Consider the following 115,343-nt stretch of genomic DNA (forward strand, 5'->3'; position numbering starts at 1 on the left):
CATGCTCCGCCGCTTGTGCGGGCCCCCGTCAATTCCTTTGAGTTTTAGCCTTGCGGCCGTACTCCCCAGGCGGGGTGCTTAATGCGTTAGCTTCGGCACGGACGGGGTCGATATCCGCCCACACCTAGCACCCAACGTTTACGGCTAGGACTACCAGGGTATCTAATCCTGTTCGCTCCCCTAGCTTTCGCGCCTCAGCGTCAGGCAAGGCCCAGAGATCCGCCTTCGCCACCGGTGTTCCTCCTGATATCTGCGCATTTCACCGCTACACCAGGAATTCCGATCTCCCCTACCTGCCTCCAGCTCGGGAGTATCGGACGCAGTTCCGGGGTTGAGCCCCAGGATTTCACGACCGACTTTCCGAGCCGCCTACGCGCGCTTTACGCCCAATGAATCCGGACAACGCTCGTCCCCTACGTGTTACCGCGGCTGCTGGCACGTAGTTAGCCGGGACTTCTTCTGCAGGTACCGTCACTTTCGCTTCGTCCCTGCCGAAAGCGGTTTACGACCCGAGGGCCTTCATCCCGCACGCGGCGTCGCTGCGTCACGCTTTCGCGCATTAGCGCAAGATTCCCTACTGCTGCCTCCCGTAGGAGTCTGGGCCGTGTCTCAGTCCCAGTGTGGCTGGCCGTCCTCTCAGACCAGCTACCCGTCGCCGCCTTGGTAGGCCGTTACCCCACCAACAAGCTGATAGGCCGCGGGCCCATCCCGGACCGTCGGAGCTTTCCCGGCACGACCATGCGATCACGCCGAGGGATCCGGTATTAGCCCAGGTTTCCCTGAGTTATCCCGGTGTCCGGGGCAGGTTGCCCACGTGTTACTCACCCGTTCGCCGCTCTCCCCTCGGAAGGGTTACCCCTCCCGAGGTTCCCGCTCGACTTGCATGTATTAGGCACGCCGCCAGCGTTCGTCCTGAGCCAGGATCAAACTCTCCGTAGAGAACCATCGTTCGGCATCCACCTGTTCGGATGGAGCCGCCCTTTGGGTTCGATGTGAGAGTCGACCTCGCCGGGTAGCACTCCCGGCTCGGCCTCCTGTGGATCCGTTGCTGTCTCCGTACGACCGTCAAAGTCTGGACGCCCAAAAAAAGACGCGTCCTTCCCTCGACGGGGAAAACGCACTGGCTTTTGGCACACTGTTCAGTTCTCAAGGTGCGCGCGGCGACTCATGGAGTGTCCAGATGGAGTCGCGCCGACCGATCAGCCTACGAGCGGTCGCTCCATCCGTCAACCGGACGCCGAATCCCGGGTTGCGCGCCGGCGTGTCGACGACGAGTCGTTCTGCTTTGAAGCAATGCTACCAGCGCCGTAGCTGTCCCGCTCCGGCGATCACGAGAAGCCGGCCACCCTGGCGAAACGGCGCCTCCCCACCTGCCACACGGACCCCTCGAGCTCGGCGAGGGCGTCCTCCGCGCGCAGGCCGGGGACGTCGACGCGAATCTCAGGATCCTTGACGACGGTCCCCCCCATTCGGACCCCGTCCTGCTCGAACAGCCGGCGCGCGGCGGACTTCGATTCCGCCAGGCCGAGCGTCGTCAGCAGCGCCGCTCGATCGAGGACGGTGACGCCGTCCTTCTTCGTCACGATGAGCGCCGAGCGGGGGACGACCACGTCGCGGACCTCGTCCGGAACCGCTCCTTCCTTGTGGACGCGGTCGAACTCCGCCTGTGCCCGGTCGCCGGCGCCCTCGCCGTGGTAGAGGTCGACGACCTCGCGCGCCAATCGCCGCTTCTCGTCCCATGGAACGCGCTCTCCCGAGGAAAGGGCCACCTCGACGCGCTGTGACTCGGCCGGGTCGCGGAAGAAGTCGAGCGTCAGTCGCCGGTACTCGGCGATGAGCTCGTCCCGCACCCGAACGAGCTTGCCGAACATCGCGTCAGGCGGCTCGGTGATCCCGACGTAGTTGCCGAGCGATTGGCTCATCTTGTGGACACCATCGGTCCCCACGAGAAGCGGCATGGTGAGCGCGACCTGCGGTTCCTGATCGAACTCGCGCTGGAGGTCTCGACCCACGAGCAGGTTGAACCGCTGGTCGTTCCCTCCGAGCTCGACGTCGGCCTCAACCGCCACGGAGTCGTACCCCTGCAGCAGCGGATAGAGGAACTCCATGATCGAGATCGGCCTACCGTCTGCGTAGCGCTTCGCGAAGTCGTCGCGCTCGAGCATGCGCGCGACGGTGTACGAGGACGTGAGGCCGAGGATCTCTTCCATTCCGAGCGGCTCGAGCCATTCCGAGTTCGAACGGACCTCCGTTCGATCGCGGTCGAGGATGACCCAGAACTGGTCGAGCAGTCGTTCCGCGTACGCCCGCACGGTGTCCCTGCCGAGGCGCGGGCGGGTCTCCGTTCTTCCCGACGGATCGCCGAGGCGCGCGGTGAAGTCGCCGACGATCAGGACGGCGGTGTGACCGGCGTCCTGGAACTGCCGAAGCTTGCGCAGCACGACCGCCCATCCGAGCGTCACCTCGCTGGCGGTCGGATCGAGGCCGAGCTTGACGCGAAGCGGCCGGCCCAGCGCGAGCTTGACCTCGAGACCGCTCTCGGGAATGACCTCTGCTGGTCCGGCGAGGAGCGCATCGAGGTCTGATGGAGCCCTTCGAGCGGGGGGGACATTCGATTGCTCCCGTTCGCTCACTTCTTGGGCCCCCGCCCCTCCATGCGCGTGGCGATGCTAGCAGTGTGAACTTCGGCGCCGTGGGAAGATTTCTGTCCCATGGCCGGTACCTTCTGGACGACCCCGTTCGGTGGGCGTCATCGGGCGCACGCCACCAAGTACAGCCGACCGTTGGGAGTGGCGTTCACGACGCGGTTCGGCGCGACCGCGCTGTTGGTCCTACTGGTCGCCACGGCCTGCGACCTCCCGACGCTGCGAGAGGCACGCCAGGATGCGGCCGAGCTGCCACAGACCTCGTTCGTCTATGCCTCGAACGGCCAGCTGATCACCCGGCTCCACGCCGGCGAAGACCGCGTGGTCGTGCGCGCGCGGCGCATCCCCGACGTCGTCCGCAACGCCGTCATCGCCATCGAGGACCAGCGGTTCTACGACCACGCGGGCCTCGATCTCCGTGCCCTGCTTCGGGCCGCATACATCGACGCGACGAGCGGCCGCGTCGTGGAGGGCGGGTCCACGATCACGCAGCAGCTCGTGAAGCAGGTCTATCTGAGCGACGAGACCACGTTGAACCGGAAGATCAACGAGGCGTACCTGGCCTGGCAGATGGAGCACCGATTCACGAAGGAACAGATCCTCACCAAGTATCTGAACACGATCTACTTCGGCAACGGCGCGTACGGCGTCATGGCCGCGGCGCGCACCTACTTCGACAAGGAGCCGCTGGATCTAACGCTCGGCGAATCGGCGCTCCTCGCCGGCATGATCGCTGCCCCGGTGACGTACGACCCGGTCACGCACGAGGGTCGCGCCCACAACCGGCGGAACCGCGTCCTCACGCGGATGTTCGACCTACAGATGATCGGCCCGGCCCACTACGAGCGGGCACGGCGAGCTCGCGTCGAGCTCAACATGAACGAGGACGACGGCAAGCCGTACATCGGGCCGTACTTCCTCGACTACGTCAAGGAGTGGTTCCTGTCGAACCCTCGCTTCGGCGAGACGCAGGAGGAGCGGTACAACCTGCTGTTCAAGGGAGGTCTTCGGATCGTCACGACGTTGGATCCGCATATGCAGGCGGCCGCGGAACGCGCGATCGAGTCCGTCCTGACGTCCCCGAGCGATCCGTACTCAGCGCTCACTGCGCTCGACCCGCGCACCGGCTACGTCCGCGCCATGGTTGGCGGTCGTGATTACTGGGACGCCACTGATCGGTTCTCCAGGATCAACCTCGCCACGGGAGGCAGCACCGGGCGGCAGGCGGGCTCGGCGTTCAAGCCGTTCGCTCTCGTCGCGGCGCTCGAGAGCGGCCTCACGCGGAACACGACGCTCAACGGCTCGTCGGCGAGCATCCCGCTCCACGACGGCACGTTCTGGCAGCCCAAGAACGCGGAGGGCAGCGGGTACGGAACGATCACGCTCGACAGCGCGACGCGGAACTCCGTCAACATCGCGTACGCGAACCTGCTCGCAGAGATGGGCGGCGGCAACGCGTATGTCGGCGCGGAGCGCACCGTCGAGGCGGCCGTTCGCATGGGGATCCGGTGCTGCCCGCGGACGACCGAGCCGAATACGCCGCTCGCGCCGGTGCCGTCGGCCGTCCTCGGCGTGAACGAGGTCAGCACGCTCGAGATGGCGTCGGGGTTCGGGACCCTCGCGTATACCGGACTGCACGTGCAGCCGACGCCGGTGATCTCGATCACGACGCGCGACGGCGAGCTTCTCTACCACGCTCGGCCGAACCCGCAGGAAGCCGTCGAGCCCGCGATCGCGCAAGAGGCCGTCGACATCCTGAAGGGAACCGTGACGTCGGGGACCGGCACCGCCGCGAACATCGGAAGGCCGCAGTTCGGCAAGACGGGAACCGCGCAGAACGCGAGCGACGCCTGGTTCGTCGGCTCGGTTCCGCAACTCACCACGGCCGTGTGGATCGGGTTCCCCCAGGGGCAGATCCCGATGTGCTGCGGCAACGTGCGCATCTCGATCGTGTACGGCGGAACGTGGCCCGCGCTGATCTGGCGCGCGTTCATGGTCGCCGCGACGGCGAACATGCCCGAACGGGAGTTCCCCATCGCGCCAGTGGTGAACTACGTCACGTTACGTGTCGACGTCTCGCGCGGGTGTCTCGCCAACGAGTACACACCGCCGCAGGTGGTCGACACGGTGCAGTACGCGGCGGGTTCGGAGCCGGAGATGGAGGTCTGCGACGAACCGGACTCGTACCAGCAGCTCGTGATCCCATCGGTCGTCGGTCTGCAGAAAGACGCGGCGATCTCGACGTTACGCGGCTCTGGATTCAACGTCGCTGTCGAGTACACCAACGGGTCGAATCAGCCGGAGGGCGCGGTGGTCGATCAGGAGCCGGCGGGTGGCGGCCGCCTGGTCCAAACCGGAACGGTGACGATCACGGTCGCACGCGGAGATTCCCAGCCCGAGACGGTTGCGGTTCCGAACGTCGTCGGCACTCAGGAGGGCGCGGCGTCGGCCAGGCTTCGTCATGAAGGTTTCGAGGTCGCGGTGGTTCGCGAGCGATGCGACCCCGGGTGTGACACGCGCCCGGGCGTCGTCTGGGCGCAGTCGCCGACCGGCGAGGCCCCCTCGGGATCGACCGTCACGATCTACGCGAACCCCTGACCGCTTCCGGGACCGACAGTCGTCCGCGCGACACGAAGGCGCTTGCAGCCTCGTAGAAGCGCCACCGGCGCTCCGCACCGACGGTCACGCCGACGCGCGTGCTCCGCGCGATCGATCGAGGTGCAACGGGATCGCCCTTCCGAAGCTGCACCGAAGCACCGCGAACGAGATCGGCGCCGTTCTCCGGCCGCGAGATGTCCATGGCCTGGGTCAGCCGTCCCGGGCCGGAGCAGAGCAACGTCGGCGCGTCGACGCCTCGGCGCTCCGCCATCGCCTCGATGCCCTCGAGCGGTTCACCGGCACGAAGAAGCACGGCGCTCCCCACACCATCGGCGCCGGTGACGACGTTCGAGCAGAAGTGCATGCCGTAGGTGAAGTACACGTACAGGTGGCCGGGCGGGCCAAACATCAGCACGTTGCGCGGGGTCGGACCGCGGAACGCGTGGCTTGCGGGGTCGTTCGGCCCGTAGGCCTCGACCTCGACCAAGCGTGCGGCGAGACGCGTGCCGTCGGGAAGGACTCGGACGAGGACCCGCCCGAGCAGGTCGGGCGCCACCTCCGTCGAGGGCCGCGCGAAGAACGATCGCGGCAATCTGCCGCCCAGCCTCACCGGCCCTTCCGCAGGAACGTCCGCAACTTGCCCAGCGGCCACGCGTTGATCACGTCGTCCTTCGTCAGCCACCCGCGCTGCGCCATGGCGACGCCATACCGCATGTGGTCGAGGTGCGTGGTCGCGTGTGAGTCCGTGTCCACGGCGAACTTCACGCCGTAGCGTTTGGCCCACATGATGTGCTCGTCGTTGAGATCGAGCCGGTCGGGGTAGGCGTTCACCTCGAGGGCCGTCCCCGTCCGCGCGGCGGCCGCGAAGACCTCGTCGAAGTCGAACTCGACGGGCTGTCGCTGATTGATCTTGCGCGTGGTGGGGTGGCCGATCACGTTCACGTATGGGTTCTCCATCGCCCGGACGATGCGCCTGGTCATCTCGTCCTTCGACTGTCCGAACATCGAGTGCACGGACGCGACTCGCACCTCGAACCCGTCGAGGAACTCGGGTCCCCAGTCGACATTGCCCTCGGGGTCGATGTTCAGCTCCGTACCGTGGAGCAGGGTCATCTTCGGGTACTTGGGCTGGAGCTTCCGCACCCGCTCCCGTTGGGCGAGCATCTTCTCGTCCGTCATCCGCTGCATGAACAGGTTCGGTGCATGATCGGTCACCGCGTAGTACGCGTACTTCATCGCCGATGCCGTCTCGAGCATCTGCTCGAGAGACGCGAGCCCGTCGGTCAGGTTCGTGTGTGTATGGAGGTCCCCGCGAAGCTGCTTCTGCGTCACAACGTCGGGGAGGGAACCATCGAGCGCGGCCTCCACCTCGCCCCGGTCCTCGCGCATCGTCGGAGGGATCCACGGGAGGCCGAGTCGCTCGTACACCTCCTGCTCCGTCTCGGCGACGATCAGCGTGCCGGACTTCGCGTCGAAGAGCCCGTACTCGTTCAGCTTCAGGCCCTTGCGAACTGCCATCTCGCGAATGCGGATGTTGTGCGCCTTGGACCCGGTGAAGTAGATCATCGCGGCACCCCACGCCTCATCGGGGACAACGCGGAGGTCGACCTGGAGCCCCTGCCGCGTCAGCACGCTCGACTTGGCCTCGCCCTTGGCGAGGACGCGTTCGACGATGCCTATGCCGGTGAAGGCATCCATCACCGGCACCGGGTCGTCGCTCGCCACGAGGAGATCGACGTCGCCGATCGTCTCGAGCATCCTGCGGAGTGATCCCGCGTGGTCGATCCGCTCGACGTCGACGCTTGAGCTGATGCGCTCGATGAGGTCCTCAGCGAGATCCATAGCCACGGAGACGATGGCGCGACCGGTCTGCTGCTGGAGCCGCTCGAGGCCACGACGGATGTTCGACTCGGTCCGGGCGCCGAACCCCTTCAGCTCGGCGATCCGGCCGCTCTCGACGGCCGCGCGAAGGTCGTCGATGTTCGCGATACCCAGGTCCTGGTACAGGATCATCGCCTTCTTTGGTCCCACGCCGGGGACGGCGATGATGTCTCGAACGCCCGGCGGGATCTTCGCGCGGAGCCCCTCCAGTGTCTCGAATGTGCCCTCGCGCAGGAACTCCTGGATCTTCTCGGCGATCGACTTGCCGACGTTGGGGATCTTCAGGATCTCAGCGAGCTCGAGCGTCCCGATGTCGGCGTGGTACCCGCCGACGGCGCGCGCGGCCTTCTCGTACGAACGCGGTTTGAACCTGTCCTCGGAAAGGATCGCCAGCAGGTCGGCGTACTCCAGGAGCACGGCCTCGACCGCGTCGTTCGCGCGCGGCACCGTCAGCCCTCGTTCAGGCGGCGCCGAGGAGCCAGAGCAGCAGCGCCTTCTGCGTGTGCAGACGGTTCTCGGCCTGATCCCACACCGCCGAATGCGGACCGTCGATCACCTCGGCGGTGATCTCGTGGCCGCGGTGCGCGGGAAGACAGTGCAGCACGGTGACGTCCGGTCGTCCCAGCGACACCTTCTCGGCGTCGAGCTGATACGCCTGGAACACGAGCGCCCGCTCGCTCGCCTCTGACTCCTGTCCCATGCTCGCCCACACGTCCGTGTACAGGACGTCGGCCCCCGCGCACGCCTCACGTGCCTCGTGCGTCGTGAGGACGCTCCCCCGGGTCTCCGATGCGATCTCGGTGGCGCGCTGGACGATCAACGGAATGGGCTCGAACCCGCGCGGGGTGGCGACGCGAACGTTCATCCCTGTCTTCGCCCCGCCGAGCAGCAGCGAGTGCGCGACGTTGTTGCCGTCGCCGAGGAACGTCAGCGTTCGACCCGCGAGCTCGCCCTTGACCTCGCGGATCGTGAGCAGATCAGCCAAGCACTGGCACGGATGCTCGAAGTCCGAGAGCGCGTTGATCACGGGAACCGACGCGGCGCGCGCGAGTACCTCCAGCCGCTCCTGCTCGAACGTGCGAAGGACGATCGCGTCGACGTAGCGCGATAGAACGCGGCCCGTGTCCTCGATCGTCTCGCCCCGCCCGAGCTGCAGCTCGGATGCCGAGAGCGTCACGGCGTGCCCTCCGGTCGCGGCCACGGCGAGCTCGAACGACACCCGTGTCCGGGTGGACGGCTTCTCGAAGATCAGCGCGACGGAGCGGCCCTTGAGCGCGTCGCCGTAATCGCCCGGATGCGCCTTGACCTTCTGGGAGAGGTCGAGGACGCGCGTGACCTCCTCGGATGAGAGGTCATCGACGGAAAGGACGTCGCGTTGCATCGGACAAGTCTATGCCCCGGCCGGTTTCCGCCGCTCGGACGGGCTACGACGAGCGCAGTTCGGCGCCGAAATCGCGCCCCAGCCGCTGGGCGATCGCGACTACGACTTCGTTGGCTTCCGCGTCGGTGAGGGTCCGATCCGAGGCCCGAAGGTCGACCGAGAAGGCCAGGCTCTTCTTGCCATCGGGCAGTGGCGGCCCCGCGTGCACGTCGAACAGGACGACCGAGTCGACGAGGTCGCCGCCCGCTTCGTCGAGCGCCGCATGCAATCGACCGGCTGGCGTCGAAGCGTCGACGACGAACGCCATGTCGCGGCGGACCGGCGGGAAGCGTGGCACGTCGCTCACCTGAGGCATGGCCGTCGCGCGGTCGGCGATCGCATCGACGTCGAGCTCACCAACGGCGACCCGCCCCGTGAGATCGAACACGGCCGCGACCGACGGGTGCAGCTCGCCGAACACGCCGACCGTCTTCGAGCCGACAACGACGTGCGCGGACCTTCCCGGATGGAATGGCGCACCCGCTCGCATACCCGCTGTCCACGTGACCCCGACCGCCGCAAGGAGCTCCTCGACGACGCCTTTCGCGTCGAAGACGTCGAACTCGCGTCGCGCGGTGTGCCATGACTCGTCGGCGCTTCCGGTCATCACGAACGCGACGCTCGGCCGTTCGTCCACCGCGCCTGAGACGAGGCGGAAGCGGGGGCTCACCTCGAAGATCGCGACCTGCCGCACCTGGCGGTACGTGTTCCGCCTGGCAGCCCGAAGCAGTCCCGGGAGGAGCTGCGTTCTCAACAGCCCGTCATCCGCCTGCAAGGGGTTGGTGATCCGAACGGCGTCTCCGTCTCCGAACAGCCGGAGTTCCTTGTCGGAGAGGAAAGGCATCGGGCGTACCTCGCGAAGCCCGGCGCTGGCCATCGCGCGGCGGATCCGATCGACGAACGCGTATCGCTCGGGAACGCCGCCCGGCTGCCTGATCGCGGGAAGCGTCGAGCCGACGCGGTCGTACCCCTGGACGCGCACGACCTCTTCGATGAGATCGACCTCGCGTTCCAGGTCGAAGCGGTACCCGGGGGCCTCGACGCGGATCGTGTCCTCATCCGCTCGTTCGTGCGTCATCCCCAGCCGATCGAAGACGGCCTCGGCGTCGGACACGGAAACCTCGTATCCGATGATCGCCGATGAGCGGGACGCCCGCATCGAGACCCATCGCCGTCTCGGCGCGTCGCCCTCGTCGAGTGCTCCGCGGAGCACCGAGGCGTCGCACCACTCGACCATCAGCCGGCACGCACGGTCCCCTCCCATCACCACGGCCTCGGGATCGACGCCGCGCTCGAACCGCGTCGACGCCTCCGTCGAGAGCGCAAGGCGGCGTCTCGTCCGCTGGATCCCCTCACGCTGGAACGAAGCGGCTTCGAGCAGGACGTCGGTCGTCGATGGCGAGATCTCCGCGAGCTCCCCTCCCATCACGCCTCCGACGCCGACCGGCCGCTCCGCGTCGCAGATCAACAGGTCGTCGTCGGTGAACGTCCGCTCGACACCGTCGAGGGTGATCATGCGTTCGCCCTGCCTTGCGCGACGGACCACGATGCCCGGTCCTTTCAGCAGTGACAGGTCGAACGGGTGGAGCGGCTGTCCGATCTCGAGCATGGCGTAGTTCGTCGCGTCGACGGCCGCGGAGATCGGCCGCATCCCGGACGCGGTGAGTCGCGCCTGCGCGGCGATCGGCGCGGTGACGTGCCGGACGTCGCGCAGGATCCGCGCCCGATACCGCGGGCACCGGTCGAGGTCCTGGATGTCGATGGTCGCCACGCCCTCGACGGTTTCGTCGGCCTCGTCGACGCGGGCGTTCGGCGCGACGAGCGGCGTACCCGTCGCCGCCGCGACCTCCCTGGCGACCCCGATGACCGAGAGAAGGTCCCCCCGATTCGGCGTGACCTCCACGTCGAGGACCTCACCGGAGAGGCCGAACGTCGCTGCGACGTCCGCTCCCGGCTCGAGGTCCGCCGGCAGGATCAGGATTCCATCGTGTGAAGGCGAGATGGCAAGCTCGTCCGGCGCGCACAGCATTCCGTTCGACACGACGCCACGGATCTCTCGCGCCCCCAGCGGCTGAGGCAACGACGGCACCCGCGACCCCGGCGGCGCGAGCGGCACCAGATCGCCCGGCTGCATGTTCCGGACGCCCACGACGACCTCGAGCTCTCCGGAGCCTGTCTGCACGCGCGCCATGCAGAGCGTGTTGCTGTTGGGGTGATCCCGCACCTCGACGACGCGGGCGACAACCACGCCGGAGAGCCCACGCCAGGGCCGGTCGATCGATTCGACCTCGGCGCCCTTGCTGGTGAGGAGCTCCGCGAGCTCCTCGGCGTCGAGCTCCGTCGGACACAGATCGCGCAGCCACGGGACGAAGATCTTCACGCTGCGCCCTCGAACTGCTGGAGGAACCGGACGTCGCCCTCGGTGAACAGACGCAGGTCGTTCACGCCGTATAGGAGCATCGCCACGCGCTCGATCCCGATCCCGAACGCGAATCCCGTGTACCGCTCCGAGTCGTAGCCACCGTTCTCCAGGACCTTCGGATGCACCATGCCGGCGCCGAGGAGCTCGAGCCATCCGTTGCCGCAGACCGAGCACCCCGTACCTCCACACACGAAGCAGGACACCGCGAGATCGCATCCGGGCTCGACGAACGGGAAGTAGTCGGGCTTCATCCGGACGCGCACGTCCGATCCGAACATCTCCTTCGCAAATGCGTGGAGCGTCCCCTTCAGATCCGCGAAGGTGATGCCTTCGTCGACGGCAAGCCCCTCCAACTGATGGAACACCGAGCTGTGCGTCGCATCGTGCGCCTCGCGCCGGTACACGCGCCCGGGGGCCACGATGTACACCGGGGGCTCCTGCGATTGCATCGTTCGGATCTGCACCGCGCTCGTCTCGGTCCGCAGCAGCAGCGCATCGACGTCGACGTACAGCGAATCCTTCAACGTACGGGCGGGGTGATCGGCGGGGATGTTGAGGGCTTCGAAGTTGTGCCATTCGTCCTCGACCTCGGGCCCCTCCGCGACGCGGTAGCCCATCCGAGTGAAGACCTGGACCATTCGCTGCTCGACCAGCGTGAGTGGATGGAGCGATCCGGGGCGGGGTCGTCTGCCGGGAAGCGTCACGTCGACGGCATCGGCGTCGAGGATCGCTGAGCCGGAAGCCAGCTCGAGCTCGGTTCGACGCCCGTCGTATGCGCTCCGGAGGTCGGCGAACACCTCGTTGACGCGCTTGCCGAGTTCGCCGCGCTCGTCGCGCGACACCGATCCAATTGACCTCTGAACGTCTGAGAGCCGACTCTTTCGCCCGAGAAACGAGGTCTTCGCCGCTTCGAGCTCGTCGATCGAGCCCGCCGCGGCGAACGAGCGGAGGCCGCGCTCGAGCTCGGCGTCGGCGATCGAACGTGCCTCGTTCGGGTCCATGGTCCGGCGAGTCTAGCCGTCGCTTCGGTCCGAGAACCCCTGTATCGCGACCGGCACGTCGAGGATGAACGACAGACGATCGTCCACCCGGACCTCCGCGGTTCCTCCTTGCGCCTCGGCGATGCCGAGCGCGACGAACAACCCGATCTTGCTCCCGGTGCCGGCGCCCGGCGCCCGCGGCCGAAAGAGCCGCTCCGCCTCGTCCTGCCGGAGGTCGGTCCCTCCCCGCGACACGGTGAGGACGAGCCGGCCGTCACGCTTGGCGGCCTCGACGAACACGGGACCGTCGTTGGTCCACCACACGACCGACTCGATGAACGCCTCGAGCACCAGCCGCAGCCGATCGCCGTCGACGAATGCCTCAACCTCGCCGTGCTTCCACTCGATCGGTGGGTGCTCCGGGTCACGCCCGAGCGACTCCGCGACCTGCTGCACGAGCCGGCCCAGGTCCGTTCGCTCCGGATACAGCTCGAGCGAACCGGCCGCCAGGCGCGCGGCGTCGACGAGCTGGCGGAGGATCGCGTTCAGCCGGTCGGTGTCGTAGACGATCCCCGTCAGCATCAATGTGCGGTCCTCTTCGGTCATTTGATCCCATCGCGTCGCGAGCGCGTGACCGAACCCCTTCATCGCGGTGAGCGGCGAGCGGATGTCGTGCGCGGCGGCCGCGACGATCGTCTCCAGGACGGCGCGACGACCCTCTCGCAGGTGTCTCGCCCACTCGAACAGGCAGATCGTCGCCGCGGCGGCCAGATTCAGCGACTCGGCGCGTCCGGCGATCGGAACGCGAACGGTCGCGTCCGCGAGCTCGGCGATCTCCATCGGGAGTCCCCACGCCTCGTTCCCGAACACGAACGCCACTGGATCGGTCAGGTCGAGCTCGTACAGGTCGGTGTCCCCGGACGCGTCCATGGCCAGGACCCGCATGCCGCGATCGCGCAGAAGTGCGATCGCGGCATCCGTCTCAACGCCTCGAACGATCGGCAGGTGGAACAGCGACCCCGCGGTCGCCCGCACCGTCTTGGGGTTGTACACATCGACGGATTCCGACGTGAACACGATGCCCCCTGCGCCGGCTGCGTCGGCGGAGCGCACCACGGTCCCCGCGTTGCCGGGATCTCGGACAGCGTGCAGCACGGCGACGCACCGTTCCGGCTCGCCGATCGACGCGAGCTCGAGATCCACGAACGGCGCGATGCCGACGAGCGCCTGGGGTGTCACCGTCGACGTCAGGCGCTCCACGATCGTCTCACTCACGTGCACGAGCTCGACGCCGGACCGATGAGCGCGTTCGACGAGCGGGTGGTCGGGGTCGGAGTGGTACAGCCTGATGATGCCGGGTCGGTTCGAGAGCGCCTCGCCGATGGCCTGCGCGCCCTCGACCAGGAAGCACCGTTCGCGTTCGCGGAAGGCCCGCTTCTTCAGGCGGAGCGCGGCGGCGACCCGCTCGTTTCGGATCGAGGTGATCACGCGTTCCCCAGGGCCGAACCGCTGTCGACGGGGAATCCTAACGGGCCGCCCGCGCGCGACCGGCAGCGGTCGCCACGTTCCCGGGACTCGGTCGAGCTCAGGCGGCGAGCGCGTCCCTAGCCGTCTGAACGAGCTGCGCAAACGCCGCCGGGTCGTGGACGGCGAGGTCGGCGAGCGCCTTGCGATCCAGCTCGACACCGGCGCGCTGCAGCCCGTGGATCAGCTGCGAGTACGAGAGCCCGTTCTGGCGCGCGCCCGCACCGATCCGGGCGATCCATAGCCTGCGGAATTGGCCCTTGCGGTCACGGCGGTCGCGATACGCGTACTGCCCGGAATGCAGCAGCTGCTCCTTGGCCATCCGGTACCGCCGCGAACGGGAGCCGAAGTAGCCCTTGGCCTTGCGAAGCACCTCGCGGCGCTTCTTCTTGGCGTGGACCGAACGCTTGACGCGTGCCATCCGTCCCCTACTTCCCGAGCAGCCGGCGGATGTTCGTGCGCTCTGCCGTCACCGAGGCCATCCCCTCGACGCGGCGTCGCCGGTTGCTTCGCTTCTTCGTCAGCATGTGGTTGCCGGTCGCCTTGCGGTGAAGGATCTTGCCCGTCCGCGTGATGCGGAACCGCTTGGCAGCAGCCCGATGCGTCTTCTGTTTCATGTTCGTTCCCTCTGGATCATTCGACGGGCGCCGGTGCGGCCGCGGGTCTCGCGGCGCTTCGTTGCTCGGCGTGCTTCTTCGTCGGCGCGATCACCATCACCATGTTGCGTCCGTCCTGCTTCGGTGTTGCCTCCACCGTGGCCATGTCGCCCAGGTCGCCGACCAACCTGTCCAGGATCCGTCGGCCGAGCTCCGTGTGGGCCATCTCTCGCCCGCGGAACATGATCGTCACCTTGACCCGCGCGCCCGCGTTCAGGAACCGGACGACGTGACCCTTCTTAGTCTCGTAGTCGTGTGGGTCGATCTTCGGCCGGAACTTGATCTCCTTGACCTCGACCCTGGCCTGCTTCTTGCGCGCCTCCTTGAGGCGGATGTCGCGCTCGTACTTGAACTTGCCGTAATCCATGATCCTCGCGACGGGCGGGTTCGCCTGCGGCGCGACCTCGACGAGGTCGAGATCGAGCTCCTGGGCCTGCCGCAGCGCCTCCTGCGTGGAGACGATGCCGATCTGGGCTCCGTCCGGACCCACCAGACGCACCTGCGCCGATCGGATCCGGTCGTTTATCCGTGGATCAGCCGAGACCCCGCATCACCTCCCGTCCGATGAAAAGGCACCGGGCGCATCCCGGTGCCTCCGGTGGAACACGGCGAACCGCTGCGGAAAAGTATAGGTGCGGGTCCGTGGGGGTGTCGAGGTTCGGAGCCGCCGCGCGTACCGAATCTAGACGGGCCGAACGTTGGCGGCCTGCTTGCCCTTGGGGCCGTCGACGACGTCGAACTCGACCGCCTGACCCTCGGTGAGCGAGCGGTATCCCTCGCCCTGGATCGCGGAGAAGTGAACGAACACGTCGTCCTGACCTTCACGCGAGATGAAGCCGAAGCCCTTCTCGTTGCTGAACCACTTGACGGTGCCCTGCTCTGCCAACCGATGCCTCCTGTTGCGTGCCTCGCGTCGCGCGCTGCCCGAGCGCGTCGGCGGCGCGGAGCCTAGCACGGCCTTTCCACGCGCTCAATCCGTTCAGCGGCCAGAGGAACGGAGGAATTCACGGCTCACCCGACGCCATCACCAGTCCGGTTGGAGGGAGCGTCCGTAGTCATCCTCGAGGCGGAGCGTGTCGTCCTCGGTCGTGTACCCGTACGCGATCTCGAGCACGCGCCCACGAGCGTCACCATGGTTGGTGATGCGGTGCGTCGTCTCGGCGGAGACCATGAACTCCTCGCCGGGCGTCGCCTCGACGACCTTATTTCCGATCTGAACGGTCAATCCCGGGTCGAGCACGATCCACATCTCGTCGCGCATCTGATGGTAGTGAACGCTCGTCTCTTGTCCGGACTCGACCGTGATCACACGCACGGAGCTCGGCTGGTTGAGCGCGTAGGTGACGACCTTGCCCCACGGCTTGTCGACGATCATCCGTCCGCTTCCTTCGGGAACTGCTCCAGCACGGATGCCGTCTCCATGGCCGCCATCGCCGCGTCCCAGCCTTTGTTCCCGTGCTTTCCGCCCGAGCGGTCCATCGCCTGCTCGAACGTATCGGTCGTCAGGACGCCGAAGATGACCGGCACCCCGGTCTCGTCGGCGGCGGCTCGGATGCCGTTTGCCGCCTGCCCGGCGACGTGCTCGAAATGCGCAGTCTCGCCGCGGATCACGGCGCCGAGACAGATCACGGCGTCGTACCCGGACGCCGCCGCACGCCGAGCCGCAATCGGCAGCTCGAAGGCGCCGGGAACCCACGCGACGACCAGGTCATCTTCGTCGACGCCGTGCGCGCGGAGACATTCGGTCGCGCCGGAGAGCAGCTTGCCGGTGACGATCTCGTTGAACCTGGAGACGACGAGCGCGAACCGCCGACCACGGGCCAGGAACTCGCCGCGGATCTCCCTCACCTGACCTCCTCGGCGCCCAGGGCCTCGAGCCCGTCGAGCAGGTGACCGAGCTTCTCGCGCTTCGTCCGCAGATACTCGATGTTGCGCGCGTTCGGGTGCGTCTCCAGCGGAACGCGCTCGACGATCGACAGCCCGTATCCCTCCAGGCCCGCGCGCTTGGAGGGATTGTTCGTGAGGAGTCGCATGCTTCGAACGCCGAGGTCGACGAGGATCTGCGCGCCGATGCCGTAATCGCGCGGATCGGCAGGGAACCCAAGCTCCACGTTCGCTTCGACGGTGTCGCGGCCTCGCTCCTGGAGCTGGTACGCCCGGAGCTTGTGGGTGAGGCCGATCGCGCGGCCCTCGTGGCCTCGTATGTACAGAACGACGCCGCGACCGTCCTCACCGATCTGCTCGACCGCGGAGCGGAGCTGTTCGCCGCAGTCGCATCGGAGCGACGCGAACACATCACCGGTGAGGCATTCCGAGTGGACGCGGACGAGGATCCGCTCACCGTCCCCCACCTCGCCGAGAACGAGCGCGACGTGAACGCGCCCGTCGACGAGGCTCTCGTACGTGTACGCCGTGAACTCGCCGTGCTCCGTGGGGATGACCGCTTCGGCAGTGCGATCCACGAGCTGCTCCCGACGCCGCCGGTACTCGATCAGGTCGGCGATCGAGATGATCTTGAGGTCGTGGTCGTTCGCGACGCGAACGAGCTCCGGCAGCCGCGCCATCGTGCCGTCGGTGTGCAGCACCTCGCACAACGCTCCCGCCGGGTACAGCCCGGCGAGCCGCGCGAGATCCACGGCCGCCTCGGTGTGACCGGCACGCCGAAGCACGCCGCCCTCCTGCGCCATCAGTGGGAACACGTGGCCGGGCATGCGAACGTCGTCGGATCTCAGGTTGGGTTCGGTGACCGAACGAACCGTCTCGGCCCGGTCGAACGCGCTCGTGCCCGTCGTCGTTCTTCCTCGGATGTCGATCGAGACGGCGAACGCGGTGCCGTGGCTCTCGTTGTTCTTCGAAACCATCAACGGGATCCGGAGCTCCTCCAGCCGCTGCTGGGTCACCGGCATGCAGACGATCCCCCGGCCGTGCGTGACCATGAAGTTGATCGCTTCCGGCGTGACCTTCTCGGCGGCCATCACGAAGTCGCCCTCGTTCTCGCGATCGGCGTCGTCGACGACGATCACGATCTTCCCCTGCCGGATGTCGTCCAGGGCTTCCGGGATGGTCGAGAACGCGTCGGTGCCCTGTCCCGAGGTTCCGACAACGTTCGCCTCCGTCACCGTGCGCGCCGGATCCACCCGGTCGGGCTTCTCTGTCATGCGGTCCTCCCCCCTCGCGCCGACCGCACGACGCTCGCTTGGCTCGCCGTCCTATCCGCGAGCAGCGCCTCGACGTACTTGGCGATCACGTCCACCTCCAGGTTCACAAGGTCGCCGGCTCGCGCGGACCCAAGTGTCGTCACAGCAAGCGTGTACGGGATCAGGGCCACCGAGAAGGCGGTCGTGTCGAGGGCGGCGACGGTGAGACTCACGCCGTCGACGCACACCGACCCCTTCTCGACGACGAACCGACGCAGCTCCGCCGGCGTTTGCACCGTGAGCCACACGCCGCCCTCTGCATCGGGCTCGACCCCCCAGATTTCCCCGACGCCGTCGACATGGCCCTGGACGAGATGACCGCCCAGCCGCCCGGCGAATCGCAGCGGACGCTCGAGGTTGACGCCGTCGCCGTCTCGGAGGCGTGACAGGCTGGTTCGCCGGAGCGTCTCTTCGGAGAGGTCGAATGCGAGGTGCGCGTCCGAGCGCTCGACGGCCGTCAGGCACACGCCGTTCACGGCGACGGACGACCCCACCTCCGAGTCGGCGGTCACCGTTCGGCAGCCGATGGTCATTCGTGCACCGTCGATGTGGCGCACCGCGCCGAGCTCCTCAACGATCCCGGTGAACATCCGCCTCCACCTTGAGGTCCTCGCCGATCGGATCGAACGAGCGAACGCGCAGACGCGCGGCGCTCGAGATCGGCGCGAACCCTCGCCCGCCGAGCACCGTCGGCGCGTCCACTCCGCCGATCAGCTTCGGCGCCAGGTACACGACGACCTTGTCGACCACGCCCTCCTCGATGGCGGCGAACGCCAGCGTCGGTCCACCTTCGAGCAGCACGCCCTGCAGATCACGCTTGCCGAGAAGGGAGACGAGCTCGCCGATCGGCACTCGATCGCCCTCCGCCGCGAGGACGACCACCTCCGCGCCGGAGTCTTCCCACTCGTCACGCCGTTCCCGCGGCGCGAGGTCCGTCGTCGCGACGAGCGTCGGGGCTGCGTCGTCGAATAGGTCTCCCGTCGCGGGAACCCGCCCTCGCCCGTCGACCAAGACGCGCAGCGGTGGCCGACCCCGATACCCGGGCTCCCGAACGGTGAGCGACGGGTCGTCGACCAGCGCCGTTCCGGCGCCGACGACGATCGCGTCCGACCACGCCCGCAGCCGGTGCACGTCGGCGCGCGCCGACTCGCCGGTGATCCACCGGGAGGAGCCGTCCCGCGCCGCCACTTTGCCGTCGAGCGACGCGGCCATCTTCCACGTGACGAACGGGAGGCCGGTCCGAACGTGCTTCACGAACGCTTCGTTCTGCCGAGCCGCCTCATCTGCCAGGACGCCGTGTCGAACCTCGACCCCGTTCCGCTCGAGCTCTGCGAATCCGCGGCCGTCGACGATCGGGTTCGGATCGCGCATCGCCGAGACGACCCGCGCCACACCGGCGGCGACGATCGCCTCGACGCACGGCGGCGTCCGGCCCGTGTGAACACACGGCTCGAGCGAGGTGTACAGCGTGGAGCCGCGAGCGGCCTCCCCCGCTTCGCGGAGCGCGACGACCTCCGCGTGTGCGGTTCCGGGGCCTTCGTGCCAGCCCTCGCCGGCGAGGGTCCCCGAGGCCGAGACGACGGCGGCGCCAACGATCGGGTTGGGGGACACCAGACCGCGTCCCCGTTCGGCGAGCGCCAACGCTCGTCCCATGTACGCCTCGTCGGACAACGTTCACTCCATTCCCGAGGCGGATGCGCGGGGAAAGGAGTCGCGCGGCGGCGGTCACGCGCCGAAGGCGACACCCGTCCTCTCCCATCCCGACTCTCACGGTCGGTTCCGGAATCTCACCGGATCAACCCCCGAGTGGCTCCCGGGAGGTCGCGGACTCTCACCGCCGGTGGGGACTTGCACCCCGCCCCGAAGACGAGCTCTTCGTCGCAAGTATAGGTCCGCGTTCGGCGGGTCGCAGCCCGCCCCACGTCGCCGTCTAGTCGATCTTGCGGCGGTCGATCGCGTACCACGAGCGCGGCTCGCGCTTGGCGAACTGCTTCATCTCCGTGGCGACCGCGACCGCCTCGCCGTAGTGCTCGAACTTGCGGACCTCGGTCGTCGCGATGCCCACCGAGACTCCCGCGAGGGGGAGCTTCTGCATCTCGCCCTTGCGGTCCTCGACCTCGATGTATCCGCGCTTGATGTCCTCGCGCTCGTAGAACTCGTGGATGTCACCGTCGAAGCGTTCGACGATTCGCTTGGCGATGTCCTCCGCGCTCTCAGGCGGCACGACGGCCACGAAGTCGTCGCCCCCGACGTGGCCGACGAACCCATCGGTCCCAGCGAACTCGACGACCGCGTCCTGGATGATCCGCGCCGTCGCCTGGATCAACCGGTCGCCGCGGACGAACCCCTTCTCGTCGTTGTACGCCTTGAAGTTGTCGAGGTCGCAGTACAGAACCGCGAACGGGCGGTCGTCTCGGACGTTGCGCTCGATCTCCTCCTGGATCCGGATGTTGCCTGGAAGTCCCGTGAGGGGTGAGAGGTTCCGCATCTCCTTGGCCCGCCGGAGGGTGCCCTTGACCCGGGCGAGGAGCTCGATCGGGTCGAACGGCTTGATGATGTAGTCGTCGGCGCCGGCGGTGAGCCCCAATACCTTGTCCGTGGAGAGCGCCTTCGCCGTGAGCATGATGATCGAGGTGCTGGCGGTCTGCGGGTTCCGTCGGAGACGCTGGGCGACCTCGAACCCGTCGATCCGCGGCATCATCACGTCGAGCAGAACGAGGTCCGGACGGAGCGCAGCGGCCTTCTCGAGCGCCTGCTCCCCGTCCGACGCGACCGAGACGTCGTATCCCGCGCTCCGCAGGTTGACCTCGACGAATCGCGCAATGTCTGGGTCGTCGTCGACGACCAGGATGGTCTCGGGCATCTCTCAGTCGCTCCGCGAGGGGTAGACGTCGACCTCGGCGAGGGCGACATAGATGGAGTCGGCACACGGCGGTGCGTGCTTAACGTCTGCGCCGGCTTCGTGCCTCCTCGGGGCAGCCTCGGTGCGCATCGGGGCGGATTCTAGTGGGGCGTCATTCGGCGACGAAACCCCGCGACGAACATCGCATCGCAGCCGTCCCGATGCGGCCACAGCCGGATCCGGGCCGCGGGGCCGTTGGGTCCCCTGAGCTCGAGCGGCTCGAGATCGGGCCGGTGCCGGAGGATCGCGTCGCAGGCCGCGTCGGTCTCGGCCCGGGGAAACGTGCACACGCTGTAGACGATCCGCCCGCCTCCGCGGACCACGTCGGCGACGCCCGCCACGATGGCCACCTGCAATCGTGCCAGCGACGACAGCTCGTCCTTCTCAGGGCGCCACAGGAGCTCGGGCCGGCGCCTCGCGGAGCCAAGTCCTGAACAGGGTGCGTCGACGAGAACGGCATCGAACGTCGCCGCGAGGGCCGGCCGTCGCGCGTCCTGGACGAGAACGCGTCCCTCCACGCGGAGGCGTTGGAGCGTGGAGGCGACGAGACGTGCACGCGACGCGTTGGCGTCCGCGGCGACGAGTTCGCCACGTGGTTGCACAAGGCACGCGGCGTGAGCGGCCTTGCCGCCCGGGCCGGCACACGCGTCGAGGACGCGTTCCCCCTGTGTCGGGTCGAGCGCACCAACGACGAACGACGACGCTTGATCCTGGACGGCGAACGATCCCTCTTCGAATCCGGGGAGCGAGGCCGGCGCCCCCGAGGAGATCACCAGGGAATCAGGATGAACGGTGCCGCGCTCGACGCCGATGCCCACGTCCCGGAGGATGCGCTCGAGCTCGTCGGTCGTCGTTCGGCATGTGTTCGTCCGGATCGTCGTCCGCGCCGACGTGGCGAGCGCCGTCGCGGCCGCCTCGGTCTCGTCGTCCAGCTGCCGCCGGAGCTCTCGAACGGCCCACGAGGCGAGGCCTGTTCGAACCGCGATCGCGTCGTCGTCGTCGCCGTTCGGCCAGCGCACGCCATCGCTCGACAGGCGTCGGAGGACGGCGTTGACGAACCCTCGGTGACGCGCGTCCGCGAGCTCCACAGTTGCGGACACGGCGGCATGTGTGGGGATGCGCGTGAACAGCAGTTGATACGCGCCGAGCCGTACAAGCGACCGCGCGGCCTTCGGCGCGGTCTCGATGGGACGATCGAGGAGCGGGCCGAGCGCGTGGTCGAGCGAGATCTTCCGCCGGATCGTCCCGTACGCGAGCTCCGACGCGAGCGTCGCGTCTCGCCGGTCGAGCCCCGCCCGCTCGATCGTCCGTGCGAGCGCGAGGTTCGAATACGCGCCCTCCTCGATCACGCGGGTGATGACATCGAGCGCGACGTATCTCGCGGTCGGCGAGTGCGGAGTGGCCGCGCGCGCCGCGGCCACCGGCGGCTTCCCGCGTGAGGCGTTCGATCCGCGCGCCGGGCGTCGCGCGCCGCGACCTCCGCGTCCGGTCATCCCAGACGCTCGCCCACCCGCGGACGAAACCCGTTGACGAAGTCGGAACCGCTCATGCGCTTCCGGCCCTCCGGTGCGACGTCGAGCACACGGAACCCACCAGTTCCCGTTGCGACGACCGGTCCCTCCTGCGTCACGGCGACGATCGCGCCCGGCGCGCCGGTCTCGTGAACGGTGTCTCCCCGATACACCTTGAGCGTCCTCTCGCGGAACGTCGTCGTCGCGGCGGGCTCCGGCGACAGCGCGCGGCATCGATCCACCAGGTCGGCCGCTGCGTCCGTCCAGACGAGGACCCGATCCTCGGCTTTGAGCTTCGGCGCGGACGTCGCCTTCGAGTCGTCCTGCGGCGTGGGCGTGATCGATTTCGTCACGAGGGCGTCGATCGTCTCGACCAGAACCCCCGCGCCGGTCGCGGCAAGCCGAGCGCCGAGCGTTCCGGCGTCGTCCGAGGGCACGATGCGCTGCTCACGCTGGAGAAGGACCGGTCCCGTGTCGAGCCCCTCGTCCATGACCATCGTCGTCACGCCGGTTCGTTCCAGGCCGAGCAGCAGTGCGTGTTGCACCGGGCTCGCTCCACGGAGCTCGGGCAGCAACGAGAAGTGCAGGTTCACCGGAGCGATCGCGGGGACGTTCAAGACGGCGGCGGGCAGGATCTCGCCGTAGGCGACGACCACCAGGACATCGGGCGAGGCCGACACCAGGTGTTCGAATCCGGTTCCCGCCCTCGCAGTCTCGACCTCGGCCAAGGGGAGGTCGAGGTCGCGGGCCGCCGCCGCGACCACGGTCGGTCTCGGCCGCGAGCCGCGCCCGGCCGGTTTGGCCGCGGCAGTGACGACGAGCGCGATCTCATGACGGGACGCGGCCAGCGCCTCCAGTGACGGAACCGACCAGGCGTCGTTGCCGAGGAACGCGACGCGCGCGGATGCCTGCACGACGGTGCGCTACTCGAGCGCGCGCTCCCGATGGGCGACGGTGCGGGTCGCTCCGCCGCCGCTCGCCCGCTCGAGCTCCAGCTGGCGCAGCTGCCGCATCACGTCGCGCCGGCCCTCGTCGTCCAGGCGGTCGATGTACAGGCCCCCGAGCAGGTGGTCGGTCTCATGTTGGAAGATCCGTGCGAGCAAACCCTCGGCGCGGATGTCTCGTTCGTTGCCGTCGAGGTCGCGTCCCCGGAGCCGGACCCGCAGCGCTCGCGCCGTCGGGTGATACGGCCCCGGGATCGACAGACACCCCTCGTCCTCGAGCTGCTCACCGTCGAGCTCGGACAGCACGGGGTTTGCGACGAACCCCTTGTGCTCCTCGTGGTCGTCGTAGACGAAGCACGCGATCTGGAGCCCGACCTGGTTCGCGGCAAGGCCGACGCCGGGTGCGTCGTACATCGTCTCGAACAGGTCGTCCGCCAGTCGGCGGAGCGCCTCGTCGAAGTCGGTCACCTCACGCGCGGGCTGGCGCAGGACGGGGTCGCCCAGCGTGCGGATCGGGATGACGGTCACGACGACGCTCCTTCTCGACGAGGCCGCCGCCTACAGGTGCGGCTCGGCCTCGACCCTCGAGACGATCCCGCGTTCGGCAAGCCGACGGATTCCGTCGCCGAACGCACGCAGATCGTTCGGATCGAGCGCGACCAAGCATAACGTGTGCTCTCCGTCGCTCGAGACGAGCATCGTTCGGTGCGATAGAGCGCCGAGCTCCGCCTCGAGCTCCACGCCGCCGACGATTCGAAAGACGGGAGCGCCGACCGGGAAACCGGCCCCCTCGCGGCGCGTGCGCTCCGACCTGGCGAACCGATCTGGTTTGCCGACGACGAGCGCCTGAACGGCGGGGTCGTTCGGGTGCGTCGTCTGCACGATCACTCGACCGTTGGGCGCGGCCCACGCCGCGACCTCCGCCCACGTCGAGAGTGCACGCTCCCGCGCCGCGATGCCCGGACGGCGGAGCGACGCGTCCGCGTTCAGGATGCCGACGAGGTCGAGCGCCAGCGCGCCGAAGTCCTTCACCGCATCGATACCGCCGACCACGACCTCCCCGTCGCCCGGGGACCTACTCGTGTCGCCAGGCGCGAGATGAATCACCGGAACCGGCGCGACGCCGCGTGCCCATTCCTCGACGCGCTCGGCGCCTCCCCGCGCGATGCCGAAGTTCGACGAGTCGCAGTTCGGGCAGCGCGCGTCGGCTCCGCATACCACGCATCGCATCGCTCCCCTCTCCGAGCGGAGCGCGCCGCCGCACGCGGCGCACGCCGCGGGCTCGCCGCACGCACGACACACGCGCGCGACGCCGTACCCTCGCAGCGGCTCGTACAGGAACGCGCGCATCGCGGAGCGCAACGACGCCACCAACCGAGGAGCGCGCCCTTCGAGTCCCGGCTTCACCACTTCCACGGGCGGCCACGTCCTCTCTCTCGGCTCGATGTCGACGTGGTCGAGTGCCAACGCCTCGAGCGACGGCATCACGGAGAGCAATACGCACGTCGCCGGGTGAATCCGCGCCCGAGCCGCCGCGACCTCCCGGACGTGAAAGTACGGCGAGCGCTCCTCGCGGTGCAGCTCGTGATGCTCGCGGGAGACGATCACCACACCGAGATCGCGCAGCGGCGCGAACACTGCCGAGCGCGTCCCGACGACGATCGGATACCGCCCGTGCGCGATGTCGAGCCACATCCGATAGCGCGACCGCTTGTCGCCACCGAAGAAACGGGCGACGCCGTCGCCGAACGCATCGAGGACGGCCGCAACCGTCGCTGGCACCGGGTCGACCTCCGGCACGATGAGGATCGCGGTCTTGCCCGCCGCGCGTGCGCCGGCGATGCAGTCGACGGCGATCTCAGCTTCCTCGCCGGGCGCGTTCCGCACGACGAACGTCCCGGTGCCGCCCGCGAGTCCCGCCGCGAGCGCGTCACCGTTTGCGTAGCCGGCGAGGACATCCGATCGAACGTCGACGTGCGGCGTGTCGTAGGCGACGCCGGGTCGAGCGTCCTCCGACGCAATCCTCGGCGGGTGCGACCTCACGATGACCGACGCCAGCGGCGCGACGTAGCGCCCGCTCACCCAACGACAGAGCTCGAGCATCGAGGCGTCGAACTGCCGAACGGGCGAGACGACGCGTCGCACGGGCAGCATGCGTTCGGGCACGTCGTCGGTCCCGCCGAGCACCCACCCCGTGACGAGCCTGCCGTGGAACGGCACCTGGACGAGCGACCCCACGCCTCCTCCGAGGTCACCATCGAGCTCGTACGTGAACGGTCGGTCGAGTGATAGCACAGGCCGGTCCACGCAGATCGCGACCGGACCCGAGAGGATCTCGACGGAACGTTCGGGCGTGGCGGGTGCGGGGAGCCGCGGAAGCGAGCCCGAAGGGAGAGCGTTCGGCCCCCCGGGTGGACTGGGGACGACCGTGTTACTCGAGCGCGCGGCGGAGTTCATCCGCGCGATCGGTCGACTCCCACGCGAACTCCTTCCGCCCGAAATGGCCGTACGCCGCCGTTTCGCGATAGATCGGTCGACGAAGATCGAGGTCGCGAATGATGGCCCCCGGCCGGAAGTCGAACGCCTCGCGAACGACGTCGACGATGCGAACGGGGTCTACCTGCTCGGTCCCGAAGGTGTCGATCGCGAACGACACGGGATGTGCCGTGCCGATCGCGTACGCGACCTGGATCTGGAGGCGGTCGGCGAGTCCCGCCGCGACGAGGTTCTTGGCGACGAACCTCGCCATGTACGCCGCCGAGCGGTCGACCTTCGTCGGGTCCTTGCCCGAGAAGCAGCCGCCACCGTGCGGCGCCATCCCTCCGTAGCTGTCGACGATGATCTTCCGGCCGGTGAGACCGGTGTCGGCCTTGGGTCCGCCGATCTCAAATCGTCCCGTCGGGTTCACCAGGACGCGCACATCCTCGGCGTCGATCTCGTGCTCGCGCAGGACCGGATCGATCACCTCAGCCTTCATATCGGGGGCGAGGAGCGTCTCGACGTCCACCTCCTCGCGGTGCTGGGCACTGACGAGGACGGTGTCGACCCGTGTGGGCACACCGCCCTGGTACTCGATCGAGACCTGAGTCTTCCCGTCGGGCCGAAGGTACGGCACAACCCCAGCCTTGCGGACGTCGGCGAGGCGCTTGGCCAGGCGATGCGCCAAGGCGATCGGCAACGGCATCAGCTCGTCGGTCTCGCGGCACGCGAATCCGAACATCATCCCCTGGTCACCGGCTCCGAGCGTGTCCAGCTCGTCGGCGGAGTGCCCCTCGCGATGCTCGAGCGCATCGTTCACACCGCGGGCGATGTCCGGCGACTGCTCCTGGATCGATGTGACGACCCCGCAGGTGTGCCCGTCGATGCCGAAGTTCGCGTCCGTATACCCGATATCGGTGATCGTGTCGCGGACGACCTGCGGGATGTCGACGTACTCGGACGTCGTGATCTCGCCGGCGACCATGACGAGACCGGTCGTGACGAGCGTCTCGCAGGCGACGCGGCCGTCGGCATCCACCGACATGATGGCGTCGAGTACCGCGTCGGAGATCTGATCGGCGAGCTTGTCGGGATGTCCCTCGGTCACGGACTCCGAGGAAAAGAGGTAGCGCCCGCCCATGACTCGGCGGAGCATAGCAGTCACCTCAGACGCGCCCGGTCCTCCAACGAACGTCGTGCTGACGGACGGAAGGATCTCCCGTCATCGCGCGAGGAGCTTCACGAGCCGGTCGCAGATCGCGGCGGCGAGCTCGCGCTTGGACCACTCGCGAAGCGGTTCGTCCTCGCCGATACGCGAGAAGATCGCGGCGCGGTTCGTCTCCGAGCCGAACCCCGTTCCCTCCCGACCGACCTGGTTCGCGACGAGCAGGTCGACGCCCTTGCGTGCGAGCTTGTCTCTGCCACCCGCTTCGACGTCATCCGTCTCGGCGGCGAATCCGACCAGGACGCGTTCGCCCGCCTGTTGCGACAGCTCGCCGAGGATGTCAGGTGTGGGGACCAGCCGTAGATCCGGCGTCCCGTCCTCTTTCTTGATCTTGGATCCCGCGGTCCGCTCGGGACGGAAGTCGGCGACGGCGGCAGCCATGACGACCGCGTCGGCTCCCTCGGCCTCTTCGAACACGGCGTGACGCATCTCGTCGGCGGTGGTGACCCGAACGACGCGCGGTCCCTCGGGCGGCTCGATCGTTCCCGGACCGACGACGAGCGTGACGTCGGCGCCCCGTCCGTGTGCCTCCGCGGCCACGGCGAACCCCATGCGCCCGGTCGAACGGTTCCCCACGAACCGAACGGGATCGATCGGCTCCCACGTCGGACCGGCCGAGACGACGACGCGACGACCGGCGAGGTCCTTGCCCCGCGAGAGCGCATCCTCGATGACAGCGAGGATCTCGTCCGGTTCGCTCATCCGTCCGACACCCTCGTCGCCCGCCGCGAGCGATCCGCGTGCCGGTCCGACGATCCGGATGCCTCGTTCGACGAGCGCCGCCACATTGGCCTGCGTCGCCTCGTGCTCCCACATGCCGGCGTGCATCGCCGGAGCGACGACGAACGGGCATCGCGCCTCGAGCAACGTCGACGTGAGCAGGTCGTCGGCGATCCCGAACGCCAGCTTGGCGATCACGTTCGCCGTGGCCGGCGCGACGACGACGATGTCTGCCTCATGCGCCAGTCGAACGTGCAAGACGTGCCCGGGATCGTCATCGAACAGATCGGTGTAGACGCGGTGATCGGTGAGCGCAGCGAACGTCGCCGGACCGACGAACCGTTCCGCGGTGCGCGTCATCACGACCCGCACCGAGGCGCCGCGCAGCCGGAGCAGCCGGGTGAGGACGCATGCCTTGTACGCAGCAATGCCGCCCGTGACGCCGAGCAGGAGCCGCCGACTCTTCAGGACGGAACGGCCGCTCGGTTCCACGGTATCCATCTTCTCGCGGGGTGTTCGAACAACGCTCGCTCCGCTACCCCCGCGCCCACCCTCCTCGGGGAGGCGGCCTACTTGACGACGGATTCCTCCGGGCGCTCCGCGGAGATGTCGCCGTCGGCGATCTCCTCGAGCGCGATCGAGAGCGGCTTGTTCTTCAGCCCGGTCTCGACGAGCGGCGGGATGAACTCCGCGCGGCCCTCGCCGAGCTGGTTGTAGTACGAGTTGATCTCTCGCGCGCGTTTGGCGGCGAGGATGACCAGCGTGTACTTGGAGTCGACCTGTGCGAGCAGGTCGTCGATCTTGGGATCGATCACGAATCCTCCAGCGATGAGTTGTCCCGCGGTGTCCGGGACGCTTCGATGATAGCAGCGACCCGCTTCGCCGCTCGTTCGACGTCGTCATTCACGACGACGTGGTCGAACCAATCCCGTTGCTGGAGCTCTGAGCTCGCCTTCTGGAGTCGGCGGGCGAGACGGGCATCGTCCTCGGTACCCCGCGAGCGGAGTCTGCGTTCGAGCTCCTCGAGGGACGGCGGCTCGAGGAACACGAGGACGGCGTTCGGCATGGCGTCTCTGATCTGGCGCGCGCCCTGCACGTCGATCTCGAGGAGAGCATCCCCGCCGAGCCCCAGGATCTCCCTGATCGGCGCGGCCGGCGTCCCGTACCGGGAGCCGAAAACGTCGGCCCACTCGAGCAGCTCGCCCTCGGTGATCATCCGGTCGAACTCCGCCGCGTCGACGAAGTAGTAGTGCACGCCGTCCCGCTCCCCCAGCGACTCGCGCGGCGCTCGCGTCGTGACGGAGATCGATACCGTCAGATCCGGAACGAGCTCGCGCACCCGCCGAACGACGGTGCCCTTGCCGACGCCGGAAGGCCCGGCGATGACGTAGAGGATGCCGCGACGTTCGATCGCGGCGCTACTTCTTGGCGAACTCGCCGAGGAGCGAATCGCGCTGCTTCGCGCCCAGTCCGCGAACGCGACGACTCGCGGATATGTCGAGGCGCTCCATGATCTTCCGCGCCCGGACCTTCCCCACGCCCGGGAGCGACTCCAGAACCGTGGATACCTTCATCTTGCCGACGGTGTCGTCGCCCTCGCGGGACAGCACGTCGGTGAGCGTGAGCTTCCCCGACTTGAGCTGGCCCTTGAGCTCTGCCCGCTTCCTTCGCGCCTCGGCGGCCTTCTCGAGAGCCTGCTTGCGCTGTTCCTCCGTCAGGACGGGAAGCGGCATACGCAACTCCTTTTCTCGGATCTTGGCGATCTTGGCATCGGGGCCGGAAACCCGGCGAGTATAGACACGGCCGTTCGGGGCCAGCAACGCGACGCATGCACGTTCACCTGCGGTTTTCGTTCGTCAGCGGATCGAGCCGAGGATGGCTCGCGCAGCGCCGGCCGGATCACTCGACGACGTGATCGGTCGACCGACGACGATGTAGTCGGCTCCGGCTTCGATCGCCTCCTCTGGCGTCTGAATCCGAATCTGGTCGTGGCCGTTCGATCCTGCCGGCCGGATGCCCGGGACGACGAGACAGAATTCCTCGCCCGTCACCTCCCGGACGACTGAGACGTCCTCACCGGATACGACGACGCCGTCCGCGCCGGCTGCCTTGGCCTCGAACGCGAGCGATGCCGGCGAGGCGAGTCCTTCCCCGGCGATGCTCGAAAGGACCGTGACCGCCGCGACGAGCGGCCGCTCGAACCCCGCGTCGCGCGCCCCGTCCGCCGACCCGCGCACGGCTGCGGCGACCATCGCTTCACCGCCCAGCGCGTGAACCGTGAGCATCTCGACGCCCATTCGACCCGCATTGAACGCCGCGCGTTCGACGGTGTTCGGGATGTCGTGAAGCTTCAGATCGAGCAAGACCGGGCGGATTTCTCGAACCGTCGCGACCGCGGCGGCGCCGCCCGAGGTGAACAGCTCGAGGCCCACCTTGAGCAGCGCGACTTCCGACCCGAGCCGCCGGGCCAGTGCCTCGGCCCCCGCGACGTCCGACGTGTCGAGCGCCACGACGAGCGGATTGACCGGTCGCGGGATCACGAGGCTCCGTCCCCGGCCGGTTCCCCTCGTACGCGGAGCCTGCCCCTGAGATCCGCCGGCGAGGAGATCCCCTTCTCTTTGAGGTAGGACGCGATGCCCTGTGCGATCTCGACCGGGGCAGACGGGTTCACCAGCATCGCGGTCCCGACCTGAACGGCCCACGCGCCGGCGAGCAGGAACTCGACGGCGTCGGCCGCCGTTGACACGCCGCCCACACCCATGATCGGGACCCGCGGCATCACCTGGGCCACTCGATACACGGCCGCGAGCGCGATCGGCTTGATGGCCGGTCCGGACAGTCCTCCGATCGGCGCGGCGAGCCTGGATTGGAGCCGATCGGCATCGACGGCAAGCCCGGGCACGGCGTCGATCAGCGTGAGTCCCGAGGCCCCGGCGCGGATGCACACGCGGGCCGTCTCCACGAGTTGCGGAAGCATGGGCGGAAGCTTCACGAACACCGGCAGTCGCGACATCCGCGCGACGGCGCCGACGATTTCGTTCAGCCGCTCGGGCCTCGCGTGGAACGGCTCGCCGGCGAACTCCTCGTCCGAGGTCGACACGTACACCTCGAGCGCGACGATGCCCGGGCGGCGATCGAGCGCGGTGGTGAGGCGCACGTACTCGTCGAGTCGCGTTCCCGCGATCGAGGCGATCACCGGAACCTTCGCCTGAACCAGCCGTGGAAGGTCCTTGGCCAGGAACTCGTCGACGCCGGGATTCTGCAGGCCGACGTGCGAGAGCAATCCCGATGCCGTCTCGGCCGCACGAGGCACCACCGAACCTCTCGACGGTGCGACCGTGATGCTCCTCGTCACCACCCCAGCGAGGCGACGCAGGTCGACGACGCTCGGAACGTCGCGACCCGTCGACAAGCAACCAGAGGCCGCCAGGACGGGGTGGGAGAAGGCCAGGCCGTTCAGGTCGACCGCGCTCGTCTGTCCAATCGCGCTCGACGTCATCCGGGCCACGTGCGGACCTTCGCGAATCCCTCGGGAGGAGTCGGCGCCGATCCGGATGCGTCACCGATCCACCGGTCCCACAGGATGCGTGCCGGGTTGAACACGGGACCTTCCGCGCACGCGCGAAGGTTGTCGTATCCCCGGCCGTCCTTGCGTATCACCGGGATCGCGCACGTGTAGCAGAGGCCGGTGCCGCACGGCATCTCGTCCTCGATCGCGATCTGCGAGGGGATCTCGCGTTCGAGGCACATCTCGGCGATCGCCCGGAGGGTCGGCCGTGGCGCAGCGGCGTAGACCACCTCGGCGCCCGTGGTCTCGAGCATCCCGGGGAGCGCGTCGAGCACGGTCCCGCGTTCGCCGAGGCTGCCGTCGGCGGTAACGATCGAGAACGTCTGCGACAGCCGCTTGCCCTCGATCGGCTTGAAGACGTGCTCGTGCGTCTCGGCGCCCACGATCATGTCGACGCGTTTGCCGCGCGCTCGGAGCTCCTGCGCGAGGAAGTACATCGGCGCCGACGCGTGACCCTCAGAGACGAGGAGGCACGCGTTCAGCTTCGCCGGATAGGCAAACGCTGTGCCGAGCGGGCCGATCACATCGAGGAACTCATGGACCCGCACGCCTGCCAGCCAGCTGGTTCCCGGACCGTGACGATCGAAGACGAACTCGAGCGTGCCGGCCCAGCCCCCGCGGCGCGACGCCTCGTGGATGGAGAACTGACGCCGAAAGATGAACGAACGCCCCTCTGGCATCCCGATCGAGAGGAACTGGCCGGGTCGGGCACGCTCCGCCACTTCCGGCGCCACCACCGTGATCGAGTGATACACGCCGAACCGCCGCGCGTTCAGGACCTCGGCGCGGGCGCGCTTCACGAAACGACCTCGCTCCACTCGGCCAGGCGTGCCTGCACCGGGACGCTGCGCGCCGCGGCATGGAACTCCTGCAGCGCACGGGGTTTGGAGGGTTCGGAGGCGTCGGACCGGAGCGCCTCGATCCCCCGCAGCGCGGCGAGGAGCCCCGGCACCGTTGTCACGCAGGGTATACCGGCCTGGGCGGCCGCCGTCCTGATGAAGTAACCGTCGGTCCGTGCCCCACGACCGAACGGCGTGTTGATCACCAGATCGACGCGGCGCTCGCGGATCAGGTCGACGATGCTTCGACGGCCCTCGGAGACCTTCGCCACGCGGGTGACCGGGATGCCGGCGCGCTCGAGCACCCCGCCCGTCCCCTTCGTTGCAAGGAGCTTGAAACCCATCTCGGCAAGGCGCCGAGATGGAAACGCGATCGCCCGCTTATCGCGGTTGGCGACGGAGACGAACACCGTTCCCGAACGCGGAAGCGCCGAGCCGCTCGCAACGAATGCCTTCGCCAGCGCGCGGCCCGGATCGGCGTCCAGGCCCATCACCTCGCCAGTCGACTTCATCTCCGGGCCGAGAACCGTGTCCACGCCGGGGAACCGACCGAACGGAAGGACCGAGGCCTTCACCGCCGTGTACGGCACGTGCCGATAGTGGCGCGGATCCGCCGGAACCGTGCCGTCCGCGACGAGGTCGTCGAGGGTTCGGCCCAGCAGAACCAGCGTAGCCACCTTCGCGAGCGGAACGCCGACTGCCTTCGAGACGAACGGCACCGTGCGCGACGCCCGCGGGTTTGCCTCGAGGACCCAGATTCGTTCCTCCTTCACCGCGAGCTGGACGTTGATCAACCCGACGACGCCCAGCCTTCGCGCGATCGTCCACACGATGCGTTCGACCTCGTCGAGCTCCTCGTCCGACAGCGTCGCCGGCGGGATCTGACACGAGCTGTCCCCGGAGTGAACTCCTGCCTCCTCGATGTGTTCCATGACGGCGCCGACGAAGATGTTCGACCCGTCGGAGACCGCGTCGACGTCGACCTCGATGGCGCCCTCCAGGAACCTATCGATCAGCACGGGATGCTCCGGACTCGCCTCCACGGCCGTGGCGACGAATCGTTCGAGCTCCTCCTCCCCGTAGACGATCTCCATCGCGCGGCCGCCGAGGACGTACGACGGCCGGACGAGCACCGGATAGCCGACCCGCGCCGCGACCGAGCGAGCCTCATCCGGATCACGCGCCTGGCCGTGCGCGGGCGCCGCGATGTCGAGCTCGCGAAGGAGCTCCGCGAACTTGCCGCGGTCCTCCGCCAGGTCGATCGCCGACGGCGGTGTGCCGAGGACTCGGAATCCGGCGGCCTCCACATCGTGGGCGAGCTTCAGGGGTGACTGGCCGCCGAGCTGACAGATGACCCCGGTCGGCTGCTCCGCCTCGCACACCGCGAGCACGTCCTCGGTCGAGACCGGCTCGAAGTACAGCCGAGAGCTCGTGTCGTAGTCGGTCGAGACCGTCTCGGGGTTCGAGTTCACCATCACCGCCTCGTATCCCGCCTCGCGGAGCGCGTAGGCAGCGTGGACGCACGCGTAGTCGAACTCGATGCCCTGGCCGATGCGGTTCGGCCCGGAGCCGAGGATCACCACGCGTGAACGGTCCACGGGCCGGACCTCGCTCTGCTCTTCGTACGCGGAGTAGTGGTACGGCGTTTGCGCGGGGAATTCGCCCGCGCACGTGTCGACGGTCTTGAACACCGGCCGGACGCCGAGCGCCGTTCGGCGCGCCCGCACGTCGGCTTCGGTCGAGTCGGTCAGCGTCGCGATCCGTCGGTCGGAGAGCCCGGCGCGTTTGAGGCGTCGGAGCTCGGCGGCATCGACGGAGTCGATCTCCCTGTTCTCGACCTCGCGCGCCCGCTCCGCGACCTGAGCGATCTGGTCGACGAACCACGGATCGATCCCGGTGGCGACGGCGATCTCGTCCACCGAGTGCCCGGCCGAAAGCGCCGCTTCGACCAGGTGGAGCCGCCACTCCCCCGGCACGCCGAGCCGCTTCAACGAGATCGGTTCACGGAGCGCGAGATCAGCGCCGCGTTCGAGCGAGCGCCACGCCTTGCCGAGCGCCTCCTTGAACGTGCGACCGACCGCCATCACCTCACCCACCGACTTCATGGTCGACGTGAGGACGGGATCGGCCTCCGGGAACTTCTCGAAGGCGAACCGCGGCACTTTCACGGCGACGTAGTCCAGCGACGGCTCGAAGGCGGCCGGCGTCGCGCCGGTGATGTCGTTGGTGATCTCGTCGAGCGTGTACCCGACGGCGAGCAGCGCGGCGATCTTCGCGATGGGAAAGCCCGTCGCCTTCGACGCGAGGGCGCTCGACCGCGAAACGCGGGGGTTCATCTCGATCAGCACCTGCCGACCGGTCCGCGGGTCGACCGCGAACTGCACGTTCGACCCACCCGTCTCGACGCCGATCGCGCGGATACAGGCGAGCGCCGAGTCGCGCATCCGCTGGTACTCGCGATCGGTCAGCGTTTGCGCCGGCGCGACGGTGATCGAGTCTCCGGTGTGCACGCCCATGGGGTCGATGTTCTCGATCGAGCAGATCACGACGGCGTTGTCGACGCCGTCGCGCATGACTTCCAGCTCGAACTCCTTCCATCCGGCGATCGACTCCTCGATCAGGACCTCTGTGACCGGACTGGCATCGAGCCCCCGGGACGCCAACCGTTCAAGTTCCGGGCGATCCCCGGCGAACCCGCTCCCCCCACCGCCGAGCGTGAACGACGGCCGAACGATGACCGGGTAGCCGATCTCGCCGCCGAGCGAGATGGCATCGGCGACTGTTGTCGCGGAATCCGCACGCGGTACGTCGAGCCCCGCCTCATTCATGGCTTGACGGAAGCCGCTCCGGTCCTCGGCGCGGCGGATCGCGTGGAGCCCGGCACCGATCAGTCGGACGCCGAGGCGGTCGAGCTCGCCCGACTCCGCGAGCGCAACGGCGACGTTCAGCGCGGTCTGCCCGCCCAGTGTCGGGAGGAGGGCATCGGGCCGTTCCCGTTCGATCACGCGCGCCACAGAGTCCGGGGTGAGGGGCTCGACGTAGGTTCGGTCGGCGAACTCGGGGTCCGTCATGATCGTCGCCGGGTTCGAGTTCACGAGCGACACGTGATACCGCTCGCGGCGCAGCACCTTGCACGCCTGCGTACCTGAGTAGTCGAACTCGCAGGCCTGCCCGATGACGATGGGTCCCGATCCAACGATCAGGATGCGTTCGATGTCGGTCCGTCTAGGCACGTGCCATCAATCGCCTGAACTCCCCGAACAGGTGGCCGGCGTCGTGCGGCCCCGGGGCGGCCTCGGGGTGGTACTGCACCGACATCGCCGGGACGTCCAGGCAGCGAAGTCCCTCGAGCGTGCCGTCGTTCAGGTTCCAGTGCGTGAGCTCGGCGCTGCCGAACGCGGTCTCCACGACGCGTGGGCCACGGTCGCGGTGCTCGCTTCGCGAACCCACCATGCCCCCCGCCTCGCCGGCCTTGCGTCTCCAGCCGTCCGGATCGACGGCGAACCCGTGGTTGTGGCTGGTGACCTCGACGCGGCCGGTCCGCGTATCCCTCACCGGCTGGTTCGCGCCGCGGTGGCCGAAGGGCATCTTGTAGGTGCGCCCGCCGAGCGCGAGCGCGAGCAATTGATGCCCGAGGCAGATCCCGAACACGGGAACGCGTCCGAGCACGCCCTTCGCGGCGGCGATGCCGTAGCGCGTCGCGGCGGGATCGCCGGGACCGTTCGACAGGAACACGCCTTCCACCTCTCCGATCTCGCTCGCCGCGGTGCCGGCCGGAACGACCGTCGCCTCGATCCCTTCCTCGGCCAGCCGGCGAAGGATGGTGCGCTTCAGGCCGAAGTCGTACGCGACGACGCGAAACACGGGTCCCTTGGCCGAGGACGCCGGGCCGACCAGGTCGCGTGCCTCGTAGCGCTCCGTCGTCGACACGCCCGTGGCGAGATCGGCCCCCTCCATGCCGGGCGCCGCGCGGACCCGTTCGACGAGGGAGTCGGGGTCGCCGTCCTCGGTGGAGACGGCGCAACGCATCGCGCCGCGCTCGCGGAGCCGGAGCGTGAGCCGCCGGGTGTCGACCTCGTCGATCCCGACGACGCCCGCATCCACCAGCTCGTCGTGGAGCGTTCCCGTGGCGCGCCAGCTCGACGCTCGCCTGGACGCCTCTCGAACGACGAACCCCGCGACGTGGACTCGCGCCGCCTCGGGGTCCTCCGCGTTGGTCCCGCAGTTGCCTTGATGCGGCGAGGTCATCGTCACGATCTGACCGGCGTACGACGGGTCGGTGAGCACCTCCTGGTAACCCGACATCGCGGTGTTGAACACCGCCTCACCGAACGCCTCGCCCGGCGCGCCGAACGACCGGCCCCGGAGCACCGTCCCGTCTTCGAGCGCCAGAAGCGCTTCGGTCACGCCACTCCCGCCGCCGCGTATCGCTTCTCGTGAGGCGGCGGCGTCGTCACCGCTGCGCCTTCCCGTCGGCCACGACCAGTTCGCCACGATAGATCGTGTGCACCATTCGCCCGCGGAGCGTTCTACCGAGGAACGCGCTGTTCCGGCTCTTGGACGCGAACGGCGGCTCGACGACCCATTCGGCGGCCGGATCGAACGCGATCACGTTTGCCGGCGCTCCCGGCTCGAGGGGCATCCCGTGATCGTCGGTACCCAGGATCCGAGCCGGCCGGGTCGACATGGCCTCGAGGGCACCGGTCAGCGTCATCGCTCCGCTCCCGACGACGAACGTGAGCACCGCGGCGAGTGCCGTCTCGAGTCCGGTCGTCCCGAACGAGGCTTGGTCGAACTCCGTCTCCTTCTCCTCGACCGCGTGCGGCGCGTGATCGGTCGCCACGGCATCGACGGTTCCGTCGGCCAGCCCCTCGATAAGCGCGTCGCGGTCCTCCGCCGTTCGAAGCGGTGGGTTCACTTTGAAATTCGAGTCGTACGTCCGAAGGTCCTCGTCGGTGAACACGAGGTGGTGGGGCGTCACCTCCGCGGTGACGCGGAGTCCCTCTGCCTTCGCCCGTCGGACGAGGCTCACCGATCCGGCCGAGGAGAGGTGACACAGGTGCAGGCGCCCACCCGTCAGCCGAGCCAGAGCGAGGTCTCGCGCGACGACGATCTCTTCCGCCTCACGGGGCTGCCCGGCGAGGCCGAGTGAGGACGAGTGGTATCCCTCGTGCATCTGTCCGCCCTCCGAGAGGGACGGGTCCTCGCAGTGCTCGGCGATGACGGCGCCATCGAACGCGCGCGCATAGGTGAGCGCGTTGCGCAGGACGCGCGCGCTCGGGACGCATCGTCCGTCGTCGCTGAAGATCCGAACCCCGGCGTTGATCATCTCCCCTAGCTCCGCCATCTTCTCGCCGGCCAGGCCCCGTGTGATCGCGCCGACCGGGAACACGTCGCACATGCAGGCCCGCTGGGCGAGGTCTCGAACCTCGTGGACCACCGCGGCGTTGTCGGCGACCGGGTCGGTGTTCGCCATCGCCGAGACGGCGGTGTATCCCCCCAGCGCGGCCGCGCGACAGCCGGTCTCGATCGTCTCCTTGTCCTCACGTCCCGGCTCCCGAAGATGCGAGTGCAGGTCGACGAGGCCGGGCGCGACGACGAGACCATCGGCGTCCACGACGGTCGCACCCGAGGTGGGGCCGTCCGGCTCCGCGATCCGTCCGCCTTCGATGAAAAGATCGGCCACCTCGTCGCGTCCACCGGCTGGGTCGACAACGCGCGCGCCCTTCACGACGATCCGCGTCACATTCCCGCCTCCTCGTCGTCCCCGGTCCGCTCGCCCACGCCGCCAGGGCGGGCGTCGCGGGCCCCGCCGAGCAGCAGGTACAGGAGCGCCATTCGGATGGCGATCCCGTTGGTCACCTGCTCCTCGATGACCGAGTTCGGGAGGTCCGCGACATCGCTCTCGATCTCGACGCCGCGGTTCATGGGGCCGGGATGCATGATCAGCGCCTCGGGCGGCAGCATCGCCACGCGCCCGCTCGTGAGACCGAACAGCCGCGCGTACTCGCGCACGCTCGGGAAGTACTGCTGGCGTTGCCGCTCGTGCTGAACGCGGAGCATGTAGCAGACGTCGAGCTTGGGAAGGACCGACCCGATGTCGTAGGAGACCTGGGCTCCCCAACCAGGCGCGTCCGGCGGAATGAGCGTCGGCGGACCGACGAGCGTGACCTCCGCGCCCACCTTCACGAGCGCGAACGAGAGCGACCGCGCGACGCGTGAGTGCAGGACGTCGCCGACGATCGCCACGCGCAGTCCCTCGAGCCGGCCGAGCCGCTCGCGCATCGTGTAGATGTCGAGCAGCGCCTGCGTGGGGTGCTCGTGTGTCCCGTCACCGGCGTTCAGCACGCTGCCGCGGACCCACTTGGTCAGGGTCAGCGGTGACCCACTGGAGGAGTGTCGGATCACGATCGCGTCGGCGCCCATCGCCTGCAGCGTGAGCGCGGTGTCCTTGAGGCTCTCGCCCTTGCTCACGCTCGATCCGCTCGTGGAGAAGTTGATCACGTCCGCAGACAGACGCTTCGCCGCGAGCTCGAAGCTGATGCGCGTTCGCGTCGAGTTCTCGTAGAACAGGTTCACCACCGTGCGGCCGCGGAGCGCCGGAACCTTCTTGATCACGCGAGTTCCGATCTCGCGGAACGACTCCGCAGTGTCGAGGATCCGAACGATGTCCTCGGCCGTCACGTCGTCGATCGACAACAGATGCTTGTTCACGCTCGGTCGTCCCCCGTTCCGGTCTTCGCGACTCGGAGCGTCGGGGCCGGCTCGACCACGACGCCGTCGTCGCCATCCATCTCCCGAAGCGCGACCCGTACGTCATCGTCCCTGCGTGTGGGGACGTTCTTGCCGACGAAGTCCGCGCGGATCGGGAGCTCGCGGTGCCCACGGTCGACGAGTACTGCCAGCTGGATCGCGCGTGGGCGTCCGAAATCGACGAGCGCGTCGAGCGCCGCTCGGATCGTCCGGCCCGTGAAGAGCACATCGTCCACCAGCACGACCGTTCGGCCCGTGACGTCGAACGGAACGTCCGTCTGGTGCACCTCTGGCGCTTCCCCCCGCATCCCGATGTCGTCTCGATAGAACGTGATGTCGAGGACGCCGACCGGAACGGAGGTACTCTCGATCCGCTCGATCTCCGCGGCGAGACGCCTCGCCAGGTCGTCGCCGCGCGCGGCGATCCCCACGAGCGCGACCCCGCTCCCTCCCTTGTTCCGCTCGAGGATCTCGTGCGCGATGCGGGTGACGGCGCGTCGGACGTCGGCCTCGTCCATCAGGGCGTTCACGAAGCCCCACCGTGCACGTGATCGCGACCCGGAGAAGCAAAAAAGCCCTGCCGCGCGTGCGTCAGGGCACCGTGTTCCATTCGGGCACTCCCTTCCCGGCCTCGCGGGACCGGACTTAAAGGGGGAAGGTCCGAGGAGAGGATAGTCGCGACCCATACCCCTCCGCAACGACGTGAGCCCACGGATCGCGCTCGAGCGCCTAGACTGATGGCACGTGCGGCTGATTGCTCGGCCGCGGCGCCACGAACGGGAGGATCGGTCAAGATGCTCGCGTACAGCCCGGGTCCCGAGTGGATCGTCGTCCTCGTGGTCCTCGTCCTGCTGTTCGGGGCGAAGAAGCTGCCGGAGCTCGCGCGGTCGGTCGGAAAATCCACCTCGGAGTTCAAGAAGGGCATGTCCGAGGGGGCGTCCGACGAGGACGCGGCCGGCACGGCGGACGACGTTGATGAGCGCGCTCAGCGGAAGGCCGAAACGTCGGACTAGGCCGAACGCTCACCATGCGTCTGGCCGCCGAATGAGGCGTGCGGTAGGTCGTTACTCGGATTCGGCTGGGTCCTCGACCGCGAACTCGCGCGCGAACTTGCCCAGGATGCCGTTCACGAAGCGGCTCGAGTCCTCTGTTGACAGGCGCTTTGCGATCTCGACGGCCTCGCTGATCGCAACGCTCGACGGGGTTTCGGGACGGTGGAGAAGCTCAAACACGGCAACGCGCAGGATGTTGCGATCGAGTGTCGCCATTCGTTCCAATGACCAGTTCTCCACGTGCGACAGGAGGATCGAGTCGATCTCGGCACGATTGGCCGCGACGCCGTCGACGAGCTCTTCGGCGAACGGGTCGATCTCCCGACCTGCGGAGCGCCACTCGCCGAGGACGATTCGCGGATCCTTCTCCGTGACGTCGGCCTGGTAGAGGACGTCGATCGCTTGGCGGCGCGCCTCGCGCCGCGACGTCATCCGTTCTCTGGGGTCCGCACAACGTTCGCTTCGCTCACTGTGCTACCCCAGCCCCGGCCCTCACTTCACCCGCTCGATGTATTGGCCCGAGCGCGTGTCAACCTTGATCCGCTCCCCTTCCCCCACGAACAGCGGGACCTGGACCACGTGGCCGGTCTCGACCGTGGCGGGCTTCATGGCGTTGGTTCGCGTGTCGCCCTTCACCGCGGGCTGGGTCTGGGTGACCGTGAGCGGCACGGACGCCGGAAGCTCGACGGCGATCGGCGTGCCCTGGTGGACCGCGACCTGCGCGTTGGTGCCCTCGGCCATGTAGTGCGCGGAGTCGCTGACCACGCTCGCCGGCACGGGCAACTGCTCGTAACTCTCCATGTCCATGAAGGTGTAGTGGTCGCCGTCGCGATACAGGTACTGCATCTCCTTGCGTTCGACGATGGCGAGGCCGACCTTCACTCCGGCATTGAACGTGCGCTCGACCACGGCGCCGGTCCGGACGTTGCGGAGCTTCGTGCGCACGAACGCGCCACCCTTCCCCGGCTTTACGTGTTGGAACTCCACGATCTGGAACAGCGTGCCGTCGAGGTCGAGCGTCATCCCGTTCTTCAGGTCGTTCGTCGAGACGCTCACAGGACCACCATCTCTCTCGTCGAACGCGCCATCGCGCGGCAGCCGTCCGATGTCACCTCCACCATGTCCTCGATCCGGACGCCGCCGAGGCCCGGAACGTACACGCCGGGTTCGATCGTGACCACGGCACCCTCCGCAAGCTCACCGTCCGCGTCCCATCGGAGGCGGGGATCCTCGTGGATCTCTAGGCCGACGCCGTGGCCGAGGCCGTGTGGGAAGCTGTCGCCGAAGCCCGCGTCGTCGATCGCCCCGCGCGCGGCGCGATCGACGACCGCAAGCCCCGCACCGGCTCGAACGGTCTCCATCGCCCGGCGCTGCGCCACCGCGACGAGATCGTGCATCGTGCGCAGCTCAGGCCTCGGTTCGCCCAACGCGACGGTTCTCGTCATGTCGGAGTGGTAACCGTCGACGATGGCGCCGAAGTCGAGCTTCACGACGTCGCCGGGTGCGAGAGGACGGTCCGTCGGAGAGTGATGTGGCTCGGCCGCCTGCTCGCCGAACGCCACGATCGGGTCGAACGCCAGGTCGTCGGCGCCCGCATCACGCATCGCCTCCTCTAGCGAGCGAGCAAGCCCGCGTTCCGTGACGCCTTCACGAACCCCGCCGCCGAGGACGACGCGATCGAACGCCTCGTCGGCGCACGCCTGCGCCCGGGCGATCGCCTCGATCTCCGACCGTTCCTTGGCTACGCGAAGGCGCTCCACCTCTCCGTCGGTCGAAACGAGGTCGAACGCGCCCGCCACCCGGTCGCGCAGATCGCTCCAAACCTTGTACGTGAGACCCGCCGCCTCGAAGCCGATGCGCGTCACGCCCGCGGCTCCGCCCCACGCGGCGGCCCGTTCCGCGAACGTCTCGGAGTAGATCTCGCGGCGGACGTCGGGAACCTCCCTCGACGACTGATGCTCGTAGCGGCCGTCGGTGAAGAGCACGGATCCGTTCGGCCCGACGACGAGCTGGCCGTTCGATCCGGTGAAGCCGGTGAGGTACCGGACGTTGGGGAGACGCGTGACGAGGAGCGCATCCACGCCGAGCTCGCGTAGTCGCTCCTCGAGGCGCTCGCGCCTCAGCGCGTGATCCAAGGAACCGCCTCGAGCGCCAGGTGATATCCGCCGGCACCAGCGCCGGTGATGGTCGCGCGACAGACGGGCGAGATCACGGACTCCCGCCGGAACTCCTCGCGAGCGTAGATGTTGGTCATGTGGACCTCGATCGCCGGAACGCCCGACGCCTCGATGGCGTCGCGGATCGTGTACGAGTAGTGGGTTAGTGCGCCGGGATTCACCACGAGGACGTCGAACCCGTCGCCGCGCGCACCGAGTAACCAGCCGACGAGCTCGCCCTCGTGATCGGATTGCCGCCACTGTGTCTCGTGGCCGAGCGCATCGGCGCGTTCCGTCACCTCGTGCATGATCTCCTGGAGCGTCTGCGTGCCGTACCGCTCGGGCTCTCGCGTTCCGAGGGCGCCGAGGCTCGGACCGAACAGGAACAGGACCCGCACGCTAGCTCCCAGACCCTCCGCGGGTCCTCATCTGTTCCAGGATGCGGCGCAGCGGTTCCTCGTCGATGGGATCGACCACGATCGGGCGGCCCACGTCCTCGAGCAACACGAACCGCATGCCCCCGCGGTACTTCTTGTCCATCCGCATCGCGGCGAGGACCTCGTCCGCTGGTGGCAGCGAACCGAGCGCGTCGAGGCCGAGCGCAGTGAACAACCGCGCGTGCCGCGCGGCGAGACCGGACGTTGTGATGCCGAGCTCCTCGGCCAGTCGCGCGGCGAACGTCATCCCGATCGAGATCGCCTCGCCGTGTGAGCGTCCGGCGAACGAATCGAGACGCTCCAACGCATGGCCGAGCGTGTGACCGTAGTTCAGGACGAGGCGCCGTCCCGCGTCGCGTTCATCCTCGCCGACGACGGCGGCCTTGGCCCGGATGCACCGCGCGACCAGCGGCTCGAGCACCGGCAGCCGGCGTTCCAATACCGCTGCGGGATCGCGCTCGAGCATCTCGAGCAGCTCGACGTCGAGCGTCAGCGCGTACTTCGCCACCTCGGCAAGGCCGGAGCCGTACTCGCGATCCCCGAGCGTCGAGAGCGTAGCGACGTCAGCGAGCACGGCGACGGGCTGGTGGAACGCGCCGACGAGGTTCTTCCCCTCCGGCAGATTGACCGCGGTCTTGCCCCCCACCGCCGCGTCGACCTGTGCGGTGAGCGACGTCGGCACCTGGAGGAAGGGAACCCCCCGCATGTACGTCGCCGCGACGAAGCCCGCAAGGTCGCCGACGGAACCGCCGCCGAGCGCGACGACGAGGTCGTCGCGGTGTGCCTCCTGCGTCGCGAGCTGACGATGGAGCACCGTCGCCATCGGGAGCGTCTTGGCGTCCTCGCCCTCCGGAACCACCAGGTGCACTCGCGCCCAGCCGCGCTCTGCCAGCCCTCGTCCGAGCGGCTCCAGGTAGCGCTCGGCAACGTTTGTGTCGGCCACGACGAACGCGCGCTCGACGCCGGCGAGCTCGGGCAGGTGCGCGCCCGCCTCGTCGAGGATCCCCGACGCGACCGTCACGTCGTACGATCGGCTCGGGACGACGACGGTCACGCGCTCCACTGGAGCAGCTCCTTGTGGATCGCTGCGGCCACCTCTTCGACAGGGCCGCTCGCATCGACGACATGCACCGCGAACTCGCGATACAGCGGCTCGCGTTCCTTGAACAATCGCTCCAGATCGCCTTCCTCCCGGATGAGCGGTCGGTCGGACGCCGGACGGACGCGCTCGCGAAGGACGCGGAGCGGAACGGAGAGGAACACGACCTCGCCCGTCGCGCGCAGCGTCACCCGGTTCGCCGGCTCGAGAACCACGCCGCCCCCGCACGAGACGACCGACGGGTCGCGCCGAGCGACCTCGACGAGCGCCGCCGCCTCCAGCTCGCGGAACCGCGCCTCGCCGTCGCGGTCGAAGATGTCGCGCACCGACGCGCCGCCGGAGCTCTCGACCTCCGCGTCGAGCTCGACGAACGGAACGCCCAACCGAGCGGCGAGCACCGGACCGACGATTGACTTGCCCGAGCCGGGCATGCCGACGAGGTAAACGATCACGACCGCCCCGGCGAGATCCCGAGCCCGGCCATGTACCCGTCGAGGTTGCGTCGAGTCTCCACGAGCGAGTCGCCGCCGAACTTCTCGAGCACCGCGCCGGCCAGAACGAACGCCACCACGCTCTCGCCGACGACCCCGCCGGCCGGTACGGCGCACACATCGGTTCGCTGCGCGATCGCCACATCGCCCTTTCCCGTTCGAAGGTCGATCGTCGACAGCGCCCTCGGTACCGTCGAGAACGGCTTCATCGCGGCTCGAACGCGGATCGGCTCCCCGGTGCTCATCCCCCCCTCGATCCCCCCCGCGCGCGCGGTCGTTCGCCGAAACCCCTCCGCGATCTCGTCGTGGGCCTCGGACCCCGGACGCGAGGCCGTGGCGAACCCGTCGCCGATCTCGACGCCCTTTACCGACTGGATGCTCATCAGGGCGAGCGCGAGGCGAGCGTCGAGCTTGCGGTCGTACTGCACGTGCGATCCGAGCCCCGGCGGGCATCCGTAGGCGAGGACCTCGAACACCCCGCCGACTGTGTCGCGGTCCTTCCGGATCCGGTCGATCTCCTCGACCATCCTCGTGCCCGCCTCATCGTCGAAGCACCGCACGGGCGACGAATCGACCACCTCGAGGTCCTCCGGGCCGGGCATGTCGGAACCACCAACCGCCACGGAGCCGATGCGGACGACGTGCGAGACGACGTCGATGCCGAGCTCGGTCAGGAACGCCTTGCAGAACACGCCGAGCGCAACCCTCATCGCCGTTTCGCGCGCGCTCGCTCGCTCCAGAACGTTGCGAACGTCGTCGAAGCCGTACTTCTGCACGCCGGCCAGGTCGGCGTGCCCGGGCCTGGGACGCGTGAGCTTCTCGTCGGGATCGGCGTCACCTTCGACGCTCATCAGCTCCCGGTACCTCTGCTGCCACTCGGCGTTGTCGATCGTGACGGCGATGGGGCTACCGAGCGTCCGCCCGTGGCGCACGCCTGACTGGATCTCGAAGCGATCCGTCTCCAGCTTCTGCCTGCCGCTGCGGCCGTGTCCGTGCCGACGGCGCGCGAGCTCCCCTGCGATCTCCTTCGGCGAGATCGGTACTCCGGCCGGAAGACCCTCGAGCACGCCGACGAGGCCCTTGCCATGCGATTCACCCGCCGTGAGCAGCCGCAGCATCGGTGGCACTCATCATAGAGACGGGTAGTCGGCGCCCCGGGAACCCCGACATGGGTGGTGGGGGGCGGTCCCTATCGGAACCGCCCCCTTCCGACCGGCGACCGCTCCCCCCGAGCGCGCCGCCGGCAGCCCATCGCCTCGGTTCCCGCGGCTCGATGCGCCTCGATATCCCTGATGACTTCCTTCGGCACGGTTGGCCGAATCATGAGACGTCCTTTGCAGGAAGTCGTACGAACCTTTCGACGCGTCGACGCCGAGCCTGCGCTACGAGATCAGACTCAGGTATGCGTCAGCGATCTGCCCGCCGACGAACGTCGCCACGACCGCGCCCGCCGCCAGGTACGGCCCGAACGGGATCGGCGTCTTCCGACCGGCGCCGGCAACGAGAGCGACGATCGCCCCAACTCCTCCGAACAGGATCCCCAGACCCGCCGCGACGGCGACGTGATCCAGGCCGAGCGAGCCGAGAACGAGCCCGACCAACGCGGCGAGCTTCACGTCGCCCATGCCCATCCCCCTGGGCGAGATGAGCGCGACGATGAGAAGCCCGACGCCGTACGCGAGGAACCCGATCCCCGCCGACGGGGCGGAGAGCTCGGAACCGGCGAGATCGGCAACGAGGACCCACGCTGACGACAGCAGGATGGCGGGATAGACGAGGCGGTTGGGGATCTTGTGATGGCGGATGTCGATAACGGAAAGCGCAAACAGCAGGCCGAGGAAGGGCGCGAGCAACGCCGTGGCCCAGAGGTCTTCGAACACCAGCGCGGTGGTGACGAACAACGCTCCCGTTGCCAGCTCCGTGAGAGGGTACGCCACAGAGATCCGCGCACCGCACGTACGACACCGGCCGCGGAGCGCGACCCAGGAAACGATCGGAACGGTGTCCACCGCGCGGACGTTCGTTCCGCAGGAAGGGCACCTCGAGCGCGGTCGCACGACCGACTCGCCCGCAGGGACTCGGTGGATGGCGATGGTCAGAAAGCTCCCGAACGCCAGTCCGAGCGGCAAGGCAACGAGCACCCGGACCCAGGTCATCGGGGCGCGAGGCTAGCGTGCGACATGGCGGGTCATCCGAACATCGGGCCGCGGCGCCGCGCCCTTGAGGTGCCGCGGCCCCCGGATCGGCACCGCGGGGATCAGCCTTCCGGCGTTTCCCCTCTCCCCGGGGCGGCGAGCTCGGTCATCGCGGCGGCGGACATGACGTCGAGAGGCGCCGGCCGACCGGTCCACAGCTCGAACGCGAGCCCGGCCTGATGAAGCAGCAGGCCGAGACCGCCGTACGAGCTCGCACCGGCGTCGCGCGCTGCGGCAAGGAGCGGGGTCTGGTGCGGCCGGTAGAGGAGGTCGACGACGAGCACTTCCGGACCGAGCACCGGGATCGGTAGGGATTCGTCGTGGGCGCCGAGCGGGGTGGCGTTCACTACGAGGTCCGCCGTCACGGTAGGGGCTTCCTCGAACGTCACCGCCGTGACCTTGGTGCCGATGTCATCGACTGCATCGCTGACCGACTGCACACGCGATGGATCACGCAGCGCGACGACGAGCTCGCGAAGACCCGCGCGGGCAAGCGCGACCGCGCACGCCCGCGCCGCTCCCCCGGCGCCGAATACAAGCGCAATCCTGTCGGCCGCATCGAACCCCGCGTCGCGCGTGATGAACCGGTCGAACCCGGGACAGTCGGTGTTGTGTCCGACGATGCCGTCCGTCGTGACCACGAGCGTGTTCACCGACCTGAGGAGCCGAGCGTCGTCGGTGAGCTCGTCGGCGAGCGCGGTGATCTCGGTCTTGTGAGGCATCGTCACGTTCGCGCCGGCGAATCCGAGCGCCCGCAATCCCCTAAGGGCCTCGAGCACGTTCCCGGGGGGGACCGGCAACGGCACGTATGCCCAGTTCATGTCGAGCGCAGCGAAGGCGGCGTTGTGGATCAGGGGTGAGAGGCTGTGCGAGACCGGCCATCCGATGACGCCGACGATCCGGGTGTCGCCTCCGATCCACGGTGCTGCGGCGGCCGCCGCGTCACTCACCGCAACGGGCCCGGTTCTGCTCGTGCTCCGCATTCGTAACGGCGAACTCGTGGTGTCCGTCCTCGCCGCAGAGCACATAGAAGAAGAACTCCGTCTCAGCGGGCTCGAGCGCTGCCCGCAAGGAGGCCAGTCCGGGACTCGAGATCGGGGTGGGGGGCAAACCGCCGTTAAGCCTCGTGTTGTACGGGCTGTCGTAATTGAGATCCGAGAAGGACAGCTGTCCATCAGGCGTGGGGTCGTCGTACAGCAGTGTGGCGTCGATGCCGAGCGTCATGCCGGACTCCAGCCGGTTGTAGATGACGCCGGCGATGACGGGTCGCTCCTCGGCGACCCTCGCCTCCTCCTCGATCATCGAGGCGATCGTGACCACTTCGTACGGCATGACGCCGAGCGCCTCCGCGTTGTCCCACGGCAGGTCCTCGGCCACCGCGCCGAACTGATCGATCAGTCGAGCGATGACGTCGTCGGCCGTCGTACCTTCCGCGCGAAACTCATACGTCTCGGGGAACAGGAACCCTTCGACGCTCTCGGCGTCGTCGGGAAGGTACGGCGGTAGGGACCAGTCACCCTTTGCGATCGCGCGGTTGAATTGCTCCGACGAGATCCTCAGTTCCTCCCTCACTCGTTGGGCGATCTGCGTGAGGCGGTACCCCTCTGGGATCGTCAACCGCACCGTCGGTACTTGTTCCGGCGGAGTGGTTAGGACGACGAGCACCTGGTCGAGCTTCATGTTGGTCGTGAGCTCGAACGAGCCACTCCGTAGCTCGTCCTCTAGACTTCTGCGGCGGAGCTCCCACCTCGACACGAGTGCGCACCGCAGGACGCCGCGGTCGTGAAGACCGTCAACGATCTCGGAGCCGCTCGTGCCCCGTTCCACCTCGAACGTGACCGGCTCGCGCGGGCCCGAAGCTCCCCGGCACCAGTCGTAGTACCGCGCGGCGGCGACGCCCCCTGCGGCGATCAGCAGGACGACCAGGAGGAGGATGGAAAGGCCCCACCGCCGGCGCCTCACCGATCGGTGTCGGCCGGCGGGTACGTCCGTCCCCTGAGGAGCGGTGCCCTGCATCGGCCGGGGAGCATACCCAGCTGCTGGCTACGCAAGCGCTGTCAGAGTTGCTGCCAGGTTGCGGACCCGCTTCGGATCGTTCCAATCGAAGAGTGTCCAACTCGATGTCGCCTGCGCGGCACGACACGCGCTTCACCGCCGGCGCGCGTCGAGCCACGACTGGAGGATCACCGTCGCGGCGGACCGGTCGATCGAACGGCGGCGTTGCGGCCCGCCGGCTCCGGACTCGCGGAGCGCCCGATCGGCCTGTACCGATGAGAGCCGCTCGTCATGGAGCACCACGGGGATCTGCAGGAACCCGGTGAGCGCATTGGCGAAGCGCTCGGCGTGATGGGCGCGCTCACCCGCTTCTCCGGACATGTTGAGGGGATGTCCGACCACGAGGAGCGTCACGTCGTTTTCTCGGACGAGCTCGGCGATCGCCTTCACGTCCGAAGGCGCGCCCGTCCTGACCGTTCCAAGCGGGACGGCGAGGCGGCGGTCGTCGTCGGAGATGGCAACGCCGATCCGCGCATCTCCCAGATCGAGACCGAGAACTCGGCCCCGCTCAGTCACGTTGGGCGAGGAGCTCCTTCAGCCGCGGCTCGATGGCTTCCAGCGCCTCGTTGTAGGCGTCGCCCCTCGGGCCGCCCGAGAAGGCGAGGTTCGGCTTGCCGCCGGCGCTCCCGCCGACGATCGTCCCGGCCGGCTCGAGGAGCGCAGGCGCCGTGACCCCTCGCGAGACCAGGTTGCTCGATGCCGCCCCCACGAGCAGCGCCTTTCCTCCGCGGCCGGTGCCGAGTATGACCGCCGCGCCGCCCTCGTTCTCCAGACGGTTCGCCACGTCTTGCGCGAGCGCTCGCAGCGCGTCGGCCTCGGCGTCCTCGATCGCGACGACGAGCTTGGCCCCGCCGACCTCGCGCGCCGATGCCGCGATGTCGGACGCGCGCTCCCGACGGCGCTCGCGATCCTCCTTCCCCCGCGCGCTCTCGAGTTGCTTCACGCGCTCGACGAGCTGACGGGCGCGCTCGGCGGCGTTCGTGGGGTCGGTGCCGAGCGCCTGGGCGACACCCTGGAGCCACTCGCGCTCCATGTTGATCTCGCGGAGCGCATCGGGGCCGACGACCGCTTCGACGCGGCGCATCCCTGCGCCGATCGAGCCCTCACCGAGGAGCCTGATCGTCCCCACGTGACCGGTGTGATGGACGTGGGTGCCGCCGCAGAGCTCGACCGAGTAGTCGCCGACCTCCACGACGCGGACGAAATCGCCGTATTTCTCGCCGAACAGTGCGATCGCGCCCTGGTTCTTCGCTTCGTCGAACGTCGTCTCGTAGATCGTGACCTGGTCGTCATCCACGGTTTTGCTATTCGCGAGCTCCTCGGCCTGCTCGAGCACGTCCCGCGGCACCGACGAGTGGTGCGGGAAGTCGAACCGCAACCGGCCGGGCGCGACCAGCGAACCCGCCTGCCGCGCGTGTTCTCCCAGGATGTGCCGGAGGGTCCAGTGGACGATGTGCGTGGCGGTATGCGATCGCGCTGTCGCCTCGCGACGACCGACGTCGACCTCGCCGTGGATCTCGTCGCCCTGGTGGATCTCGCCGGCATCGACGACGCCGGTGTGCACGATCACCTCGCCCGGTCCGAACTGCGCATCGGTCACGCGGATCACGCCGCCGGGCGCTCGAACGATCCCCTGATCCCCGATCTGTCCGCCGGACTCCGCGTAGAACGGCGTGCGGTCCACAACGAACCGGACCTCCTGTCCCTCGTGGACGTCCGATGTCCGGCCGCCGTCCGACAGGAGCGCGACCAGACGTCCGTCGCTCTCGAGACGCTCGTACCCCACGAACTCCGTCTTGCCGGTCTCCGCCGCCACCTCGGCGAGCTGCTCCTCGGCGCGCCCACGTTTCGCCGCCCGCTTCGCCCGCTCGCGCTGCTCGGCCATGAGTTCCTCGAAGCGTGACTCGTCGATCTCGAGCCCGGCGTCCTCGGCGAGCTCGCGCGTCAGCTCCTTGGGGAAGCCGTAGGTGTCGTGGAGTTTGAACACGACGTCGCCCTCGATGCTTCCCTCCGCCCGGCCGACTTCGCCCTCGAACAGCGCCATCCCTTGCCGAAGCGTCGACGCAAAGCGTTCCTCCTCGGACGTCGCCACCCGTTCGATATACGCGCGGTTCTCGATGAGCTCGGGGTAGGCGTCGCCGAACAGATCGACGACGCGTGACACGATCGGCTGCATCACCGGACGGTCGACGTCGAGCCGACGGGCATGGCTGACGACCCGCCGGAGCATCCGACGGAGGATGTAGCCCCGACCTTCGTTCGAGGGTTGCACACCGTCGGCGATGAGGAACGCCGTGGCGCGCCCGTGCTCGGCGATCACCTTGAGCGATACATCGGTCTTTTCGTCGACGCCGTGCGAATGACCCGACACCGACTCGGCTTCGACCAGCAGCGGTCGGATCAGATCCGTCTCGAAGATGTTGTCGACGTCCTGGAGGACCATCGCCACCCGCTCGAGGCTCGAGCCCGTGTCGATGTTCTTGGCCGGCAGTTCCTGCACGATCGACATCGCGTCGTCGACCTCGTCCTGCATGAACACGTGGTTCCAGATCTCGACGTACCGCTCCTCGTCAACGGCGGGTCCCCCTTCGGGGCCGTACCGCTCGCCGCGGTCGACGTAGATCTCTGAGCACGGGCCCGCCGGACCGGCCGCGTGCGTCCACCAGTAGTTGTCCGCCACGCCCCGGTGCACGATCCGATCGCGTGGGATGCCGATGTCCAGCCAGACGTCGACCGTCTCGTCGTCGGTCTCGAACACCGTCACCCAGATCCGGTCTCGGTCGATGCCCCACACCTGCGTGACGAGCTCGAGCCCCCAGGCGCACGACTCCTTCTTGAAGTAGTCGCCGAACGAGAAGTTCCCCAGCATCTCGAACAGGGTCAGATGCCGCGCGGTGTGACCGACGTTGTCGATGTCGAGCGCCCGGAACACCTTCTGCGCGGTGACGGCGCGCGGGAACGGCGCCTGAGTGTGCCCGAGGAAGTACGGGATGAACTGGTTCATCCCAGCGTTGGTGAGCAGCAGCCCCGATTCGGGGGGCGGGATCAGCGACGACGAGGGGACGCGCTTGTGCCCGCGCTCCTCGAAGAAACGCAGGAACGACTCGCGGATCTCACGACCTTCCATCCAAAAATGAGTCTACGAGGGGTCCGGGCGGCACAAGCAGCAAGCCGGTGAGCGCGAGCGTTCGTCCCCGCCGCCGGCCGGTTCAGTCGCGGCTGAGCTCGTCCTCTGTCTCGCGCATCGCGGCCTTCCCCTCCTCGATCGCCTCGGAGAACAGCTTGGCGATGTCCATGATCCCGCCGCGCGCCTCCCGGGCGAGCGTGGCCGGAGCGACCTTGCGGGCCTGGCGACGGGCGAATCGCATCGTCACGATCGCGCCGGCGGCGCCCGCGCCGATGCCCAGCGCGATCCAGAACGCCCGTCTCAGCACGGTGGACTACGCCCTCACGGTCGGGGCTTCCTGCCGCCGAATCGGCTGGCGGCGCGCCGGACCCCGGCGCCGACGGAGATGATCCGGACGAGCGGCCCGGTCGCCGCCCGCTCAACGAGCCCACTCAGCCGCGACAAGCGCTGCACGATCTCTCCGGCGCTGATCAGCAGGCCGTCGACCCGGTCGAGCTCACGATTGGTGCGCTCAACGGAGCCGCGGACCTCTGTCAACAGCGGCACGGTCTCCTCGCGGATCCCGTCGATCAGCAGCTTGGTGCTCTCGAGCACGCGGAATGTGTTCAGCAGGACGACGCACAGGAACAGCACGAGCAGTCCCCAGAACGCGGAAAGGACGATGAGTGCGACGTCGCCTCCGTCGAGCGCAGCGATCATGGCATCTCCTCGGTGAAGGTCGGGGCATCATATCCAGCGACGCGGTTGCGAACGTTCGTGCCAGCGCGACTAGGTTTCCTCTCCCTCACCCGAGGGCTCGTAATAGCGGTTGCCCTCGAAGCGAGTGGGGCGGTATTGCTGCTCGACCCGCCGTCCCGGGTACTCGTGCGGGTACTTGTACCCCTTCCCGTGACCGAGCCGCTTGGCGGCCGGGTAGTGCGCGTCCCGCAAGTGGAGCGGGACCGGGTCGTTCGACGCAGCGTCCTCCTGCGCCTTCCCCAGGCTGACGATCACGCTGTTCGACTTCGGTGCCCGCGCGAGGTAGATCGCCGCCTCTGCGAGGTTCAGTCGGGCCTCGGGGAGACCGACGTACTCGACCGCTTGCGCGGCGGCGACCGCGATCTGCAGCGCGCGTGGGTCGGCCAGGCCGATGTCCTCGCTGGCGTGCACGACCATTCGCCGCGCGATGTAGCGCGCGTCCTCCCCCGCCTCCAGCATGCGCGCGAGCCAGAACAGCGTCGCGTCCGGATCCGAGCCCCGGATGCTCTTGATGAACGCGGAGATCACGTCGTAGTGCGCGTCGCCCTGCCGGTCGTAGACGATCGCCTTCTTCTGGATCGCGTCCGCGGCCAGGTCGAGCGTTACGGTGTCCTCTCCCGCGGCGCGAGCGGCCAGAACGGACGCTTCCAGTCCCGTCAGCGCGATGCGAGCGTCGCCGCCCGCCACCTCGATCAGGTGCGAGAGCGCCTCGTCGGCGATCTCGACGCCCATCTTGCCGAGGCCTTGGTCCTCGTCGGTTAGGGCCCGCTTCAGCAGCGTCCTCACGTCCTCGTCGCCGAGCGGCTCGAGCCGCAATAGGATCGAGCGCGACAGCAGCGGCGTGACGAGCGAGAAGTACGGGTTCTCCGTCGTTGCGCCGATCAGCGTGATCGTTCCCTCCTCGACGGCGGGAAGCAGGACGTCCTGCTGCGCTTTCGACCAGCGGTGCACCTCGTCGACGAAGAGCACCGTTCGGAACATGCCGCCCTTGGCTCGTTCGATCACCTTGCGAGCGTCGGCCACACCGGACGACACGGCCGATAGTTGCACGAGCTCGGCGCCGACGGCATCCGCGAGTAGGTACGCGAGCGTCGTCTTTCCCGTGCCTGCTGGACCCCACAGCACGACCGACGGCAGGTGCCCGCCCTCGATGAGCTGGGTCAGCGCCTTCCCCGGCCCGATGAGGTGCGTTTGACCCACGAACTCGTCGAACGTCCGCGGGCGGATGCGCGCGGCGAGGGGAACGTCGCTCACGGCGTCAGGTCTTGTAACGGATGACGCGGTCGGGGCGGATCGTGAGGATCTCGCGGACCTGGCCCGGCGTGAAGGAATACCCATGGCCGTCGTAGCGGTGGCTCAGCGTGTCGATGTGGCGTTCGGCCTTGTCGCCGGTCTGGATGTCGATGACGGTACCGATGACCGAGATCCAGTCGTACGCATCACCGTCGGGCAGCACCGCGACGGCAACACGTGGGTTCGCGCGGACGTTCCTGTCCTTCACCCTGCCCTGCGCGGTGTTGATCAACACGTTTCCATCGGCTGCGTCTACCCACGTGATCGTGGCGTGCGGTGATCCGTCGGAGTTCATCGTCACGAACGTCCCATAGTTCGGCCCGGTGAGGATCTCGAGGTCGCGCGCGTTGAGCTCGTCCATCAGTCTTCCTCGGGTTGTTCGATGACGGCGATGCCGAGCTCTCGCAGCTGATCCTCCGAGACCGGCGACGGCGCGCCGGTGAGCGGATCGGCTCCGGACTGGGATTTCGGAAAGGCGGTAACGTCTCGGAGCGTCTCCTTCCCCGCCATCAGCATCGCCAGGCGATCGATCCCCATGGCGATCCCGCCGTGCGGCGGCGCGCCGTAGCGGAACGCGGTCAGCATGTGGCCGAACTTCTCCTCGATCTCCTCGTCGGACAGACCGAGCACCTCGAACACTTTGTGCTGTACCTCCGGGCGATGGATGCGGATGCTCCCGCCGCCGAGCTCGAACCCGTTCAACACGAGGTCGTACCCCCGGGAGGTAGCCGTGTGCGGATCGAGGTCGTCGCTCGCCGGCGCGGTGAACGGATGGTGCACCGAGACCCACTTCCCCTCATCTTCTCCCCATTCGAACAGCGGCGGCTCCACCATCCACACGAACGTCCACTCACCTTCGCGCGCGAGGTCGAACCGCGCCGCCATCTGGCGGCGGAGGCCGTCGAGCGCAGAGTTCACCCGGCTCGGCTTGTCGGCGACGAGAAACACGACGTCGCCCAGCGACGCCTCGGTCTTCTTGACGATCGCTGCCTGCTCGTCCGGAGCGAGGAACTTGGCGATCGGTCCGTCGAGGCCGTTCGCGCCGGTCACCCGGAACCACGCCAGGCCGGCGGCGCCGCGGCCGCGGACGAACGTCTCGAGCTCGCGCATGTCGCCGCGCGACGGCTCGCCGTCCCAAGGAGTCGCGAAACCGTGGATCGCGCCGTCCTGGGCGAGCGCCTTGGCGAAGGCGTTGAATCCCGTACCGGCGAAGTCCTCCGAAAGGTCGGCGATCAGCATCCGGTCGCCGTAGCGCAGGTCCGGCTTGTCGGTTCCGTAGCGCGAGATCATCTCGGCGTACGTCATCCGCGGAAACGGCGTCGGAACCTCGACGCCATGGACGTCGCGAACGATGCGCGCGTACACCGGTTCGATCACCGCGATGACGTCCTCTTCGGAGACGAAGGACATCTCCATGTCGAGCTGAGTGAACTCGAAGCTCCGATCGGCGCGCGTCTGCTCGTCGCGCAGGCACCGCACGATCTGGTAGTAGCGGTCCTGCCCGCCGACCATCAGCAGTTGCTTCAGCTGTTGCGGCGACTGTGGCAGGGCGTAGAAGGATCCGGGCCACAGCCGCGACGGCACGAGGAAGTCCCGCGCGCCCTCCGGCGTGCTCCGCGTGAGCAGCGGTGTCTCGACGTCGACGAACCCACGCGCGTCCATCTCCTCGCGGATGATCCGAACGATCCGGTGCCGTAGCCTCAGCACCCGCGTCATCTCCGGCCGCCGCAGGTCGAGGTAGCGGTATCGGAGACGAAGCTCCTCGGACGCTTCGGTTCGGTCCTCGATTGGGAACGGCGGAGTCTCCGCGACGGCGAGCACCTCGACGTCGCGTACCGAGACCTCGACCTCGCCCGTCGGCAGGCCGCGGTTCACGGTGCCCTCCGGCCGCATCCGCACCTCGCCGGTGATCCGAACGACGGACTCCGACTTGAACGACTGCGCGGTGGCGTGTGCCTCCGGAGCCTCCTGTGGGTGGACCACGAGCTGCACGAGCCCGGCGGCGTCGCGAAGGTCGACGAACGCCACGCCTCCGTGGTCGCGCTGACGCCACACCCAGCCGCACAGCGTCACCTCAACTCCGGCGTCGGACCCGCGGAGATCGCCGCACGCGTGCGTTCGCATCGACGTGGCGAACCCGCTCATCGGTGCTCGGTCCCGTCGTTGCGCATGAGCCAGTTGACCACATCGGCCCGAGCGACCTCTTCCTGCGTGCCGTCGTCGAGCTTTCGGAGCGTCACGACGCCGGCCTCGGTCTCACGTTCCCCCAGGATCGCCGCGTAGCGGGCGCCAACCCGATCGGCCATCCGCAGCTGTGCGCCGAGTGGGCGGTCCTCGAGCGCGCGCTCGGTGGAGATTCCGGCCGCTCGCAGGTCGCCCACGAGCTCGAGTCCGGCACGCCGGGCGCCGGCGATCGCAACCACGAAGCAGCGCGGCGCTCTCGGCGGCGGGAGCTCAACTCCTTCGGTCTCCATGGCGATCAGTGCGCGGTCGATGCCCATGCCGAACCCGACGCCGGGCACGTCCGAGCCGCCGAGCACCGTGGCCAGCCCGTCGTAGCGACCGCCCCCGCAGATCGTCGATTGCTGGCCGCCGATGGCGTTCGACACGAACTCGAACGCCGTCCGCGTGTAGTAGTCGAGCCCCCGAACGATGTGCGGGTCGTGCTCGAACGCCACGCCCACTCCCTCGAGACCCCGCCGAACCGCGGCGAAGTGCGCGGCGCACGCCTCGTCGAGGTTGTCGGAGATGAGTGGGGCCGCGAGGACGAAGTCCTTCTTCCCGTCGACCTTGCAGTCGAGTATCCGCATGGGGTTCGTGTGGAGGCGCTTCCGGCAGTCCTCGTCGAGCTCGTCGACGTGTGGTTCGAGGTACGCGATCAGCTTTTTCCGGTACGGGGGACGGCATACCTCGTCGCCGACGGAGTTCAGGTGGAGGACGACGTCGCGCAACCCCCGCGCGCGAAGGAACGTGTCGGCGAGCTCGACGACCTCGACATCCGCGTCGGGCGCAGCCGTTCCGAGTACCTCGATGCCGAACACACGGAACTCGCGGAGCCGCGCGGCCTGCGGTCGACCGTGCCGGTAGTTCGGATGCACGTAGTACGCCTTGAACGGCGTCGGCAGCTTCTGGGCGTTGGCCAGGAAGGCGCGAACGACCGACGCGGTGCTCTCCGGTCGCAGCGTCATCGATCGCCCACCCTTGTCCTCGAAGGTGAACATCTCCTTCGACACGACGTCCGACGTATCGCCCGATGTGCGTGCGAACAGCTCGGTCTGCTCGAACGTCGGCGTCTCGACGTACCGGTAGCCAAAACGACGCGCGAGCTCGTGCGCCTCGTCGTAGAGGGACAGGATCGCGTCCGAACGTGGCGGCAGCAGATCCGCCGTTCCCCGCGGCGGCTGGAGCTCCACTAGAGGTCTCGCAGGAACGGGTTGCTCGCGCGCTCGCGGCCCACCGTGGTTCGAGGTCCGTGTCCCGGGTAGATCGCTGTCGGGTCGGAAAGCTCGAGGAAGCGGCGGAGGCTTCGCTCGATGTCGAGCGGAGAAGAGTTCGGGAAGTCGCTGCGCCCGATCGTCCCGGCGAAGACCAGATCGCCCGAAAGCGCCCAGCCGTCCGTGCGATAGACGACGCTGCCGGGCGTGTGCCCCGGCGTGTGGAGCACCTCGATGCGGAACCCGGCGAACGTCAGCACGTCGCCGTCGGCGACCGTCCGGACGTCCTTGACGGGGACCGGAGAGATGGGGCGTCCGGACGTAAGTCCGCCCCACGCGGCGTACTCCGACAGCGCGAGCACGTCCGCCTCGTGGATGTAGAACGGGATGTCGTCGCCGCAGAAGTCGGCGGCCGCACCGATGTGGTCGAAATGCCCGTGCGTCGCGAGGACCGCAACCGGGCGCCGCCCCTCCAGCTCGAGCAGGCGACGGACGGCGTCCGGCGAGAACCCCGGGTCGACGACCACGGCATCGTCCGTCCCGTCCGCCCCGATCAACCAGCAGTTCGTCTCGAACGAGTTGTCCGAGTACACGTCCAGGTACATCGGGCGGCAATCGTAACGAACGCCGTACGCTGAGAACGTGGACCGCGCGACGCTCCTGTACGACGACGACTGCGGGTTCTGCCGCTGGATCACGGCGAAGATCCTGAGGTGGGATCGTCGCGGCTCGATACGTGCCCTGCCGATTCAGGGGCCCGATGCCGAGGAGTCGCTCGCGGGCATGGAGCCGGCTCGGCGAATGGCCTCGTGGCACCTCGCGACGACCGACGGCGAGGTTCGCTCCGGCGCGGCCGCCGTGGCGCCACTCGCGCGGATGCTCCCGGGCGGTCGACCGATCGCGTACGTCGCCGAGCTGTTCCCCGGTCTCACGGAGCTCGCGTACGGACTGGTGGTGCGACACCGCGGAGCGCTCGGCCGACTGATCGGTGCGAAGGCGTGCTCGGTCGACCCGTCCCGGATCGCGACGTGAATCGGGGTCGGGTTCTGGTTGCTTACCATGTCCGCATGACCGATGGATCCGACGCCGACCGCGACATCGTCCGGGAGCTTCACGGGGACCAGCGCTGGAGCACGTGGACGAACTCGATCGAGCGCTGGCGACGCCGGCAGAACCTCAAGGGCTCGCTGAGGCGCGACCCCGGTATCGGGACGTTCATGTTGGCGGCTCTGATCGTCGTCGGCGTCGTCGTCGGAGTGATCGCCTTCGTCGTGTTCGTGTTCACGCTCGGCTAGCCGGCGCGGCCCGATCCGTCGAGCCATGACTACAGCGCCTCCGAGTCGATCCACAAGGTGACGGGTCCGTCGTTCACCAGCTCGACCTCCATGTGCTCGCGGAACGCACCGCGCTTCACCGTCGCGCCTCGAGCCTCGAGCGCCTGAGCGAACTCCTCGACGCGATCCTCGGCGGTCTCGGGCGGCGCGGCTGCGTCCCACGACGGCCGCCGCCCTTTTCGGACGTCGCCGAACAGCGTGAACTGCGGCACGACCAGGATCTCGCCGCCCACGTCGGAGAGCGAACGGTTCATCTTGCCCAGCTCGTCCTCGAACACTCGAAGGTGGAACACCTTGTCCGCGAGCCGGTCGTAGTCGACGGAGTCGTCGTCCTTGCCGATGCCCACGAGCAGCAGGAACCCCGTTCCGATCTGGGCGACCGGCGTTCCGCGCACGGTGACGGACGCGCGCCGGACCCGTTGAAGCAGGAGACGCACTAGCGCGGTACGACGCGGAACGCGTCGTACACGTTCTCCACCTTCTTTACTGCCGTGAGGATGCCGGCCAGGTGCGTGATGTCGGCGAGCTCGAACGTGAACCGCAGGATCGTCGTCCGGTCTCGTGCCACGGCGGACGTCGCCGACAGGATGTTCACGTGGTGATCGGACAAAGCGGTCGCCACGTCCGACAGCAGCCGCGTGCGGTCGAGCGCCTCCACCTGGATCGCCACGACGAACGACGTCGACTTCCCGGCGCGCCACGACACGTCGATGAGCCGTTCGGACTGCGACGAGAGCGCCTTCGCGTTCGGACACTCGAGGCGGTGGACGCTCACCCCCTGCCCCTTGGTGATGAACCCCATGATGTCGTCCCCCGGTACCGGCGTGCAGCACCTCGCCAGCCGCACCCACACGTCCGCCGATCCCGGAACGACCACACCCGACGTCACGTCCTGCTCGATCCGCACCGGTCGCGCCAGCGGGACCTCGCTGACATCTTCGTCCGTCGTCTCCTGCACCAGGCGCGTGAGTCGCGCCACGATCGACTGCGGCGAGACGTGTCCCTGACCGACGGCGAGGAACAGCGAATCGAGATTCGGGAACTTCATCTCGTCAGCGAGCTCCTGGAGCGCTTCGTCGGTCGCCAGTCGCTTGAAGGGGACGTTTTGCCGGCGCATCAAGCGCTGAAGCGCATCTCGCCCCTCTTCGAGCGCGTCCTCCCGACGCTCGCGGCTGAACCACTGACGGATCTTCGAGCGGGCCCTCGGCGACTTGACGAACCGCAGCCAGTCCTGCGACGGACCCTCTCCCTGCGCCTTGGACGTCAGGATCTCCACGGTGTCCCCGGTCCGGAGCTCGTAGTCGAGCGGCACGAGCTTGCCGTTCACCTTGGCGCCGATCGTGCGGTGACCAACTTCCGTGTGGATCGCGTACGCGAAGTCGACCGGCGTCCCGCCCGCCACGAGGTTCACCACGTCGCCCTTCGGCGTGAAGCAGAAGACCTGGCCGCCGTAGAGATCGATCCGCAGTCCTTCCATGAACTCGCGCGGGTCGGCCATGTCCTTCAGCCACTCGAGCATCTGCCCGAGCCAGGCGAGCTCGGCGGAGTCCCGCGTCTTCTTTCCATCGCGGGTCTCCTTGTAACGCCAGTGCGCGGCGATGCCGTACTCCGCGGTCCGGTGCATCTCCTTCGTCCTGATCTGCACCTCGATCGGACGCCCCTGCGGCCCGACAACCGTCGTGTGCAGTGACTGGTACATGTTCGCCTTGGGCATCGCGACGTAGTCCTTGAACCGACCCGGGACCGGCTTCCACAACGAGTGGACGGCGCCGAGCGCGCCGTAGCAATCACGAAGGTTGTCGACCAAGACGCGGAGTCCCGCAAGGTCGTAGATCTCGTTGAACTCCTTGCCGCCGATCACCATCTTCTCGTAGATGGAGTACAGGTGCTTCGTGCGCCCATCGACATCCGACTTGATGCCGGCCTCACGCAGCCGCGAACGCGCCGCCTCCAATACTCCGTCGATGTACTGCTGGCGTTCGCTCCGGCGCCTCTCGACGAGGCTCGCGATCTCTCGGTACGGGCCGGGGTGAAGCGTCTTGAACGACAGGTCCTCGAGCTCCCACTTGATCTGCTGCACGCCGAGCCGGTGGGCCAGCGGGGCGTAGATGTCGAGTGTCTCCGTCGAGATCCTGCGCTGCTTGTCGATCTGGAGGGGTGAGAGCGTTCGCATGTTGTGCAGTCGGTCGGCGAGCTTTATGAGCAACACGCGGATGTCACCCGCCATCGCCACGACCATCTTCCGGACGTTCTCGGCCTGTTCCTGCTCCCGGCTGCGGAAGCTGATCGATTCGAGCTTGGTCAGCCCGTCCACGATCCGGGCGACCTCGTTCCCGAACTCATCCTCCAACTGGCCCAGCGTGACGTCGGTGTCTTCGACCACGTCGTGAAGGAGCGCGGCCGCCAGCGTCGTGGTGTCCAGACCGAGATCAGCAAGGATGCGAGCGACCGACAGGGGGTGCTCGATGAAGTCCTCGCCGGACAGCCGGGTCTGACCGGCGTGGTGCTCGTCGGCGAAGCGGTAGGCGCGCGCGATCTCCTTGAGATCTGCCTTGGGGTTGTAAGACTTGACCGTACGAAGAAGCGCCTCGATGCCACTTGGAGGCGTTTCCGGCTCGCCCGGACGAAGGCGCGAGAGCAACCGGCTCCGACGTTCCGTCCTGACCTGCTCCGTGCCCTCCACGACGCGCGCCGCCTCCTTCCATCTCAGTGTAAGCCCGGAGGTCCGCGCGTCTGGGGGGTGCGGGGGCTCAAGAAGTGAGCGAGCTCCCGAGCGAACGTAGCCCCCCGCAGAGCGAGCGGGAGCTAGTAGGTGATCAACGAGAAGAGGTCGTGGCCCTCCAGCTTGTCGCGGCCGTTCAGGAACCCAAGCTCGATGAGGCAGGCGATCCCGATCACCTTTCCGCCGATCCGCTCGACGAGCTGCGCCGTCGCCGCGGCCGTGCCGCCCGTGGCGAGCACGTCGTCAACGATCAGGACCCGCTCCCCCGGCGTGACCGCGTCGCGGTGGACTTCCAGTGTCGCCGTGCCGTACTCGAGCGCGTAGTCGGCCGACTCGGTCTCCCAGGGGAGCTTGTCCTTCTTCCTCACCGGCACGAACCCAGCGCCGAAGTGGTACGCCACCGGCGACGCCAGGATGAAGCCGCGCGCCTCGATTCCCACCACCTTGTCGACGTTGCCACGACCGAAGTGCACGACGATGAGGTCGATGACGGTCGAGAACGCGATGGGATCGGCGAGCAGCGGCGTGATGTCCTTGAAGACGATGCCTTCCTGCGGGAAGTCGGGCACGTCGCGCACGAGCGCTTTCACCCGTTCCAGGTCCATGGCTATCTTCGCCTCCGTTTGGCCGGGGGCTTCCGCCGGGTCTTCGGGCGCGGGCGGACCGGCGTCGTGCGGGTCGGGGCGCCGACCGCGGCGGGTTCGGTGGAAGGCTCCTCCGGCGGGGGCGCCTCGAGCGCCCGCAACGGCCGTTCGCCGGTCCGTCGCTCCAGTCGGGCACGGTGCTGCCGATAACGGGGCTCTCGCTCCTTGAGGATCACCAGAATGGGAACCGCCACGAAGATCGACGAGTACGCGCCGGTGATCACGCCCACCAGCATGGCGAACGCGAAGTCCTTCAGCGTCTCGCCGCCGAACAGCAGCAGCGAAAGGATCGGCAGCACGACCACGAGGGACGTGTTGACCGAACGCATCAGCACCTGGTTCATCGACAGGTTCGCCACGCCCTCGTACGTGTCCTTGGCCAGATACCCGGGCGACTCTGTGTTCTCCTTCACCTTGTCGTAGATCACGACGGAGTCATAGAGCGAGAACCCGAGGATCGTGAGGATGGCGATGACGGTGGGCGGCGACACCTGCCGCCCGGTCAACGCATACACGCCGGCCGTGATCACGACATCGTGGACCATGGCGGCGATCGCGGCGAGCGCCATCTTCCACTCGAACCGAAGCGACACGTAGATGCTGATCGCCACGAGGACGACGGCGAGGCCGATCACCGCCTGACGAGTGATCTGCGCTCCCCACGTCGGACCGACCACCTGGATGCTGACGTCCTCGGGCGCGACGGCCGCCTGCTCGGCGAGCGCCTCGGTCAGCTGGGTACGCTCCTCCGCGGACAGGTCGGTGAGCGCCGTCGTCCGGATCGACACACGGTTGCCTCCGACGACCTGGATCTCGGCGTCCCCCCGATCGAACGGCTCTTGCGCCAGGAGGTCGCGGATCTCCTCGACGGTCACGCCGGACTCGGTAGGGAACTGGATGATGCTGCCGCCGGTGAAGTCGATCGAGTAGTTGAGTCCACGGGCGAACAGGCCGACGAGCGCGAGCGCCACCACAGCTCCCGAGAACAGGAACCACGTCCGCCGTCGCTGGACGATCCGGAAGTTCGGGGTTCGCTGCCCGCGGAAGGCCTGGAAGGTGGCGGCGAGGCTCATCGCGCTGCCGCTCCCGCCAGCTCGGGCGTCGGCTCGGACTCCGCGACGAGGCCGCTTCGCACGCCGATCCAGCGCATGCGGACCAGGCGGTCGCTCCGCGCGAGCAAGAACACCGCCGGCCGCTTGAACAAGTAGACGACGAACAGGTCGAGCAGGACGGACACGCCGAGCGTGAGTGCAAACCCGCGGACCGAGCTGATCGCGGTGAGGTACAGGACGATGGCGGCAAGCGCCGTCACGATGTCGGCGGCGATGATCGTTCGGAACGCTTTCTTGAAAGCGGGCTGCACTGCCGAGCGCGGAGACTTGCCAGCGTGCACCTCGTCCTTGAAGCGCTCGAAGAACACGATGTACGAGTCGGCCGTCACGCCCAGCGAGATGACCAATCCCGCCACTCCGGCGAGCGTGAGTGCGTAGCCGACCGTTCGTCCGGCGAACGCGATCAACGCGAGCGCGAGGATCGCCCAGATCGTCATGCCGACCCACGCTACGACGGCCAGGATCCGGTAATAGAACAACAAGTACAGCGCGAGCAGGATGAGGCCCGCGACGCCGGCCACGATTCCCTGCTGAAGCGACTCCTCGCCGAGCGTCGGGCTGACGGTGAGGACCTGCTCCGTCGTGAGCTCCACAGGGAGCGCGCCCGCGTTCAATTGCGTGGCGAGGTCCTTCGCCCGGTTCTCGGTGAAGTTGCCACTGATGATCCCGGACCCGCCCGTGATCGGTTCGTCGACGGTCGGCGCCGAGATGACCTCGCGGTCTACCACGATGGCCAACTGATCGTTGCTCGCGGACAGTCGCGTGGTTGCGTCGGCGAACGCACCGCGCCCCTCCGGCGTGAGTGTGAAGTCGATCGTCCACCCCTGCCCTACCGCGCCGGTGGAGTTGAACACGGCGTCCGCGCTGTCGATCGCGTCACCTGTCAGCTCGACCGGTCCGAGCCGGTACTTCGCTCGTTCGGCGGGGTCCTCGAACACGACCTCCGCGTCGCGCAGCGCCTCGAACGAGCACTCGGCGCTCTCTCGCTCCTCGGGCGTCGCGCAGTCGACTGGTGTCGCGTCGAACTCGGGCGTCCCGAGCGGGATCTCCGCGATCACCTCCCGGAACTCCAGACGCGCCGTCTGGCCGATGACCTGCAACAGGCGCTCCTGGCCCGTCTCCTGGAGGCGCGCCTCGGCATCCTCTCGCGACAGGAAGCAACCGAGCTGCTGCCCGGCCGAGCTGACCACGCAGAACCGCGTGTTAACGTCGCCAACCGTGAGGCTTGCGAGCGAGTCCGTAGCAGCCTCCTCGGTGGAGTAGCACGCCGGACCGAGGTCGTAGCGGAGCGGCTCGTCACCGCGGCCCTGAAGGCAGAACGTCTGGGAAACGTCGACGGCGATGGTGTCGAGCGCCGCGGTGGCGCCTTCGCGTGACCCGAAGCACGGCTCGTCGGCAAGCCCCGTGTCCGTGAGGCAGAAACGGTCCTCGCGCTTGCGCACCGACATTGCCTCGATCGCGTCATCGGCCTCCTGTTCGGACCCGAAGCACGGCGAGTCGCCCTCGGCGAACACATCGCCGGTGAGGCAGGCCGACGCCACCACCGGTTCCACGCTGGCGGCCTCAAGTTGCGCCTCGGCGTCGGCACGTTCGACGAAGCACCCGAAGCTCACGTCATCTGGATCGAGCAAACACGATCGCGGGCGCCGTTCCTCCTCGATCGTGCCGCGGGCGAGACCGGGGATCTGAACCTCGATCGTCGTGCCGGTGACGAACAGCAGCGGCTCGGCCGTTCCGAACGCGTCGATCCGGTTCCGGATGTTCTCCAGGGCCCTGTCCATCACGTCGGTCGGGGTGCCCTCGGGCGCGGACAGGATCACCGACACGCCGCCCTGCAGGTCGAGCCCGAGGATCGGCCGTGTCCCCGTGCTGAAGGCGGCGATCGATCCGCCGACGAGCGCGGCAACGAAGGCGATCGAAACCCACAACGCACGCCCCCGTCGCTTCATGCGATCTCGGCCCCGTTGATGGTGAGCTTGAACCTGCAGTCGAGGACCTCGGCCGCCCTGCGACACATCTGCATGCGACCGAGGAAGATCTCGAAGTACTCCAAGACCGGGCTGATCGTGGTGTCGATCGTGAGCTCGAGCGTCGCCGTCTTGGCGGCCGAGTCGACGCGCAGGAACGACTGCTCCGCCGCGTAGTTCACGCGATCGTGGATGTCGAACTCGATCTGCCCATGCTTACGGACCCGGCTTCGGTGGACGTCCGACTTGTCGGCCAGGATCACCGCGGCCGACACCGGCGAGACCTCGGCGCCGTTGACCTCCTCGTGGTTCGCAACGGCGGCGACGACGAGCGCGAGGTCGGCCGCGGATGCTCTCGCGCGGAGAGCGTGGTACACGAGGAGGCCACCCGTCTGTCCGTGCACCTCGCGCGAGATCATGTTGCCCACGTCGTGGAGGTAGCCGGCGACGCACGCGAGGTTGGCCAAGTGCTCGTCGAACCCGACCCGCGACATGACGTTGTAGGCGATCCGCGCGGTGAGGTTGGCGTGCCGGAACCCGTGCTCCGTATAGCCGAGACCCTCCATGACGCGGTCGGCCGCGGAGATGAAGTTCGACAGCTCGGGGTCGTCCTTAACCTCGTCGAGCGTGAGCGGTTCGGGCTCGATGGCCGGAGCAGCCGGCGGCGTCGGCCCGGGGATTGGGGCCGGCTCGGCAGAGACGGGTGCCGGCTCCGAGCTCACGGCTTCCGGTCGGCCTCCTCGTCGGCCGATCCGCTCTCCCCTTCGTCGTCGAGCCCTTCGCCTTCCTCCACGAAGCGCTGCGCGATCCCCTGACGCAAGATTCGGACGCGCGTGCCCGGCGCGATCTCGACCGTGAGAATGCCCTCGTCGTCGTCGATCTCGACGATCGTGCCGAAGATGCCGCCCGTCGTCAGAACCTCGTCGCCGACCTCGAGGGCGGCGACCAGCGCCTGTTGCGCCTTTTGCCGGTTGCGCTGCGGGCGGATGAGCAGGAAGTAGAACCCCACCAGGAGAAGTAACGGGAGCGCGAACGCGGCCAGCGGATTGCTCGTCTGTTCGCCGTTTTGGGCGAGAACGCCGAGGATCATTTGCGCGGTGCCTCCCGGGATCGACCAGGCAGCATACAGACTATCCGCGCGAACCGAGTCTCCCGCCCAGGCCGTTCTCGCAGGTAGCGGGGGGTTAGCCGAGCGGCAGGACGCCCTCGACTGTGACGCCCAGGTGGCGCACCGCTCGCTCCGTGGCGACGCGACCCCGAGGTGTGCGCTTGAGGAACCCGAGTTGGAGCAGGTACGGCTCGTAGACGTCCTCGACGGTGTCGGTCTCCTCTCCGACGGCGGCAGCGAGCGTCGACAGGCCCACCGGACCGCCGCCGAACTTCTCGACCACCGTCGACAGGATCGCCAAGTCGAGCTTGTCGAGTCCCCGCTCGTCGACCTCGAACAGCTCGAGGCCGGCGCGAGCGACGTCGCCCGTGACGCCGCCGTCGTGACGGACCTCGGCGAAGTCGCGGACGCGCCGAAGCAGGCGGTTGGCGACGCGAGGCGTTCCCCGGGAGCGCCGGGCGATCTCGTCGGCGCCGTCGAGATCAACGGCGACGGCAAGGATCCCGGCCGAGCGCCGAACGACGCGCGTGAGATCGTCAACGGAGTAGTAGTCGAGGCGGGGCGAGAACCCGAACCGCTCCCGCAGCGGGAGCGTGATCCGGCCGGGACGCGTCGTGGCGCCGACGAGCGTGAACCTCGGCAGGTCAAGGCGGATGCTGCGCGCGCTCGGCCCCTTGCCGAGGACGACGTCGAGCTGGAAGTCCTCGAGCGCGGGGTAGAGCACCTCCTCCACCGCGCGGGGCATCCGGTGGATCTCGTCGACGAACAGGACGTCCCCCTCCTCGAGGTTGGTGAGGATCGCCGCGAGGTCGCCGGGCCGATCGAGCGCCGGTCCCGACGTGGGGCGGAACCCGACGCCGAGCTCGTTGGCGAGGATGCCGGCGAGCGTCGTCTTGCCCAGCCCGGGGGGCCCCGAGAACAACACGTGATCGATCGTCTCCCGGCGGGCACGTGCGCCGTCGACGAGGAGGGACAGCTGCTCCTTGACCCGCTCCTGCCCGACGAACTCGTCGAGCCGCCGTGGGCGCAACGCGGCGTCGAGCTCGCGTTCCTCGTCACCGAGGGTCACGTCGACCATCCGGGCCTCGTCGGTCACGCCCGTCCCTTGAACAGCCTGCCGGATGGTGCGGTCGTCGTCGCTCATCCCCGTCCCACGTGTTGCAACGCGACCCGGAGCAGCTCTTCGACGGGGCGGTCATCGTTGCCGTCGATCGCGCGCATGGCCTCGGTTGCCTCCTGCGGCGAGAGTCCGAGCGACAGGAGCGCCTCCCGCACGTCCGCGAGCGGACCTTCGAGCAGGACGACGTCGCCGCCGAGCTTGTCCTTGAGGTCGAGGACGACGCGTTGGGCGACCTTCTTGCCGACGCCGGGAACGATCGTCAGCGCGGCGACGTCGCCCGCGCGAACGGCTCGCCGAAGGGCGTCCGGCGACAGCACCGACAGGAACGACAGCGCGACCTTCGGCCCCACTCCCGTCACCGTGACGAGCAGGTCGAACAGCTCGCGTTCGTCCCCGGTGGCGAACCCGAACAACGTCATGGCATCGTCGCGGAGGACCATCCGGGTGTGGAGCTTCGCTGCCCTGCCGACGGGCGGCAGGTTGGCCAGCGTCGACGCCGACACGTGGACGTCGTAGCCGACCCCCCCGACATCCAGTACGAGGCGTCCGCCGAGCTTCTCGGCCACCTCGCCTCGGAGGAACCCGATCACATCGGGACCCCCTGCACAGCGTCAGCTCCCCTCGTCACGTGGCCAACCTTTCCATGCGCCGCAGACGCGACTGCGCGAGGTGACACAGCGCGACGGCGACCGCATCGGCGGCGTCCGGTTCGTCCGGAACGTCGTCGAGCCCGTGCACCCTCCTCAGCGCTTCGCGAACGCGCGTCTTGTCGGCGTTCCCCTGCCCCGTGACGGCCATCTTCACCTCGAGAGGCCCGTACTCCTCCACCGGGATCCCCGCCTGCGACGCGGCGAGCAACACGACGCCGGTCGCGCGCGCGACCCCGAGCGCACTCACCTGGTTCTTGTTCCATGCCAGCCGTTCCACGGCGACCGCGCCGGGCCGATGGACGGCGATCGCCCCCACGACGGCCTCATGGATCAAACGCAAGCGGTGAGCTTCGGCGAGCTTCGCCGGGGTGCGTACCGTCAGACACGCCAGCAGTTCCCAACCACGATCGCGCCGTCGAACTGTGGCGAGGCCCATCGCGGAAACGCCGGGATCGACGCCGAGGACGATGGAGTCGAACACCTGTTCAGTGTCCAGGACGACACGGAGCGGTTCAAGCACCCCTGGCGGCTGGGGAGCTAGGTTTCCCGCCAGATCTGGTGGCGCGGCGCCGGGTCGCCGTGCCTCGTGGTCCGTGTCAACAGGACCCACGAGATATCGAAGGAGAAGAGCTCCCACGTTGCCACCTCGGCCGGTGTCGCCTCGAGTCGACGCTCCGCCGCGAACTGACGAGTCAGCGCATCAAACCTGGGGGCGTCGTTGACCGGCTCCGCCACTCCTCGGACGAGAAACGCGTCCTCGTTCTCATCGGCCGGGAACGAGTGCATCGCGAATCGCGGATCTCGATGCAGATCGTCTCGCTTCGGCGACGGCACGATGAACGCGAGCAGGTCGTCATCGGTGATGAGCGGACACATCGGATGGAGTCTGGGGCCGCCGTCGGAGCGGACGGTGGCGAGGAACGCCAGGCCAACCCCGTATTGATAGAGCAGCTCCCGTCCCGCGCGCGCCAGATCTGGGCGAACCTCGGCGAACGCACCCCACCTCAAGAGGAAACGAGGATCGGCCCGCGCACCGGCGCAGTCAACGCCGCTTAGCCGGAGAGCTCCGCCATGACCGACTCGGGGATGTCGAAGTTCGCGTACACGTTCTGGACGTCGTCCAGCTCCTCGAGCCCCTCGAGGAGCGCGAGCACCTGGCGAGCGTGGCCGCCTTCGACCGGCACGGTGTTCTGCGGAACCATCGTCAGCTCGGCGGAGAGCATCCCGATCCCCGCGGCCGAGATCGCGTCACGAACCGCGGCGAACGCTGCCGGCTCCGTCGTGATCTCCCACGTGCTCTCCTCGTCGCGCATGTCTTCCGCCCCGGCATCGAGCGCGATCTCGAGCAGCTTCTCCTCGTCCGGCGCCGACTCCTTCTCGATCTGGATCACGCCGCGGCGCTGGAACATCCACGCCGTGCTCCCCGTCTCGCCGAGGTTCCCGTTGTTCCGCGTGAAGGCGTGCCGAACGTCCTGCGCGGTCCTGTTCCGGTTGTCGGTCAGCGTTTCCACGAACAGCGCTACGCCGCCCGGACCGTACCCCTCGTACGTGACCTCCTCGTACCTGGCCCCGCCCGCGAGCTCGCCGGTTCCCCGCTTGATCGCCCGCTCGATGTTGTCGACCGGCACTGAACCGTCCCGGGCCTTTTCGATCGCCGACGCGAGCGTCATGTTCGCCTTCGGGTCACCGCTCCCGCCCTCGCGCGCCGCGACCTCGACCGCCCGCAGCAGCTTGGCGAACTCGTTGCTCCGTTTGGCGTCCTGTGCGCCCTTGCGCCGCTTGATCGTGCTCCACTTGGAATGACCGGACACGCGGCTACACCTTCCCCAACAGGTACTCGTGCAGTCGCGTCTCGCCGACGAGCTCGGGATGGAACGAGGCGACGATCAACGAACCCTGCTCCAACACGACAGGCCGCCCGTCCAACGACGCGATGGTGCGGACGTCGGCTCCGACGTCCTCGACCACCGGCGCGCGGATGAAGACCCCACGAACCTGGTGATCGACGCCCTCGACGTCGACGTCGGCCTCGAACGAATCGACCTGACGCCCGTACGCGTTCCGGCGAACGGTTACGTCCACCAAGCCCAGCAGCGGCTCGAGTCCGATCACACGCTTGGCCATGACGATCATCCCCGCGCACGTTCCCAGGATCGGCATGCCCTCGGAGGCCCGTTCGACGATGGGTCCCACCAGTTCCGCGCTGCGCGCGAGCTTCGAGATCGTCGTGGACTCACCGCCGGGGATCGCCAACGCGTCGACACGCGACAGGTCTTCGGGGGTTCGAACCTCGACGGGCGACGCGCCGAGCTCGGCGAACACGCGCGCGTGCTCCCTGAAGTCTCCCTGCAAAGCGAGCACTCCGGCCTTCATGACGCCTCCATGATAAGGAGCCGCCAGGTCGCGCTAGGCGGACACCGGGCGGCGGCCCTGGCGGAGGTGCCACCACCAGACGGCGCCGGCCACAACGACCACGATGCCCGCGTTGAGAGCCGCGCGGAGCGCATCGCTGGCGCTGGTGCAAGAGTCAAAGAGAACGTCGGACGGCTGGGCCGGACAGTCGGGCGCGAACGCCGCTTCGACGAGCGAGAACAGCGTGGCGATCACGCCGCCGAGCGTGACGCCGTACGCCATGAACGCCACGCCGTGGAAGTAGAGCGATCGCCCCCAGAATTCGCCATGAACGCCGAGGCCTTGCCGCCGCCTCGCCTGGACGAGATGCCACCACGCGGCAACGAACGCGGGAACCGCGAACGCCAGACCCTGGAGAAACCCTCGCACGGAGTCGCTGGTCTCGGTTCCCGGATCCGGGAGAACGAGACCTCGAAGGGCGATCATCGACACGATCGTTCCGCCGATCACGAAGCCGAACGCGACGATCGCCACGAGGTAGTAGTAGAGCTGCGAGATGACGTAGGCAGCCCGACCGGTGAACCGAGGAGCGGCGTCGGGACTCGGCGGGAGTAGTTGTGTGCCCGTCGGCGTCACCAGCCGCGCGTCTGGAGCAGGCCCTCCTCGCCGAGCTCCGCGATGTCGATCCCGTGCATGGGCTCGCCGAGTCCGTGCGAGACCTTCGCCAGCACGTCGGGATCCTGGAAGTGCGTGGTCGCCTCGACGATCGCACGGGCACGTGGCGCGGGATCGGAAGACTTGAAGATGCCCGATCCCACGAACACACCGTCGACGCCCAGCTGCATCATGAGCGCGGCGTCGGCCGGGGTGGCCAATCCGCCGGCGGCGAAGTTCACGACCGGCAACGTCCCCGCCTCGGCCACCATCCGAACGAGATCGACGGGCGAGCCGAGCTCCTTGGCCGCCGACACGTACTGCTCGGGCCGCAGCTGAGCGAGCGCTCCGATCTCGCGAAGGATCGTCCGTTGATGACGAACGGCCTCCACCACGTTTCCCGTCCCCGCCTCGCCCTTCGTGCGGATCATCGCCGCGCCTTCGGCGATCCGCCGCAGCGCCTCCCCCAGGTTCCGTGCGCCGCACACGAACGGCACCGTGAACGCCCACTTGTCGATGTGATGCTCCTCGTCGGCCGGGGTGAGGACCTCGGACTCGTCGATGTAGTCGACGCCGAGCGCCTGCAAGATCTGCGCCTCGACGAAGTGACCGATCCGCGCCTTGGCCATAACCGGGATCGAGACGGCCTGCATGATCTCGTCGACCTTGGTGGCGTCGGCCATGCGAGCGACGCCTCCCTCCGCGCGGATGTCGGCGGGGACACGCTCGAGCGCCATGACGGCGACGGCGCCGGCGTCCTCGGCGATCTTGGCCTGCTCGGCAGTCGTGACGTCCATGATGACGCCACCCTTGAGCATTTCTGCCAAGCCGGACTTCACGCGGAAGGTGCCGATCTCGCGATCCACGCCACTCCCCTCCTTCGAACGGGTCGAGGCCGTTCTCTCCGAACCTGACCGGACCGGAAGAACGCGCTGCTCACCGAGTGTACCGCCGAGGTCCGGACGGTCTCACGGGCCAGTTGGACGGCAGTCGTAGCCCCCACCACGACGAGACCACTTATCCTCCGCGCGTGCTGACCCGCCGACGCACACACCCACGCTCGTGTATCCGCGACGCCTGACGCGCCGGGACTTCATGTCCCGGTCGGCGGCGGCGGCCGCCGGCGTGTTCCTCACATCGTGCATCGGGGATCGCCTGTCGACGAGCCCAACGCCGAGGCCATCGTTCGGCGCGACCCCTGCGAGCGTCGACACGCGGTGGCCGATCAAGCATGTCGTCTACGTGATGCTCGAGAACCGCAGCTTCGACAACCTGTTCGGCCGTTTTCCCGGCGCCCGAGGGACGAGCACCGGGATGCGCTCCGGCGTCCAGGTGCCGCTCATCCAGTGCCCCGAGTGGCTCCCCGGCGACCTCCCTCACGACCTCGCCTCGTGGGAGATCGCCTTCAACGACGGTGGGATGGACGGGTTCGCCTTCGGCGAGTACGGCCGGTACTTCGCGTATTCGCAGTTCGACCGGGCCGACGTTCCGAACTACTTCGGGTGGGCCGACGAGTTCGTCCTCTGCGACAACGTGTTCGCTTCGGTGGCCGGACCGTCGTACCCGAACCACCTGTTCTTCATCGCCGGGCAGGCGGGCGGCGCGATCGACAACCCCGAGAACATCCGTACCCGAACCCTCAATGACGGCCGCGTCTTCAAGAGCTGGGGGTGCGACGCGTTCGGCGAAGACGTCTACGTGCTCGTGCGCGGCGACGATGGCGGCATCACCAAGCACGGCAGCTGCTTCCGGTTCGAAACCGTCGGCGAACAGCTCTCCCGGAGGGACATCGATTGGGCGTCGTACTCGGCCGATCCGTACGAGGCCGGCTACATCTGGCAGGCGTACTCGGCGATCGAGGACGTCTACGGCAACAACGAGCTCTGGGACGAGCACATCTGGCCGGTGGACGACCTGCTTCGCGACGTCGAGGCGAGCTCGTTGCCGTCGGTCACATGGGTAACGCCCCGCTTCCAGTTGTCGGATCATCCGCCGTTCAGCACGAAGCACGCGCACAACTGGGTGACCGACGTCGTCAACGCGATCATGCGGAGCGAGATGTGGGAGAGCACGGCGATCTTCATCACCTGGGACGAGTGGGGAGGCCTGTACGACCACGTCGAGCCGCCGCAGATCGACGAGGTGGATCTCGGTTTCCGTGTTCCGATGCTCGTGATCTCGCCGTACGCGAGGCGGGGGTACGTCGACGATGCGTTCGCCGAGTTCTCTGCGCCGCTGCGGTTCATCGCGGAGAACTGGGGGCTTCCGCTTCTCTCACCGAGGATCCGCCGCTCGCACGACTTCGAGCACGTCTTCGATTTCTCGAAACCGCCTCGGCGGCCCGACCCCCGGCCGCACGTCCGCGCTACCGGGCGGTTCTACGAGTGGCCGTCCGATTTCCCGGGGTGGCCGGAGAACCTGGACCCGGAGGCGCCGGCGATCAGGTACCCGTAGGGGTTACGCGCTCGACCGAAACGGTCGATGGCACCAGTTGCACCCACGTCCGTCCCGGCGCGAGCGTGATCTCGGCTCCGTCGCGGGTGAGGAAGCGCGTCACGTCGCCGAGCGACTCGCGCTCCCAGCTTCCGGCGATCATCCTGCCGTCTCGAAGGACGTAGGCCCGACCGGACCCGGTCTGCTCGACGTCCGGCGACGCGTTTCCGGCGGCGTCGATGATCCGGCTGTCGGTGACCTCGACGACCTGGATCACCACGTTGGTCGCCGCGACCTGGGAGCCGTCCTCGAGCGTGTGCGGAGTCGTGCCGTGCGAGCGCAGCCACGTGTCGTCACGCCGGCTCCACGACCAGTAGACGTCGGAGACGCTTGAGTAGGGTAGGTGAACGGTTCTGGCGCGACGGGCCTTGCCGTCCCACGCGTCGGAGTACCCGAACACCGGCGACGGGGCGTCGCCCGTCTTGTCCGCGGCGCGCCACAGCACCGCCGTCGTCGTGAACAGGTTGTGTGGCGCGGACCGGCTCGCGTCACGGGTATACGCATCAGCGGCGACGATGTAGTTCACGTCGACGAGCCCGGCGCGGGCGACGGCTGCCTTGACCGCCGAGACGCCGCCCGCGTACCCGAAGACGACGTCGCCGAACTGCCGCAGGTATGCCGGATCCGTCATCCGCCCGCTTCGGACCGGCCCGACGCGGTCGGAACGGCCGCACTGGAAGATCGCGATGAACCGGGTGTATCCGCCCTCGACGGGCTCCTCGACGACGATGTCGGCGTCGTTCAGGGACGCCTGCGGCCGCGATTCCGGCGAGTTCTCGACCTTGATGGCCAGTGTCGGGCGCTCCGGGACGGCTCCCCGCGGCGCGTCGACCCCCGTCAGGGGACACGTCGGCGGATCGGCCAGGCCCATCGAGGAGAACGCGTCGCGGACGAACGCCGGTGCCCGGCCCGGGAAGAGCGTGAAGTATCCGACGGTGGCGCCGGTAACGACGACGGCCACGAGCGCGAATGCTTTCGCGCGTCGGGTGAACCGGCGCGTTCGGGACCGCCGTCCGGATGGGCGGGCACGCATCCAGATCTCCTTCGTACATCAGGACTCACCGCGCGCGGGCGGCGAGTTCGGCCGCGCGATGCTAGCGGTCGGCCGGCGCGCCCTCAACGACCCGGCTCGTCCTTTGCCGGATCGTCACATCTCCTCCAGGCGCCGGATCCGTTCCTCGATCGGAGGATGAGTACTGAACAACCGCTCGAGCGAGCCCACCCGTTCGCCCTCCACTCTGGATGGCTGGTTCAGCCACAGATGCGCGGTCGCGTTGTTGGCCGAGTGCATGCGGATCCCGCTCGCCGCGCCGATCTTGCGGAGGGCGCTGGCCAGACCGGGCGGGTAGCGCGTGAGGAGCGCGCCCTGCGCGTCGGCCAGGTACTCGCGCTGTCGCGAGACCGAGAACCGGATGATCTGCGCGAAGATCGGCGCGAGGATCAGCAACACGATGCCGACGGCGAAGATGATCGCCTCGGCCCCGCCGCCACCGCGATCGCCTCCCCGCCTCCCCCGGAACCCGCCCCACCACCACGACCGAGTGAAGAACTCGGAGAGCAGGATGACCGCGCCCGCGAGCGTCGCGACGACGGTGCCGACCAAGATGTCGCGGTCGACGACGTGGGCGAGCTCGTGGCCGACCACGCCCTCGAGCTCCACACGGCTCATCGTCTTCAACAGCCCGTCGGTGACGGCGATCGACGCGTGCTCCGGATCTCTCCCCGTGGCGAACGCGTTCGGCGCGACCTCGGGCACGACGTACACACGCGGCTTCGGGATCCCGGCCGCGATGGAAAGACCCTCGACGATGTTGTGCAGGCGCGGCTGCTCGTCGGGGGTGACCGGTCGCGCACGCGTCGAGGCGAGGACGACGCGGTCCCCGTAGGCGTACGAGCCGATGGAGAGCCCGATCGCCACGACGAGCGCGATCACCAGTCCCGCGGGCCCCGACTGCCAGATCAGGCCGAGCGCGTAGCCGACCGCACCGAGCAGGATCACCGCGCCCGCGATCAACAGCCACGTTCGCCTGCGATTCGAGGCGATCTGCTCGTACACGCGGCGCCGCTACGAGAACTCGACCGTGGCCGGTGCGCGCGCCGGGTCCTCGATGTCGAAGAACTCGCGCTCGCGGAACCCGAACGTGCCCGCGATGACGCTGCTCGGGAAGGAGCTGATCAGCGTGTTCAGCCGCATGACCTGATCGTTGTAGAACTGACGCGCGTAGGCGATCTTCGACTCGGTGCCGGTCAGTTCCTCCTGGAGCGCGAGGAACGCCTGGTTGGCCTTCAGATCGGGATACGCCTCCGCGACCGCCATCAGCTTGCGGAGGCCCTGGGTGATCTTGTTCTCTGCATCGGCCTGATCCGCGACGGCCGAGGCGTCGATCGCCCGCGCGCGCGCCTCCGTCACGCTTTCGAACAGCCCGCGCTCGTGAGCCGCGTACCCCTGGACCGTCCGCACGAGGTTCGGGATCAGGTCATACCGGCGACGGAGCTGCACGTCGATCTGGGACCAGCCGTTGTCGACACGGTTCCGCAGGGCGACGAGGCGGTTGTAGATGAGCACGGCCGCGACGAGCGCGATAATGAGGACCGCGACGACGACCCACCCCCAGGCCGGCACGCGGGCGATAGTAGCAACCGCTTGCTCACGGCCTACTCGTCCGTTCGTAGACCGCCTCGATCCGGGGCGTCACGACGTCCCAGGAAAACTCGCGTGCGCGCTCGCGTCCGGCACTCGACAGCTCTCGGGCGAGCGTCGACTCGCGCAATACACGCGCGATCGCCGACGCGACCGCTTCGTGGTCGGACGGAGGTGTGAGCAACCCATCGATGCCATCGTGGATCACCTCGCGGTACCCGGGAATGTCCGAGGCCACCACGGGCAGTCCCGCAGCGAGCGCCTCGACCAGCACGATGCCGAAGCTCTCGTGGCCCGTCGCGGGTGCGACGAAGACGTCGCACGCGACGTGGTAGCGCGGCAGTTCGACGTTTTGAACCGCGCCAAGCATGTCAACGCGCGCGCGGATCGCGGGGGACAGAAGTTCGAGGGCGTCGCGGCCGCGTCCCTCCCCGGCGACCACGAAGACGAGATCGTCGAACTCCGTCGCCAGACGTGCGAACGCGCGGACGGCGACATCGAATCCCTTCTGCGGATCGAGGCGGCTGGCCCACAGGAGCCGGCGGCCGGCCGGCAGATCGCCTGCGGGCTCGGCCCGCGACCAGCGATCGACATCGATGCCGTTGGGAACGACCTCGATACTGCCGTCGATGACGGGCGCCACGAACTCGGCAGCCGCTTCGGACACGGCGATCGATGCGCCCAGCTTACGGGCGACCGAGCGAAGGAACGGCGCTGCGACCGCGAGCAGCCTCGATCGCTCGTGGAAGGCGTGGAAGGTAGCGACCGCGGGCGCGCTCGACGCCAGGACCGTCAGCATCGATGTGCTCGGCGAGAATGGCTCGTGGGCGTGCACGACGTCGGGTTCGAACACGTCCACCAAGCGCCGGATCCGTCGCCAGGACGCGCGCGAGAAGCAGATCGGGGCAACCTTGCCGCCGTAGGGAACGCGGATCGGTCTGCCCACGATGTGGACTTCCTTCCCCGAGGCGCTGGTCCGGCCGGGCGTCAGAACCAGTGTTTGGTGTCCACGCGAACGCAGCGCCGCGGCCAGCTCGCGAACGTGGACCTGCACACCGCCGGGCGCGCCCCAATCGTAGGGGCACGCGAGGAGGACCCTCACGGCGTTCGCGCGCCGTTCCACCCCGGCTGGAACATGTGCCAGTCGGCCGGCTTCGCCGAGATCGCGCGCTCGAACTCGGCGGCCATCGCCTGCGACAGCGCGCGCACGTCCTGCCGCGTATCACGCGTCCGGTCGATCTCGATCGGGGAACCGATCCTGATCTCCCAGCCCTCGTCGAGCGTGTAGACGGGACAGACCAGCAGCGGCGCGCCGGTCGCGAGCGACAGCACCGCCGGACCTGCCGGGACTCGCCACGGCGCGCCGAACATCTCGACCTCCACGCCGCGCCCCGTGAGATCGCGATCGGCCACGAGCGCGACCAACCAGTTGTCGGCGAGCAGTTGCTTCAGCTGCGCCCCGACGTGCCCGTTCTTCGACAACGGAACGATGCGCATGCCGAGCTCCTCCCGATGTCTCAGGAACAGGTCCGATAGTCGCCGTGGCCGAAGCTCCTCGGCCACCGACGCGATGCGGTAGCCGTTCAGGGCCAGCCAGTGGCCGGCGACGTCCCAGTTCCCCATGTGCGGCAGGACGCACACGACGCCGTTCCCCAGCTCGAGCGCCTCGTCGATGTGGCGGATCTCCGCGACCCGAGTGCGCGCGTTGACCTCCTCGGGCGTCGCCACCCGAACGCGGAACGAGTCGTACCAATACCGCGCGTACAGATCGAAGGCCTCGCGCGTCGAGATCTTCACGCGCACTTCGTCGACGTCCAGCCCGAGGGCGCGCGCTTGGTTCGCGGCAACCGTCGCGCGAACGCCGTCGAGCCTTGCGTGCGCGATGCCGCCGACGGTCGAGAAGGCCCAACGCCCCACGGCCGGCGGCAACGACATCGCCAGCACCTCGAGCCCCCGATACGCCCAGTACGCGAGCGTCTCGCGCCACGTCTCGTCTCTCACGGCACGTTTGCCACCGTCACCGCTCAGGCGCGTTCCTCCTTCGCCACCTGGCTCGCCCGAACCACCGCAGCCAGCGCCGTTACGCCTGCCACGACCCAGATCGCCCACGATGTCCAGCCGAAGATCAACGCGATGGAGAGCAATCCGTAGCGGAGGATCGGCGTCACGACACCTTCCTCGATGCCGTAGCCGAGCGAGCCGCCCTTCGCGCGGATGTACGACGCGAGGAAGCCCGCGGCGAGCGCAACGAGCGCTCCCGCGGCCACCGCCGGGCTCGATGTCCGCGTCACCCAAGCAAGCGCGGCCAGGATGCATCCGTCGAAGGCCCGGTCCGAGAACGACAGCGCGACTCGCGCGCGTCGATCGCCGCTCCGGAGCAACGTTCCGCCGAGGACGAGGCACGAGCCGGCGACGAGCGCGGCCCACCCGGCCGCCCGGGGATCCCGAGCGATCAGCAGCCAAGCGGAGACGACGACGGCGAGCATCGCGGCGGCCGAGAGCACCAGTACGGCAGCGCGCTCGCCGACCTGCCCGCGTACGCGCATGTCCACGACGCGCGCGAGCCTATCATCGGTAGGATTCCGCCCTACTCGAGCCCCGCGCACGCACGTTCACGCATAGGAGCCCGGATGAAGACCTACGACGCCAGTGAGATCCGAAACGTACTTCTCGTCGGCCACGGTGGGTCGGGCAAGACGACGCTGCTCGAGGCCATGCTGTTCACGTCCGGGGCGACCACGCGGATGGGACGGATCGAGGACGGCAACACGGTCGGCGACTTCGAGCCGGAAGAGGTGAAGAAGGGCATCAGCGTTTCGCTGTCGATGGCTCCGATCGAATGGAGCGGCGTGAAGATCAACGCGCTCGACGCGCCGGGCTACGCGGACTTCATCGGCGACGTGCGCACGGCGATCCGGGCCGCGGACGCGGTTCTCCTCGTCGTCTCGGCCGTCGAGGGCGTCGAGGTTCAGACCGAGGTCGCTTGGGAACTCGCCGTCGAAGCCGGCCTGCCGCGGGCGATCGTCATCAACAAGCTCGACCGCGAACGAGCGTCGTTCGAGCGCACGCTGGACGAGCTCGTGCAGGCGTTCGGCACGCAGGTCGCCCCGCTGGAGCTACCCCTCGGGGAGGAGCACGACTTCGATGGTGTTGCCGACCTGCTTTCGCGCAAGGCGTTCCGCTACCCCTCGGGCGCGACGGCCGACGAGGGCGACTGGCCGGAGGAAATATCGGGCCAGGCGGACAAGTTCCGGGAGAAGCTGATCGAGGCCGTCGCCGAGTCCGACGACAGGCTGATTGAGAAGTACCTCGAGGAGGGCGAGCTCTCCCACGACGAGGTGCTGAAGGGCGTCAAGACAGGGTTCGCCGAAGCCCGCATCGCACCGGTGCTCTGCGCCGCCGCGGCGAAGCCGATCGGCGTCGACCGGCTGCTCCACTTCATCGCGGACGAGTTTCCCTCGCCCGTCGACCGTGGTCCGATCACGGTGACGACGAAGGCCGGTGAGGAGAGACAGCGCGACGCGGACGCGGGTCAGCCGCTCACGGCGTATGTGTTCAAGACCGTCTCGGACCCCTACGTCGGACACATCACGATGTTCCGGGTGTACTCGGGGAGGGTCCGCCCCGACTCGACCGTCTACAACGCAACGAAGGGAAGCGAAGAGCGCGTCGGACAGATCTTCTCGCTGCGGGGGAAGGAGCACGACACCGTGGCAGAAGTGCCCGCGGGCGACATCGGTGCGGTAGCCAAGCTCGCACACACGACGACGGGAGACACGCTGGCCACGAAGGACGACCCGGTCGTCGTTCGCGGCGTGGACCTGCCCGAACCGCTCCTGGCGTTCGCCATCTCACCGAAGACGAAGGGCGACGAGGACAAGCTGTCGACCGCCCTTTCGCGCCTTCGCGAGGAGGACCCCACGCTCCGCATCGAGCGTTCGGAGGAGACGCACGAGACCGTGATGTACGGGATGGGCGAGGCCCACCTCGACGTCCAGATGGAACGCATGAAGCGCAAGTTCGGCGTCGAGGTGAGCGTGGCGCCGGCGAGGATCCCCTACCGGGAGACGATCCGCGCCGCGGGCAAGGGGCTCGGCCGTCACGTCAAGCAGACGGGCGGGCACGGCCAGTACGCGGTGTGCAACATCGAGATCGAGCCGCTGCCACGCGGCGGCGGGTTCGAGTTCGTGAACAAGATCTTCGGTGGGGCGATCCCCAGCCAATTCATCCCCTCGGTCGAGAAGGGCGTCGTGAGGACGATGGCCGAGGGCGTGATGTCGGGCTATCCGATGGTCGACATCAAGTGCGCGCTCCTCGATGGCAAGTTCCACACCGTCGACTCATCCGACATGGCGTTCCAGATCGCCGGGTCGCTCGCGCTCAAGGAGGCCGCGCAGGCGGCGGGCGTCGTGCTGCTCGAGCCGATCGTCGAGCTCGAGGTCGTCGTCCCCGAAACGCATACCGGCGACATCATGGGCGATCTCAACTCCAAGCGCGCCAAGATCCAGGGCATGGAGTCGGCCGGAGCGGGCAAACAGCGGATCAAGGCGCTCGTGCCGCAGGCCGACGTGGCACGCTACGCGATCGACCTGCGATCCCTGACCGGAGGGAGGGGCGCGTTCACCATGCGGTTCTCGCACTACGAAGAGGTGCCGACGCATCTCGCCGACAAGATCATCGCCGAGGCGCAGCGCGTGCGCGAGGAGGCGCAGAAGAAGTAGCTCGCCGCTCGCGTCCGGAGATCAGTCCTCGTCGAAACGCGGCCGCAGCTTGGCGAACGTTTGGTCGAGAAGCTCCGGGAGCACCCGCGTCTCCCCCACGACTGGCATGAAGTTCGTGTCGCCGCCCCATCTCGGGACGACGTGCCAGTGGGCGTGCTCCGGCATGCCTGCGCCGGCGGCACGCCCCAGGTTCAGCCCGATGTTGAAGCCGTGCGGCTCGGAGGTCTCTCGCAGCGCGCGAACGGATCGATTCAGCAGCCGCGAGATCGCCGCGCTCTCCTCCGACGTCAGGTCTTCCAGGTCGCCTGTGTGCCGGACGGGCAGCACGAGCATGTGTCCGGGGTTGTACGGGTACTTCGCGAGGGCGACGAACGCGAGCTCATCACGCGCGAGGACGCGCTCGCCGCTCGACCCCTCCGCCTCCAACAGCGCGCAGAACACGCACCCATCGCCGTCGTTCTCCCGCGCCGACTCGATGTACTCCATCCGCCACGGCGACCACAGCCGCTCCACCGGCTAGCTCCCGAACGACGTACCCGTCAGCCGCCGGGTCCGCGCCTCCTCGACGAGCGCCGCGACGAACTCGTCGAACGGCACGCCCTTCGTCTCTGTCCCCGCTCGGTCCCGAACCGTGAGCTCGCCGGACTCCACCTCCCGATCGCCGATCACGAGCACGTACGGCGCCTTCATGAGCTGTGCGGCTCGGACCTTCTTGCCGACCGTTTCGCTCGACGCGTCGACGAACGGCCTCAGCCCCGCTTCCCGCAGCCGCGAAGCGAGCGTCTCCGCGTGGCCGACGTGGCGATCGGCAACGGGGACCAGCCACACCTGCTCCGGCGAGAGCCATAGCGGGAACGCGCCGGCGTAGTGCTCAATAAGCACGCCCGAGAACCGCTCGATCGACCCGAGGATCGCTCGGTGGACCATGATCGGACGGTGGCGCTGGTTGTCCTCGCCGACGTACTCCATCTCGAACCGTTCTGGAAGGCCGAAGTCGCATTGCACCGTCGTCAGCTGCCATGGGCGCCCGATCGCGTCGTGAAAGTGGAAGTCCACCTTCGGGCCATAGAACGATCCTTCGCCCTCGGCCACGTCGTAGCTCATTCCACTCTTCTCGAGCGCCGTGCGGAGCGCCTCGGTCGCGCGTTCGGCCATCTCAGGCGTCACGATCGTCTCGCCGGGAAGCGTCGAGAGCCGAACCGTCGGTTCTGTGAACCCGAACGTCCCGAGGATCTCGAGCGTCAGGTCGAATACACCGAGGATCTCGTCGACGAGCTGGTCCTCCCGGCAGATGATGTGCGAGTCGTCCTGCGTGAAGCCTCGGGCCCGGAGCAGACCGTGGACGACGCCGATCCGCTCATGGCGGTAGACGGCGCCGAGCTCCGACAGCCGCATCGGCAGATCCCGATAGGAACGGATCTGCGACTTGTACACGAGCACGTGGAACGGGCAGTTCATTGGTTTGACGAAGTAGCCGGGCTCGCCCTCACGCCTCATCTCCGGATACATGAGATCGGCGTACTTAGTTGTATGCCCCGATGTGTCCCACAGCTCCCTGCGTGCGATATTCGGCGTCACGACGAGGTCGTAGCCGCGCTCGAGATGTAGGTCGCGGACATAGTCTTCGAGCTGCTTTCGGAAGACGCCGCCCCTCGGATGCCACACGGCAAGACCCGGCCCCAGCTCCTCGGGGAACGAGAACAGGTCGAGGTCGCGGCCGAGCTTGCGGTGATCGCGCTTCTCCGCTTCCTCGAGGCGCCGGAGATACGAGTCGAGGTCCCCTTCGGTCGCCCACGCCGTCCCGTAGATCCGCTGGAGCATGGGCTTCGTCTCGTCGCCCCGCCAGTACGCGCCGGCGAGCTTCATCAACCTGAACGCGCCGAGCCGTCCCGTCGACGGAACGTGCGGACCAAGACACAGGTCCGACCACCCGTCGTTGCGATAGATCGTGACCGTCTCACCGAGCGCGCCCTCGCTTTCGTCGAGGCTCTCGATGATCTCCCGCTTGTACGGCTGGTCGGCGAAGCGCTGGAGCGCCTCCGAGCGTGAGACCTCCTCTCGGATGAACGGCTGGTCGGCCGCCACGATCTCGCGCATCCGATCCTCGATCTTCGGCAGGTCGGATTCGGAGATCGGTCCCGGCAGCCCGAGGTCGTAGTAGAAGCCGTCGTCGATCGGCGGCCCGATCGCGTACCTCGTCCCGGGCCACAGGTCGCACACCGCCTGCGCCAGCACGTGTGCGGCGGAATGCCGAAGGACGTGCAGCCCGTCGGGCTCGGCAGCGTCGACGGGTTCAGCCTTGCCGTCGTCGGACGGAACGAACGACAGGTCGACGAGCTCGCCGTCGAAGCGCGCCGCGATCGCTCCCGCCGGAAGGACGGATCCGATCGGTTCGCCCTCGGGCAGCTCGCTGGAACGATCGTCTTCGAGCTCGATGCGCGGCATCACCGCATGATATCGGCCGGTCCGAGCGCGCTTGCTACTCGTACGCGATGGCTTGCAACAGGTTGAGGCGGGCTGCGCGTCGCGCCGGAAGGAACGCGAACATCCATCCGAGGATGGCCGCGGCGATCACGTAAGCGGCGATCTGGCCGCCCGGGATGCCGAGCTCGGTGAACCCCTCGGGCGCGAGGGCCTGCTGCATCGCCCACCCGAAGGCGATGCCGACGACGACGCCGAACAGCGCTCCCATCACCGAGATGATGCCGGCCTCCCGCCGGACCATCGACCGCGTTTGCCGTCTGGTGAGCCCCACGGCGCGGAGCAAGCCGAGCTCACGCGTCCGCTCATAGATCGACAGGTACAACGTGTTCATCACGCCGAACAGCGCGATGAACACCGCCAACAGGAGCAGACCGGTAACCAGGTTGAGCACGGTATTGAGGAACGTCGTGTACTGGTCGCGGAACTCGGCCTGATCCTGCACCTCCATGTTCGGATACGCCTGGAGCGCGCGCTCGAGCTCCGGACGGACCGCTGCGGCGTTCGTTCCCTGCTCCACCTTGACGAGCACGAAGATGTCCAGCTGCTGGGCCACGACGTTCTCGTCGAAGGTGTCGAGCGAGATGGCCCAGTCGCCGATCAACCCGTTCTCCTCGTAGATCGCCACGATCTCCAGATCGATGTCGCCCGTCGCGGGGAACTGCGCGTGGACGACGTCGCCGACGCTCCACCCGTTGTCCTGCGCGTGGTCTTCGAAAACAGCCAGCGTGTTCGGCTGCGACAGGTCGGCGATCGATCCACTGAGGACCCCCGCCTCTGACACGGCGGAGAACGTGGTCGGATCGATCCCCGACAAGAAGGCTGTCCCGCGGTCAACCTTGGCTTCCGCCTGGCGAACCTGCGAGACCGTCGCCACCCCGGGAACGTCACGAACATCCTCGGCCGCGGAGGTGCTGAACCCGGTGAACGTCGGCGACGTGAGGATGAAGTCGGCCCGAAGTGTGCGGTCGAGGACCGCCGAAGTCGAAGCCTTCGCCGACGCCCCGAAGACCGCCACGAACACCACGAGGCCGAGGCCGATCATCAATGCCGACGCCGTTGCCGCCGTTCGGCGCGGGTTGCGGATCGCGTTCTCCCGGGCGAGCTTGCCCGGAACGCCAAGTGCCCGCACCGGTATACCGATCGTCGCAGCCACCGGCCTGGCGATGAGCGGCGTCAGCATCGCGATGCCGATGAACGTCAACGCCACGCCTGCGCCCACCAGCTGGAGCGCGTTGTCGGGCGTCCCGAACAGGCCGTATGTCAGGAGACCGACCCCAACTGCGAGCACGACGGCGCCGCTCACGAGTCGGAACCGAAGTGACCGGCCGGGACGGTCCTGTGCCTCTCGAAGCGCCTCGATCGGCGCGATCCGAGACGCGCGACGCGCGGGGACGACCGCGGCCACGACGGTGATGACCGTACCGACCACGATCGAGACGACCACCGTCCGAAGCTGGATCACCGTTCCCGACGAGGGCAGGTCGACGCCGATCGATGACAAAAGACCCTTCAGGCCGATGGCGATCCCTATGCCGACGACCACACCGATGGCCGAGGCCACGACCCCGACGATGAACGCCTCGGCGACGACCGTGCTCAGCACCTGTCGTCCGGTCGCACCGAGCGCCCGGAACAGGGCGAGCTCTCGCGTCCGCTGCGCGACGATGATCGCGAACGTGTTGAAGATGATGAACGCCCCCACGAACAGGGCGACGTAGGCGAACACGAGAAACGCTGTGCGGAGGTACCCGAGACCCTCGCCGATCTGGTCCTGCTGCTCCGTGATGACCGTCGACGCGGGGACGGCCTCGATCCCATCGGGGACCGCGGCGGTGACGCGGTTGGCGAGCGCGGTGCCCGATTCGCCTTCGTCGGCCACGACGGCGATCGAGTCGAGCTCACCTTCCTTCCCCAGGACCCGTTGTGCGGTGGGGAGGTCGAACAACGCGAAGGTCGCGCCGAACAAGCTCCCCCCCTCCCCGTAGCCGGCGATGCCTACGACGTCGAACTCCCCCGGCGGCCCCTCGAACAGGATCTCCACTCGGTCGCCGATGCCGATGTCGTTGCTCTCAGCCGATCCTGAATCGATCACCACCTCGTCGTCGCCTTGCGGCGCTCGGCCCGCCTCCACGGTGAAGCCAGTCAACGTGTCCCACGACGCCGCGGCGGTCGGAGGCCCGAACGTCCCGATGACCTTCCCTGTCGCTGGGTTCACGATCTGCGCGTAGCCGATGACATCGCCAACGGCCCGGTCCACACCGGGGACGTCCTCGACCGTTGACAGCACCGAGTCCGGCATCGCCTCGCGTTCCTCCAGGCTGCTCGTCTGTGCGGTGAACGCACTCTCTCGACGTACGAGGACATCGATCTGCGCGTAGCCGGTGTCCACGAGATCGTTGAACGCGGCCGTCATCGTGTCGGTGAGGACGTACGTGCCGGACATGAAGCTCACGCCGAGCAGGACGGCGAGGCCCGTGAGGAGCAGCCGGACCTTGCGCGCCAGAACGCTGCGCAGCGCCGCTCGGAACACCTACTTCTCCAGAGCCTTCAGGCGATCGAGGATGCGCTCTGTCGTGGGCTCGAGCATCTCGTCCACGATGTTGCCGTCCTGAAGGAAGACGATCCGGTCGGCGAACGAAGCGGCGACGGCATCGTGCGTCACCATGACGATCGTCTGTCCGTGCTCGTTCACGGCGGACCTCAGGAACTCGAGCAGCTCGACGCTCGCCTTCGAGTCGAGGTTCCCCGTCGGCTCATCGGCGAAGACGATGTCCGGCCTGCTGAGCAGCGCCCTCGCGCCGGCAACACGCTGCTGCTGTCCCCCGGACAGCTCGCTCGGATGGTGCGACAGCCGGTCGCGGAGCCCGACGGTGTCGACCACGGTGTCGAACCACCCCGGGTCCGGCTTGTCGCCGGCGATGTCGAGCGGGAGCGTGATGTTCTCCGCCGCCGTGAGCGTGGGAACCAGATTGAAGGTCTGGAAGACGAAGCCGACCTTCTCACGCCGTAAGAGGGTCAGTTCCTTCTCGGAAAGCGACGTGAGGTCGACGTCGCCGATGAAGACGTTGCCGCTCGTCGGCGTGTCGAGCCCGGCCATGCAGTGAAGGAGCGTCGACTTGCCCGACCCGGACGGTCCCATGATGGCGCTGAACCGCGCCCGCTCGAACGTGACGGATACGGAGTCGAGCGCGCGGACGGCAGCATCGCCCGCGCCAAAGATCTTCGTGAGATCGACGGCGCGCGCGGCGACCGTGGTCGCCGGCGCGACCGCTGGGCTGCGTGTTGTCGACATGGGTCCCCCCTCGTGTAAGGGACCACGCTATCGAACGGAACATGAACCGACGACGACGGGACGGTGAATCTACGTGGTGGGCGCGGCAGGTTTTGAACCTGCGACCTCTTGCGTGTGAAGCACCTTCACGCCCATTCGCCGGCGGCCGCGTGACCTGCGGATCTACCGAATGACCTGCTCAGGGCATGTAACGCGCGAAACGTGTTGAGACGCTAGAAACGGGTGGAACGCATGGGATGTACGCCGATGTACGCGCTCCGGCCTGTCACCTACTCGGATCCCGCAGCATCCCGATAACGAGCGCCCGCGCGGCGCGATCGTCCTCAAGATCGATCAGTAGCTCGCCAAACGTCCGCGTTGCCGGGTTCGCCCAGAACTCCCCGATCCGCCAGGCACGGTCGAAGTCCGGCAGCATCAAGACGTGGAGTAGCTCTGCTCGAGCGGCTGGCGGCATCGCATCGAGCCGGTCGCTGAGCCACTGCTCGAGCTCGGGAATCGTCGGCACGCGAGAAACGCTAGTCGAGTCCACTGACCGTCGCCGCGGCGTGCGGTCGGACGGTCCACTGGTTTTCAGTGTGTCGCCACGCCACTGGGATCACCGCGAACCGGCGCCGCACGGCCTTCTCGTGGTCGGAGCGGAGTGAGCCATGCGGCCGTTGGAAACGCGCTCTTCGGACGTCCTAGACTCTTGCCGCCTACGGCGGGGGTCGCGATATGGCAATGTGTCCAAACGGTCATCCAGTTCAGGCGACTCAACAGTTCTGTCCAGAGTGCGGCGCTCGGATCGAGCTACCTGGAGACCGCCCCGAATCGGAGTTCCCGCCCGCCACTGGTCCAATACCGCCACCACCGGAGGCTTCCAAGCGATCGCGCGCCCCGTACGTTCTCCTGGCTGCCATTGGAGGCGTCATCGTCATTGGGCTGCTTCTCTGGCTTGTTCTCTCGAGCCGTGGCGGCCCCGTGGGGCCGCTGGCCGAAAAGCACGACATCACTGGGACACTGTCGGCACCCGAGTGCGGTGGGGGCTACGACATCGAGAACGCGAGCGTTCACATCCGTGACGAGTCCGACAAACTGATCGGTAGCTCCAGTACGGGCTTCGACACGACAAGCGGAGCTGGGTGTGAAGTCGCGTTCACGGTTCGCGACGTCCCGAGGGCGTCGTTCTATCAGATCAGGATCGGCACTCACGACGGGCCGAGCTATTCCCACAGCGAGATGCGGTCGGCCAACTGGGATCTGGAGTTGGCGCTGGACTAGGTCGCTCGAACACTCTCTCGGGACTGCCGTGCGGAGCCTCGACGTCCTATTGGGTCTCAGGACTCAGCGCGTCGCCGGGACATTGGGCCCACACGGAGCCGGCGCCCCATGGGAGACCCGTCCTCCAGTCGCACTGAAGCGCTCGATGGATGGCGATTTGACAGCCGACCGGCCGACATGCTCTCTGAGGCAACCAGCACGATTTTGGAAGGTGATCGTGGTGAGGAACGCTCGGTCGCTCGGTGTTGTCCTCGTTGTTGCCCTGGCTGTCGTGTTTCTCGGCGCTCCCGCGGCCGTCGCGGCGCTGCCGACGATTACATCGTTCAACCCAACGAGCGGCCCGATCGGTACCTCGGTGACGATCACCGGGACCGGCTTTCAAGACACATCCGTGGTAACCGCAGTCGAGTTCAACAACGTCGCCGCGACCTTCACCGTCAACTCCGATACGCAGATCACGGCGACCGTTCCCGCCGGAGCCACGGACGGACCCATCGACGTTACGGATTCCGAGGGGACGGCGGTCAGTGCCACGAACTTCGACGTGACGCCGTCGCCGCTCCCCACGATCACGTCGTTCAGCCCAACGAGCGGCCCGGTCGGAACGAGCGTCGTCATCACCGGCACCGGGTTCACCGGAGTGAGCTCGGTGACCTTCAACAACGTGTCGGCGGCATTCGTCTTCAACTCGGACACGCAGATCACCGCCACGGTGCCGACGACGGCGACGACCGGCCCGATCCGTGTCACGACGCCCGGGGGCACGGCGACAAGCTCGACGAACTTCACGGTCCAGCCCGCCCCCACCATCACGTCGTTCACCCCGAGCCAGGGCGCGGTCGGAACGACGGTTTTGATCACCGGCACCGGGTTCACCGGAGTGAGCTCGGTGACCTTCAACAACGTGTCGGCGGCATTCGTCTTCAACTCGGACACGCAGATCACCGCCACGGTGCCGACGACGGCGACGACTGGCCCGATCCGCGTCACGACGCCAGGTGGCACCGCGACGAGCGCGGCGAACTTCGTGGTTGATGGGCACGGCGACCCGGAGCCCATCGAACGGCATCGAAGCAATGTCACGCTGCGGCTGCGCGGCCATCTCGCCGCGACAGGGCAGGTGAACGTCCCAGATGGGACCAACGCATGCGAGCGTCGCCGCCTCGTGAAGATCCAGCGAAGGAGCGAGGGCAACTGGCGAACGGTCGGCAAGGACCGAACGACCGCCAACGGCTCCTACCGAGAGAGCCTGCCCGATCGCGAAGGAAAATACCGCTCGGTCGTCTCGAGGAGCAGGCTGGTCAACGGCGATCGTTGTCTGGGCGACGTGTCGCGCGCACGGACCCACAACCACCCGACAGTGAGTGACGGCGATGACGACCGTGAACCGAGCTGCACGGCCGGCTACTCTCCGTGCATTCCACCTGGCCCCGACGTGGACTGCGCTGGCGGTACAGGCGACGGCCCACGGTACGTAATGGGGCCAATTCGTGTAACCGGCTCTGATCCCTATGGCCTCGATGGCGACAACGACGGGATCGGCTGCGAGTGATGTCGGGTTGGGCGTCGCGTCGCCGGGAAGATCACTGGTCGATGGCTTAGGCGCCTCTTGAGGTATGGCGTGGAAACCCCAGGGTTTGATTCGTGACTGACGAGAAGGAATCCGCGCCGAAGGGACGGGGGCGTAGAACCGCCCCCACGGCACCGGACGACCAATCCGCCGTCGAGCCACGCCCAGCTGAGAGTTCCTTGCCAACCTCGATGCGCGCGTTCCTTGATGGACTCGCACTGACCGCCTCACAACAGGAGGCGTTTCACTCAGCCCTAAAGAAGATGGCGGACGATCAGGCTGCGATGGCAGCAGCGATGACCGAACCGATTCGTGCAGCCTTGAACCAATCGGCTAGTACGGTCTGGGCCAAAATCAGCAGAGATCTAGCCGCTGCCGCGACGTTACCTACGTTCACCTCATCACGTCGCTCCGAAGTACCTGAACCGCGCAGGCCGGAAAAGGCCATTCCACTCGACATCAAGCTCTTCGACCGCCACGCGCCGAAAGATTGGGAGAGTCAACTGTATGCCTCGGACGTCCGAGCTGCGCTGAAAGATGGAAGACCCATACACGTCGCCGTTGTTGCGGCCGACATTCGGTCTTCGACGGTCTTGATGAAGGAAGCGGTTAGCGCCCGAGCGTTCGCAGATGTACTCGGATCCTTCGTCGAGAGTGCGCGGGCCATCGTCCGTGAGAAAGGAGGTTGGTTCGACAAGTTCACAGGAGATGGCTTCCTCGCCTTTTGGCCCTACAAGAATGGCACGCTTGAAGACACGCTTCCGAATCTCTTGGAGGCTGTGAAGGGTGTCTTCGCGGCGTTCTACACAGACGCGATCCCGGCATTTAGGTCGAACTCTCAGAACTTCCCCGAAGAAGTCGGGCTGGCGATTGGAATGGCTGCCGGTCCTGCTTCCCTCGGAGACATTCTTGGCCCCGCTCTCGTCGGGGCTGCCGTCGTTGGCGCGGCCCGCATGGTGAAACTGGCTCCCTCTAAGAGGACCTTTGCGAACGCGTATCTGGGCGAGATTCTCTCCGCGGCATCACAGGATGACGCGCTTGGCATCTCGGTTGACTGGGAATGGCTGAAGGTCGAAGAGCAGTCGAGTCGCGCCGCCGTGTACTCCATATCGTTCAACGACTTCGAGTTGCCCGAGTAGCACTCGGAAAGACGTCATTACGCGCCAGATGAAACGCTATTCAGCGTTCGTGGTCGCGAGACCAAGGATGTCTGACGTATCGTCCCTAACACTCTTCCGCTGAAGCCCCTACTCCGTTTCAGTCAACGATTCGATCGTCGTCGACGCCATTCCTCCTCAAGATGCTGACTATGTGCTCCGTACGAATCTCGAGGTGCTCCATGAGCTCAGCGGTAAGGGCTTCGATCGCTGCCCTATGGCGTCGAACAGCATTGCTCGAATCACTCCGCGAGCTGAGTGCAAGCCTGTCTCGCCAATATCCAACCTTCATCCAAGCATCGCGCCTCAGCCGTCCCTCCCTGTCGAATGCCTCACCGAAGTCCTCCGTCTTTAGCTGCATGAGGAGCCGTTCCTCTTCACGCCTGTCGAAAGTCGCGTGAATGCGCGCGGACTCACCGTCAACATCGAACGCCAGTTCCGCTTGCTCACCCGCGGCAGTGATCATGAGGCGATGCTTGATTGGTCGACCACGAATCCGCGCGCTACTCCCCGGCAGGTGCCATGTCGACGTTGTCGGCTCATCGTGATGCACGCGCCCGGCTGTATCGCCGCGGGTAACGATGCTCGCCTTATGGACGATTACCCCTACGACGTACGCGACTAATGCGTGTCCCGCCTCGTGAATCGCCGTGATCTCACGGTCGGAGCGGTCGCTCACAACCACCTGTCTCGATGTCAGCATGGCATCCATGGGAAGCATCAATTACCTCGCACTCCCGATCTCGACGACATCGGCGGACGTCGCCGCCACACTTCCCGTCGAGTGGTACATCTCGTCGAGCCGCTCGTCGGTACGTGATCGTCGACTCTCGAGAACCGCCGCATACCGTCGCAAAGTGACGGACGGATCGGTGTGGCCCATCAGCCGAGCAACCTCGACGACATCGGCGCCGGCGGTCAGCATCATCGTCGCGCACGTATCTCGCAGGTTGTGCGGCGTCGGTCTCCACGACAGGCCCGCAGCGCGCACGGCCGGATCGAAGACTCGGCGTCGGTAGTTGCCGGGGCGCAGCGGTCCGCCCTCCGGCGACGTGAACACAAACGCTCTGGGATTTGTCGGGCTTGAGAACGCCGCGAGATGCTCGGCGAGGATGTCTCTGAGGAACGGAGGCAGGCTGATTGTCCGGTTCCCCTCGGACGTCTTCGGTGGTCCGATGATGACCTTGCCGGAGACCTCGACGAGGTTCTCATCGACCCGCAGCCCGCCGCGCATGAGGTCGAGATCATCTGTCCGCAATGCTGCAAGCTCACCGATCCGCAAACCGCGGAACCCCATCACGTACACGGCCGCGCGGAAACGTTCGGGGTGCGCATCCGCGAGCGCGCGCAGCTCCTCGGGCTCGAGCGCGCGAGCTGCGAGTGGCTTCGGTGGTCGGTTACGGATAGCGCGCGCAGGGCTTCTAGCGATCACGTCGAAGTCGATCGCCCGGTTGAGCATCGTTCGAAGAAGCTGCGTCGCGTGGTACACGGTCGACTCCCCCGCTCCTCTGTTCCGCAGTGCACCGCGCCATGACGCGACGCGTTCGGGCGTCAGCGCGTTGAGCGGGATGCGTCCGAGCGACTCGCTAGGGGGAAGTGCCTTCGGACTCGTCGACGTTCCTCCGCTGCCGATGTAGAGCTCGAACCACTTGCGATAGGCGGCGAGTGTCGTCGGACGAGGTGGATGCTCGAAGCTCGCGAGGAACTGAGGCCACCACTCGTCGACCGTCATGCGGCCTCGACTCGAATCGAATACTTCGCCGCGCGACCGCGAGACTGTGAAGTTCGCGAGGTATGTCTTTGCCTCTCGCTCTGTCGCGAACGTCCGCTGTCTGTGATGACCTCCCTCGCGCCAGCGGATGAGCCACCGGCTGTTGTCGAGCTTCTTCGGATAGTCAGACTTTCTTGGCACTCGTTCCTCCCTTCCGCTTTGGTCCAGATTTGGTTGTCGTGCGTTTCGGGGCGCCGCGATAGACCTCACCCTCGGCCGACAAAGAGGAAGACGCGCGAAGTCGGGCCTCAGCCAGATGGGTAATCGCCTGGACGGATTCGAGTGCGTCCTTTGCGAGTTCGCCTGCGCGAGCCAACGCCTCGAGCTCGACGATTGTGCCCGCGACTTCCCCTCTGTGGATGATGGCCGGAAGATCCTGTGTCGAGACCGTCTGTCCTCCTGAGAACACGAGCTCTGCTTCGCCGTTGCCGTGGAAGAAGAAGCCGAGCGGCTGCTCGAGGCAAGCGGACAAAGCGACGAGTTCCTCAGCGGCGAACGACCGACGCCCGAGCTCTGCCGCCGAGATTTGCTGTTTGGCCCACTTCCCAATCCAGGGCTCGAGAAGCTCGCCGAGTTGTCGCTGCGTCAGACCGCGCATGCGTCTCGCTTCAGCAAGTCGTCGCCCGATCAATTGGGCCGGAGTCATATCGGGAGCCTAAGCCGATGTGGAGGGAGAGTCAACACAGATGCGACCTGTCAGCCATTACTTGACCGAAGCCTGGAGTCGGTGATAAGAAAGGCACCACGGCGCGCAGGGACGTAGTCCCAGGGGTCTTTCCGCCGGACCCGGAACTGGCGCGAGCACCACGGCTGATTCCGCCCAGCCAAGCGAACTCAGGACATCGAGGAGCAGCTTGGTGGGAGCGAAGACAGCCGAGCCCAAGTTCAGCGGCGAGCGACTGCGTACGGCACGAGAAACCCAGGGTCGCGGTCTACGCGCAGTCGCGCGCGAGGCCGGCGTGGATCCCGGCCAGCTCAGTCGGATCGAGCGAAGCCTCGAACGACCCTCCACGCGGACGCTCCTGCGCCTTGCCCGCGTCCTAAACCTGCGCGACCTCGAAAAGGCTCTCGGGTCTCTGTACGAGAGGAACGGCCGCGCGTGACTGAGCGCACCTGGCCGCCCGACGTCGACGAAGAGGATGTCGTGCGTGACAAGGGCGAATCCCTTGACAACAAAAGCAGCCTGGGCCGGGACGTCGAGGACGAGTTGACGATCGAGCAGCGACTCCAGCACATCGACGAGCTTCTCGGGCTCGCGCCGACGCCGAGCGTTGAAACGGAGTTCGAGCCGCCGGACACGACCGACGATGACGAGGAGGACAGCGATGCAGACGGGCGCTGACAAACTCGCCCAACAGAGCGAGGACGCATACCGCGAGGCGATGGGTGAGCTCCTCGAACTCACTCAAGCGACGGACCCTGAGATCGGGGATCTCCCCGAAGACCAGGAGGAGCGCGACGCGCTCATCGCTCAGCTCCACGAGCAGCTCGGCGACTTGTCGCAGTACACAGTCGATGACCTCGTCTCACAAGGAATGGGCGCCGATCTTCCGCCGCGACTCCGTGAAGCGTTCGACGCGACGATAGACGAGCTCGAATCGGCCGGTCCGGGCGAAGGCCACGCCATCCTGCGACGCGCCGCGGCGCTGCTCGCATGGCGGGATCACGAATACCAGCTCGCGCGGCCGCTGATGAACGTGCTTCGTCGGTCCGAGAAGAACCTCGGGCCGCGCGGAGCATTGATCACAACTACATACAGCGACGGGCGGCGAACCGTGCAACGCATCACCGGCGAGGAGATTGCGCAAGCCGAGGAAACGCAGCGGCAGCAGGAGGACGAGCAGCGCCGCTTCCCGTACGGACGACCCGACAGAGTCGGGACCGTGACCTTGAAGCCCGAGGACGTATCGCGATGGCCTGCCGACCGGTTCTACTCCTTCTCGCGCCGCTACCCCGATCTCGCGGACACGTTGCTCAAGGGTTTGCCGGTTCGTTGCCTAGGCGGGCGACGCCGGCTCAAGAGCGCCAGTTCTGGGCTCTCGTCGCTGGCGGGATGGGCGCTGCGCGGGCGGCCGTCGAAGTCGGCATGTCGCGCCAATGGGGCTGGCGAAAGCACCGAGGCGTCGGGCCGTCCAAATCGATCGCCGAGCGCGAGCGTCTTGACGAGGCGCAGCCCGACCCAAAGACGTGGGACGAACTCGACGGTGGTGTCCGAGATACGCTTGCCGACTTCTCGCTCTTCGCCGAGACCTTTCTCCTTCGGCGACCAGTTCCGTGGCGCAGGGATGCCGCAGAGCGTGTCGTGGACGCCCTGCAGGACCGAACGAGCCGCTCCTACATGGTGCTGAACATGCCGCCGGGCTCCGGCAAGAGCACTCTGTTCACGCACGACATCCCGGCCTGGTTGATCGCTGGCGGCGGTCTGTGCGATCCGCTGCGCGGGCGCGCCGTCCGCATCATGCTCGGGTCGTTCGGATACCGATCGGCGACGCACTACGTGGAGAGGATCCGGCGCCTGCTCGAGCCCCCGCGGCCGTTCTACGACAAGGCGACGCAACGCCGGGCGGAGCTGTCGCTCGTTCAAGCCTTCGGTCGGTTCAAGCCACGACAGCAGGGCATCGCTTGGAAGGCCGACGAGTTCATCGTCGAACAGCTCGAGGCGATCGACCTATCCGAGAAGGAACCGACCGTCCAGGCGGCATCTCGCGAGTCGGGATTCCTCGGTGAACGCGTGGAGCTCGCGCTATGGGACGACCTGGTCGTGACGTCGCTCGTGCGCTCCGTAGAGGTTCGCACGGAACTTGGCAGATGGTTCGAGGACGAAGCTGAGACTCGCGTAGAGCCGGGCGGTGCGCTGCTTCTCGTCGGTCAGCGTCTCGGCCCCGACGATCTGTATCGAAGCCGGCTTGACGTGAGCTACGCCGACGATGATGGCGTCGCGCGCCGCAAGTACACTCACGTGAAGTACCCCGCGCATCACGAGGCGACGTGCGACGTCGCCTTGCCGAACGGATCGCATCGGCAGTGGGATGCGCGCGAAGACGGCTGCCTCCTCGACGCCGAACGGCTGCCGTGGTCGGAGCTCCAAGCGGAACGGTCGTCCAACGCTCGGAAGTTCCGTCTCGTGTACCAACAGGAGAACGTGGATCCGGCCGGCGCGCTGGTCGACCCGGCGTGGCTCGACGGAGGCGTCGATCGCGACGGCATCCTCGCGCCAGGGTGCTACGACTCAGAGCGCGGCTTCATGCAGTGGCCGGAGGGAGTGTCGGGACTCGTCGACTACTGCACGATCGATCCGTCCGCCGGCAACTTCTGGGGCGTCGAGTGGTGGGCGATCCAGCCGGAGACGAAGGTGCGCTACCTGATCCGAGGACTTCGCTCGGCGCGGTTCAAGGCCGGCGACCTTCTCCAGTGGGATACGTCACGGCACGACCTGTCCGGGCTGATGCAGGAGTGGCAGGCGCTCTCGGTCGAGCTTCATCACGCGATCCGGTGCTGGGTCATCGAGGGGAACTCGGCGTTCAAGCACCTCATCCAATACGACCACTTCCGCGTTTGGCAGCGACGTTGGGGCGCGGCAGTGATCCAGCATCAGACGCAGCGCAACAAGTGGGATGAGCAAACGGGTGTCGAGGCTCTGATGCCGCCTCTGTATCGGCAGGGGCTCAAACGATTGCCAGCCAGCCGTGGCGACATGGACGCGCGGGGGTTCACGATCAGGTTCGCGAAGGAACTCACCGAGTATCCCGAGTCGGCGACGAAGGATCTCGTCATGGCCGACTGGCAAGCCGAGTGGAACATGGGGAAGATCCTCGCGGTGGGTCGCCGCTCGACCGGCCGTGCGGCTGCAGACGCGAAACTCCCGCCCTACCTCGAGACACGTCAGCACGAGATCGAGTTCGAGGAAGCCCTCAGGTGAGATCGGTGCGAGACCTCCATTCCGGCCGCCTCAGACCAAAGCGTCGCCTCGGCAGGTCACGAGTCCTCACCCCAGACATCCGCCAACCCTTCAAGTAGTTCCTCGGGGAGAGCTTCGGTCCAGGCGGCCCTAAGCGCCATGGCTTTGGTCTCAAGTCGCTCAAACACAGCGATCGTTTCGGGCTGGAAGAGCAGCGGGTGACGGCGCTCGTCATTGCGGTAGTCCTTGTCGAGGTCTCGCAGCTTCGACTCATTCCGCGCAACGAACTCGTTGATGATTCCTGCAAACCGGTGTGTTTCTTCAGGGTCATAGACTTGAGCCAGGACTGAGAGCACCTGTATGGAAAGCTCTGAGTCGAATGGCTTAGCGAAGAGCCGGTAGAAGGGCCTCTCCAGAGCCAGCAGCATCCTAGCCTCGCCGTAGCGGTCCCGGGAACTCACCGCTCTCAGAGTCCGATCAGCCTCCTCATCGAAAACCTCGACGAACGCGGCAAGGCGATAGACGGAGCGTTGGTGTTCCTCGGGTGGAGGCAGCGCACCCTCGGGTGGCTTGTAGACAAGATCATGAGCCACGGCCGCCCAAGCCGTCTCCGCAGACGTATGGAGCTGGATCTCACAAGGCAACTCGGTAAGTTCCGGCGTATCCAAGAGGTCGCTCTCCTTGAGCCGCACCTCGAAGTGCTGGCCGAGGTACCCCATCTCGTTGTAGGCAAGGCTTGACCGCTTGTTCTCGAAGTGGTCGACATTGAACCGGTCTCTGATAAAGCCTGCAATCTCTCCCAAATTAGAGTAGAAGGGCGCAATGACACGGACGCCGGCCTTGTCCCGAATCTCTCGGTTGGGGTCCCCGTAGCCTTTCCTAATCGCCTTCTTCAGAAACGAGTCGATCGTCTTGGCGCGTGACTCAAACCGGCAAACTAGGCCGATTTCGCGAGTGGCGCCCTCCAAGATGCGTCGGACGTGGCTCGCCAACTCCTCGTAGCTGGCGTAGTCCGACAGATATCGTTCGCGAAGGGCATCAATGTCAGTCACTGGTTATCGGCGGCCGGAGATGCCCTTCAGCTCGTCCTCAAACTCCACTCGCGTTCGACCATCCGGCCGCGACTCAATCTTGAGCTTGTCTTCGGCGACCTCGGGCGGGGCCAGCAGTATCAGACCACTCTCGAAATCGAGACGCATCTTCTGAATACGCGACTTCACGAGCTCCAGGTTCTTCGGGAACGCGCGAATCGGTATCTCCCAGTTGCGTAGCGCATCCAGATAACGGTCCTGGTCCTCGACCTCCAAGTGCTCGATCGCGAAGTTTCGAGGTTGTACCCGATCTACGGCTCTCGACACTTCGCTCAGTAGAGCAATCTGATATCGCGCTTTGCGGCTGGGGTCCAGTACGTCATCGTTGATGAAACTCTCTGTGGCATCGACGAACCGCCTAGTGATGACGTCTGGTGCCATCCTCAGCGTGCATCCCAGGAACTTCCGTAGGAAGAAATCAGCGACGGCCGAACCCGGGATCTGATTGTCCGAGACGAGACCTACGACTACATCCCCATCCTGCCAGAACAACCCAGCTTTGAAGACCCGCGTCCGTTCAGTGAGCATGAGTTCTCGAATGTGCTGCAGGCTCAGAGTGTGCTTTCCACTTACCGTGGCCTCGCGTACTCGAACACCTTGCTCCTTCTCAAGCTTGAGGACGGCCACCGATGCGGTTCCTTCCAGGGATCCAGTGGCAACGACGAGCAGGCCGCCCGAGTTAGCCCCCGTCTGCACGGCGTTGAGGTGTTGCGCCATCTTCTTTGACCTTGAAACAAGGCGCTGACTGCCCGCTAGCAGGGCCCCCACCAGTTCGGGCATAGGTGATGTCGAGTTCGCATCGAAGAGGACGTCAAACGCAGCCCTCCGAAGCGACCCCCGGATGCGTTCCCGGAAATAGTTCTTCAGCTCTGCGTTGAGCGGTGGCGCAGCGTCGCTCAGATTCGGCTCTACTCCTTCAGTGTCGACGAGTCGATATGGGACCTCGTGAACGATCACACGCCCAATTCGGAGGGACCCGAGATCAGCCACCGGAGTACTCCTGTATCTCGGCGGAATTCTCCATCACCGTGATAATCGGAGTCGACTCGGCGCGACTCAAGAGCCGGTCGTCTGGCTCGCCGTGGCTCAAGAGAGTCCGCAAGGCGCTCCTGATGTGCGCGCATGTGCGCGCTCGTGGTCTCCCTGAAGATCGATCGGTCAGGATTACTCCGCTGACCTGCGACTACGTGGTGGGCGCGGCAGGTTTTGAACCTGCGACCTCTTGCGTGTGAAGCAAGCGCTCTCCCACTGAGCTACGCGCCCGCGGCGGCAAGGGTAGCACCACATAAAAGGAGACGGCGGCGCGTGCCCGCGTCGCGCCGCCGTCCATCGCCGAGCCTTGCGGCTCAGACGTTCGCGCAGAAGTGTGGCACCCGGATGCCCTCCGGCGCAAGACCAATCTGCGCTGGCCAACGGGCAGTTTCGGTGGTTTCGAACGCCCACGGTCCAGGCTTCCGACCGCGCCTAACCGGGTACGCGAGGACCCGTGAGCGCAACCACCTGGGGCCCGATAGCACTCCTGGGGTCGGGCGAGTTCGAGCCGTGGGCTGGGGACGCCGAACGCCTGATTCTCTCCGAGGCCAACGGGGACGGGAGCGTGGCGATCCTTCCGCTCGCATCGGCGCCCGAGGGTGAGACGTACGCCGACTGGGCGCACAAGGGACTGGAGCACTTCGGTGAGCTCGGCGTCCCCGCACGTGTGATAGAGGTGAAGGAGAGCGGCGACGCGTTCAAGCGAGAGGTGTTCGATCAGCTCGAACGCGCGAGCCTGATGTTTTTCTCGGGTGGCAATCCCGCTTACCTAGCGGGCTCGGTGACCGGAACGCCGCTCGGTCGCGCCCTGCTCGATGCGCTCGAGCGCGGGGCCGCGCTCGCCGGGTGCAGCGCCGGCGCATGCCTCATGGGCGAGGCAGCACCCGAGAGCGTGACCGACGAAATCGACGAGTACCAATGGGTCGCGGGGCTTCGGCTGCTGCCGGGCGTTTGGGTCGTTCCCCACTGGGATGCGCTCCGCGACGACGTGCGCGAGTACTTCCTGACCCACATCCCAGCCGAGGGCATCGCAGTCGGGATCGACGAGAGCACCATGCTCGTTCGCCTCGCCGACACGTGGTCGATCCACGGAGAGGGTTCGGTCTTCGTCCGCGCAGACGGACGGAACCTGCGCGTTCGCCGTGGGGACCAGCTCGCCGGCGCGCTGCCGCTCCCGATCCGCCCGTGACCGGTCGCGCTGCGGCTCACCTGGGGGTCGACCGTGCCGCAAACGCTCGGACGCTTCATCATGGGGTATCAACTGGACGACGCGGCGAGTCATGCCGCTAGAACGATGAGAGGAAGAGGAGGTCAACGTGAGCTTCGACGCGACGGGCAACGGTGAACTGAGCGACACGGCGGGAACGGCTGGCTCGTCGACAGCGGAGAAGCGCCTCGGCATCGCCGAGGTCGTGCGCGCGATCGCGGCCGACCTGTCGCTGCTCGTTCGACAGCAGATCGAGCTCGCCAAGCAGGAGATGAGCGAGGCGGCAAAGGCCCGGGCGCGAGGGGTCGGCGCGTTCGTCGCCGCCGGGGTGCTCTCGCTGTTCGTGATCGGATTCCTCGGGATGACGCTCGCGGCCGCGCTCGCGATCGTGTTGCCGAACTGGCTCGCCAACCTGATCGTCGCCGGTCTGTTCCTGCTGATCGCGCTCGTGGCCGTCATCGTCGGCCGAGCATCGATGAAGACCCCCCGTGCGACGGCCGAGCGCACCAAGGAGACGCTGAAGGAGGATGTGGAGTGGGCGAAACAGCAGATTCGACGGTGAGGGAGATCGAGGCTACGAGGCGTCGCCTCGACGGAGAGGTTCGCCAGCTCGAGGCGATGCTCCCCGCGCCCGTCGCGTGGGGGAAGCGGATCGTCGGCGGGATCGTCGGCGGAGGCATGGTCGGGACGGCCTTCTGGTTCCTCGTTCGCCGACGGAAGGGCAAGAAGGAGCAGAGAAAGCTCAAGGACTTCGACAAACGCCTGTCGAAGGTCGAGCGGCGGATCCAGAACTTCGAGGAACTGTAGCCCGGTTCGCGAAAAGAGTGCGGTTCAGCAGTCCGAGCCACGTACCTCGTTAGTATCCGCCGCCGCTGCCGCCACCACCTCCGTTCGGGCAGGCGACGAGCGTGAGAACCACGACGATGAGCAGCAACTCGATAGGGATCCGAGTCCAGAACGGCCGATACGGCGTCATGCTCGAGGCGTACCCCGAATCGGCCGCACGCGAACGCTCCCCCGACGCTCCGCTGATCCCAACGCCGGTACCCTCGAAACCGTGTCGGAACGGAGTGATCGGGTCGGGCCGTCGATCCGGCTCGAACCCTGGAGCGAACGAGACCAGCCGCTCCTTCAACAGCTCCTCGGCGTCCCAGAGATGACCGAGCACGTCGGTGGGCCCGAGGACGCCGAGAAGATCGGCGAACGTCAGGCGAGGTACCAGTTGCCGAGTTCTCGCCAATACAGGATCGTCGTCGACGGCGAGAGCGCCGGGTGGGTCGGCTACTGGGAGCGCGAGTGGCTCGGCGAGAAGGTGTGGGAGACCGGCTGGTCGGTGCTACCCGGATTTCAGGGGCGAGGCGTGGCAAGTGAGGCGACACGCCAGCTGATCGAGATCGCGCGGGCCGAGCGCACGCTCCGTTACGTCCACGCGTATCCGTCGCTCGACAACGCACCGTCGAACGCGATCTGTCGCAAGGTCGGGTTCGAGCTGATGGGCGACCACGAGTTCGAGTACCCCAAGGGCAACTTCATGCGCTGCAACGACTGGCGCTACGACCTGCTCGCGTAGTCGAGATCGCCAGACTTCACCAACAGTCGCTCGGCCCGCGCGCAAGAACGGCCGCTACGGGTGCCCGGGTCGCCGGGATGCAGAACATGCGCGGCGCCTTCACCGCGAAGGGCCTCGCATGGACTCACGCGCGTTCATAGACGCGTTGGGGTATTGACCCGGCGCCGATGAGGGAACACCTATGAGACAGGCATGACGCACGAACTCATCGACGGATGGCTCTACGGCAGGCTCCGTGGGCCGAAGGGGCGACTGATCCCCGTGCGCCGGTTTCCGCAGCTACCGTTCTACCGCCGGCAGGATGACCGCCCGGACCTCGTGCAGCACACCACGCAGGTGGCCGAGCATTACATCCCCGTTCTTCGTTACCCGACGGAGTGGCAGGTCGGCATCTACCAAGGCGAGCTCATCATCGGTCAGCACAAACCGACGTGGGCACGAGGCGAGGCGACCGATGAGCAGGATCACCACGCCGTTCAGATCGAGATCCAGGCCGACAGCAGGATCGAGGTCTGGCTTCCCCGACCGGACATCCTCGACGCGCTCGTAGCGCTCATGGCGTTCCTCCACCGACGGGGACTGGTCAACACGGCACTGAAGAGACCGGACCACCAGAGCTGGCCCTTGCGAGTCGATCGGCTTCCGGCCGCGACCGACGACTACTACCGCCGGAAAGCCGGACTGTGGCGGAGGGAACCTGGCGTCTACGGCCACATCGAGATGCCGGGCGACGAGCACTGGGACCCCGGCGGCCTGAACTACCCAGTCCTATTCGAGATGGTCAGCGACGTGCTGAAGGCAGGAGGCGACAAAGAAATGGGACTCAGCGAAGAAGAGCTCGAGGCGGTTCGGTTCGCCAACGGTCAGTTGTCGTTCCTCGAGGGAGGGCGAGAACCGCCGGAGGCCGGTCCCAAGCGCCGCGGCTATCGCTTCGCCCGATCGATCAACGAACACCTCGAGGAACTGACCACGGCGGCAGGAGCAGCCGAGCCTATGACCGAGGCATTGCCCGACGACGCCGAGCTGAAGGCGATGCGCGAGTACAAAGGCCCACAGGAGCACCACGCGGGACGCGAGGAAGAAGAGGAGAGCCGCGACACGCCGTCATAGCCGGCAGACGGCTCTAGCGCTCGGTGCTGCTCCCACCTACTTGGGTGAAGCGGATCGTCTGCTTCGCGAGGTCGGCTTCTTCGAGGCGGACTCGGACGCGAGCTCCGAGCTGCGTGGCCGCGTCACAGGGGCCGACGACGGCGGGGCTCCGGATCGTGACCTCTCCCTTACTACCCTTCCAAAGGTCTACGACGAGCGCGTCGAACTCACGGCCGACCATCGGCGCGAGGACCGACGCCTCGACGGCGTCCACGATCGACCGCTCGAGGCGGTTGCCTCGATCCACGCCCTCGCGCATCTCGTCGGGCAGCCGAGGCAGCGCGTCCTTGACCCATGCGGGCACGGCCACGCCGGAAGCGACGGCGAGACACGCCTCGAGCGCGTAACGATCCACGAGCCGCCGGAGCGGGGCGGTGACGTGGGCGTAGGGTGCCGCGACGGCGGCATGCGTCCGTTCTTCCGGCGCGGTTCCGTCGAACGCCTCGTACGAGGCGCCCCGAAACAGCACGGTGGCTTCCTGAAGGAATACCGCATCCGCCTCGGAACCACTCGCGTCGAGTACCTGCAGGAGCTTCGCGTACGGCCGTTCGGCGGGCCAGTCGATGCCGAGCCCGGCGGCGACGCGGCGAAGCCGGTTCACCTCGCCCGACTTGGGCGCCGGCATCGTTCGGAGGATTCCGACACCGCCGCGTAGCATCAGCTCGGCCGCCACGCGGCCCGTCAACAGCGACAATTGCGCGTTCCAACCCTCTACCGGTAAGGGCGCCTCGAACGAGAGGTCATACCCCTTCGAGCTCGACACGACCTCCTGTCTCGGGACGTTCAAGCTCGAGCCGCCACGGTCGCGTTCGGCCTCCTGGAGCACGTGGCCGATCCGAGGAAGGATCGCCAGCATGGGGTCGGCCGTGCCGGCGTCGAGCGCCGACTGGACCTCTGCATACGCGATCTTAGCCCTGCTCTGAACGGTCGCCCGCGAGACGACCACGTCGTCGGTTTGGCCGTCCGCGTTCACGTCGATTCGCCACACGATCGCGGGCCGTGGTCCCGACGGCATGAGCGACGCCGCGGACTCGGAGAGCACCGGCGGGTACAGCAGGGCTCGGTGGTCAGGGCTGTACGCGGTCTCCGCGCGCCGATGCGCCTCGGCGTCGACGGCGCCGCCTGGCCGAACGAAGGCCGCGACGTCGGCGATGGCGTATCGGAGCCGGAACGCGCCTCGAGGAAGGGACTCCAAGTGAAGCGCCTGATCGAGGTCCCTCGAGCCCGGCGGGTCGATGGTTACGAACGGGACGTCCATGAGATCGGTGTCGGGAAGGTTCGGAGCCGCGGCTGAGGCCGCCGCCTCGTCGAGCACTTCTGGTGCAAACGACTCGGGGATCCCGATTTTGGCCCGGATGTCGGCGAACACCGCTCGAAGGTCGTCCCCGGGAACGGTGAGTCGAACGGATCGCCTCGGCACCTTGCGAGGATAGGGGGCTCAGTGACGACGCAAAGCAACGACGCAAAGGGGACGTAAGCGACAGCCAGCCGCGCGGGATAGGTTGTGGACGCCGCGTATGCGCGGAACGCGAGTGAGGAGCCGACGATGCGTGTCGTCTTGTCCGGTGGTCGGGTATTCGATGGCACCGGAGCGCCGGCCTCGGAGGCAGATGTCGCGTTCGAGGACGGACGGATCGTCGAGGTCGGTACCGCTATCGACGGCGACGAAGCGGTCGATGTTTCTGGCGCGACGCTTCTACCCGGTCTGTTCGATTGCCATATCCATCTGGCGGATCGTTACGAAGATCGCGACGAGCTCGCCGTGATGAATCGGCCCTTCTCCTATCGGTTCTTCACGATCGCGGAGAACCTCCGCCGGACACTGGCGCTCGGTATCACGACCGTGCGCGACGCGGGCGGTGCCGACCGCGGTCTCAAACAGGCGGTCGAGGACGGTGTTCTCCTCGGCCCTCGGATGCAGATCTCGGTGACGGCGCTCAGCATGACCGGAGGCCATAGCGACGGCTCGCTGCAGAGCGGCGCGATGTCGTGGTGGGGCGTCACCTATCCCGGCATGCCAGACCCGATCTGCGACGGCGTCGACGGCGTGGCCACCAAGGTGAGAGAGGTCGTTCGGGCTGGCGCCGACGTCATCAAGATCTCGTCGACGGGTGGGTTCCTGTCCCCGTCCGACGACCCCAAGCTGCCGCACTTCTCAGAGCGAGAGATCGAATCGATCGTCACGACCGCCGCAGATCTCGGACGATGGGTGATGTCGCACGCGCACGGGCCCGAGGGGATCAAGCGAGCGGTACGAGCGGGGGTGCGCTCGATCGAGCACGGAACGTTCCTCGATCCCGAGGCTGCGGAGCTGATGGTCGACCGAGGAACCTGGCTCGTGCCGACCCTTACGTCGGGTGACACAACGGAGGCGCTCGCCGAGGACCCGAAGGTTCCCGAGCCCGTTCGCGAGAAGCTCCGCGGACTGGGGCGTCCCGAGATCCATGCTTTCCGGCTCGCGGCGGACGCCGGCGTCAAGGTGGCGATGGGTACCGACTGTCCGGTTGCGCCGCACGGGACGAACCTTCGCGAGCTTCAGCTCATGGCAGAGAACGGGTTCACGCCCGAACAGGCGCTCGTTGCCGCGACCTCCAGCGCCGCCGACCTCCTGGGAGTTGGGGACGAGCTGGGGACGCTCGAGCGCCGAAAGCTCGCGGACATCACGGCGGTCGACGGCGATCCCTTCGAGTTCGAGAAGCTGCCGGAGCGCATCCGTGCGGTCTACAAGGAGGGCGTCCGCGTGGTCGGCTGAGCCTCACGCGATGCAAGATTTTCTACGCCTACGCTTCGTCCGACCCGCTTTCGATCTGCTCGAGGATCCGACGAGCCTGCGCCTCGAATCTCGACGGAACGAACACCTCCGCCTTTCCCACGGGATATGGACCTTCGCGGCCCTCGCCCTTGAGGTCGACCGGGATGCCCTCGGACTCGAGGCGGCCCTTGGCGATCTCGCCTTCGACCCAGGACTGCGTCAGCAACACTCGCACGTAGTCATCCCCCATGGGTTCATCCTGTCACGCACCGCTGCCTTGAACGGCGAGCTCTTCGACGAGTCCACGGACCCGCTCGCCGATCTCGTCGCGGATCGGGCGGACCTGCTCAAGGGGAAGCCCCGCGGGGTCGCCAACCTCCCAGTCGAGATAGCGCTTGCCGGGGAAGATCGGACAGGAGTCGCCGCACCCCATCGTCACGATCACGTCGGCGGCGCGGACGACCTCGTCGGTCCACGGCTTCGGGAACTCGCTCGAGATATCGATGCCTACCTCGGCCATCGCTTTGACGGCGGCAGGATTCACCACGCTCGCGGGATCCGAACATCCCGAATACACTTCGACGTTCTCGCCGCCGAGGTGCTGCATCCACCCCGCCGCCATCTGAGAGCGTCCGGCGTTCTGAATGCAAAGGAACACGACCATCGGCCTCGCGTCGGTGAGCGTTCCCTCGATACGAGCCAGCGCCCGCAAGCGCTGTCGGGTGAAGCGCTCGAGGAACAGCGGGATGAACGCCGCGACCTTGGATCCGGACAGCTGATCCCAGGACTCGGCCATGTACCGCTGGATCGTCTCGGAGGCGAAGATCCCCGAGAAGTCGGTGAGGAGCCGATCGGCCACGCCTTTGATCAACGGCCGCATCTCGAGCGGAGCCGCTGTGAGTGGATCGGTGAGGCTCATCGACGACACCTCCTCGGTCGACGGGGGGAACGGACGTGCGGGGCGAGGATCTCGACGCGCGCGGTGATCCGGCCCAGCGCGCGGTCGAACGCGGAAGGCGATCGACTGCGGGCGGGGTCGGGGATGGACCAGTGCAGGAGCTTGGCGTCTGCGGAAAGCGACCGAACCTGTTCGTGTGCGATGTCGCACACCGTCACGACCAGATCGGGGTCGTCGGTCACCTCGTCGATCGACCTGGTTCGCGACCCTCGGAGGTTCAGGCCGGCTCGGGCCGCGGCCTCGATCGCCTCGCGACGGACCCGCTCGGCCGGCCTGGTCCCGGCACTCGATGCGCGCACGTCGTGCCGCGCGTTCCACACCGCGGCGGCGAGCTGAGATCGAGCGGAGTTCGCCGTGCAAACGAACAAGACGTGCCGCGCTACCAACGTCGCCACTGGCTCCGCGATCACGGAGACCGCATCGGGAACCAGGCGGACGTACCGCCGACGGGCATCTCCCGCCGAAGCGAGCCGTTCGACGATCCCCGCCTCTTCCAGGACTCGCAGATGGTGAGCGAGCAGGTTCGAACCGATCCCGAGCGAGATGCCCAGCTCGGAGGGGGACCGATCGGACATCGCCAGTTCGTCGACGATCTCTAGGCGATGTGGGTCGGCAAGCACTCCATGGATCGCTGCTCGCTCGACCAGAGACATCTCGACCACGATTGCCTCAATGTTTGCTGAGGTTCTTGGTGAATGTCAAGAGAGATGTGCGGTCCTCCGACGCCTTCGAATCAGACTTCTCTGTGACGTGCTTCACGTCGTGGCGGTTGCATATCGCGGGCGCCCGGTGGGCCGGTAAACCTGGATCGTTACCCCGTTCGGAGTGGCCCGCGAATCCAAAAGTTCGAGCGCGATATCCGGGCCGGTTTCTGGGAACAGCCGCGTGCCCTGGCCGACAACCACGGGGCAGACGAATAGGTTGATCTCGTCGACAAGCTGATTATCGAGTAGCCATCGAACCAGGGCGCCACTGCCGTGCACCTGCAGCTCCCCTCCCTGCTTGGCTTTCAGCTGGCCGATGGCCGCCGCAAGGTCACCGGAGAGAACGGTCGTGTTCGCCCATTGCGGGTCGGTGATCGTGGTCGATGCGACGTACTTGGGCTGCGTGTTCAACGCAGCCCAGACGGGGCTGTCGCCCGGATCGTCCCACGTTCCCCAGGAGCCGGCGAAGATCTCGTAAGTCCGCCGGCCGAACAGGAACGCATCCGCGCGCTCGTAGATCTCGTTGAGACGCGTCATGGTCTCGTCGTCGAACAGCGGCGCGACCCATCCCCCGCGCTCGAACCCACCGCGGCGGTCCTCATCCGGCGCGCCGAGTCCTTGCATCACTCCGTCGACGGTGACGATCGTCGTGCTCGTCAATCGCATCGGTTTCCTCCTTCCCAGTTCGTGAGCGTCCATCCAACCACCCGGTTCGCATTAGCTGGCCGTCCGACGGTCGTCCACAACACGTCACCCAGATCCAGCGGAAAGCTGGTCGGCCACGACCGACGGTTGAAGTCAGCTCAGCGAGTACACGAGCACCGCGATGTTGGAGTCGCCGAGCTGGCCCGCGCTGGTCAGCCGCATCGGGCCTGGCGGCCGGACCGAGAAGGCGGGAACGCCCTCGACCAGGACACCAGCGCCGACCATCATGTGCAGCTCATCGACCAAGGCGGAGGCCAGCAGGCCGTTCCACGTCGTCAGGCTGCCGAAGACCAGCAGTGTGCCTCCCTTGCCTCCCTTGGCCTCGGCGATGGCGTCCCGTGCCTCATCCCGGCGCAGGATCCTGGTGTTCTCACGCCACGGGCCGGTCTCCTCCGCAGTCATGCTGTCGGAGATCACCAGGTGCTCCAGCTCACGATGCCGGCTCGAGATGGCCCGCTCGACCTCGGGCTGGGCGGGGTTGTCGACCACCTTAGGCCAATAGCTCACGAATTCGCGGTACGTCGTGGCGCCGGAGACCAGGGTGTCGGCAGCCCGCATGAGCTCGAGGTTGTAGTCACTGAAGGACGTGTCGAACGGCAGCGCCATCACGTCGCCGTCGGGACCGGACGCGTAGCCGTCCAGCGAGATCAGGTTGCTGACGATTAGCTTGCGCACCCTCACCTCCGAGGTATCTCACGCGGCGCCAGAAGTATGACGCCCAACCCTCCAGAGAATCATCTGCGTCCGATCTGTCGTCCACGACGGTCATGAACGCCTGACCGCCTCGAAGTGTCTACCGCAAGTAGCAACGCCCGACCGCGACACTTCAACCGTCGAACTTGACCGAGGACGTCCGCCGAGAGTAGAGAGAGTTCATCCAATCGGAGGGGGGAGTGCAATGAAGGACCTAACCGTCTCCCTCGAGGACCGACCCGGGACCCTCGCCGACCTGGGCGAGGCGCTCGGTAAGGCCGGTATCAACATCGAGGGGTTGTGCGTTGTCACCAGCGAGGGGCGTGCGATCGGGCACGTCCTCATCGAGGACGCTACGGCTGCGCGAACGGCGCTGGAAAGCGCCGGCATAAAGGTCGAGGGCGAGGCCGAGCCGCTCATCTGGGAGACACCACCGGATGCCGTCGACCGGCCCGGCGCGATGGGCGAGTCGGCCCGTATCGTCGCCAATGCCGGCGTGAACATCCAGCTGCTGTACCTCGCGACCAAGAACCGCGCCGTGTTGATCACGAGCGATAACATGAAAGCGGCCCAAGCGCTCGCCTGATTGGGTCTGGCTTCACTGCCGGCCGCCGTACGGTCGGTTAGTGGGGTCGCAATCGCTGGAGGAACGGGCATCCGAGGAATGGGGCTCGGATCCCGAGAACCTGTTGGGTTCTTTTCGATTCCAGTGAGCGCCGCCTCGTCCCGCCCTCGGCCCCGGGGAGAACTCGGCATTGTCCCGAAGGACCGGCCTCGGATTTATCATCCACTTGCAGGGAGAGCGGAGTGAACAAGTTCGTCGCCTTCATGATCGGGTTCGTGCTCGGCGGCGTGGTCGTCGGGGGGGCGATTTACTTGTCGGACACTCAGGACGATTCTCCTTCCGGGCCGATCGAGCAGACAGAGGTCTCTGGATCTCTACCTGCCGAAGACTCATCCACTCCCACTTCAAGCGGTACCGGCGATCCGAGCGCGTCCCCGACCGCCACCGTCCCCACTCCGGTGACCGAGGCAGATGAGCTTCGTCTCGACGGGCTCGGATCGATGACGATCGGAATGCACGTCGACGATGTCGAGCGTGCGACGGGGATGGAAGTCGATGTCTCATCGGACTTTTCCCCTCAGTGTCGATACGGGCAGTTGGTCGGCGGCCCCAACGACCTTTTCCTGATGTTCAGCCGACGAGAGCTGGTGCGGATCGACATAGGGACCGAGTCGGCGATCCAAACAGATACCGAGATTGGAGTGGGGAATCCAATCTCGGAAGTCGAAGACGCCTACGGCGATGAGCTCGAACACGAGCTCCATCCTTACCTGGGTGATCGCGGCAGCTACCTCATTTTCGATCCCCGACCCGAGGATGGCCTCTTGATCATCTTTGAGACCAACCGACGCAGCGTGACGTCCTTTCGTTCGGGATTCGATGAGCAGGTTCGTTACATCGAGGGCTGCGCCTAGACTCCTCGTTTCACGCCCGGAAGACGTGGTCGGGGTGGTGGAGACCCTCGCTGCGAGCCTCCGCACCCTCTCTCGCCTTGGTGGGCATCGTGTCGAGACCGCTGCCGTCCTTGTAACGCTCAAACCACCAGGGCCACCAGAGACGTGGCCGGCGCGCCGAGTTCCCTGGATTCCATCGACCGACGCCTCGTCCGGCCGTTCCGTCAATTTTGGTCAACGTGAATGCCGCGGCCGGTCTCCCTGGCAATAATCGCGAGGCAACGAGGCAGCGGCCGCCGCGAGTACGCGGCCTTTCGTTGTCTTCCGACTCCCGTACGCGTTGCCGGGGAGGGTCATGGCGGAGAGATTGGGGGAGCTGCGGCGATCGCTGCCGGCGTTGATCGCTTCGATCCCCGTCTTCATCGTCTTCTTCGCGGTGCTGGGGATCGTCCTGACGGCGGCGGGTCCTGAGGGACTCGACCTGACGGACGCCCAGACGAGCGGCTGGATTGCGGTGCTCTACGGGCTCCCCACGCTCATCGCGCTCGCCCTGACGGTCCGTTTGCAACAGCCCCTGCTCATCACCGGGAACATCTTCGCGATCATCTTCTTCGTGTCCCTCGGGGACACTCTCAGCTTCGCCGATCTGGCCGGCGCCTCAATGCTGGCGGGCGCGATCGTGTTGGTGGCGGCAGTGTTCGGGCTCACCCGTCGGATCGCGGCCTGGATCCCCGCACCCATCGTGTACGGCCTGATCGCCGGCGCGGTGATGCCCTTCGTCGTGAACGTGTTCACTTTCCTGAGCACCTCGCACGATGGCAACCGCCTCCCGTACGAGGTGCCGCTCATGGTGGGCAGCGCGCTGTTCGCGTACCTCCTGAGCCAACGCGTGCTCGGCACGCGTGTCCCACCGATTCTGCCGGCATTCCTCGCCGGGCTCGTGGTGGCGGCGGTTACCGGCCAACTCGGCGCCTTCCCGAGCTCGTTCACGCTGCCGAGCCTCGAGCTCGCACCCCCGTCGTTTTCGCTCAGCGCCATCGTTACCGCAACGCCGGTGCTCGTCGCGCTGCTAACGGTGCAGTCGAACATCCCCTCACTTATCTACATGCGGACGCAGGGCTTCACTCCCCCAGAGCGTGCGATCGACATCGTGAGCGGGGCCGGAACGATCGTCGGCTCGCTCTTCGGTCCCATAGCGGTCTCGCTGGCGCTCCCGCCAGTGCTGCTAACGGCCGGACCAGGGGCCGGTCTGCCGGCGATCCGCTACCGGGCCGTCTACCTACCGGTTGTTGCGGGCCTGTTGATCGCGTTCTTTGCCGGCACGGCCGCTGACCTCGCGGTGCTGGTGCCGTCGACATTGCTACTCACGATGGCCGGGTTGGCCCTGATCGGAGCCCTCGTGAGCGCGCTGAGAGAGATCACGCGCGGTCCGTTGGTCCTGGGCCCGATCCTCGCGTTCGCGATCGCGCTCTCGAACCTGACGCTCGCCGGATTGGGACCGTTCTTCTGGTCCCTCGTCCTCGGCGCCAGCATATCCCTACTGGTCGAACGGGACGGCTGTAGGCGGCTGCAGGTCGAGGCGGACTCCAAGGGACCGGTGGATCGGGCCGCGACGCCGAGAATTGATGGGAGCCTCGACTGCCAGGTCACCAAGCTATGAGGCGTCCGTTCACATCAGTCCCTCCAGGAAGATGATCGGAGTTCTTCGCATCCATCGATTGGAGGTGACGAATGTGTCGCTGCGTTGGACCCCTGAATGGCTCAGATCCTTTCAGCGAGACGGTCGCGCAAAATGCTCATGCCCGCGTGCACGGAGTCGCACAAGAGGTCGATCGATCCCTTGATATACACGTCCTTCTGCGTTCAGGAAGAGGTCAGCCACCGGCGAAAAGGTGGGTTGACCTGCGGCTTTGCTCGTGGGCGCTAGAGGATTCGAACCTCTGGCCTCTTCCGCGTCAAGGAACGGCAGGCATGACGACCGCCATGCCGCTGACCTGCGGATCCATCGAATGCGCTGGTCAGAGGACGTGACAGGTGAACCCGTTGGAACGTCGGAAACGGGTGAAACGGATGTGATGTGCCCAACGCGTGCCCAACGGCTGAGGCGCCAACGGGTGGGCGTATCGTTCGCCTCACCAGGCTTGAAGGGAGGCGGATGGTGAAGGAACCCAAGGATGAGGCCGCCATCTGGGAGCTCTACGAGAAGGAGATCCGGGCAGCACTCCTCGAGGAATCTCCATCCTGGAGCGCGCGTGAAGCGGTCAACATGCGTCTAGCAGAAACCTACGCGCAACTCGAGCCGTACCTCGAAGCACAGAGGACGCTCGCCATCCATGAGGGCTACCAGCAGGCTCTCAGCAGGGACACCCGGTCGCGCGGACTCTTTGATGCGGACGAGCCGTTGGCCGTCGAATTGAAGAAGGTCCGCGAGGAGATAACCGAGCAGCGCGACAAGATCGCTGATCTCGAGGAGCAGTTCAGGGACAAGCTACAACGTGTCCAAATGCTTCGGGCGCTGCGCGAGAGTCTACCCACCGCCGAGAACGGCGCCGATCGGGAACCGCCCTAGAGAGGATGCCCGAGCGGGAACGCCACATCCTTGAGCGAGCGGTCCGAATCGTTGCAGAGCAGGCCGCGAAGGCGGACGCACTCGTCGACGAGGCGATCGCTACCGGCCTCGATGGGTCACACCCCGTCACCCTCCAAGCGAAGATGCTCCGCCTCGAACTACTGAACGTAAAAGCTGGCCTCGACCGCGAACTAGGCCGGCTCGTACTTCATTGCTCCGACTGCGGGCGCACGGTTCACTGGGTCACGGGCTTGGGGAACGCTCCCGGTCACTGGGCTCACCGCGAACCAGCGCCGCATGGCGAACCCAACCTGTAGCTCGCTTCGCTCAAACTGGAAGTCCGTGCTTCGTAAGAACTCTCTCCCAAGCCGCTAATGCGCGCGCTCCGACATCGGAGAGCCTCTCCCACCGACCGTTCACCTCGATCATGAACACGTCAACCGGCCCGCCTCGGAGCGTGAAGGGAGGATTACCTCTCAATCCGGCACCGCCGCGCTGTGCGCCTGTATCAATAGTCTCAGTCTGGACCGATGTTCGACGCCGTTCGACGTGCTTCAGGCCATTGCACACGTCCCACACGAGTTGCACCGGGTGAGCAGGGTCACCGCGGCATTCTGTCTTCATCTCACCGGCGGCTGCCCCGGCCGCTGGTCGGTCATCCTTCTCGAGCCATTCCCGCAGCGGGGCGGCCGTGCAGACGAAGTTGATGGCGTCATCTGACGTCGCGGTTTTCGCTTCCTGAAGTCGCTGTAGATCTCGTCGAGCTTTGTCGAGCAGGTTCTTGTACGTCCAGCCTAGAAAGGCGGCAATCATCTGGTCAGCTTAGACAGGGCCCACACCGACATAGGCGATGCAGGGTTCGGGGCCCGGGCTACTCTTGGCGAATGATCTGTGGATCGATCACGATCGAGTCGGGGAGGAACGCGCGCATTCGATGCTTCGCGACGACGAGTCCGCCTTCTTGCGTGCGCTCCAGCAAATCCAACTCGATGAGTCGTCGCGCGTCGCGCCGAACGGTCTTCTCTGTCATGCGCGCGTACGTCTCCCCAAGCTCGGGCGAGAGATCGGGCAACTCGGACAACCGGAAGGCTGTCCCCTCCTGATACCTCGACATCGCGAGAACAACCTTCGCGAGTCGATGACCGAGCTCGCTAGGCAACGAGTCGACAACTTCGTAGATGTAGTTTTCCCACGCCACATCGAGCTGCGCCTCTTGGATGCGAGCGATCTGGGCGCGCAGTCCGTCGACGAACCCCTCCGTCGCGTACTCGATGAACTCGACGAGGTCGCCGCCATTGCGACTGACGCCCGCGAGCCGTTGGTAGTACCGCGAGCGTGTGAGGTTGTAGTGATTCGAGAGCAGATGCGCCGCCGGGAATGGCACTCCGTTGGAGAGGAGAATCTGGAACTCGAGGAGGCGGCCGGTCCTGCCGTTGCCGTCCCCGAAGGGGTGGATCAACTCGAAGTAGAGGTGGGCGCAGATCGCCTTGAGGATCACATACGTAAGGTGGACGTCCGGCTGATCTTCGGGGGGAGCGAACTCATCCCGGAGCCAGTCGAGCATCCGGCGCATGAGGTAGTCGAGGTCCTCCGCGGGCGCGCCTCGGTACGGTCCGGCGATGACCGAGTGCATCCGAAGCTCACCCGGAACGACCTCTGGCGGGAGCTCAAGGCCCTTAAGAACCACCCGGTTCCACTCGCTGATCGTCTCGAGAGTTGGATCGCTTGGCCCGTTGACTTTGAGATCGTCGGCGATCGAGTTGAACGCCCCGATCATGTTCTGGACCTCCACCTCGAGGTACTCCTGGGACCGTGGAAGGTCGAGGTCCCCCGTCTCGACGATCGCTCGGACCTGCTCCTCCGTAAGAGTGTTGCCTTCGATCGAGGTGGTCGCCCATGCACCCTTCGCGAGGTAGACACGATGGAGCTCCTCGGCGACTGCCGGTCGCAGCGGCACGCCGCGGATGTGCTCGACTTTGCTAGTCGCCTCCCCGAGCAGCATCCATAGCCGACCCCCGGCCGACCGGATGTCGACCTTGAACTTCAACCACGGATGTGACGTCTCATACGCTCTGGGCACTGAATCACCTTCTCCTGTCCCGGCACCTGTCCTGGTCATAGCTATGCTGACCAGGCATTATGCTCGATATCGGCCTCGCTTGGGTCGCTCTTGAGTCGGATTCTGCCGCATTCCGTGTCCCCAGCATAGAGCCTGTGTGTCCTACGACCGGATGCGGGTCAGTTCCCCCGTGCTCGGTTCGAAGGAACTCCTGGAGGGGCGGCGCACGACGCCGCCCCTAACTCGTCGGATGGGTGGCCGAAGCTGACCGGCGCGGCTTGTTAAGGCGGAGGAGGAAGCTCCATCTCTGCCGGCTGCGCAACCCCCAACCGCTCGGCAACATCCATGAAGCGTGAGTCCTCGGCGTAGATCCGCTCGAGATCCTTCTTCGCCATCGCCTTCTTCCGACTCGCTTCGTACGCCAGCGCGCGGACGTACCGGGCGGCTCGGAGAAGTTCGGGCGGTCGTTTCGTGCTCCTGAGCGCCTCCTTGGCGGCGGCGATCGCGGAGTCCAGCAGTCTGAGCTCGTACAAAGCGTTTGCGCGCAGCGCCACGAGCTCACACGTGGCGTCGTCCTGGTTGGAGAAGCCCTCGCTGACGCGAACAACCTCGTTCCAGGCCGACTCGCCGGTGTACAGCTCGGCGAGGGACAAGGCGAAGATCGGATCGGGGGCGACGGACCCAAGCGACTCAAGGAGTTCGATCGCATTTCTCGTGTCTCCGGTCTCCTGGTAGAGCTCCGCGAGCATCAGGGCCGCGCCGACCGGACTGATGGGGAGCTCCGCCACAACGCTCGATGTGACTTGTATCCGAGTCATCCCCGTGACGCCGTACTTGACCATGAGCGGATCGGGAAGCCCCACGGACGACGCGACGACGTCCTCAAGCGGATCGATCGCGTCTTTGTACCGCTCGAGCGCGATGAGCGACATGGCCGCGAAATACTCCTCGCCGACGTGCCGCTCGCTCGCGTCTCGAGCTCGGACGTCCTGGAGTAACCGGACGGCCTCTTCGTGGCGCCCTTGCATGTACGCCGTGACGCCCTGAACGAACAGCTTCTCCTCTTTTGGTGCGAGGAGGCCAGCCTTCGGGAACATTTGAACGGGAGGCGCGACCGTGCGAGATGAGCTGGAGCGAGCACGTGACGAGGTGCCCGCCCGTGAGTCCTTCCGGTAGTAGAGGCCCGTGCCAGGAATCCCGGCGGTCTTGGTGGTTCGACCCGACGAATGGACCGAGTAGCGGAGACCGGGGACGCCGGCCGAGACCCCGACCCCTGTCTTCGAGAGATTGAGACGTACGCCCTTACCGAGCCTCACTGACTTGTACAGGCGGAACCCCATAGGAGATCCCTTTCCGTAGCTCGCGCCCTTGTACGGCGTTCGGGGAGACCAGTCAAACCGGCGGCTCCGACCACCCCACAGGACCGGAAGTTATGTCGACGGCCGTGATCTCGCCTCTCCGATCTCGACGACATCGAAGGACTTCGGTGCGGCCCCCGTCTGCCGGTACAGCGCGTCGAGGCCATCGGCGGCTCCCTGGTCGAGACCCTCAAGCAGGTGTCCATAGACATCCATTGACACGCGGATCGACGCGTGGCCGAGGCGATCGGCGATCGTCTTCGGATGCTCCCTTCGCGCGATGAGCATCGCGGCGTGCGAATGCCGCATGTCGTGAAACCGAAGCGGCTCCCCCACGGACGCTCGCACAGCTGGCATCCAGAAGCGCTGCCTGAACGTGTTACGGCGAAGTGGTCCACTACCGGGCGCGGTGAACACGTATCCATCGGCTGGCTTGCCTTGGACTTCCGCGGCGAGCAGCTCTACCAGGAACGACGGCACCGAAATCGTCCGACGGGAACGCCGCGTCTTGCACGGCGAGACCACGATCTCGCCGCGAACCTCGTTGAGCGTCTCCTCGATGCGGATCTGTCGGCGCAGGAAGTCGATGCGTTCGACTCGTAACGCCGCCAACTCACCGAATCTTGCGCCCGTATATGCGGCAGTGAGAACGAGCGTGCGATACCGCGGATCGATCGCATCCGCGAGTCGAGTGATCTGCTCGGCGTCGAGGAACCGCTGCTCCGTGTGCTCGCCGTTCGGCAGGATC

116 protein-coding genes, 1 tRNA gene, 1 rRNA gene, 1 pseudogene and 1 riboswitch (1 of these 120 running past the window's edge) are annotated in these 115,343 nt (G+C 67.2%); of the genes and pseudogenes, 21 read left to right on the plus strand and 98 right to left on the minus strand.

Going from position 1 to position 115,343, the window contains the following annotated elements:
* Together VFA08_00715 and tyrS are read right to left on the minus strand one after the other, a co-directional pair.
* Nucleotides 1-939: ribosomal RNA gene (locus VFA08_00715) — 16S ribosomal RNA — on the minus strand; the annotation flags it as partial.
* 389 nt (nt 940-1,328) lie between these two features.
* Nucleotides 1,329-2,633 carry a tyrosine--tRNA ligase gene (gene tyrS / locus VFA08_00720; protein ID HYZ12117.1) on the minus strand — a complete coding sequence of 435 codons (1,305 nt, stop codon included), beginning with the start codon at nt 2,631-2,633 and terminating at the stop codon, nt 1,329-1,331.
* Nucleotides 2,634-2,711: 78 nt separating this feature from the next.
* Here tyrS and VFA08_00725 point away from each other — a divergent pair, with 78 nt between their 5' ends.
* Nucleotides 2,712-5,243, plus strand: coding sequence for a transglycosylase domain-containing protein (locus tag VFA08_00725; protein ID HYZ12118.1), 2,532 nt, complete (start codon nt 2,712-2,714; stop codon nt 5,241-5,243).
* On the opposite strand, the gene VFA08_00730 is transcribed toward VFA08_00725, so the two are convergent.
* The 33 genes from VFA08_00730 to pyrR all read right to left on the minus strand — a co-directional run bounded on the left by VFA08_00730 (nt 5,221) and on the right by pyrR (nt 38,781).
* The gene (locus VFA08_00730; GenBank protein HYZ12119.1) at nt 5,221-5,853 is read right to left on the minus strand and encodes a DNA-3-methyladenine glycosylase; all 633 of its coding nucleotides are present in this window, start codon (nt 5,851-5,853) and stop codon (nt 5,221-5,223) included. The two genes, VFA08_00725 and VFA08_00730, sit on opposite strands and share 23 nt — an antisense overlap.
* Nucleotides 5,850-7,571: a DNA polymerase/3'-5' exonuclease PolX gene (polX, locus tag VFA08_00735; GenBank protein ID HYZ12120.1), complete on the minus strand. Its 1,722-nt coding sequence runs from the start codon at nt 7,569-7,571 to the stop codon at nt 5,850-5,852. Before polX ends, VFA08_00730 begins: the two co-directional genes overlap by 4 nt.
* A gap of 13 nt (nt 7,572-7,584) precedes the next feature.
* Complete coding sequence (argF, locus tag VFA08_00740) at nt 7,585-8,505, minus strand: ornithine carbamoyltransferase (protein ID HYZ12121.1); 921 nt, start codon at nt 8,503-8,505, stop codon at nt 7,585-7,587.
* Nucleotides 8,506-8,548: 43 nt separating this feature from the next.
* Nucleotides 8,549-10,924: a phenylalanine--tRNA ligase subunit beta gene (pheT, locus tag VFA08_00745; GenBank protein HYZ12122.1), complete on the minus strand. Its 2,376-nt coding sequence runs from the start codon at nt 10,922-10,924 to the stop codon at nt 8,549-8,551.
* A complete protein-coding gene (gene pheS, locus VFA08_00750) occupies nt 10,921-11,967 on the minus strand; it encodes a phenylalanine--tRNA ligase subunit alpha (GenBank protein HYZ12123.1) in 1,047 nt (348 codons plus the stop codon). Before pheS ends, pheT begins: the two co-directional genes overlap by 4 nt.
* Before the next feature lie 12 nt (nt 11,968-11,979).
* On the minus strand, nt 11,980-13,434 hold the full coding sequence (locus tag VFA08_00755; protein HYZ12124.1) for a TrmH family RNA methyltransferase: 1,455 nt from the start codon (nt 13,432-13,434) through the stop codon (nt 11,980-11,982).
* A gap of 97 nt (nt 13,435-13,531) precedes the next feature.
* Nucleotides 13,532-13,891: a 50S ribosomal protein L20 gene (gene rplT, locus VFA08_00760; GenBank protein ID HYZ12125.1), complete on the minus strand. Its 360-nt coding sequence runs from the start codon at nt 13,889-13,891 to the stop codon at nt 13,532-13,534.
* 7 nt (nt 13,892-13,898) lie between these two features.
* Nucleotides 13,899-14,087, minus strand: a complete 189-nt coding sequence (gene rpmI, locus VFA08_00765; protein HYZ12126.1) for a 50S ribosomal protein L35 — start codon at nt 14,085-14,087, stop codon at nt 13,899-13,901.
* 16 nt (nt 14,088-14,103) lie between these two features.
* Nucleotides 14,104-14,652 carry a translation initiation factor IF-3 gene (gene infC, locus VFA08_00770; GenBank protein HYZ12127.1) on the minus strand — a complete coding sequence of 183 codons (549 nt, stop codon included), beginning with the start codon at nt 14,650-14,652 and terminating at the stop codon, nt 14,104-14,106.
* Nucleotides 14,653-14,808: 156 nt separating this feature from the next.
* Nucleotides 14,809-15,012 carry a cold shock domain-containing protein gene (locus tag VFA08_00775; GenBank protein ID HYZ12128.1) on the minus strand — a complete coding sequence of 68 codons (204 nt, stop codon included), beginning with the start codon at nt 15,010-15,012 and terminating at the stop codon, nt 14,809-14,811.
* A gap of 138 nt (nt 15,013-15,150) precedes the next feature.
* Entirely contained in the window at nt 15,151-15,501 is a 351-nt protein-coding gene (locus tag VFA08_00780; GenBank protein HYZ12129.1) for a cupin domain-containing protein, read from the minus strand.
* Nucleotides 15,498-15,974, minus strand: coding sequence for a 6,7-dimethyl-8-ribityllumazine synthase (gene ribH / locus VFA08_00785; protein HYZ12130.1), 477 nt, complete (start codon nt 15,972-15,974; stop codon nt 15,498-15,500). Before ribH ends, VFA08_00780 begins: the two co-directional genes overlap by 4 nt.
* Nucleotides 15,971-17,284 carry a bifunctional 3,4-dihydroxy-2-butanone-4-phosphate synthase/GTP cyclohydrolase II gene (locus VFA08_00790; protein HYZ12131.1) on the minus strand — a complete coding sequence of 438 codons (1,314 nt, stop codon included), beginning with the start codon at nt 17,282-17,284 and terminating at the stop codon, nt 15,971-15,973. Before VFA08_00790 ends, ribH begins: the two co-directional genes overlap by 4 nt.
* Entirely contained in the window at nt 17,281-17,913 is a 633-nt protein-coding gene (locus VFA08_00795; protein ID HYZ12132.1) for a riboflavin synthase, read from the minus strand. The genes VFA08_00790 and VFA08_00795 overlap by 4 nt, the downstream gene beginning before the upstream one ends.
* Nucleotides 17,894-18,994: a bifunctional diaminohydroxyphosphoribosylaminopyrimidine deaminase/5-amino-6-(5-phosphoribosylamino)uracil reductase RibD gene (gene ribD, locus VFA08_00800; GenBank protein HYZ12133.1), complete on the minus strand. Its 1,101-nt coding sequence runs from the start codon at nt 18,992-18,994 to the stop codon at nt 17,894-17,896. The genes VFA08_00795 and ribD overlap by 20 nt, the downstream gene beginning before the upstream one ends.
* A gap of 72 nt (nt 18,995-19,066) precedes the next feature.
* Nucleotides 19,067-19,195: riboswitch (FMN riboswitch) on the minus strand.
* 58 nt (nt 19,196-19,253) lie between these two features.
* A complete protein-coding gene (locus VFA08_00805; protein ID HYZ12134.1) occupies nt 19,254-20,186 on the minus strand; it encodes a response regulator in 933 nt (310 codons plus the stop codon).
* A gap of 140 nt (nt 20,187-20,326) precedes the next feature.
* Nucleotides 20,327-21,718 (minus strand): 16S rRNA (cytosine(967)-C(5))-methyltransferase RsmB, encoded by a 1,392-nt coding sequence (gene rsmB / locus VFA08_00810; protein ID HYZ12135.1) that lies wholly within the window; start codon nt 21,716-21,718, stop codon nt 20,327-20,329.
* Complete coding sequence (gene fmt, locus VFA08_00815) at nt 21,715-22,650, minus strand: methionyl-tRNA formyltransferase (GenBank protein ID HYZ12136.1); 936 nt, start codon at nt 22,648-22,650, stop codon at nt 21,715-21,717. The genes rsmB and fmt overlap by 4 nt, the downstream gene beginning before the upstream one ends.
* A 9-nt stretch (nt 22,651-22,659) precedes the next feature.
* Nucleotides 22,660-23,208 carry a peptide deformylase gene (def, locus tag VFA08_00820; GenBank protein ID HYZ12137.1) on the minus strand — a complete coding sequence of 183 codons (549 nt, stop codon included), beginning with the start codon at nt 23,206-23,208 and terminating at the stop codon, nt 22,660-22,662.
* A gap of 30 nt (nt 23,209-23,238) precedes the next feature.
* On the minus strand, nt 23,239-24,987 hold the full coding sequence (locus VFA08_00825; protein HYZ12138.1) for a hypothetical protein: 1,749 nt from the start codon (nt 24,985-24,987) through the stop codon (nt 23,239-23,241).
* Nucleotides 24,988-25,111: 124 nt separating this feature from the next.
* On the minus strand, nt 25,112-26,299 hold the full coding sequence (gene metK / locus VFA08_00830; protein ID HYZ12139.1) for a methionine adenosyltransferase: 1,188 nt from the start codon (nt 26,297-26,299) through the stop codon (nt 25,112-25,114).
* 81 nt (nt 26,300-26,380) lie between these two features.
* On the minus strand, nt 26,381-27,595 hold the full coding sequence (coaBC, locus tag VFA08_00835; protein ID HYZ12140.1) for a bifunctional phosphopantothenoylcysteine decarboxylase/phosphopantothenate--cysteine ligase CoaBC: 1,215 nt from the start codon (nt 27,593-27,595) through the stop codon (nt 26,381-26,383).
* Nucleotides 27,596-27,672: 77 nt separating this feature from the next.
* Nucleotides 27,673-27,918, minus strand: a complete 246-nt coding sequence (rpoZ, locus tag VFA08_00840) for a DNA-directed RNA polymerase subunit omega (GenBank protein ID HYZ12141.1) — start codon at nt 27,916-27,918, stop codon at nt 27,673-27,675.
* A complete protein-coding gene (gmk, locus tag VFA08_00845; protein ID HYZ12142.1) occupies nt 27,915-28,442 on the minus strand; it encodes a guanylate kinase in 528 nt (175 codons plus the stop codon). The genes rpoZ and gmk overlap by 4 nt, the downstream gene beginning before the upstream one ends.
* 79 nt (nt 28,443-28,521) lie before the next feature.
* Nucleotides 28,522-28,836, minus strand: coding sequence for an integration host factor, actinobacterial type (mihF, locus tag VFA08_00850; GenBank protein HYZ12143.1), 315 nt, complete (start codon nt 28,834-28,836; stop codon nt 28,522-28,524).
* A gap of 123 nt (nt 28,837-28,959) precedes the next feature.
* Entirely contained in the window at nt 28,960-29,643 is a 684-nt protein-coding gene (pyrF, locus tag VFA08_00855) for an orotidine-5'-phosphate decarboxylase (protein HYZ12144.1), read from the minus strand.
* Nucleotides 29,640-30,602, minus strand: coding sequence for a dihydroorotate dehydrogenase (locus tag VFA08_00860; GenBank protein ID HYZ12145.1), 963 nt, complete (start codon nt 30,600-30,602; stop codon nt 29,640-29,642). Before VFA08_00860 ends, pyrF begins: the two co-directional genes overlap by 4 nt.
* Nucleotides 30,599-31,471, minus strand: coding sequence for a dihydroorotate dehydrogenase electron transfer subunit (locus VFA08_00865; protein HYZ12146.1), 873 nt, complete (start codon nt 31,469-31,471; stop codon nt 30,599-30,601). Before VFA08_00865 ends, VFA08_00860 begins: the two co-directional genes overlap by 4 nt.
* A complete protein-coding gene (gene carB, locus VFA08_00870) occupies nt 31,468-34,743 on the minus strand; it encodes a carbamoyl-phosphate synthase large subunit (protein ID HYZ12147.1) in 3,276 nt (1,091 codons plus the stop codon). Before carB ends, VFA08_00865 begins: the two co-directional genes overlap by 4 nt.
* A complete protein-coding gene (gene carA / locus VFA08_00875) occupies nt 34,736-35,917 on the minus strand; it encodes a glutamine-hydrolyzing carbamoyl-phosphate synthase small subunit (protein HYZ12148.1) in 1,182 nt (393 codons plus the stop codon). Before carA ends, carB begins: the two co-directional genes overlap by 8 nt.
* A gap of 46 nt (nt 35,918-35,963) precedes the next feature.
* On the minus strand, nt 35,964-37,256 hold the full coding sequence (locus VFA08_00880; protein HYZ12149.1) for a dihydroorotase: 1,293 nt from the start codon (nt 37,254-37,256) through the stop codon (nt 35,964-35,966).
* Nucleotides 37,253-38,224 (minus strand): aspartate carbamoyltransferase catalytic subunit, encoded by a 972-nt coding sequence (locus VFA08_00885; protein ID HYZ12150.1) that lies wholly within the window; start codon nt 38,222-38,224, stop codon nt 37,253-37,255. The genes VFA08_00880 and VFA08_00885 overlap by 4 nt, the downstream gene beginning before the upstream one ends.
* The gene (gene pyrR / locus VFA08_00890) at nt 38,221-38,781 is read right to left on the minus strand and encodes a bifunctional pyr operon transcriptional regulator/uracil phosphoribosyltransferase PyrR (GenBank protein ID HYZ12151.1); all 561 of its coding nucleotides are present in this window, start codon (nt 38,779-38,781) and stop codon (nt 38,221-38,223) included. Before pyrR ends, VFA08_00885 begins: the two co-directional genes overlap by 4 nt.
* Nucleotides 38,782-39,000: 219 nt before the next feature.
* Between pyrR and VFA08_00895 the strand changes: the two genes are divergently transcribed.
* Entirely contained in the window at nt 39,001-39,276 is a 276-nt protein-coding gene (locus VFA08_00895; protein HYZ12152.1) for a twin-arginine translocase TatA/TatE family subunit, read from the plus strand.
* Between the two features lie 51 nt (nt 39,277-39,327).
* Here VFA08_00895 and nusB read toward each other — a convergent pair whose 3' ends face one another.
* From nusB to VFA08_00990, 19 genes are all read right to left on the minus strand, one after another.
* Nucleotides 39,328-39,747 (minus strand): transcription antitermination factor NusB, encoded by a 420-nt coding sequence (nusB, locus tag VFA08_00900; protein ID HYZ12153.1) that lies wholly within the window; start codon nt 39,745-39,747, stop codon nt 39,328-39,330.
* 60 nt (nt 39,748-39,807) lie between these two features.
* Entirely contained in the window at nt 39,808-40,371 is a 564-nt protein-coding gene (efp, locus tag VFA08_00905) for an elongation factor P (GenBank protein ID HYZ12154.1), read from the minus strand.
* A complete protein-coding gene (locus VFA08_00910; protein HYZ12155.1) occupies nt 40,368-41,450 on the minus strand; it encodes an aminopeptidase P family protein in 1,083 nt (360 codons plus the stop codon). The genes efp and VFA08_00910 overlap by 4 nt, the downstream gene beginning before the upstream one ends.
* Nucleotides 41,435-41,869 (minus strand): type II 3-dehydroquinate dehydratase, encoded by a 435-nt coding sequence (locus VFA08_00915; GenBank protein ID HYZ12156.1) that lies wholly within the window; start codon nt 41,867-41,869, stop codon nt 41,435-41,437. Before VFA08_00915 ends, VFA08_00910 begins: the two co-directional genes overlap by 16 nt.
* A 1-nt stretch (nt 41,870) precedes the next feature.
* Nucleotides 41,871-42,971: a 3-dehydroquinate synthase gene (aroB, locus tag VFA08_00920; protein ID HYZ12157.1), complete on the minus strand. Its 1,101-nt coding sequence runs from the start codon at nt 42,969-42,971 to the stop codon at nt 41,871-41,873.
* Entirely contained in the window at nt 42,959-43,459 is a 501-nt protein-coding gene (locus VFA08_00925) for a shikimate kinase (GenBank protein ID HYZ12158.1), read from the minus strand. The genes aroB and VFA08_00925 overlap by 13 nt, the downstream gene beginning before the upstream one ends.
* Nucleotides 43,456-44,616 carry a chorismate synthase gene (gene aroC, locus VFA08_00930; GenBank protein ID HYZ12159.1) on the minus strand — a complete coding sequence of 387 codons (1,161 nt, stop codon included), beginning with the start codon at nt 44,614-44,616 and terminating at the stop codon, nt 43,456-43,458. The genes VFA08_00925 and aroC overlap by 4 nt, the downstream gene beginning before the upstream one ends.
* 264 nt (nt 44,617-44,880) lie before the next feature.
* Nucleotides 44,881-45,654, minus strand: a complete 774-nt coding sequence (locus tag VFA08_00935; protein ID HYZ12160.1) for a prepilin peptidase — start codon at nt 45,652-45,654, stop codon at nt 44,881-44,883.
* Nucleotides 45,655-45,755: 101 nt separating this feature from the next.
* Nucleotides 45,756-46,643, minus strand: coding sequence for a shikimate dehydrogenase (gene aroE / locus VFA08_00940; GenBank protein ID HYZ12161.1), 888 nt, complete (start codon nt 46,641-46,643; stop codon nt 45,756-45,758).
* Nucleotides 46,636-47,709, minus strand: coding sequence for an endolytic transglycosylase MltG (gene mltG / locus VFA08_00945; GenBank protein ID HYZ12162.1), 1,074 nt, complete (start codon nt 47,707-47,709; stop codon nt 46,636-46,638). Before mltG ends, aroE begins: the two co-directional genes overlap by 8 nt.
* Before the next feature lie 132 nt (nt 47,710-47,841).
* Entirely contained in the window at nt 47,842-48,264 is a 423-nt protein-coding gene (ruvX, locus tag VFA08_00950) for a Holliday junction resolvase RuvX (GenBank protein ID HYZ12163.1), read from the minus strand.
* Nucleotides 48,257-50,875: an alanine--tRNA ligase gene (gene alaS / locus VFA08_00955; GenBank protein HYZ12164.1), complete on the minus strand. Its 2,619-nt coding sequence runs from the start codon at nt 50,873-50,875 to the stop codon at nt 48,257-48,259. Before alaS ends, ruvX begins: the two co-directional genes overlap by 8 nt.
* 82 nt (nt 50,876-50,957) lie before the next feature.
* Nucleotides 50,958-51,182, minus strand: a complete 225-nt coding sequence (locus VFA08_00960; protein HYZ12165.1) for a hypothetical protein — start codon at nt 51,180-51,182, stop codon at nt 50,958-50,960.
* Nucleotides 51,183-51,196: 14 nt separating this feature from the next.
* Nucleotides 51,197-51,574, minus strand: coding sequence for a DUF948 domain-containing protein (locus VFA08_00965; GenBank protein HYZ12166.1), 378 nt, complete (start codon nt 51,572-51,574; stop codon nt 51,197-51,199).
* A 69-nt stretch (nt 51,575-51,643) separates the two neighbouring features.
* The gene (locus tag VFA08_00970; GenBank protein HYZ12167.1) at nt 51,644-52,867 is read right to left on the minus strand and encodes a replication-associated recombination protein A; all 1,224 of its coding nucleotides are present in this window, start codon (nt 52,865-52,867) and stop codon (nt 51,644-51,646) included.
* 4 nt (nt 52,868-52,871) lie between these two features.
* Entirely contained in the window at nt 52,872-53,267 is a 396-nt protein-coding gene (locus tag VFA08_00975; protein ID HYZ12168.1) for a TIGR03618 family F420-dependent PPOX class oxidoreductase, read from the minus strand.
* Nucleotides 53,267-55,051 (minus strand): aspartate--tRNA ligase, encoded by a 1,785-nt coding sequence (aspS, locus tag VFA08_00980; protein HYZ12169.1) that lies wholly within the window; start codon nt 55,049-55,051, stop codon nt 53,267-53,269. The genes VFA08_00975 and aspS overlap by 1 nt, the downstream gene beginning before the upstream one ends.
* Nucleotides 55,048-56,319, minus strand: a complete 1,272-nt coding sequence (gene hisS, locus VFA08_00985) for a histidine--tRNA ligase (GenBank protein HYZ12170.1) — start codon at nt 56,317-56,319, stop codon at nt 55,048-55,050. The genes aspS and hisS overlap by 4 nt, the downstream gene beginning before the upstream one ends.
* Entirely contained in the window at nt 56,319-56,945 is a 627-nt protein-coding gene (locus VFA08_00990; GenBank protein ID HYZ12171.1) for an MBL fold metallo-hydrolase, read from the minus strand. The genes hisS and VFA08_00990 overlap by 1 nt, the downstream gene beginning before the upstream one ends.
* 37 nt (nt 56,946-56,982) lie before the next feature.
* Here VFA08_00990 and VFA08_00995 point away from each other — a divergent pair, with 37 nt between their 5' ends.
* The gene (locus VFA08_00995; GenBank protein HYZ12172.1) at nt 56,983-57,372 is read left to right on the plus strand and encodes a DCC1-like thiol-disulfide oxidoreductase family protein; all 390 of its coding nucleotides are present in this window, start codon (nt 56,983-56,985) and stop codon (nt 57,370-57,372) included.
* Between the two features lie 35 nt (nt 57,373-57,407).
* Nucleotides 57,408-57,635 (plus strand): hypothetical protein, encoded by a 228-nt coding sequence (locus VFA08_01000; GenBank protein ID HYZ12173.1) that lies wholly within the window; start codon nt 57,408-57,410, stop codon nt 57,633-57,635.
* Nucleotides 57,636-57,664: 29 nt separating this feature from the next.
* Here VFA08_01000 and dtd read toward each other — a convergent pair whose 3' ends face one another.
* The 15 genes from dtd to pdxS all read right to left on the minus strand — a co-directional run bounded on the left by dtd (nt 57,665) and on the right by pdxS (nt 70,869).
* Nucleotides 57,665-58,111 carry a D-aminoacyl-tRNA deacylase gene (dtd, locus tag VFA08_01005; GenBank protein ID HYZ12174.1) on the minus strand — a complete coding sequence of 149 codons (447 nt, stop codon included), beginning with the start codon at nt 58,109-58,111 and terminating at the stop codon, nt 57,665-57,667.
* On the minus strand, nt 58,111-60,357 hold the full coding sequence (locus VFA08_01010; GenBank protein HYZ12175.1) for a bifunctional (p)ppGpp synthetase/guanosine-3',5'-bis(diphosphate) 3'-pyrophosphohydrolase: 2,247 nt from the start codon (nt 60,355-60,357) through the stop codon (nt 58,111-58,113). Before VFA08_01010 ends, dtd begins: the two co-directional genes overlap by 1 nt.
* A gap of 122 nt (nt 60,358-60,479) precedes the next feature.
* Nucleotides 60,480-61,001, minus strand: a complete 522-nt coding sequence (locus VFA08_01015; GenBank protein ID HYZ12176.1) for an adenine phosphoribosyltransferase — start codon at nt 60,999-61,001, stop codon at nt 60,480-60,482.
* Nucleotides 61,002-61,003: 2 nt separating this feature from the next.
* Nucleotides 61,004-62,113 (minus strand): protein translocase subunit SecF, encoded by a 1,110-nt coding sequence (gene secF / locus VFA08_01020; protein HYZ12177.1) that lies wholly within the window; start codon nt 62,111-62,113, stop codon nt 61,004-61,006.
* Nucleotides 62,110-64,101: a protein translocase subunit SecD gene (gene secD, locus VFA08_01025; protein HYZ12178.1), complete on the minus strand. Its 1,992-nt coding sequence runs from the start codon at nt 64,099-64,101 to the stop codon at nt 62,110-62,112. The genes secF and secD overlap by 4 nt, the downstream gene beginning before the upstream one ends.
* Complete coding sequence (locus VFA08_01030; protein ID HYZ12179.1) at nt 64,098-64,841, minus strand: phosphohydrolase; 744 nt, start codon at nt 64,839-64,841, stop codon at nt 64,098-64,100. Before VFA08_01030 ends, secD begins: the two co-directional genes overlap by 4 nt.
* Nucleotides 64,838-65,209 (minus strand): preprotein translocase subunit YajC, encoded by a 372-nt coding sequence (gene yajC / locus VFA08_01035; GenBank protein ID HYZ12180.1) that lies wholly within the window; start codon nt 65,207-65,209, stop codon nt 64,838-64,840. The genes VFA08_01030 and yajC overlap by 4 nt, the downstream gene beginning before the upstream one ends.
* Before the next feature lie 94 nt (nt 65,210-65,303).
* Nucleotides 65,304-66,323 (minus strand): Holliday junction branch migration DNA helicase RuvB, encoded by a 1,020-nt coding sequence (gene ruvB, locus VFA08_01040; protein HYZ12181.1) that lies wholly within the window; start codon nt 66,321-66,323, stop codon nt 65,304-65,306.
* A 44-nt stretch (nt 66,324-66,367) separates the two neighbouring features.
* Nucleotides 66,368-66,937 (minus strand): Holliday junction branch migration protein RuvA, encoded by a 570-nt coding sequence (ruvA, locus tag VFA08_01045; protein ID HYZ12182.1) that lies wholly within the window; start codon nt 66,935-66,937, stop codon nt 66,368-66,370.
* A 34-nt stretch (nt 66,938-66,971) separates the two neighbouring features.
* The gene (locus VFA08_01050; GenBank protein HYZ12183.1) at nt 66,972-67,517 is read right to left on the minus strand and encodes a crossover junction endodeoxyribonuclease RuvC; all 546 of its coding nucleotides are present in this window, start codon (nt 67,515-67,517) and stop codon (nt 66,972-66,974) included.
* A gap of 17 nt (nt 67,518-67,534) precedes the next feature.
* Nucleotides 67,535-68,005 carry a pyridoxamine 5'-phosphate oxidase family protein gene (locus VFA08_01055; GenBank protein ID HYZ12184.1) on the minus strand — a complete coding sequence of 157 codons (471 nt, stop codon included), beginning with the start codon at nt 68,003-68,005 and terminating at the stop codon, nt 67,535-67,537.
* Between the two features lie 44 nt (nt 68,006-68,049).
* Entirely contained in the window at nt 68,050-68,808 is a 759-nt protein-coding gene (locus VFA08_01060) for a YebC/PmpR family DNA-binding transcriptional regulator (GenBank protein ID HYZ12185.1), read from the minus strand.
* 4 nt (nt 68,809-68,812) lie between these two features.
* Nucleotides 68,813-69,370 (minus strand): pyridoxal 5'-phosphate synthase glutaminase subunit PdxT, encoded by a 558-nt coding sequence (gene pdxT / locus VFA08_01065; GenBank protein HYZ12186.1) that lies wholly within the window; start codon nt 69,368-69,370, stop codon nt 68,813-68,815.
* 33 nt (nt 69,371-69,403) lie between these two features.
* Nucleotides 69,404-69,985 carry a DUF5671 domain-containing protein gene (locus tag VFA08_01070; GenBank protein ID HYZ12187.1) on the minus strand — a complete coding sequence of 194 codons (582 nt, stop codon included), beginning with the start codon at nt 69,983-69,985 and terminating at the stop codon, nt 69,404-69,406.
* The gene (gene pdxS, locus VFA08_01075) at nt 69,982-70,869 is read right to left on the minus strand and encodes a pyridoxal 5'-phosphate synthase lyase subunit PdxS (GenBank protein HYZ12188.1); all 888 of its coding nucleotides are present in this window, start codon (nt 70,867-70,869) and stop codon (nt 69,982-69,984) included. Before pdxS ends, VFA08_01070 begins: the two co-directional genes overlap by 4 nt.
* 196 nt (nt 70,870-71,065) lie before the next feature.
* Here pdxS and VFA08_01080 point away from each other — a divergent pair, with 196 nt between their 5' ends.
* Nucleotides 71,066-72,457, plus strand: coding sequence for an alkaline phosphatase family protein (locus VFA08_01080; GenBank protein ID HYZ12189.1), 1,392 nt, complete (start codon nt 71,066-71,068; stop codon nt 72,455-72,457).
* Here the strand turns inward: VFA08_01080 and VFA08_01085 are convergent.
* The 6 genes from VFA08_01085 to VFA08_01110 form a co-directional block, all read right to left on the minus strand.
* Nucleotides 72,444-73,457 (minus strand): DUF3048 domain-containing protein, encoded by a 1,014-nt coding sequence (locus VFA08_01085; GenBank protein ID HYZ12190.1) that lies wholly within the window; start codon nt 73,455-73,457, stop codon nt 72,444-72,446. The genes VFA08_01080 and VFA08_01085 overlap by 14 nt on opposite strands.
* 186 nt (nt 73,458-73,643) lie before the next feature.
* The gene (locus tag VFA08_01090) at nt 73,644-74,552 is read right to left on the minus strand and encodes a M48 family metalloprotease (GenBank protein HYZ12191.1); all 909 of its coding nucleotides are present in this window, start codon (nt 74,550-74,552) and stop codon (nt 73,644-73,646) included.
* A 9-nt stretch (nt 74,553-74,561) separates the two neighbouring features.
* The gene (locus tag VFA08_01095; GenBank protein HYZ12192.1) at nt 74,562-75,119 is read right to left on the minus strand and encodes a LemA family protein; all 558 of its coding nucleotides are present in this window, start codon (nt 75,117-75,119) and stop codon (nt 74,562-74,564) included.
* Nucleotides 75,120-75,144: 25 nt separating this feature from the next.
* The gene (locus VFA08_01100) at nt 75,145-76,239 is read right to left on the minus strand and encodes a glycosyltransferase family 4 protein (protein ID HYZ12193.1); all 1,095 of its coding nucleotides are present in this window, start codon (nt 76,237-76,239) and stop codon (nt 75,145-75,147) included.
* Nucleotides 76,236-77,138, minus strand: a complete 903-nt coding sequence (locus VFA08_01105; GenBank protein HYZ12194.1) for a phosphatidylinositol mannoside acyltransferase — start codon at nt 77,136-77,138, stop codon at nt 76,236-76,238. Before VFA08_01105 ends, VFA08_01100 begins: the two co-directional genes overlap by 4 nt.
* Before the next feature lie 23 nt (nt 77,139-77,161).
* Nucleotides 77,162-77,689: a hypothetical protein gene (locus tag VFA08_01110; protein ID HYZ12195.1), complete on the minus strand. Its 528-nt coding sequence runs from the start codon at nt 77,687-77,689 to the stop codon at nt 77,162-77,164.
* Nucleotides 77,690-77,767: 78 nt separating this feature from the next.
* Here VFA08_01110 and fusA point away from each other — a divergent pair, with 78 nt between their 5' ends.
* Entirely contained in the window at nt 77,768-79,858 is a 2,091-nt protein-coding gene (gene fusA, locus VFA08_01115) for an elongation factor G (GenBank protein HYZ12196.1), read from the plus strand.
* Nucleotides 79,859-79,879: 21 nt separating this feature from the next.
* On the opposite strand, the gene VFA08_01120 is transcribed toward fusA, so the two are convergent.
* The 5 genes from VFA08_01120 to VFA08_01140 form a co-directional block, all read right to left on the minus strand.
* On the minus strand, nt 79,880-80,371 hold the full coding sequence (locus tag VFA08_01120) for an HIT domain-containing protein (protein ID HYZ12197.1): 492 nt from the start codon (nt 80,369-80,371) through the stop codon (nt 79,880-79,882).
* Nucleotides 80,372-80,374: 3 nt separating this feature from the next.
* Nucleotides 80,375-82,303: a threonine--tRNA ligase gene (gene thrS / locus VFA08_01125; protein ID HYZ12198.1), complete on the minus strand. Its 1,929-nt coding sequence runs from the start codon at nt 82,301-82,303 to the stop codon at nt 80,375-80,377.
* A gap of 34 nt (nt 82,304-82,337) precedes the next feature.
* A complete protein-coding gene (locus VFA08_01130) occupies nt 82,338-84,872 on the minus strand; it encodes an FtsX-like permease family protein (protein ID HYZ12199.1) in 2,535 nt (844 codons plus the stop codon).
* Nucleotides 84,873-85,634, minus strand: a complete 762-nt coding sequence (locus VFA08_01135; GenBank protein ID HYZ12200.1) for an ABC transporter ATP-binding protein — start codon at nt 85,632-85,634, stop codon at nt 84,873-84,875.
* A 265-nt stretch (nt 85,635-85,899) separates the two neighbouring features.
* Nucleotides 85,900-86,139 carry a hypothetical protein gene (locus tag VFA08_01140; GenBank protein ID HYZ12201.1) on the minus strand — a complete coding sequence of 80 codons (240 nt, stop codon included), beginning with the start codon at nt 86,137-86,139 and terminating at the stop codon, nt 85,900-85,902.
* 455 nt (nt 86,140-86,594) lie between these two features.
* Here VFA08_01140 and VFA08_01145 point away from each other — a divergent pair, with 455 nt between their 5' ends.
* The 3 genes from VFA08_01145 to VFA08_01155 all read left to right on the plus strand — a co-directional run bounded on the left by VFA08_01145 (nt 86,595) and on the right by VFA08_01155 (nt 89,603).
* Nucleotides 86,595-86,894: a hypothetical protein gene (locus tag VFA08_01145; protein ID HYZ12202.1), complete on the plus strand. Its 300-nt coding sequence runs from the start codon at nt 86,595-86,597 to the stop codon at nt 86,892-86,894.
* Between the two features lie 220 nt (nt 86,895-87,114).
* Nucleotides 87,115-88,446: an IPT/TIG domain-containing protein gene (locus tag VFA08_01150; protein ID HYZ12203.1), complete on the plus strand. Its 1,332-nt coding sequence runs from the start codon at nt 87,115-87,117 to the stop codon at nt 88,444-88,446.
* A 92-nt stretch (nt 88,447-88,538) separates the two neighbouring features.
* A complete protein-coding gene (locus VFA08_01155; GenBank protein HYZ12204.1) occupies nt 88,539-89,603 on the plus strand; it encodes an adenylate/guanylate cyclase domain-containing protein in 1,065 nt (354 codons plus the stop codon).
* Between the two features lie 118 nt (nt 89,604-89,721).
* On the opposite strand, the gene VFA08_01160 is transcribed toward VFA08_01155, so the two are convergent.
* The 3 genes from VFA08_01160 to VFA08_01170 all read right to left on the minus strand — a co-directional run bounded on the left by VFA08_01160 (nt 89,722) and on the right by VFA08_01170 (nt 92,038).
* Nucleotides 89,722-90,087 (minus strand): hypothetical protein, encoded by a 366-nt coding sequence (locus VFA08_01160; protein HYZ12205.1) that lies wholly within the window; start codon nt 90,085-90,087, stop codon nt 89,722-89,724.
* Nucleotides 90,088-90,345: 258 nt separating this feature from the next.
* The gene (locus tag VFA08_01165) at nt 90,346-91,533 is read right to left on the minus strand and encodes a site-specific integrase (protein ID HYZ12206.1); all 1,188 of its coding nucleotides are present in this window, start codon (nt 91,531-91,533) and stop codon (nt 90,346-90,348) included.
* Complete coding sequence (locus VFA08_01170; GenBank protein HYZ12207.1) at nt 91,517-92,038, minus strand: helix-turn-helix transcriptional regulator; 522 nt, start codon at nt 92,036-92,038, stop codon at nt 91,517-91,519. The genes VFA08_01165 and VFA08_01170 overlap by 17 nt, the downstream gene beginning before the upstream one ends.
* Nucleotides 92,039-92,491: 453 nt before the next feature.
* Between VFA08_01170 and VFA08_01175 the strand changes: the two genes are divergently transcribed.
* Together VFA08_01175 and VFA08_01180 are read left to right on the plus strand one after the other, a co-directional pair.
* A complete protein-coding gene (locus VFA08_01175; GenBank protein ID HYZ12208.1) occupies nt 92,492-92,734 on the plus strand; it encodes a hypothetical protein in 243 nt (80 codons plus the stop codon).
* Between the two features lie 711 nt (nt 92,735-93,445).
* A complete protein-coding gene (locus tag VFA08_01180; GenBank protein ID HYZ12209.1) occupies nt 93,446-95,311 on the plus strand; it encodes a hypothetical protein in 1,866 nt (621 codons plus the stop codon).
* Between the two features lie 56 nt (nt 95,312-95,367).
* On the opposite strand, the gene VFA08_01185 is transcribed toward VFA08_01180, so the two are convergent.
* The 3 genes from VFA08_01185 to VFA08_01195 all read right to left on the minus strand — a co-directional run bounded on the left by VFA08_01185 (nt 95,368) and on the right by VFA08_01195 (nt 97,644).
* Nucleotides 95,368-96,342: a RelA/SpoT domain-containing protein gene (locus VFA08_01185; GenBank protein HYZ12210.1), complete on the minus strand. Its 975-nt coding sequence runs from the start codon at nt 96,340-96,342 to the stop codon at nt 95,368-95,370.
* Nucleotides 96,343-96,345: 3 nt separating this feature from the next.
* On the minus strand, nt 96,346-97,371 hold the full coding sequence (locus VFA08_01190; GenBank protein HYZ12211.1) for a nucleoid-associated protein: 1,026 nt from the start codon (nt 97,369-97,371) through the stop codon (nt 96,346-96,348).
* Between the two features lie 198 nt (nt 97,372-97,569).
* Nucleotides 97,570-97,644, minus strand: a tRNA-Val gene (locus tag VFA08_01195).
* Nucleotides 97,645-97,867: 223 nt separating this feature from the next.
* On the opposite strand from VFA08_01195, the gene VFA08_01200 reads away from it, so the two are divergent.
* The 3 genes from VFA08_01200 (at nt 97,868) to VFA08_01210 (ending at nt 99,427) form a co-directional block, all read left to right on the plus strand.
* Nucleotides 97,868-98,602, plus strand: coding sequence for a Type 1 glutamine amidotransferase-like domain-containing protein (locus tag VFA08_01200; protein ID HYZ12212.1), 735 nt, complete (start codon nt 97,868-97,870; stop codon nt 98,600-98,602).
* Nucleotides 98,603-98,729: 127 nt separating this feature from the next.
* Nucleotides 98,730-99,182, plus strand: coding sequence for a phage holin family protein (locus tag VFA08_01205; protein ID HYZ12213.1), 453 nt, complete (start codon nt 98,730-98,732; stop codon nt 99,180-99,182).
* Nucleotides 99,155-99,427, plus strand: coding sequence for a hypothetical protein (locus VFA08_01210; GenBank protein ID HYZ12214.1), 273 nt, complete (start codon nt 99,155-99,157; stop codon nt 99,425-99,427). The genes VFA08_01205 and VFA08_01210 overlap by 28 nt, the downstream gene beginning before the upstream one ends.
* A 49-nt stretch (nt 99,428-99,476) precedes the next feature.
* Here the strand turns inward: VFA08_01210 and VFA08_01215 are convergent, their stop codons facing one another.
* Entirely contained in the window at nt 99,477-99,788 is a 312-nt protein-coding gene (locus tag VFA08_01215) for a hypothetical protein (protein ID HYZ12215.1), read from the minus strand.
* On the opposite strand from VFA08_01215, the gene VFA08_01220 reads away from it, so the two are divergent.
* The gene (locus VFA08_01220; GenBank protein ID HYZ12216.1) at nt 99,678-100,190 is read left to right on the plus strand and encodes a GNAT family N-acetyltransferase; all 513 of its coding nucleotides are present in this window, start codon (nt 99,678-99,680) and stop codon (nt 100,188-100,190) included. The genes VFA08_01215 and VFA08_01220 overlap by 111 nt on opposite strands.
* 192 nt (nt 100,191-100,382) lie before the next feature.
* A complete protein-coding gene (locus VFA08_01225; protein ID HYZ12217.1) occupies nt 100,383-101,300 on the plus strand; it encodes a hypothetical protein in 918 nt (305 codons plus the stop codon).
* Nucleotides 101,301-101,313: 13 nt separating this feature from the next.
* On the opposite strand, the gene VFA08_01230 is transcribed toward VFA08_01225, so the two are convergent.
* Nucleotides 101,314-102,759 (minus strand): RNB domain-containing ribonuclease, encoded by a 1,446-nt coding sequence (locus VFA08_01230; protein HYZ12218.1) that lies wholly within the window; start codon nt 102,757-102,759, stop codon nt 101,314-101,316.
* A 126-nt stretch (nt 102,760-102,885) separates the two neighbouring features.
* Between VFA08_01230 and VFA08_01235 the strand changes: the two genes are divergently transcribed.
* A complete protein-coding gene (locus VFA08_01235; protein HYZ12219.1) occupies nt 102,886-104,091 on the plus strand; it encodes an amidohydrolase family protein in 1,206 nt (401 codons plus the stop codon).
* A 28-nt stretch (nt 104,092-104,119) separates the two neighbouring features.
* Here VFA08_01235 and VFA08_01240 read toward each other — a convergent pair whose 3' ends face one another.
* From VFA08_01240 to VFA08_01260, 5 genes are all read right to left on the minus strand, one after another.
* Nucleotides 104,120-104,341, minus strand: coding sequence for a DUF2007 domain-containing protein (locus tag VFA08_01240; GenBank protein HYZ12220.1), 222 nt, complete (start codon nt 104,339-104,341; stop codon nt 104,120-104,122).
* Nucleotides 104,342-104,353: 12 nt separating this feature from the next.
* Nucleotides 104,354-105,010: an arsenate reductase ArsC gene (locus tag VFA08_01245; protein ID HYZ12221.1), complete on the minus strand. Its 657-nt coding sequence runs from the start codon at nt 105,008-105,010 to the stop codon at nt 104,354-104,356.
* Nucleotides 105,007-105,702: a helix-turn-helix domain-containing protein gene (locus VFA08_01250; GenBank protein ID HYZ12222.1), complete on the minus strand. Its 696-nt coding sequence runs from the start codon at nt 105,700-105,702 to the stop codon at nt 105,007-105,009. Before VFA08_01250 ends, VFA08_01245 begins: the two co-directional genes overlap by 4 nt.
* A 102-nt stretch (nt 105,703-105,804) precedes the next feature.
* Nucleotides 105,805-106,419, minus strand: coding sequence for a dihydrofolate reductase family protein (locus VFA08_01255; GenBank protein HYZ12223.1), 615 nt, complete (start codon nt 106,417-106,419; stop codon nt 105,805-105,807).
* Nucleotides 106,420-106,551: 132 nt separating this feature from the next.
* Nucleotides 106,552-107,133: a dihydrofolate reductase family protein gene (locus tag VFA08_01260; protein ID HYZ12224.1), complete on the minus strand. Its 582-nt coding sequence runs from the start codon at nt 107,131-107,133 to the stop codon at nt 106,552-106,554.
* Between the two features lie 223 nt (nt 107,134-107,356).
* Between VFA08_01260 and VFA08_01265 the strand changes: the two genes are divergently transcribed.
* From VFA08_01265 to VFA08_01280, 4 genes are all read left to right on the plus strand, one after another.
* Nucleotides 107,357-107,737 (plus strand): ACT domain-containing protein, encoded by a 381-nt coding sequence (locus tag VFA08_01265; protein ID HYZ12225.1) that lies wholly within the window; start codon nt 107,357-107,359, stop codon nt 107,735-107,737.
* A gap of 221 nt (nt 107,738-107,958) precedes the next feature.
* Nucleotides 107,959-108,630, plus strand: coding sequence for a hypothetical protein (locus VFA08_01270; GenBank protein ID HYZ12226.1), 672 nt, complete (start codon nt 107,959-107,961; stop codon nt 108,628-108,630).
* 334 nt (nt 108,631-108,964) lie between these two features.
* Nucleotides 108,965-110,269 (plus strand): benzoate/H(+) symporter BenE family transporter, encoded by a 1,305-nt coding sequence (locus VFA08_01275; GenBank protein ID HYZ12227.1) that lies wholly within the window; start codon nt 108,965-108,967, stop codon nt 110,267-110,269.
* Nucleotides 110,270-110,767: 498 nt separating this feature from the next.
* A complete protein-coding gene (locus VFA08_01280; GenBank protein HYZ12228.1) occupies nt 110,768-111,178 on the plus strand; it encodes a hypothetical protein in 411 nt (136 codons plus the stop codon).
* A 327-nt stretch (nt 111,179-111,505) separates the two neighbouring features.
* Here the strand turns inward: VFA08_01280 and VFA08_01285 are convergent, their stop codons facing one another.
* From VFA08_01285 to VFA08_01305, 5 genes and pseudogenes are all read right to left on the minus strand, one after another.
* Nucleotides 111,506-111,991, minus strand: coding sequence for a hypothetical protein (locus VFA08_01285; GenBank protein ID HYZ12229.1), 486 nt, complete (start codon nt 111,989-111,991; stop codon nt 111,506-111,508).
* Between the two features lie 58 nt (nt 111,992-112,049).
* Nucleotides 112,050-113,258 (minus strand): Fic family protein, encoded by a 1,209-nt coding sequence (locus VFA08_01290; GenBank protein HYZ12230.1) that lies wholly within the window; start codon nt 113,256-113,258, stop codon nt 112,050-112,052.
* Nucleotides 113,259-113,518: 260 nt separating this feature from the next.
* Nucleotides 113,519-114,334 carry a CDC27 family protein gene (locus VFA08_01295; protein ID HYZ12231.1) on the minus strand — a complete coding sequence of 272 codons (816 nt, stop codon included), beginning with the start codon at nt 114,332-114,334 and terminating at the stop codon, nt 113,519-113,521.
* An 84-nt stretch (nt 114,335-114,418) separates the two neighbouring features.
* Nucleotides 114,419-114,577, minus strand: a pseudogene (locus tag VFA08_01300) (DUF4236 domain-containing protein).
* A 90-nt stretch (nt 114,578-114,667) separates the two neighbouring features.
* Nucleotides 114,668-115,343 carry the 3' portion of a site-specific integrase gene (locus tag VFA08_01305; GenBank protein HYZ12232.1) on the minus strand. It continues 611 nt past the right edge of the window, so only the last 676 of its 1,287 coding nucleotides appear in the window; its start codon lies off the right edge, out of view; its stop codon occupies nt 114,668-114,670.

Source organism: Actinomycetota bacterium, assembly GCA_035640355.1.
Classification (GTDB): Bacteria; Actinomycetota; UBA4738; order UBA4738; family HRBIN12; genus CALGFI01.

Bases quoted from the DNA above. Each gene is read 5' to 3' on its own strand.
- yajC (HYZ12180.1), bottom strand. From the start codon at position 65,209: ATGATCCTCGGCGTTCTCGCCCAAAACGGCGAACAGACGAGCAATCCG.
- thrS (HYZ12198.1), bottom strand. From the start codon at position 82,303: ATGCCGCGCATCGAGCTCGAAGACGATCGTTCCAGCGAGCTGCCCGAG.
- VFA08_00795 (HYZ12132.1), bottom strand. From the start codon at position 17,913: ATGTTCACCGGGATCGTTGAGGAGCTCGGCGCGGTGCGCCACATCGAC.
- fusA (HYZ12196.1), top strand. From the start codon at position 77,768: ATGAAGACCTACGACGCCAGTGAGATCCGAAACGTACTTCTCGTCGGC.
- VFA08_00780 (HYZ12129.1), bottom strand. From the start codon at position 15,501: ATGATCGTCGACAAGCCGTGGGGCAAGGTCGTCACCTACGCGCTCAAC.
- VFA08_00860 (HYZ12145.1), bottom strand. From the start codon at position 30,602: ATGACGTCGAGCGCGATTGGACAGACGAGCGCGGTCGACCTGAACGGC.
- VFA08_01160 (HYZ12205.1), bottom strand. From the start codon at position 90,087: ATGATCACTGCCGCGGGTGAGCAAGCGGAACTGGCGTTCGATGTTGAC.
- VFA08_01245 (HYZ12221.1), bottom strand. From the start codon at position 105,010: ATGAGCCTCACCGATCCACTCACAGCGGCTCCGCTCGAGATGCGGCCG.
- nusB (HYZ12153.1), bottom strand. From the start codon at position 39,747: ATGACGTCGCGGCGCGAGGCGCGCCGCCAAGCGATCGACGTCCTCTAC.
- VFA08_01235 (HYZ12219.1), top strand. From the start codon at position 102,886: ATGCGTGTCGTCTTGTCCGGTGGTCGGGTATTCGATGGCACCGGAGCG.
- pyrR (HYZ12151.1), bottom strand. From the start codon at position 38,781: ATGGACGAGGCCGACGTCCGACGCGCCGTCACCCGCATCGCGCACGAG.
- pdxT (HYZ12186.1), bottom strand. From the start codon at position 69,370: ATGAAGGCCGGAGTGCTCGCTTTGCAGGGAGACTTCAGGGAGCACGCG.
- VFA08_01240 (HYZ12220.1), bottom strand. From the start codon at position 104,341: ATGGGGGATGACTACGTGCGAGTGTTGCTGACGCAGTCCTGGGTCGAA.
- VFA08_01170 (HYZ12207.1), bottom strand. From the start codon at position 92,038: ATGACTCCGGCCCAATTGATCGGGCGACGACTTGCTGAAGCGAGACGC.
- VFA08_01285 (HYZ12229.1), bottom strand. From the start codon at position 111,991: ATGATTGCCGCCTTTCTAGGCTGGACGTACAAGAACCTGCTCGACAAA.
- aspS (HYZ12169.1), bottom strand. From the start codon at position 55,051: ATGAGCGGGTTCGCCACGTCGATGCGAACGCACGCGTGCGGCGATCTC.
- secD (HYZ12178.1), bottom strand. From the start codon at position 64,101: ATGAAGCGACGGGGGCGTGCGTTGTGGGTTTCGATCGCCTTCGTTGCC.
- VFA08_01265 (HYZ12225.1), top strand. From the start codon at position 107,357: ATGAAGGACCTAACCGTCTCCCTCGAGGACCGACCCGGGACCCTCGCC.
- VFA08_00805 (HYZ12134.1), bottom strand. From the start codon at position 20,186: ATGCCCGAGACCATCCTGGTCGTCGACGACGACCCAGACATTGCGCGA.
- mltG (HYZ12162.1), bottom strand. From the start codon at position 47,709: ATGCAGGGCACCGCTCCTCAGGGGACGGACGTACCCGCCGGCCGACAC.
- VFA08_01135 (HYZ12200.1), bottom strand. From the start codon at position 85,634: ATGTCGACAACACGCAGCCCAGCGGTCGCGCCGGCGACCACGGTCGCC.
- VFA08_01255 (HYZ12223.1), bottom strand. From the start codon at position 106,419: ATGCGATTGACGAGCACGACGATCGTCACCGTCGACGGAGTGATGCAA.
- VFA08_01000 (HYZ12173.1), top strand. From the start codon at position 57,408: ATGACCGATGGATCCGACGCCGACCGCGACATCGTCCGGGAGCTTCAC.
- VFA08_00965 (HYZ12166.1), bottom strand. From the start codon at position 51,574: ATGATCGCTGCGCTCGACGGAGGCGACGTCGCACTCATCGTCCTTTCC.
- VFA08_00790 (HYZ12131.1), bottom strand. From the start codon at position 17,284: ATGACAGAGAAGCCCGACCGGGTGGATCCGGCGCGCACGGTGACGGAG.
- VFA08_01180 (HYZ12209.1), top strand. From the start codon at position 93,446: ATGGGCGCTGCGCGGGCGGCCGTCGAAGTCGGCATGTCGCGCCAATGG.
- pheS (HYZ12123.1), bottom strand. From the start codon at position 11,967: ATGGACCCGAACGAGGCACGTTCGATCGCCGACGCCGAGCTCGAGCGC.
- alaS (HYZ12164.1), bottom strand. From the start codon at position 50,875: ATGGAAGGTCGTGAGATCCGCGAGTCGTTCCTGCGTTTCTTCGAGGAG.
- rsmB (HYZ12135.1), bottom strand. From the start codon at position 21,718: ATGACCGGACGCGGAGGTCGCGGCGCGCGACGCCCGGCGCGCGGATCG.
- metK (HYZ12139.1), bottom strand. From the start codon at position 26,299: ATGGGCGGGCGCTACCTCTTTTCCTCGGAGTCCGTGACCGAGGGACAT.
- mihF (HYZ12143.1), bottom strand. From the start codon at position 28,836: ATGCCGCTTCCCGTCCTGACGGAGGAACAGCGCAAGCAGGCTCTCGAG.
- VFA08_01225 (HYZ12217.1), top strand. From the start codon at position 100,383: ATGACGCACGAACTCATCGACGGATGGCTCTACGGCAGGCTCCGTGGG.
- aroC (HYZ12159.1), bottom strand. From the start codon at position 44,616: ATGCTGCGGCTGCTCACGGCGGGTGAATCGCATGGCAAGGGCCTCGTC.
- VFA08_00935 (HYZ12160.1), bottom strand. From the start codon at position 45,654: ATGACCTGGGTCCGGGTGCTCGTTGCCTTGCCGCTCGGACTGGCGTTC.
- VFA08_00895 (HYZ12152.1), top strand. From the start codon at position 39,001: ATGGCACGTGCGGCTGATTGCTCGGCCGCGGCGCCACGAACGGGAGGA.
- argF (HYZ12121.1), bottom strand. From the start codon at position 8,505: ATGCAACGCGACGTCCTTTCCGTCGATGACCTCTCATCCGAGGAGGTC.
- VFA08_01015 (HYZ12176.1), bottom strand. From the start codon at position 61,001: ATGGACCTGGAACGGGTGAAAGCGCTCGTGCGCGACGTGCCCGACTTC.
- VFA08_00990 (HYZ12171.1), bottom strand. From the start codon at position 56,945: ATGTACCTGGACGTGTACTCGGACAACTCGTTCGAGACGAACTGCTGG.
- rplT (HYZ12125.1), bottom strand. From the start codon at position 13,891: ATGGCACGCGTCAAGCGTTCGGTCCACGCCAAGAAGAAGCGCCGCGAG.
- VFA08_00725 (HYZ12118.1), top strand. From the start codon at position 2,712: ATGGCCGGTACCTTCTGGACGACCCCGTTCGGTGGGCGTCATCGGGCG.
- rpmI (HYZ12126.1), bottom strand. From the start codon at position 14,087: ATGAAACAGAAGACGCATCGGGCTGCTGCCAAGCGGTTCCGCATCACG.
- secF (HYZ12177.1), bottom strand. From the start codon at position 62,113: ATGAGCCTCGCCGCCACCTTCCAGGCCTTCCGCGGGCAGCGAACCCCG.
- VFA08_01295 (HYZ12231.1), bottom strand. From the start codon at position 114,334: ATGTTCCCGAAGGCTGGCCTCCTCGCACCAAAAGAGGAGAAGCTGTTC.
- VFA08_01250 (HYZ12222.1), bottom strand. From the start codon at position 105,702: ATGTCTCTGGTCGAGCGAGCAGCGATCCATGGAGTGCTTGCCGACCCA.
- VFA08_01275 (HYZ12227.1), top strand. From the start codon at position 108,965: ATGGCGGAGAGATTGGGGGAGCTGCGGCGATCGCTGCCGGCGTTGATC.
- VFA08_00975 (HYZ12168.1), bottom strand. From the start codon at position 53,267: ATGGACGAGCTCAACGCGCGCGACCTCGAGATCCTCACCGGGCCGAAC.